Here is a 115,343-nt window from a genome sequence, read left to right as displayed (position 1 = left end):
GAAAGTGCCGGTACGTAATAGACGCCCTGATTGCTGTCTGTAGATTGCGCAAGCTCGGTGAGTTTTGCCGGGTCGTTGATACCTAACATTTTCCCCAGCCAGGCAGCGCCTGAGCCAGTGTGAGTAATATTGCCTTCCAGCGCGTAGTTCAGCTCGCCGTCGTGCCAGGCCAGCGTAGTGCTCAGACGATTGCTACGGTTAACCGGTTCCGGGAGCGAAAGCATCAAAGAAGATCCGGTGCCATAAGTGGCTTTCACCACCTGACCACAGACGCTGCGCTGCGCGTAGAGTGCTGCGTGTGAATCTCCGATAAGCGCCAGCACCGGTGTGCCAATGGGCAAACCTGCAATTGTGTCAATTTGCACTTCGCCGTGATGCCCGGCAGAAGGTCGCACTTCAGCAAGTACTGCACGCGGAATGCCGAATAATTTGAGTAATTCGTCGTCCCATTCGCCCCGGTAAATATTAAACAGCTGCGTGCGGGCGGCATTGGAGTAGTCGGTAGTGAACGAATGCCCGGCGGTCAGTTGCCAGTTCAACCAGGAATCGATGGTCCCGATACACAGCTCGCCCGCTTCGGCACGTTTCATGCCTTCGGGAATGGCATCGAGCAGGGCGCGAATTTTCGCCGCCGGGAATAGTGGGTCGACTGGCAGGCCAGTCAGACGAGTGATCAGCTCGCCATGGCCCTGCGTTAACAGTTGCTCGCAAGTTTGTTCTGAACGGCGATCTTGCCAGCTCACAACTGGTGTTAGCGGTTTACCATCATGGCGCTGCCACACCAACACCGACTCACGCTGGTTGCTTATCGCAACGCCTGCGACGGTGACCGAGCCGAGTTGTTGCAGGCAGCCGCTCAATGCTTCACACACGGCATGCCACAGCGCAATGGGGTCTTGTTCTGCAAGCCCTGGTGCCGGGTGCGTCATTGCCACGCCGACACTGTAACGGGCGCAGATTTCCCCGTTACTATTCACCGCCACCACTTTGGCGTTAGTGGTGCCCTCATCAATAGCCAGAATTACCGGGCTGGACATGGCTATGCTCCTTTGCAAAGCGCCGTGGCGGAACGTGTTACTCCTGCGGCATCAATTCCATGATGGGCACGCATCTCCTTGCGATCCGCCGCAATAGCATAGCTACCGTCTGCAATTCCGAGCCGCAACAAAGGGATGCCACATCCGGCTTCCGCTAACACTTCAGCGACCAGACTGCCGACACCGCCATTCACGTTGTGCTCTTCAACGGTTATCACGTGGCGTGAATTTTTAAGCATGGTGAGAAGTTGCGTGGTATCGCAAGGGCGGATAGACGGAACGTTGATCACCGCCGCATTAATACCCAAATCTGCAAGTTGTGCCGCAGCCGTTACGATTTCATGCACCGTTGAGCCCATGGCGACTAATGCCACATCGTCGCCTTCTCGCAGTTGGTCAACAGCCCCTGGTTTGAATTGATAATCCGCGTCGTGCAGTTCCGGCAACGCTTTACCATCAAGGCGAATGTAGACCGGGCCAACGTGTTCCAGCGCGTAGTCAATAATCTGGTGGCATTCAATCGGGCACGATGGCGCATAGATTTCGATATTGCCAAAACCGCGCAGCACGGCGATGTCGTCAATACTGTGGTGGGTGCTGGCGAGCGGTCCATAACTGGCCCCGGCATTGAGGCCAAACAGTTTTACGTTGCTGTTGTTGTAGCAGACGTCGACTTTGATCTGTTCATTGGCGCGGGAAATTAAAAACGGTGCCGCGTTGCAGGTCACGGCAATTTTTCCGCCCATCGACAGGCCGACCGCGGTGCCCACCAGCGTCTGCTCTGCAATCCCGACGTTCACCAGTCGGTCGGGAAACTGTTTCATAAACGGGGATATTTTTGCCGTGGAAGTTGAGTCTGCAACCACCGGTACCAGGTCTACGCCGCGCTCCACGGCGTCAATAAAGGCATTCACCATTACGGTTGCCAGATGTTCGCTATTACTCATCTTTCAGTTCCTCCAGCGCCAGTTCGATTTCGTCACCTTTCGGTATCCGGTGGTGCCATTCCGCGCGCCCCTGAATAAAGGAGATGCCCGCGCCTTTGGTGGTGTTGGCAATCACGACGTGCGGTTTGCCGTGCGGCTGTAACCCTTCGAGTGTGGCGACCACATCAGCCATATCGTTGCCACGGCACTCGGTGACTTCCATGCCGAACGCACGCCATTTCTCATCCAGCGGGTCGGTATTGAGAATGTCTTTGGTCGAGCCTGCGAGTTGCAGATTGTTTTTGTCGTTAATAATGATCAGGTTATCGAGCTGGTAATGCGCCGCGACTAACGCCGCTTCCCAGTTGCTGCCTTCTGCCAGCTCGCCATCGCCGGTCACCACAAAGACGCGACGTTTGCTGTTGTTGCGTTTGGCGGCAAGCGCAATGCCAACGGCGACCGGCAGACCGTGCCCGAGCGCGCCAGTGTTCAGCTCCACACCTGGCGTTTTGTGTTTCACCGGGTGGCCGGGCAGGTGAGAGTCGGCATGCTGATAAGTCGGCAGCCACTCCACGGGAATAAACCCGGCTTCAGCCAGCACGCAGTAATAACCGCCAACCGCATGGCCTTTGGACTGAATGTAGATGTCACGTTCGTCGCTGTTGATAAGCTGTGGCGAACAATTCAGTATCCGGAAGTACAGGGCGGTTAAGATTTCCACCTGCGATAAATCGGCCCCGGTATGGCCGCCGGCCGGGCTATTGGCATTGAGCAGGACGATGCGGCGACGGACGGCGCGTGCTCTCTTTTCAAGATCCGTAACTGACAGTGCGAACGGATTCATAGTGTTACCTCTTGCATTAAAAATCATAGATGAATAATTATTCCGTGCGGGTAAAAAAATACCCGCCATTCAGGATCTGTGACGCGCTACACCTTCCCGCTACTTTCCATGATCGCTTTCTGGGCCACGACCGCCGCTTTTTGCTGCATGCGGTTTTGCATCTGGTCGATGATGACCGCCACAATAATCACGATGCCCTTGATGACCATTTGCCAGAATTCACTCACGCCCATCATCACCAGGCCGTCAGCGAGGAAGCCAATCACGAATGCGCCGACGAGGGTGCCAAGAATGGTGCCGCGCCCGCCTGCCAGCGACGTTCCGCCGAGCACAACCGCAGCGATGGCGTTCATCTCAAATGCCGTGCCGTTTGCCGGGTGGCTGGCAACCAGCTGCGCGGAAACTACAATTCCGGCAATGGCGGCGCAAAAACCGGACAGTGTGTAGACCCAAATTTTCACCTGGCGAACTTTGACGCCGGATAGCTCAGCAGCGCGTTCGTTATCACCAATCGCATAAACATGGCGGCCAAAGGGCAGGCGGCGAGCCACATAAGCAATGGCGACAGCGAGCACAATCATCATCCAGATCGCCCACGGGATACCGAACAAATTGCCGGAGCCAATCAGGTCGAAACCGGTGTTGCCAAGCTGTGGGTTGCCGGAAAGTCCGGGGAAGGTTTCACCGCCCGAGGTCAACATGGCGGCCCCGCGCAGCACGTACATGGTGCCGAGGGTGCAGATAAACGGTGCGACGTTATAGCGGGTGATAATCCAGCCATTTCCCGCGCCAATCAGCCCGCCAATCAGTAATACCAGCGGCACAATCACCCACACGCTTGGGAAAATGGCGATGCCGAACATCGGTAGCACAATGCCTTTGGTGATAAGCCAACCGGCAATCATGCCGCACAGGCCCAGCGTGGCGCCAATCGACAAATCAATGCCAGCCGTGATGATCACAAAGGTGATGCCGAGCGCCAGGAAGGCGTTGATAGCAATGTGTTTAATCATAATCACCATGCTGCCCATGGCGAGAAAATCCGGCACCATGATGGCGAAGAAGCCGACTATCAAAAACAGCGCAATAAAAGTGCGGAGTTTAAGCAGTAACAGCAGCAGATTTTCCCGCGAGCTAAACGGCGAGCCTGGTCTGGCGTTGAGCGCGACAGTATCATTCGTTTTCATATCAGAACCCTTGTGCACTAGCGGAAACCAATGCCGACTCTTCGGCGTGTTCGCGGGGAATATCAGCGGTAATTTTCCCGCCTGACATCACCAGAATGCGGTCGGAAACCGCCATGATCTCTTTGAGATCGGAGGTGGAAAACACCACCGCAATCCCTTGCTCCGATAGCTGAACCATCATGCGGAACACGTCGGCTTTCGCGCCTACGTCGATCCCACGTGTTGGTTCATCGAGCAGCAGCAGTTTCGGGTTGGTCAGCAGCGAGCGGCCAATCACCACTTTTTGCTGGTTCCCACCACTCAGCGCCTGAATTTCCACTTCCGGCGATGAAACTTTAATCGAGAGGTTGCCAATGGTGCTGGCCACCACCGCCGTTTCATCAACCTGCGAAATCGCAAAACCACGCTGTAAACGCCGCCATAAACTGGCAATCGTCAGGTTGCTGGCGACCGACGATATCGGGAAAATTCCGGTACGTTTGCGGTCTTCAGGCACCAGACTCATTCCCATGCGAATGCGTTCGGCGGTGGCAAGGCGCGGCGGCACCGGTTTGCTGTCGAGCCATAATTTGCCCAGATAGTTACGTTGCGTACCCAACAGGCATTCAAACAACTCCGTGCGTCCGGCGCCCATCAGCCCATAAATACCGACGATTTCACCTGCGCGTACCTGAAAACTGACGTCGTTCACCACCGTGTTTCCTGCGGAATTGACGCAGGTGATGTGTTCGGCTTCCAGAATCGCGGCACCAAAATCACGCCCGGGTTTCAGGAAACTGGACACCGGCTCGCTGCCTAACATTTCTCGCACAATCCACGGCACGTCGATATCACACACCTGTGCTTCGGCCTGGAATTTGCCGTCGCGCAAAATGGTTATCACGTCGCCAATCGCCATTAACTCTTCGAGGCGGTGGGAAATATAAATAATGGTGACGCCCTGGCGGGTGAGTTCGCGAATCACCCGGAACAGAATATCCACTTCGGTTTTGCTTAACGCCGAGGTCGGTTCATCAAGAATTAAGATGTCGGCGTCTTCGGCCAGCGCTTTGGCGATTTCGACCAGTTGCTGTTGGCCGACTTTCAGGTTTGCGACTATCTCTTTCGGGGAAATCGGCTGATCCAGGCGCTGGAGCAATTCCGCGCTGCGTGCCTGCTGCGTGGCTTCATCAATTGGCGACAAACCGTGTTGCAGTTCACGCCCGAGAAAAATGTTCTCGGCAACCGTCAGGTTTTCGAACAGGTTTAACTCCTGGTGAACCATGCCGATGCCATGGGCGGCGGCCTGGCGGGTGCTGTTAAACTGCACAACTTCACCATTCAGGCGCATTTCACCGAGGCTCGGTTGTTGAACGCCCGCCAGAATCTTCATCAGCGTTGATTTACCCGCGCCATTCTCACCGATGATGACATTCACTTTGCCGCGCCAGACGTTGTAATCAATGTTGTCCAGCGCCACGGTGCCGGGGAACAGCATCGAAATACCACGGGTGCGCAGAATGATAGGATCTTGCGACATTATGGTTGCCCCCGTTCCAGTGAAATTGCCGCAGCGTCACTCAGTGCGCCATTGCGCATTGTTACCGCCATCACGACGGTGACGGGTTGCTGCTGCCAGCTTTCATCGACTTTCGGCAGGTGTTTTGCTGCTTCGCGGTTATAGGCTTTTGACAGCTGCGCGAACTGCACCTGGTTAGTGAAATCTTCGAACTTGTAGCCGGTCGCATCGCGGATTGCATTGCCGCGAATCATCGGCCCAACTTGCACCTGCAGTGGTTGGTCATTGACGGTCACGGTCAACGTGCGTTCGCGTTCGTTATCCAGGGAAACGCTGTCGACTTTGCCTTGAACTTTGACGAATACACTTTCGTTGTTGGCGTTGGCAGCGCGTGTTTTCAGGGCAGTACTATCCAGTGCATGGCTCTGCGCGGGAGTCAGTACTTTGCTGTTCCAGGTTTGTTGCGCTATCTGCGCGGGTGTCTGGTTTGCGAAACTCGCTTTCGCATTCGGATCGGGAGGAATAATCGGTTGCCCGTTTTCATCCAGATCCACCACCCGGCAGGCAGTGAGCAACAGGGCACTGCAACATAACCAGCCAATACCCCATTGTTTGAGCGACATACAGCCTCCTGGACTACTTAGCCAGCTTGAAGGTTTTCAGCTGATTGGCATTGCTATCGTCAATTAACACGCAGTCCATCAACTGTTTTTCCTGTAGCTGTGGTTTGCCGTTTTTCAGGAAATAATCTGCTTGCACCACCGCCATTTGTGCTTGCTCCCAACCCGGTTGCAGCACGGTGGCTTTGATATTGCTCTTGGCGATAATCGAGTCGCGCACATAGTCGCTACCGTCAAAACCCACCACGATGACATTGGTCTTGCCAGCTGCTTTTAAGGCGGCTTCTGCACCCAGGGCCATAGTGTCGTTACCCGAAATCACACCGACGATGTCAGGTTGAGTTTGTAAGATGGATTCCATGCGGGTGAAGGCTTCGGTCTGACTCCAGTTTGCGGTTTGCTGCGCCACCATTTTCATATCCGGGTAGTCGTCGAGAATGTCGTGATAGCCCTGCGAACGCACGTGGGCGTTGGTGTCTGACTGGCGGCCCAGCAATTCAACGTATTTGCCTTTGCCGTTGAGCAATTTGGCAAACTTCTCGGCACCCAACTGCGCGCCCTGGTAGTTATTGGAAACAATCTGCGCCACGGCGACGCCAGTTTTGTTGATTTCACGATCGATAAGGAAAGTAGGGACTCCAGCGGCTTTGGCTTTTTCTAATGGGCCGACGGTGGCATCCGCTCCCGCGTTATCCAGAATGATGGCTTTTGCTTTGCGGGCAATAGCGGTTTCAATCAGTTGGTTTTGTTTATTCACATCATCATCGTGCGACGCGACCAACGTTGTGTAGCCCAGCTCTTTTGCCTTTGCCATCGCGCCATCGGCTTCAGCTTTAAAGAATGGGTTGTCATGCGATGGGGTAATAATGGCAATCAGCCCATTATCAGCGGCATAGAGACTGGCAGATGAAGCAAGCAGAGCGGCAACGAGTGAGGTCTTCAGTAGGGTACGTTTCATTTTTATCTCCACATTGAATATATATTCAAGCATGATTTATTATTCAATGTAACGATATGCCCCACTCATGGTTCTGTCCATGTGGAATTGATCAAAATGATAAAAAGGCGAATGTGATCACAAATTGTACGAATTAACGGCAAAAGGAATGCTGTCTTGTTATTTATGCAGGCTTGAATAAAAATATCAGGTAGAGAATCAGGAGGCGCATATGTCAAAGCAGGATGAACAACGTTTGTTGGTCAAGATTGCGACGCTCTACTTTGTAGAAGGGATGAAGCAGTCAGAAATCGCCGGGTTATTGCACCTGTCGCAGTCATTTGTCTCACGCGCCATCACACGCTGCCAGAAAGAGGGCGTGGTAAAAATCAGTGTTATCCAGCCCGCCAATATTTTTCTCTCGCTCGAACAGGCGCTGGAGAAAAAGTACGGTATTCGCCAGGCGATTGTGGTGGATGTCGACGAATCAGCTCCAGCCTCGCAAATCAAACACGCGATTGGCAGTGCGGCGGCGCATTATGTGGAAACACGTTTGCGGCCAAACGATCTGGTGGGGATTTCATCCTGGAGTTCCACCATTCGCGCGATGGTTGATGAGCTGCATCCGCAAAGTATTAAAGCGCGTGGCGTGATTCAACTTCTCGGGGGCGTGGGGCCGAACGGCAACGTGCAGGCGACGATTCTGACGCAAAATCTCGCCGCGCAACTCGACTGCCCGGCCTGGCTGCTGCCGTCGCAAAGCATCGAGCATTCTGTTGAAGAGCGCGCAAAACTGGTCGCCAGCGACGATGTCGCCGAAGTAGTGAATAAATTCGCCGAAGTGGACGTGGCTATTCTGGGTATCGGTGAGCTTGAACCGTCGCAATTGCTGAAAAATTCGGGCAACTATTATGGCGAAGCAATGTTGAAAACCCTCGCCGAACGCGGTGCGGTGGGGGATATCTGCCTGCATTATTTCAATGCGCAGGGCGAGCCGGTTTTGAGCAAAGAAGAAGATCCGGTTATCGGCATGGAACTGAGCCAGGTTCACGACTGCCCGCATGTGGTGGCACTTGCAGGCGGGAATGACAAAGCCAATGCCATTCGTGGTGCGCTGCACGGCGGTTATATCGACGTGCTGATAACTGACTATCCGACAGCCCGCCAACTGCTCTAATTCTCACATCATGACCGTTTTCTGCTGAAGATTCTTAAAACGGTCATTTTTCTCCTCTCCAGCTATAACCAAACGGCTTCTTTTCCGTTGTTTTTATTGAGATCCATCACAGTTCATCACCATTTATGCTGACTGGCTGTTTGTGACACCTAGAGTATTTACATTAATTTCACATAAGCGAAACATAAAAACAGCAAACACAGAGGAACCGGTCATGACAGCACCTGTACAACACCCAATGTATATTGATGGTCAATTTGTAGAGTGGCAGGGCGATCAGTGGATTGATGTGATTAACCCTGCAACAGAAGAACTGATTTCTCGCATTCCTGACGGTGACGCAAAGCACGCCCGTGATGCGATTGACGCGGCGCATAAAGCACAGGCCGGTTGGGAAGCTTTGCCCGCCATTGAGCGCGCAGGCTGGCTGCGTAAAATTTCTGCCGGGATTCGTGAGCGTGCAAAAACCATCAGCGCACTGATTGTTGCCGAAGGCGGGAAAACCCAGCAACTGGCTGAAGTGGAAGTGGCCTTCACCGCAGATTATCTCGATTACATGGCGGAATGGGCGCGCCGTTACGAAGGTGAAATTCTGCAAAGTGACCGCCCTGGGGAAAACATTCTGGTGTTCAAACGTGCTTTAGGCGTGACTACCGGGATTTTGCCGTGGAACTTCCCGTTCTTCCTGATTGCCCGCAAACTCGCGCCAGCGCTGATTACCGGCAACACCATTGTTATCAAACCCAGCGAATTTACGCCAAACAACGCCATCGCTTTTGCGGAGATTGTCCATGATATCGGGCTGCCAAAAGGCGTATTTAACCTGGTACTGGGGCGCGGTGAAACGGTAGGGCAAGAACTGGCGGGTAACCCGAAAGTCGCGATGGTCAGCATGACCGGGAGCGTAGGCGCGGGTGAAAAAATCATGGCGGTGGCGTCTAAAAACATCACCAAAGTGTGCCTTGAGCTGGGTGGCAAAGCGCCAGCCATTGTGATGGACGATGCTGACCTTAATATCGCGGTGAAATCGATTGTTGATTCACGCATGATCAACACCGGACAGGTGTGCAACTGTGCGGAACGTGTGTACGTGCAAAAAGGCATTTACGACGAATTTATTACCCGTCTAAGCGAAGCGTTTAAACAGGTGAGTTTTGGGAATACTAGAGAGCGCAATGATGTGTCGATGGGGCCACTAATTAACGCCGCAGCGCTGGAACGCGTCGAGCAGAAAGTGGCGCGAGCTGTTAGCGAAGGCGCACGAGTGGTGCTGGGTGGTAAAGCGCCGGAAGGCAAAGGGTATTTCTACCCGCCAACGCTGCTGGTGGATGTGCGCCAGGATATGGCCATCATGCATGATGAAACATTCGGCCCGGTGCTGCCCGTCACCACCTTTGAAACGCTGGAGCAGGCGCTTGAAATGGCGAACGACAGTGACTACGGCCTGACGTCTTCGATTTACACGCGTGATTTAAATGTCGCGATGAAGGCCATTAAGGGCCTTAAGTTCGGCGAAACCTACATCAACCGTGAAAACTTTGAAGCAATGCAGGGCTTCCATGCCGGGTGGCGTAAATCAGGTATTGGGGGTGCCGATGGTCGCCACGGTTTGAATGAGTATCTGCAAACACAGGTGGTCTATTTGCAGGTGTAATGATTTACTTTCTCATTTATAAATGATAATAATTATCAATGGTATTTTTCACCCTTTGCTAACGTGCTGTTAGCAAAGGGTTTGTCCGTGCTATTGATAAGGATATTTATGTCTGCTTTACCACAAACCCGCCTGCGTGCATTGCCTGCTTTAATGCTCACCAGCCTGCTGTTTTCCAGTTCACTATTTGCCGATACCTCATTCACGGTCGAAAGAAAACCCGTTGGCAAAGGTGTGTACGAAATGGCCTATAGCGCAGACCAATCCGCACTGTATGTTGCCACTTCCCAAAGCCGTAAACTGGATAAAGGCGGGGTGGTCTATCGCCTGGACCCGGCAACGCTCGAAGTGACTCAGGCTATTCATAACAACCTGAAGCCGTTCGGCGTGGCGTTCAACAAAACCACCGGTACGTTGTTCCTTGGCAACACCACCAGCAGCGCGGTGACGGCAATCAACAGCAAAACAGGTGATGTGATTAAATCACTGGTGGTGGATGAGACTAAACGAACTGAAACTGTGCGCCCGCTAATGCCGCGCCAGTTAGTGGTTAACGAAGCCACCAACACGCTGTATATGGGTGGGTTGGGTGAGTCCAGCGTACTGTGGGTGATTGATGGCGATAAGCTCACGCTGCGCGATACCATTAAAGATCTGGGCAAAATGGCGACAGGGCTGGCTATTGATGAGAAATCATCGCGTATTTATATGACCAATGCCGACAACGAATTTATTGTTATCGACAGCAAAACCAACAAGGTTATCTCGCGCACAAAACTGGATACCGAAGGCGAGCATTTTTATCTGAATATTGCGCTGGATACCGCCAACAACCGTGCGTTTGTCAGCGATTCCAAGACACCGCAGCTACTGGTTGTGGATACCCAAACCAGCAAAGTGCTGAATAAAGTGGATGTGCCGCTGGGTCTGGATGTGCTGTTTAACCCGGTGCGCAACGAGATTTACGTGACGCATCGCAAAGCAGGCAAAGTCAGCGTGATTGATGCGAAAAGCTACAAAGTGCTGGAAACCATCGACACGCCTGCATTGCCAAATAGCCTGGCGTTGTCACCAGATGGGCAGCAGCTGTTTGTCAGCGTGAAGCAACCGGGTAGCCGTGAGAAAGAACCGACCAGCCCGGATGATGTTGTGCGTATTAGCTTTAAGTAATACCTTTCTTAACACGAGTTGCAGCGGTGTTGGCTATGTTCCCTTGTCGCCTGGCTGCAACTCGAATTATTCAGAAGCGGGCAACGCCTTAATCCAGTTCATCAATAATTCCGGCCAGCTGGCGGCAGGCAAACCGGCTGCACCGCGAATCCCAAACCCATGTTTACCTTCCTGGAAAAGATGCATTTCCACCGGAACGTGCTGGGCGCGTAAGGCCGAGAACATCACCAGGCTGTTATCAACTGGCACAGAAGGGTCATCCACCGCATGAACGATAAACGTTGGCGGCGTCTGGGCCGTCACATTTTGCTCCGGTGAATATTTCTTTATCTGCTCAGGCGTGGGTTTCTCACCAATCAAGGCTTTACGCGACCCGGGATGGGCGATGCTTTCCTGCATGGTGATCACCGGATACATCAGTGCCATAAAGTCAGGGCGCGCACTGAGTTTGTCTGTTTCATCCGTTACTGGGTAAACGGACTCGTTGTAACGCGTTCCCAGGCTTGCTGCGACATGGCCGCCCGCCGAAAACCCCAGTACCCCAATGCGGTGTGGATCGATTTTCCACTTTTCAGCATCGGCACGCAGGGTACGAATAGCTCGTTGAGCATCGACCAGTGGCGTGTCTGAACCTTCCGCATGTCCATCAGCCGGCATACGGTAAGTCATCACAAATAGGGTGTAGCCGTGGGCATTGAAAATGGGGGCCAGATCGCTGCCTTCTTTGTCCAGAACCACGCGTTGGTAGGAGCCGCCAGGCGTGACTAACAACGCCACACCGTTGGGTTTTTTAGGCAAATAAGCAGTGATGGTTGGGGTACGAATACCTGTTACCGCGCGGTCAGCCAGCCCGCCATCCTTGCGTCTGTCGACCGTTTCTTGTTTAACCAGACTGTTTTTTGCACCCGGTGCTTCACCCTGGGGCCAGACAGGAAATTCAGGTAGTGCCAGTGCGGCACCACTCATAGACAGCAATATTGACGTTGCGAGTAGAGAGCGACCTAACATAACCTTTCCTTTTTCGAATGATTAACTGAGATATAACATGCCGTTAATAAGAAAAAGGCGAGGTGGTGCTCATTTATGAATCAAGAGGCCGATTAAGTTGAAATGTTGTTTTGAAATGATGCTCGCGCTTATCTTCACTCCATTATTGAGAGGAAGATAAGCGCGAAACAGAGCGGTTACTCGCTGTCAGCCTTTTCCGCTTTTCCTGCCATCTGAGCCAGGAAGTCGTAGCGTTTTTGCAGATCTACAGCGGCATCTTTCCATAACTGTTCGGCAACTTCTGGCTGCTGTGCATTCAGGCGGCGGAAACGTTGCTCTTTCATCAACGTATCAGCCAATGCATCCGACGGTGGGCGAGAGTCGAGTGCCAGCGGCAGTTTGCCTTCATCGGCACGACGCGGGTCGAAGCGATATAGCGGCCAGAAGCCGGTCGCCGTCAACTGGCGCATCTGATCGTGACTGAGCGCCAGGTCATAACCGTGCTCTTCACATGGGCTGTAGGCGATAATTAGCGATGGGCCCGGATAGGCTTCCGCTTCCTGAATCGCTTTCACCGTCTGGTTAAGCTGCGCGCCGAGCGAAATCTGCGCCACATAAACATGCCCGTACATCATCATGCTGACGCCGAGATCCTTACGTGCTTTACGCTTGCCGTGTTCGCCAAACTTAGTTACTGCACCCAGCGGTGTCGCTTTCGATGCCTGGCCGCCGGTGTTGGAGTAACACTGCGTATCGAGTACCAGAATGTTGACGTTTTCGGTCAGGCTTAATACGTGGTCCAGCCCGCCAAAACCAATGTCATACGCCCAGCCGTCGCCACCAATCAACCAGATAGATTTATCAACCATCGCATCGGCGTCGGTGATGAGCTGGCGCGCGTCCGGGTCGTCGATATCGGCCAGATGTTTGCGCAATTCGATAACCTGTTCGCGGCGCACTTCTGGAGTGGCTTCGCTATGCAGTTGTTCATTCAGTTCAGCGGGCAGTTTATCGGCAAACTTACCGACCAGACGCATCACGCGGGCGCGATGTTGATCGACGGTCAGACGGAAACCTAAACCAAATTCGGCGTTGTCTTCAAACAGCGAGTTCGCCCATGCCGGACCGCGCCCATTGGCATCGGTGGTGTACGGTGTTGAAGGCAAGTTACCGCCATAAATTGACGAGCAACCTGTGGCGTTGGCAATTAACATGCGATCGCCGTAAAGCTGGGTCAGCAGTTTGATATACGGTGTTTCGCCACAACCAGAACAGGCGCCGGAGTATTCGAACAGCGGCGTCAGCAGCTGAGAAGTACGAATATCAATGCGTTCGAGGCTGGTGCGATCCATTTCAGGCAGCTTGAGGAAGAAATCGTAATTCTCTTTTTCTTCTTCAACGTGCTCAAGGCGCGACATCATATTGATGGCCTTGATTTCCGGGTTCTGTCGATCTTTCGCCGGGCAAACTTCGACACATAAATTACAGCCGGTGCAATCTTCCGGTGCCACTTGCAACACGTATTTTTGCCCACGCATGTCGCGTGATTTCACATCCAGAGATTGCAAGGCGGAAGGGGCGTTTTCCATCGCTTCTGGCTGCACCACTTTGGCGCGAATCGCCGAGTGCGGGCAGGCGGCAACGCAGTGGTTACACTGGGTACAAATGTCCGGCTTCCAGATAGGGATTTCTTCGGCGATGTTGCGTTTTTCCCACTGCGTGGTGCCCATCGGCCAGGTGCCGTCTGGTGGCAGTGCAGAAACTGGCAACGCGTCGCCAAGCCCAGCGAGCATCGCGGCGGTGACGGTTTTGACGAAATCCGGTGCCGCATCGGAAACAACTGGCGGGCGCATCGGGCTGCTTTCGTTCACTTCCTGCAAGGTCACTTCGGCGAGGGATTCACGCGCTAATGCCAGCGCCTGCCAGTTACGTTCGACCAGTTCCTGACCTTTGCTGCTGTAACTTTTAGCAATCGCACCTTGCAGTTCCGCCAGCGCGCTGTCGCCCGGCAGAATATTGGTGAGGTGGAAGAATGCCATCTGCATAACGGTGTTGATACGCGCACCCAACTGGCATTCACGGGCGATTTTCGCCGCGTTGACCACAAAGAAACGCGCTTTTTTCTGGTTCAGAACTGCCTGCACTTCTTGTGGCAGGCGGTGCCACACTTCGTCCGCGCTATAAGGCGTGTTGAGCAGGAAAATACCGCCCGGTTTCAGGCGCTCGGTCATCTGATACTTGTCGATAAACTGCAACTGGTGGCAGCCAACAAAGTCTGCTTTATCAATCAGGTAGGTCGAGTTAATCGGCTGCTCGCTGACGCGCAGGTGAGAGACAGTCAGGCCACCGGCTTTTTTCGAGTCATAGACGAAATAACCCTGGGTGAAGAACGGCGTCGAGTTACCGATGATTTTGATGTTGTTTTTGGTGGCTGACACGCTGCCGTCGCTGCCCAGGCCGTAAAACAGTGCTTCGAGTTTGGCGCGGTTCGGCAGAGTGTTTTCTGGCAATGGCAGGGATAAATTAGTGACGTCGTCGTAAATCCCGACCGTAAAGCGAGGGCGCGGTTTAGCTTCTTTCAGTTCGTTAAATACCGCCAGCACACAATCCGGACCAAACTCTTTTGAAGAGAGGCCGTAGCGCCCGCCAATCACGCGTGGCAACGTTTCACGTTCGCCACGGTTAAATGCTTCGGCAAGTGAAGTCATCACGTCGAGATACAACGGCTCTGCCAGCGCACCGGGTTCTTTGGTGCGGTCGAGCACGGCAATCTGGCGCGCGCTTTCTGGCAGCACTTCTAATAGATGGTCGGCGGAGAAAGGGCGGAACAGGCGAACTTTCAGCACGCCGACTTTCTCGCCGCGCGTCAGTAATTCGTCGACGACTTCTTCACATGTCCCGATGGCAGAGCCCATCAGGATAATCACGCGTTCGGCTTGCGGGTGGCCGTAGTATTCAAACGGGCGATACTGGCGGCCTGTGGTGGCGGCGAAGCTGTTCATCGCCTGCTCAACGTGCTCGTACACCGCATCGTACCAAAGGTTACTGGCTTCGCGGGACTGGAAATAAGTATCCGGATTAGCGGAGGTGCCCCGGATCACCGGGTGATCAGGGTTTAGTGCGCGAGCACGGTGCTCATCAATCTCTTTTTGCGGCAGCAGTTCCAGAATGGTGCTGTCGGCCATCGGGACAATTTTATTGATTTCATGTGATGTGCGGAAACCATCGAAGAAATGAATAAATGGCACGCGACTCTTTAGGGTGGCGATATGCGAAATCAGCGCGAAGTCTTGTGCTTCCTGAACGCTGCTGGCGCATAGCATAGCGCAGCCGGTCTGGCGAATCGCCATCACGTCCGAGTGATCACCAAAAATAGAGAGCGCGTGGGTGGCAACAGTACGCGCCGCGACATGTAGCACAAACGGCGTCAGTTGACCTGCCAGTTTGTAGAGTGTCGGAATCATCAGCAGTAAACCCTGCGATGAAGTAAATGATGTGGAAAGCGCGCCGGTTTGCAGCGCGCCGTGAACGGCGGCGATGGCGCCCGCTTCAGACTGCATTTCTACGACGCGTGGCGTATCGCCCCACACGTTTTTGCGATCGTCCCCCGACCATGCATCAGCAAGCTCTGCCATGGTTGAACTGGGAGTAATCGGGTAGATGGCAATTACTTCACTGGCGCGAAATGCCACTGACGCGACTGCACCATTGCCGTCGATTGTGATCATGGAGACACCCTTACATTGCGCAATAAATACTGAAAAAGACCCGCATGCCTGCGCGAGTCGAAGAATAATCTTTTAATTCTAGCAAAGCTCACAGGAGGTGATTTTCGCTTTTGTGTCTTGTGTTGAACCTTGATTGAAGTCGTGAAAAGGGGTGGGTGGTTATGTTTTGCGCAATAAAGTGATCTCTATTGCAAAATCACACACATTTTATGGCTTTACGGCCTCGACGCAACGCAACGCCTGCGCTTATGATTCTTAGGTTTTGCAACGTTCAGGGGGAGAAGAGTAATGCGAGCTGCGTTTTTAGCGGGATTTGCCGTACTGTTATTGTCGGCATGTAGTAGTGAACCACCTCAACAAGCCACTGCAGCTCACGTACCGCCTGGTATGCGCGCAGCAATGTCAAATCAGGGGCAGGCGAGTTGTGCAATGATTGGTGGGACGTTGAGTGTTGCCCGTCAGCTTGATGGTTCGGCAATCGGAATGTGCGCGATGCCGAACGGCAAACGCTGTAGTGAAAATGCGCTTGCCGCCGGGACTTGTGGGGCGTACTAACCTAATCAGTTGACCAGATCGGCCAGTTTATAAACTAAAGTATGCTGGCTGGTTTTGAGCGTCAGTTGTTGCGGAGCTAAGTCAACTTTTGCGCCCGTAGTCAGCATGTCGTTAATCATGCGATCCAGCCCGTTAAGCTGCGGTTCCGCGCACATCATCATGGTCATTCCCAGACCTTTCGCTTTCAGCGTATCGCCTTCAAGCGTCGCCTGGCCCATAAAGCGGTTACACATGCTGCCTGCAATGTGCATGTTCTCACCGAAACTCAGTTCCGGTGTGCGATCAATGCCGGTTAACGGCTTGCCGTCAACACTTTGCAGAACATAGCGGTGGTGTTGCAGGTCTTGTGCGGTGACAGAGGATTTGTCCTTCGATTGGGCGCAACCGGCCAGTACCATTGCAGCCAGAGCAATTGAAGCTAATTTTTTCATCTTCTTTTCCCTAAGTTATTCAGTTCATCAATGAGTTGCTGGGGATTGTAGCAAATTTATGGATTCATCCACTGGGTATAATCTTAAAAATGGCGGATGACGTTGCGCCATCCGCCATTGATTAGCTCACCTGATTAACACAAGGCTCGCCGTTCTCTAACTGACGCAAATTTTCCAGCGTCGTTTCGGAAATGCTGGTTAACGCTTCCGCAGTCAGGAATGCCTGGTGGCCGGTAAACAGCACGTTATGGCAGGCCGACAGGCGGCGGAACACGTCATCCTGAATCACATCGTTAGATTTATCTTCAAAGAACAGATCGCGTTCGTTCTCGTAAACGTCCATTCCCAGTGCACCAATTTTTTGGTTCTTCAGCGCATCAATAGCGGCTTGGGAATCAATCAAAGCGCCACGACTGGTGTTGATAATCATCACGCCATCTTTCATCTGTGCAAATGCAGCCTGGTCAAGTAAATGATAGTTCTCAGGCGTCAGAGGGCAGTGCAGTGAAATAACATCTGACTGTGCGAACAGCGTTGGCAAATCGACATATTCCACACCCAGTTCAAGTGCGGCTGCACTTGGGTACGGATCGAACGCCAGCAAGCGCATCCCGAAGCCTTTCAAAATTCTCAGCGCAGCAATACCAATCTTACCGGTGCCAATCACACCGGCGGTTTTGCCGTACATGGTGAAGCCAGTCAGCCCTTCAAGAGAGAAGTTCGCATCGCGGGTACGCTGATAAGCGCGGTGAATACGACGGTTCAGGCACATCATCATGCCGAGTGCATGTTCTGCTACGGCTTCTGGTGAATAAGCTGGTACTCGTACCACCGGCAGGCCTAACTCTTTAGCAGCGTCGAGATCGACGTTGTTAAAGCCCGCGCAGCGCAATGCGATGAACTTCACACCATGCCTTTTGAGTTCTTCGAGAACAGGGCGGCTACCGTCGTCATTCACAAAGATACAAACACCATCGCAACCATGAGCAGTTTTGGCTGTTTTTTCGGTTAGCAGGAAGTCGAAAAATTCAAGATCAAAGCCATATTCATTGTTAACCTGCTCCAGATACTTTTTGTCGTACTGTTTTGTGCTATACACTGCCAGTTTCATGAGACTTATCTCCAGAATAATATTGATGTAAAATTATCACGCTTAAAATATTCTTACAAATATTAAAATTTATTTTCAAGCATGAAATTCTACTGCTAACTCAAGGTTGGCTACGCTTATACCAGGCACGACCTTCACGTCCGGTCCAAATAATGCAAGAATGATCGCATATGTTGTTTAAATGGGCACATAATTGTCGCAGAATCAGGATATTAACCACCCATGAAGGGTAAATATAAAGCCATTATTGCGTTGGTAATGATATTCATTCTACTACCGTTAACGCTTCTGATGACTATAGCCCATTGGCTGCCAACGCTTGCCGGTATCTGGCTGCCGCAAGGGACACGCATTGCTATGGAAGCCAGCCCACGATTTACGCGTGGTGCGATAATCGTTCCTGATTTACGTTATCTTGCCGGAGATTGCGAGCTGGCGACGATAAAAGACGCCTCTCTTAGCCACCCCAAACGCTGGCGCATTCATCTTGATACGCTCAATCTTAACGTTGATTGCCTGAGTAAAATTCCTCTCGACGAATCTGGCCCAGCCGCACCGCGTACTTTGGCCGAGTGGCAATCACTGCTGCCTGAAAGCCTGCTTACTATAGATAGGGTCAATGTAACCCCCTTTCAACAGTTCTCCGGCGGTTTACGTTTAACGTTAACACCGCAGCAGCAAACGGTTCACTACCAAGGCCCATCGCTCAGCGTTGATGCGCAGCTAAACGGTCAAATGCTCAATCTGCAAAAGTTAAAGATTCAGGCTTTTGCTGGTATGGACCCGCTGGAACTTGTCGGCACCATTACCTTACCTCCGCTTACCGATAAACTGCCTGAACAGGGTCATCTCGCAACTAAATTACGCATTCCACAAGAGCCTGAGTTGGTCGATGTCATTGTGAACTGGAATGATGATCAGGGTTCATTTTCACTGAAGAAGCCTGCTGCGGCTGAGGCATTATTGACGCTGCCATGGACCATCAGTGAGAACATTTTTGAAGTCAATGGTGGGCAGTGGTTCTGGCCCTATGCCGGGTTCCCGCTGCGAGGTGGCATTGCTTTACGGATTGATGACTGGAAGCAAGGGCTAGAAAAGGCCTTAATCAGCGGGCGTATGAACGTCGTCACGCAGGGTAGTGCCGGGAAAGCCAACGCGGTGTTAAATATTGGCCCCGGGAAGCTCAGCATGATCAACAGCTCCTTACCGGTGCAATTAACCGGTGAAGCAAAACAAGATGGCATGGTGTTTTACGCAGTGCTGCCGGGTGAAATTAGCGGGGCGATTGCCGATCCAAAATTGTTGTTCCGTCCAGGCGCTCTACTGCGATCGCGTGGGCGTGTCATCGACTCCATCGACGTCGATGAAATCCGTTGGCCACTGGCTGGAGTCAGTGTCACGCAACGCGGTGTCGATGGTCGGTTGCAGGCAATTGTTCGCGCACACGAAAACCAGATGGGTAATTTCGAGCTGCATCTGGATGGTAAAGCGGATGACTTTTTGCCAGATGCTGGGTTATGGCGATGGAAGTATTGGGGGAAGGGTGAGTTTACCCCGATGCAGGCTAAGTGGGATGTGCGTGGGCAAGGAGTGTGGCGCGATAGCGTGATTGAACTTAGCTCGCTTTCTACCGGCTTTGACAAGCTTGAGTATGGCTCAATGCTGGTCACTGAACCACGCTTGAAACTGGAGAGGCCTCTTCACTGGCAGCGTGCGCAAACAGCTCCAACTTTTGATGGCGCGTTTATCCTCAATGCGGGAGAAACGACTTTCAGCGGTGGCAGTACGTTACCGCCGTCAACATTAACCTTTAGCGTCACGGGCGAAGACCCTTCTTCATTCCAGTATAAAGGTGACCTCCACGCAGGGAGTATTGGCCCGGTACGTGTGAATGGCCGCTGGGATGGTGTGCGCCTGCGCGGTAATGCGTGGTGGCCACAGCAAGGTTTAACTGTGTTCCAGTCGCTTATCCCCGCTGACTGGAAAATGACTTTAAAAGATGGCTCGCTCTATTCACAGGTGGCTTTTTCCGCAGCCGCAGGGCAAGGGTTTGAGGCCGGCGGCCATGGTGTGGTGAAAAATGGCAGCGTCTGGTTGCCGGATAACCAAATTAATGGTGTTGATTTTGTGCTGCCATTCCGCTTTAGCCACAGCACCTGGCGATTAGGGACTGATGGTCCGGTCACATTGCGGATAGCCGAAGTTAAAAATCAGATTGCCGCGACAAATGTCACGGCCGATCTTGAAGGTTGGTATCCATGGAGTGAAAAGCAGCCGTTGATGCTCAGTAACGTTAATGTGGATCTTCTGGGTGGAAAATTACGAATGCAGCAGTTGCGCATGCCACAACGCGATGCGGCCTTGCTACGCTTAGAAAATATCTCGTCGAGCGAATTGATTACTGCGGTCAATCCCAAACAGTTCACCATGTCCGGGCGTGTGAATGGTGCCTTACCGCTGTGGCTTAACCATCCACAATGGATCATTAAAGGTGGCTGGCTGACAAACCCTGGGCCACTGACATTGCGGCTGGATAAAGATATGGCTGATGCCATTGTTGAGAACAATATTGCTGCAGGTGTTGCGGTTAACTGGCTGCGTTATATGGAGATTTCTCATTCCTGGACAGATATCAATTTAGATAATCTTGGCGTGCTAACTTTGCGGGCGAATGTGCGGGGCACAAGCCAGGTTGAAGGGAAAAGGAATGAAGTGCGGCTGAACTACAGCCATCAGGAAAACCTCTTTACGCTTTGGCGCAGCCTGCGTTTTGGGGACAATTTGCAAACCTGGCTTGAGCAACATACCGAACTGCCGGATGTGCGCTGCCAGGCTCGCGATAAAGCTTGTGAGGAAACACAATGAAAATCGTCATCGCTATGCTCCTGCTGACAGGGATTGCCGGGTTAACGGGATGCACGCCGCGTATTGAAGTCGCGGCGCCAAAAGAACCTATCACCATTAATATGAACGTGAAAATCGAGCATGAGATTCATATTAAAGTCGATAAAGACGTTGAAACGTTGCTTAAAAACCGCAGCGATTTGTTTGGTCAGGAGTGAAGCTCATGAACAAAATCGTTAAGAGTGTTTTACTGGCAAGCATATTACTGAGCCAACAGGCATTGGCATTAACCCTGTCGGAAGCACGCCAGCAAGGGCGAGTGGGGGAGACACTAAGCGGTTATGTTGCGCCAATTAAACAAGATAAAGAGACGCTGGCGTTGGTGAAAAGCATTAACGAAGCGCGTGCGGAAAATTATCAGAAACTGGCAGACAGCAACAATATCTCAGCAAACCAGGTCGCAGAATTGGCCGGGCAGAAGCTGGTGGCTCGCGCACAACCGGGCGAATTCGTACGCGGCATTAACGGCCAATGGATGAAAAAATAACTCGTGACACAAGGCGCTGGGCTACACTGAAGTTGCTTTGATGACACGGATTGTACACGCATGTATTAGCGATACCGTTGTTCTGAAGTCCGCTCATTTACCTGTATGCGTGAAATAGTATAGGGACAAAAAGCCACTCTTTTCTTCCGTACTATGGATACAGATATGAGTACTGGATGAGGAACAACTAATGAAAAAGATTATTTTGACCGTGGTGCTATCTCTGGTTACCACAGCGGCGTTCGCGCAATTAACGATGAACTCTGGAGCAAGTAATATGGGCTCAGGCAGTTCATCGAGCAGCAGTCAACAAACGGGAACCGTCGACTTAATAGGCAGTGATACAGTTGCCGGCCTTGGGACTAGCGATACCGTAGCTGGTCTTAGTGGGAGCGATTCGCAGACTATCAACCCTACATCCTCATCCTCGCCAATGCCGGCTTTTGGGCACACGGGCAACCTCAGACAACCCGGTTCAATCCGTCATTAAGGAATAAGTGGATCAGTTGTTGTATAGCATCAAACGGTTACCAACCAGAGGTCTTAATGCTGGTCTCGTTTAGGTGCTATTAACATATATTTATATAGCATCCGAAATAAAAAGCTTATTTTCTCAGCAGCTTAATTTAAAACCAGTGATTGGTTTTTATTCTATTTAAAATATTCACCTTATATTTTTTAAGTACATTCTCGATTAAGAAAACAGCCTCCTCATGAACGGTCGTATCCGTTAGGTAGGATTTACGTGACAGTACCTCGTTGCATCTCATACTGAGATTGGGCGTATCGAATTATTTAGCTGTAAAAATGCAAATAAGTGAAGTTAATGACTACACAAAGGCAAACGCACAGCACAAGAAGCTGATGCGTAGATAATGCACTGATTTTCATAAAATAAGTACAAGATAAAAACATTAGGACAACATACAGACATTCACAAAATAAAATATTGAGTAGGGAGTAAAAAGAACCTATATTGACGGCGTTTTTTACATGGTGCTCAGTTTTTCTACATTCATTAATTCAACTGCCAAATTAACGAACCGGCAGCTGTGGGAGAGATATGATGACGGATAAAGTCCGTATTGATAGTTTAGGTGCTAATTCATTCAATGGTAACAATGAAACCTATTTGGCGCGTCAAGCTGAATTTGAATCGAATGTCAGAAGTTATCCACGTAAATTGCCTTTAGCAATTGCGCAGGCCAACGGTGTTTGGATCACTGATGTTGAGAATAATCAATATCTTGATTGCCTGGCCGGTGCGGGTACGCTTGCTCTTGGGCATAACCATCCTGACGTGCTGCAAAGCATCCAAAATGTCATTACCAGCGGCTTGCCGTTACATACACTGGATCTTACAACACCGTTGAAAGATCAGTTCTCGGAATATCTTCTCTCTTTATTGCCAGGTCAGGGTAAAGAATATTGCCTGCAATTCACCGGTCCATCCGGTGCGGATGCAGTTGAAGCTGCGCTGAAACTGGCTAAGAAAGTTACCGGTCGTTCAGGCATCATCAGCTTCTCTGGTGGCTATCACGGCATGACTCATGGCGCACTTTCCGTAACAGGTAACCTGTCACCGAAAGAAGCGGTTGATGGCATGATGCCTGAAGTTCAGTTTATGCCTTATCCGCACCTGTACCGCTGCCCGCTGGGTATTGGCGGTGAAGCTGGCGTGAAAGCATTAACTTACTACTTCGAAAACCTGATCAACGACGTTGAGAGTGGCGTGCGCAAACCTGCGGCCGTCATTCTGGAAGCGGTTCAGGGTGAAGGTGGCGTGAACCCAGCTCCTGTTGAGTGGCTGCAGCGCATTCGCAAAGTCACCAAAGAACACGGCATTCTGCTGATCATCGATGAAGTTCAGGCTGGCTTCTGCCGTACCGGTAAATTGTTCGCCTTCGAACATGCGGGTATCGAGCCGGACATCATTGTTATGTCTAAAGCGGTTGGTGGTGGTTTGCCACTGGCTGTTCTGGGCATTAAGAAAGAGTTTGACGCATGGTCACCTGGCCACCACACCGGTACTTTCCGTGGTAACCAACTGGCGATGGCAACCGGTCTGACAACTCTGAAGCATCTGACTGAAAACAAGATTGCTGACAAAGTTGCAGCACAGGGCGAGTGGCTGAAAGGCAAACTGGCTGAGCTGCAAAAACGTTACCCGGTCATTGGCCAGGTTCGTGGTCTGGGCTTAATGATCGGTATCGAAATCGTTAAACCAAACGAAGCCAAAGATCATATGGGTTGCTACCCAGCTGATGCTGAGTTGTCCGCATTGTTGCAGAAGAACTGCTTCAAAGCAGGGCTGATTCTGGAGCGTGGTGGCCGTAATGGCGTCGTACTGCGTCTGCTACCATCTTTGCTTATCACTAATGATGAGCTGGCTATTTTCCTCGATAAGTTTGAGCAGGCGCTGTTAGCGGCTGGCATCAAGCCTGTTTGAGTGGAGTTAATGACCTCGATGTCTGAATTAAATCCTATCCTGGCAGGCTCAGCGCAAAGCACTGAAGCCTACCAGCAGGCCATTGCACAGACCAGCGCGGCTGTTGTGCAGTGGTTGCAGCAACCTGAGATGTATCAGGGTAAATCTGTTGCTGAACTGCGTGAACGCATTCAACTGGATTTTAATCCTCAGGGCCTGGGCAACCAGGTCGCTATTGAGCGTGCGATCGAATACTTCTTAAAAGACAGCCTGTCGGTGCATCACCCGCAGTGTGTCGCGCACTTGCATTGCCCAAGTCTGGTTATCAGCCAGGCTGCAGAAGTATTGATCAACGCCACAAACCAGAGCATGGACTCATGGGATCAAAGCCCGTCTGCGACCATCATTGAGATGAAGCTGATTGAATGGCTGCGTGCTCAAGTGGGTTATCAGGCAGGCGATGCTGGCGTGTTCACCAGTGGTGGCACCCAGAGCAACCTGATGGGCCTGATGTTGGCTCGTGACGCGTTCTTTGCGCGCCAGGGCCACTCCATCCAGCAAGATGGCCTGGTAGGCAACCTGAAAAAGATTAAAGTCCTGTGTTCTGAAAACGCACACTTCTCAGTGCAGAAGAACATGGCTTTAATGGGCCTCGGTTACCAGTCAGTGACGTTGGTGAAAACCGATGAATTCGCGCGTATGGATATTAACGATCTGCGCGAGAAACTGGCACAGGCTAAGGCAAACGACGAACAGATCCTGGCGATTGTTGCAACAGCGGGTACTACCGATGCTGGCGCAATTGATCCGCTGCGTGAAATCGCCACCCTGGCAGCAGAGCACCAGATTTGGGTGCATGTTGATGCAGCGTGGGGCGGTGCGTTGTTGATGTCCGAGAAATATCGCGACTATCTGGACGGTATTGAGTTAGTGGACTCCATCACCCTGGACTTCCACAAACAATACTTCCAGACCATCAGCTGTGGTGCTTTCTTGCTGAAAGAAGCGCGCCACTACGAGTTGATGCGCTATCAGGCGGCTTATCTGAACTCTGAGTTCGATGAAGCCGCTGGCGTGCCAAACCTGGTGTCTAAATCTTTGCAGACGACTCGCCGTTTCGACGCACTGAAACTGTGGATGGGTCTGGAAGCATTAGGTCAGAAGCAATACGCCGCGATCATCGATCATGGTGTGACACTTGCACAAGAAGTTGCGCAGTACGTTACTGAAGAGCCGTCTCTTGAATTGGTGATGAAACCACAACTGGCGAGCGTTCTGTTCCGTTTCCGTCCTGAGCAAATGGCCTCTACTAGCGACGCAGAAATTGCACTGCTGAACCAGAAAATTGGTGATGCATTGCTGGACTCTGGCCGCGCAAACGTAGGTGTGACTGAGCATAACGGCGTCACTTGCCTGAAGCTGACTCTGCTCAATCCGACCGTTACGCTTGAGGATATTAAAGTCCTGCTGGCGTTGGTTGAGAAAACAGCCCAGCAATTAATTGGCTAATTAAGTTCCCCAGGAGAGGCGGTTATAAACCGCCTCTCTTATTTCCCATTTCTTATTTATTCCCCATTAATATTTATCTCAATATAATCCGTTCCGTGAATGCATTTCTTGTAATGCATAGGTATAAAGTATTTATTGATGTGTTAATTAAATGCAATTCATTGATTTAATGTGCTTATTTTTGTTTATCAATATCAAATAACACTAATTGCAAAACAATTTTCACACAGTTAACATTGCTTAAATTACCTCCCTCGCATAATGAACGTATACAGCGCCCATTCACTAGCTGTGCCTGCGTTTCACGGATGATAACATTTTGATTATCCTGACAACTTTAACTATTTATATTCTAAATGTCTGTTATCCAGAATATGACTGGCATGGACTGCGAAAACGCATATTCCTTTGGTGGGTAATGAATACTTTGTTCGCTTTTGCATTACTTTATACTGAATGGTTTGGGCTTTCTTTTTTAGTCTCGTCGTTCTTATTGATCTTTATTTTGTTGTAGAAATAAAAAAACGGCAAACATAAAGTTTGCCGTTTTCAAAAATTACCATCTAAAAATTACGCAGTAACGATGCTGTCAATTGCCGCTTTCGCGTCAGTTTGCGCTTTAGTCGCTACTTCAGGGCCGTATGCAATACCTTCAGCGAACACATAGTTCACATCGGTAATACCGATAAAGCCTAAGAAAATGTTCAGATACGGAACCAGCAGATCGGTAGGGGTATCTTTATGAATACCGCCACGGCTGGTCAGAACCACAGCACGTTTGCCGGTTACCAAACCTTCTGGGCCTTTTTCGGTGTAACGGAAAGTCACGCCAGCACGGGCTACCAGGTCGAAATAGTTCTTCAACTGTGTTGGAATGTTGAAGTTGTACATTGGTGCGTTGATAACAATTACGTCGTGAGCTTTCAGCTCGGCGATCAGTTCATCAGACAGCGCCAGAGCTTCTTGCTGACGTGGTGACAGTGGCGCATCGCTTGGACGCAGTGCGCCAACCAGCTCGCCATCCAATACTGGGATTGGGTTTGCAGCTAAATCACGCACGGTGATTTCATCTGCGCTATGCTCTTCACGCCATTGTTCAACAAAATAGTCGGACAGCTGATTTGACTGAGAGTAACCTGCCAGGATGCTGGACTTCAGGACTAATACTTTGCTCATGGGTGATTCCTTTGTTGTGTTCATTCGGGACTGATTGCCCGTTGCTGTGGTGTAGATTATTCACAATCCGCTTGCAGTGATAGCGCAATATATCGAACTCAATGTTCGATTTTATTGAACAAGGCGTCAAAAGGTGTGATGTGCTAATCTAGCGCTAATTGACGATACAGACTTACCAGGCAGTGCGCTGCCCAGATGATTACGTAATGGAAAACATAAAACCCTCACTGTCCTCATTATTCTCTCGCCTTGATGGCTTAATGCTACGCGACAGACAACGCTTCTCGCGCCGTTTACATGGCGCGAAGAAGGTGAAAAATCCTGAATCGCAGCAGGCTGTGCTTGATTCACTTGCGCAAGAGATTGACTCCGCCGCCGGTAAGGTCCTGCTGCGTGAAGCCTCGCGCCCAAAAATCACCTACCCAGAAAACCTGCCTGTAAGTCAGAAAAAGCAGGACATTTTCGATGCCATTCGTGACCATCAGGTGGTTATCGTGGCGGGGGAAACTGGCTCAGGTAAAACCACGCAGTTGCCAAAAATCTGTATGGAACTGGGGCGCGGCTTAAAAGGGCTGATTGGCCACACGCAGCCACGCCGTCTGGCGGCGCGAACCGTTGCCAACCGTATTGCGGAAGAGCTGCAAACAGAGCCGGGCGGCTGTGTTGGTTATAAGGTGCGTTTTACTGACCACGTCAGTGAGAACACCATGGTCAAACTGATGACCGACGGCATCCTGCTGGCGGAAATTCAGCAAGATCGCCTGCTGATGCAGTACGACACCATCATCATCGATGAAGCGCACGAACGTAGTCTGAACATCGATTTCCTGCTGGGTTATTTGCGTGAGTTATTACCGCGTCGCCCGGATCTGAAAATCATCATCACTTCTGCGACCATCGATCCGCAGCGCTTCTCGCGCCATTTCAATAATGCGCCAATCATCGAAGTGTCTGGCCGTACTTACCCGGTAGAAGTGCGTTATCGCCCGATAGTTGAAGATGCTGACGATACCGATCGCGACCAGCTACAGGCTATTTTCGATGCGGTAGATGAACTCGGCCACGAAAGTGCCGGAGATATTCTGATTTTCATGAGCGGCGAGCGCGAAATCCGTGACACCGCTGATGCGCTCAACAAGCTGAATCTGCCGCACACCGAAGTGCTGCCGCTGTATGCACGTTTATCGAATAGCGAGCAAAACCGCGTCTTCCAGTCGCATGTTGGGCGTCGAATTGTGCTGGCAACAAACGTTGCTGAAACATCGCTCACCGTGCCGGGCATTAAATACGTCATTGACCCAGGTACGGCGCGTATTAGCCGCTATAGCTACCGTACCAAAGTCCAGCGTTTGCCTATTGAGCCGGTTTCGCAAGCTTCGGCAAACCAGCGTAAAGGTCGTTGTGGCCGTGTCTCTGACGGGATCTGTATTCGTCTTTATTCCGAGGACGATTTCCTGTCGCGCCCGGAATTTACCGATCCGGAAATTCTGCGTACCAACCTGGCGTCCGTTATCTTGCAGATGACTTCGCTTGGCCTTGGCGATATTGCCGCGTTCCCGTTTGTGGAAGCGCCAGATAAACGCAATATTCAGGACGGTGTGCGCCTGCTTGAAGAGCTTGGTGCTATCACCAGCGAAGAAGATCTTAGCGTTTATAAACTCACCGCATCAGGCCGCCAGCTTGCGCAGTTACCTGTCGATCCGCGCCTTGCGCGAATGGTTCTGGAAGCGCAGAAATTTGGCTGCGTGCGCGAAGTGATGATTATCACGGCCGGTTTGTCGATTCAGGACCCGCGCGAGCGCCCGATGGACAAACAGCAGGCGTCGGATGAAAAACATCGTCGCTTCCAGGACAAAGAATCTGATTTCCTTAGCTTTGTGAACCTGTGGAACTACCTCGGCGAACAGCAAAAAGAGTTGTCATCGAACCAGTTCCGCCGCCAGTGCAAGCTCGATTACCTGAACTACCTGCGTGTGCGCGAATGGCAGGATATCTACACCCAATTGCGCCAGGTAGTGAAAGAACTTGGCTTGCCAATTAACAGCGAACCTGCGGATTTCCGCTCCGTTCACTGTGCGTTATTGACCGGTTTGCTTTCCCATATCGGCCAGAAAGATGCCGATAAACAGGAATACACCGGCGCGCGTAATGCTCGCTTCTCTATCTTCCCTGGCTCCGGTTTATTTAAGAAACCGCCAAAATGGACGATGGTTGCTGAACTGGTGGAAACCAGCCGCCTGTGGGGGCGCATTGCCGCTCGTATCGACCCGGAATGGGTTGAGCCGCTGGCGCAACACTTATTAAAACGCTCATACAGCGAACCGCACTGGGAGAAATCGCAGGGTGCGGTGATGGCGACAGAAAAAGTCACGCTGTACGGCTTGCCGATTGTTGCTGCCCGCAACGTGAATTACAGCCAGATTGACCCGGCACTTTGCCGTGAGCTGTTTATTCGCCATGCGTTAGTTGAAGGTGACTGGCAGACCCGCCATACGTTCTTCCGCGATAACCTCAAGCTGCGTAATGAAATTGAAGAACTTGAACACAAATCCCGTCGCCGCGACATTCTGGTGGACGACGACACGATGTTTGAGTTTTACGACCAGCGCATTGCCCACGATGTGATTTCTGCACGCCACTTTGATAACTGGTGGAAACAGGCCAGCAAAGAAACGCCGGATCTGCTCAATTTCGAAAAGAGCATGTTGATCAAAGAGGGCGCGGAACAGGTCAGCAAGCTCGACTACCCGAACTTTTGGCATCAGGGCAATCTCAAGCTGCGCCTGACTTACCAGTTTGAACCGGGTGCTGATGCCGATGGTGTGACGGTGCATATTCCGCTGCCGCTATTAAACCAGGTCGAAGAGGCCGGGTTTGAGTGGCAAATTCCGGGCGTGCGCCGTGAACTGGTTATTGCGTTGATTAAGTCATTGCCTAAGCCAGTACGCCGTAACTTTGTGCCTGCGCCAAACTACGCCGAAGCGTTTTTAGGCCGTGCCACGCCGCTGGGGCTGCCGCTGCTGGAAAGTTTAGAGCGTGAATTCCGTCGTATGTCGGGCATTACTATCGACCGCGAAGACTGGCATTGGGATCAGGTGCCCGATCACCTGAAAATGACTTTCCGCGTGGTGGATGAGCACAACAAAAAACTCAAAGAGGGCAAAGACCTCACCGAGTTGAAAGGTGGCCTGAAAGAGAAAGTCCAGCAAACGCTCTCGGCTGTGGCAGACGACGGTATCGAACAAAGCGGCCTGCATATCTGGAGCTTTGGTTCACTGCCGGAAAGCTACGAGCAGAAACGCGGCAATTACCGCATGAAGGCCTTCCCGGCGCTGGTGGATGAAAAAGAGAGCGTGGCAATCAAGTTGTTTGATAATCCGCTCGAACAGCAACAGGCGATGTGGCGGGGTTTGCGCCGCTTGCTGCTGCTGAACATTCCATCGCCGATTAAATACCTGCATGAAAAGCTGCCGAACAAAGCCAAACTCGGTTTGTACTTTAACCCGTACGGCAAAGTCATGGATTTGATTGACGACTGCATTTCTTGTGGGGTTGATAAGCTCATTGCGCAGGCCGGTGGGCCAGTCTGGAGTGAAGAGGGCTTTGCCGCGCTGCATGAGAAGGTACGCGCCGAGCTCAATGACACGGTGGTAGAGATTGCGAAGCAGGTCGAACAAATCCTCACCGCCGTTTTCAACATCAACAAACGCCTGAAAGGGCGCGTGGATATGACCATGGCGCTGGGTCTGTCGGATGTAAAAGCCCAAATGAGCGGGCTGGTTTATCGCGGTTTTGTCACCGGAAACGGCTACAAACGTTTGGGCGATACGCTGCGTTACCTGAATGCCATTGAGAAACGCCTCGAGAAAATGGCCGTCGATCCGCATCGTGACCGCGTGCAAATGCTGAAAGTGGAACACGTGCAGCAAACCTGGCAGCAGTGGCTGAACAAACTGCCACCAGCACGCCGGGTTGACGAAGACGTGCAGGAGATCCGCTGGATGATCGAAGAGCTGCGTGTGAGCTTCTTTGCGCAGCAATTGGGTACGCCTTATCCGATTTCTGATAAGCGTATTTTACAGGCGATGGAACAGATTACGGCGTAAGCCCGACTCCACTTCTATACTCCATGAGCGGTCAAATTCTGACCGCTCCACTGGGGTCCTCTCATGAAACGATTAGCCGATAAAGTTGCCATTGTTACCGGAGCCAGTTCTGGCATCGGATATGTCACCGCCAAACTGTTCGCCGCTGAAGGCGCAAAAGTGGTCGTTGGTGCCAGACGTGAAGCCGAACTTGCTCAACTGGTTGATGAAATCATAGCTGCGGGAGGCGAGGCCGTCGCCGTAACGGGCGATGTGCGCGAAGAAGCCTACGCTAAAGCGCTGGTGGAAAAAGCGGTGCAAACATGGGGGCGTCTTGATATCGCCTTCAACAATGCGGGGACGTTAGGTGAAAACGGCCCGAGTACTGAAGTCTCAGCGGAAGGGTTTGCCAATGCGGTTGCCATCAACCTAACTGGATCTTTCCTCGGAGCTAAACACCAGATTGCCGAAATGCTCAAACACGGTGGTGGCTCAGTGATCTTTACGTCTACGTTCGTCGGCTATTCCTTCGCATTCCCACAAGTCGCCTCATATGCCGCCAGCAAAGCCGGGTTAATTGGGCTGACGCAGGCGTTAGCAACGGAATTTGGCCCGCAGAATATTCGCGTGAATTCAGTTTTACCGGGCGCGGTAGATACCGATATGTATCGCGATATGAATAATACGGCGGAATCGCAGGCATTCATCACGGGGTTGCATGCGCTCAAACGCGTGGGGAAACCGGAAGAAATCGCGCGAGCGGTACTTTGGCTCGCGTCTGATGAATCTTCGTTTGTGACGGGTACCGCTTCACTGGTGGATGGCGGCGCGTCAATTAACGGGGTTTAGATGTTTGTCGGGCGGGAAAAACTACCCGCTCGAGTCAGATTAATTAGCTAACAGTAGATATGGCTTTAATGTTTAGTTGTGATTGCAAAATTCTTTAAAACGTTGCGAAAAAGCTCGTTGTTGAAAAATTACTTCATCGATTGTTAATAATTATATTTTTATTTCCAGTCCAAGATATGAATGTGATACTATTTTAACCTGCTCAGAAGTATATATTATTTACATTCGAAACCATTTCAAATGGGTGAGTTTATGGCAGCCTAATATTATTGGGTTTATTAACAATCGCTCAACATCAATTGTTATGTTAAGGTTTAACTGTGGAACGGTATTCATATTTTTTTCCCGCTATATCTATAATTATTTTTGTTATTGTCTTTTTTATTTTTCTTTTACTAAAGAAAACAAAATCTCTAAAAGCAACGAAGGATATTCTTTCCGGATATGAATCACGATTTAGAAATATCCTGGATGCTGAGAAAGAAGCAGCTACAATTGTGTCTACTGCAGATACAGAAGCTAAGAGGATCATCAGTTCTGCTGAGGCTGAGGCTGAAATAATACTTAGCAATGTTAAAGAAATATTAATTAACGCGGATAAAAAAGTTGCTGATGATTTAGGTGAATGTAATAAAAAAATCGATGCCCTGAATTTACAGGCAGCAAATATTGTCAGTGATGCCAGAATTGCCGCAGCTAAACTTAATGATGAATCGCGACAAAGTGTAAATAGAATCACGGATAAAGTCATAGCGGCTGAAAATGATCTCGAAGGATTGAAAAAATCCTATAGAGAGAAGAAAATAATTTATGATGATTTAAAGAGTGCTATTACAATTTATCAAGATAGTTATGATTTACAAGAAATGGGATTTTATGATCCTCATTTTGACTTTGACTGCTCGGAAAAATTCATTGCAGAAATTAAAGCAAACAGAGAAAAACAAAAATCCTTACTTAAGGATAAAACAAGTTCAGGAGCTATATATTGCCCAACCGAATGGACAGTTGGTGGTTCTAAGCGTGAAGGTCAGAAAATGACGACCAGAGGTATAGACTTGACCGCCAGAGCTTTTAACGGTGCTTGCGATGCTGCGATTTCCAGTTGTACCTTTAAGAATATAGCGCTAATTGAAGACCGTATAAAAAAGACGTTTGAAAAAATCAATAAGCTCAATGAAGTAAACCAAATTTACATTACGCCAAAATTCCTTAGTATAAAACTTGAGGAATTGAATCTAACCTATGAGTTTAAAGAGAAAAAACAACTTGAAAAAGAAGAGCAAAGGGAGTTGCGAGCCCAGATTGCTGAAGAAAAACGTGCGCAAATAGAAATAGAAAAAGCAATAAGAGAAGCAGAAGAAGAAGAACGTCGGACTACAGCTGCACTGAATAAAGCCAGAAAAGAAATGGAAGCTAAATTGGCAACGGCTACAGCTGCTCAGGCTGAAAAGTATAATAGTAAAATTACTGACCTTGAAGAAGCATTAGCTGAAGCAAAACTTAAAGGTGAAAGAGCACTAAGCATGGCACAGCAGACTAAACGCGGCCATGTCTACATCATTTCTAATATCGGCTCATTTGGTGAAGAAATTTATAAGATTGGTATGACCCGCCGGCTGGACCCTCAAGACCGTGTAGATGAGCTAGGATCGGCATCAGTACCATTCCTCTTTGATGTTCATGCGATGATTAAAAGTGATGATGCTCCAGCACTTGAGTCGGCTTTACATCAAATGTTTGATAAAAAGCGCGTGAATGCTATTAATCGCCGTAAAGAGTTTTTCAATGTTTCGCTTAAGGATGTAAAAGAGGCTGTTTATAAATTAGCAGGAGATAGTGCTGATTTTATTGAAACAGCAACCGCTCAGCATTACTACGAAACTATAGCTCTTCGTAAGCAAGAAAGTTCGGAAAAAATAGCAGTAGCTAAACAATCCGGCCTTAAAGCTCTAGAATTTACGGAGACACTGTAATGTATTTTTTATTAGCTGTCATAGTTTTTGTATACGTGATTTATTATTGTTTTGGAGGCTTTCAAGAAGCTTCCAAAAAGAATGCAAGATACAAGGTTAAGAGTGCCAAGCAAAATTCACCTCGGAAAATTAAAGTCTCCAAACCAAAACCTAATGATATGACGTTCAAGTAAACTATATCAATATTTGGGGTTAAAGCTTTCGAGAACTAATTACTAATATTCTCACTTATAAATAAAGGGTTTCTATGCCAGACTTAAGTAAAGTACCAGCAAAAAAATTAAAATTAGAAGATTTAATTCATTCGCTTAACGCTGCTTTGTTCGCAGCGCAGGATCTTGATGGTGAAGTGTTTTTTATTGAGGATTACGGTAGTACAAGTATTAATCTATATTACGGCGATTATGATGAAGAGGAAACCTTCCAGGAAGGAGCACAAGTTAGAGAGTTCGGTTTTGATAATAAGAATGATGTTAAGGACTGGTTAGCATCAGAATATGCCTTACTCGAAATCAATTTAGTGACCACCTGGTATCTTGAGCGTATCAGCCGAAAAGCAGAAGCAAGTAAACGTAAATCAATGGATATCTTAAAATAAGAAATCAATAGTCATCTAGTGGGCATATTTTCTATAAAGATGATGTAAGGTGGGTGAGGGGTAACAAGCGGATGCATTGCACCCGCTTATCCAATCCACAAAACCCGTTTCTTGCTGGTTTATTTCGCGTCTGGCAACGCATAAGCAATGATGTAATCACCACGGTCAGGAGACTGACGTGCGCCGCCTGCGTTAATCACAATATACTGTTTACCAGTCTTCGGTGACACATAGGTCATCGGCCCGGACTGGCTACCCACTGGCAGACGGGATTTCCAGATTTCCTTGCCGTTTGCAGTATCAAACGCGCGTAGATAGAAATCCTGCGTACCTGCGAAGAACAACAGCCCCGACTGAGTCGACAGCGATGCACCAAGCGTAGGCATGCCAATTGGAATCGGTAAATGCATACGAATCCCGAGTGGCCCGGTGTCTTGTACCGTACCCACCGGAACCTGCCAGACAACTTTCCCTGACTTCAGATCAACGGCCGACATCGTGCCAAACGGTGGTTTCTGGCATGGAATACCCAGTGGTGAGAGGAAACGCTCACGCATTGCGCCGAACGGTGTGCCGTCCATTGGAACGATACCCATCTCGATACCGCTGGCGTTTTTCGCCACATTGGCACGAGGCACCATGTAGTTTGCAAGACCCAGACGCATATCATTGACGAACATCAGGCTGTTATTCGGGTCAACAGAAACGCTGCCCCAATTCATCCCACCCAGCGAGCCTGGATATTGCAAAGAGCGGTCAAGACCCGGCGGCGTGTAGACACCTTCGTGGCGCATGCCTTTGAACTCGATACGACAAATCAGCAGATCGATTGGTGTCGCACCCCACATATCCGATTCAGTCAGGGTTTCGTTGCCAATCATGGGCATCCCGACCGAATACGGCTGGGTTTTCGAATAACGCTCACCTTCGATATTACCCTGTGGCACAGGGCGTTCTTCTACCTTCGCTACCGGCTCGCCAGTCTCGCGGTTGAGCATGAAAATCATGCCCTGTTTGGAGGTCTGAACAATCACTGGCGTAGTGCTGCCTTTACCATCGGGTAAATCATAAAGCAGTGGCTGTGATGGTAAATCGAAGTCCCACAAATCGTGGTGCGTAGTCTGGAAATGCCAGCGCACTTTGCCCGTTGTTGCTTCAACTGCAACAATAGATGAGCTGTATTTATCGTCCTGTGCAGTACGCGTTCCACCAAAGAAATCAGGTGTGGCGTTACCAGTAGGCAGGTAAATCAGACCGAGTTTTGCATCATAAGACATGGCAGACCAGACGTTTGGTGTGCCGCGTGTATAAGTCTGGCCTTCAGGTGGCAACCCTGTGATAGCCGGATTACCCGGATCCCATGCCCATGCCAGTTTACCGGTGTGAACGTCATAAGCGCGTACCACACCCGGAGGCTCACCGGTGGAGAAGTTATCTGCCACACGGCCACCAACTACCACCACGTTACCGGCAACAAGAGGTGTAGAGGTTTGCTGGTAATAGCCCGTTTTAACTTCACCCATGCCAGCTTTCAGGTCGACCGTACCGTGGTCGCCAAAGTCTTCGCACAACTTACCGTTATCAGCGTTGATCGCAATTAAGCGCGCATCGGTAGTAGGCAGGAAAAGACGGCGAGGGCATGCAGCGGGCTGCGCTGGTTCGGCAAGAGTAGCGGCAGCTTGTTGAGTCGTTTCTTCGAAATAACCTAAACCACGGCAGCGCTGCCAGTTCGGTGCTGTAGCTTTACTGTCATAGCGCCATTTTTCTTTACCGGAGTCGACATCCAACGCCAGCACCTTGCTGTACGGTGTGCAGACAAAAAGTGTGTCTCCAACCTGTAATGGGGTGTTCTGGTCTTCTGCGCCCGAACCGTTGCTTTGGGGAATATCACCCGTATGCGCGGTCCAGGCTACTTGCAACTCCGAGACATTACCCTTGTTGATTTGATCAAGGGCGGCAAAACGGTCGCCGTGGGTGGTATTGCCCCAGTGCTTCCAGTCTTTTTGTACTTCATCAGGTGCGACGGGTTTTACCGGGACGTCTTCATTGGCGGCAACTTGCACCTGCGGCACAAACATCCAGCCTGCGCTTACCAACATACAAACTGCGAGCAAAGCCGCAATACCATATGCCGGCCCTTTTTTTACCGGAACCGTGCTTTGGGCAGTGCGTAAAATGGGCCATGCAATGGCAGCAAGGAAGGCGAGCACCGCAAAGGTAAACAGGCGCGAGAACAGCGGCCAGAAGTCCCAACCGGCATCGCTAATTGCCCAAAATATTGAGCAGACGAATGCCAGGCCATAGAGCACCAGCCCGGCGATTTTCTTCTTGATAATCAAAATGGCAGAAATGAGCATCACAATGCCCATCAGCAAGAAATACCAACTGCCGCCCAGGGCAACTAAATAAGCCCCACCAATACCGATCGCGAGGCCAATAAGTGCCATTAGCCCGCCAAGAACCCACAGCAGCCCAAGTGCCAGGCCGCGCGGGGGAGTAAGATTTGCCATAACATTCTCCTGTTGAAGCGTGTTCCTTCAGCTTCATATGCAACAACGTCTCCTTGTTGCAGGAGATCGCCTGATTTGTACCTTTTGGTGTAAACAAAAACGCATGTGGTGACTGTATTTAGCGTTATCTCGAAAGTGAATTACGCATAACGAACCAAATGGTTAATGTTGGGGTATCATAATCTTCCGTTATGATATTGCAAAGTTGTTAATGAGAAATCTCGCATTTATTGCGAATTGGTAGCGGGATGGGTTGGGAGGTCGGGTAACGTGGGCTACCCGACAAATACAGAGAGGAACTGCTTGTTTAAGCTATACGCAGGGTTTCAACGGGAGCAGTACGGCAAATTTTAACCGGTACTGATTTCGATGTTGGCGTCCCGGTGCCGTCGCCGACGCTGCTCAGAGGAACCAATGGGTTCGTTTCAGGGTAATAGGCTGCCAGATTGCCGCGCGGGATGTTGTAAGGCACGATTTTAAAACCGCTGACTTTGCGTGTGATGCCATCGTTCCATATCGTTTCGATATCTACCAGATCACCCTCGTGCAACTCAAGTGCCGCAAGATCTTCCGGGTTAATAAATAACACTTCACGCTGTCCGTAAACACCACGGTAACGGTCGTCCAACCCATAAATTGTGGTGTTGTATTGATCGTGCGATCGTAAGGTTTGCAGCGCAAACGGGGCTTTTAAATCACCAAATAATGATTTCGGAAGAGGGGCTGCACTGAATTCCGCTTTCCCCGTTGGGGTATTAAAACGTAATTCGGCCGCCGCGTTACCAAGGTAGAAACCACCTGGTTTTTCACACTGCTGGTTAAAATCTTTAAAGCCTGGAAGGGTGGCCGCAATATGGTCGCGAATCAGATTGTAATCCCCTGACAATGCCAGCCAGTCGAGCTTTTCTTGCCCCAGAACGGTGTTAGCAATCCCACAAACAATGGCGGTTTCTGAACGCTGCGTTACAGCAATCGGTTTCCCGATACCTTCAGATGCGTGCACCATGCTGAATGAGTCTTCAACGGTGATGAACTGCCGCCCACTGGCCTGCATATCTTCTTCAGTACGCCCAAGCGTTGGCAAAATCAGTGACTCTTTGCCGGGTACGACATGGCTGCGGTTAAGTTTGGTGCTGATATGAACCGTCAGGCCGCAACGTTGCAGAGCTTCCTCGGTGCGAGGGCTATCTGGTGCGGCTGCCGCAAGATTGCCACCAAGAGTAATCAGGACTTTGACCTCATCACGTAGCATTGCCGCAATAGCTTCAACGGTGTTATGGCCTTGCGCGCGCGGAGGCTCAAAACCGAAATGAGTTGCAAGGCTATCGAGTAATGCAGCCGATGGTTTTTCATCAATGCCCATCGTGCGGTTGCCTTGTACATTACTGTGACCGCGCACTGGGCACAGGCCCGCACCAGGTTTTCCGAGATGGCCACCCAGAAGTTGCAGGTTAACGATTTCACGTACGGTGTTCAGGGAGTGTTTGTGCTGGGTAATGCCCATTGCCCATGTGCAAATCACACGTTCGGCCTGCTGCCAGATAGTCGCGGCATCGCGCAGTTGCTGCTCGCTCAATCCAGATTGCTGGGTAATGTGCTCCCAGGATGTGTTGTCGATTTCAGCAAACCATGCTTCCACGTCATGAGTGTGCTCAGCAATAAAGGTTTCATCGAAAATACCAGTGCCACCGTTCTCAAGTTTCTGACGATGGGTTTCCAGTAGCGCTTTTGCCATGCCGCGAATCGCGGCCATATCACCGCCCAGATTCGGCTGGTAATAGTAGCTACTGATTTTACCGGCCAGTGGTGTCACCACTTCTAACGGCTTTTGCGGATCGGCAAAACGCTCAAGACCGCGTTCACGCAGGGTATTGAAGGTCACAATTTGTGCGCCGTTCTCAGCTGCGTGACGCAAGCTATGCAACATACGCGGGTGGTTAGTACCGGGGTTTTGGCCAAACACAAAAATGGCGTTGGCCTTATCAAAATCATCTAAATGAATGGTGCCTTTACCGACGCCGATACTGCGTTTAAGCCCGCTGCCGCTGGCTTCATGGCACATATTCGAGCAGTCCGGGAAATTATTGGTTCCCATCATGCGACCGAATAATTGGTACAGATAAGACGCTTCGTTACTGGCGCGTCCTGAGGTGTACAGTTCCATCTGGTCGGGATTATCCAATGCCTTAATATGCTGACCGATAAGCGCCAGTGCGTCATCCCAGCTAATGGCTTCGTAATGGTCAGTCTGCGGGTTGTAACGCAACGGCTCAGTAAGGCGTCCTTGATATTCAAGGAAATAATCGCTCTGCTGATACAGATTACTGACACTGTGTTTAGCAAAAAACTCGTTATCGATAAAACGGCGAGTTGCTTCCCATGTCACTGCTTTCGCGCCATTTTCGCAGAAGCTAAAAGTACTTTTGTTGTCATCGCCCCATGCACAACCTGGGCAGTCAAACCCTTTGGCTTTGTTCATGCGCATCAAGTTGCGCAGGTTTTTTATGGCATGTTTACTGTCGATAACAAAGCGGGTAGTTGCTTCAAGAGAGCCCCAGCCACCGGCTGCAGCGCGATAGGGTTTGATTGCAGATTTAAATTTCATAACGCTTAATTGTTGTCCTTTGAGCGACCGCACGCGGTTACGCCATTTACTGTTACAGTCAGTTTACTCCGGTTTAACCTGAATGTAAGCCTTACTAATTTCAGGGCTAAACTGTGATCTGTATAACTATTCATCGATGATTTGTTAACCCCTCCACAAAACGACAACTTTTTGTTCAATCTTTTGTTTCTCATGGCCGATGACTCTTTTACAGAAACACCTTTTTACAAAAAGAGAAACCAAGGACATGGCAACTACAAAAATCTCCCCACAAGGGGCTGTTCGTTTCTGGCACAACATCCGATTAGTGCCGCTGTTTACATCAATTCTGGTTGGGATTTTAGTGCTGTTCGCTTTATGTGTAGGGCTTGCGAGCTATTTTTTGATCCAGAGCGACAAAGCGCTGCAAGACGTGACCAACGAAATCCAGGTACGGATTGGGCTTTCGGAAAGCTCGACTAATTTGCGTAGTGCGCGACTGAATATCATCCATGCAGGGGCCGCAGGGCGTGTGGCCGACATGGATGATATGAAATTTAATATCGCTGAGGCAGAAAAGCTGATTAAACAAGCGCAGGCCAGCTTCGATATTTATATGGCTCGTGCCGATAAAGTTGAGGCGGGTGAAGCGCTGGATAGCCAGTTGCGCACACGCTTTGATGAATATTTGAATAAAGGTATGGCGCCGATGATGAAATATGCCAAAAACGGCATGTTTGAGGCCATCATCAATCATGAAAATGAAGAAGCCCGCAAGCTGGATGCCGACTACAACAAGGTGTTAGAGCAAGCGGCGCAGATCCGTACCGAGCGCGCAGTTGCACTTCATGAGCAAGCCCAGGCCCGCTCACATTTAAGTGTGATGGTCATGGCATGCGCATTCGCAATCGCGCTGCTCCTGACGATATTTACCTTTGTCGTGTTACGCCGCGTGGTTATTCAACCTCTGCAACAGGCTGCAACGCGTATTGAACTAATCTCCAAAGGCGATTTAACCCAGCCATTGCAATCGTTCGGTAACAGTGAAATCGGCAAACTGAATCAGAACTTGCAGGATATGCAGGTTTCATTGGTGAATACGGTTGGCGAAGTGCGCATGGGGGCCGAGGCGATTTATCAGGGCACCAGCGAGATCTCTGCCGGGAACACCGATTTGTCGGCGCGTACTGAACAGCAAGTGGCGGCACTTGAAGAAACGGCGGCCAGTATGGAGCAGTTAACGGCCACGGTGAAACAGAACGCAGATAACGCCCATCACGCGACCAGGCTTGCCGAAGAAGCCTCCCACAAAGCCGGTGACGGTGGGCGCATTGTCTCAAGTGTTGTGAAAACCATGACCAATATCTCTACCAGTTCGAAGAAAATTTCCGAGATAACTGCGGTCATCAATAGCATTGCTTTCCAGACCAATATTCTGGCACTGAATGCGGCGGTTGAAGCGGCGCGAGCCGGTGAACAAGGGCGCGGGTTTGCTGTGGTAGCGACTGAAGTACGCACTCTGGCACAGCGCAGTGCACAAGCTGCCAAAGAAATTGAGGGGCTTATCAGTGAATCAGTATCGCTCATTGATAGTGGCTCAAGCCAGGTCGCTCATGCAGGCGAAACGATGACGGATATTGTCGGCGCGGTGCGACGTGTCACCAATATCATGCAAGAAATTGCGGCGGCATCGGATGAGCAAAGCCGTGGTATTGAGCAGGTCGGGATCGCGATAAACGAGATGGATAACGTGACACAACAGAATGCAGCACTGGTTGAAGAAGCCACCGCTGCGGCGAATTCTCTTGAGGAGCAGGCGGCGCGACTGACCACCGCCGTAGGAACATTTCGTTTAAGCCATCAGCCCAACGTTGTAAAAACTCAGCCTGAAAAGCCGAAAACCACCGCTAAGGCCGCTAAAACAGTTATAGACGAAGACGATAACTGGGCAACATTTTAGATGATGTGAATCGGTGGATGTCGCTTGCGCTAATCCACCCTATAAACTCCCAGAAAATGCCCCTCGTAGGTTACACCGTTAGTTTAAGAATGAGATATCCGGGGCGACCACCGGGTTTGGCGTCCCTCCGGGAACCAAATCCCGGCGTTTCCCCTAATTCATTAGCTTAAATGAATGGTGTTACCTCGTAGGCCGGATTAGCTCCGCGACATCCGACGCTAACGTTTACTCGAGTTCCAGCCGCAGATTAAGCGCGGCAATCTCCATCCGCCATTGCTGCTGAAGCGCTGGTTTCTGGTGGCTTTGCTTGCGTGCTAAATCCTGCGCAAGCTTCTCCTCCAGCTCAACCAGGCGCTCCAACCAGCTTTCAGTTTCCGAATGAACCTGAACTGCCGGTGATGACTCGTCTTTCTGTGACGTTGTCACGATATCGACATTGTCATTTGTCAGCTGCGCATATAGCCCCTCAAGTGAGTGCCACTCGCTCAATTCGCCATTATCAATCAACCAGAAGCGGTTACAGCTTTTGGCGATTAATGTCCTGTCGTGTGTGACCAGCAACACGCCACCTTCAAAACTTTGCAGCGTTTCTGCCAGCGCCTCTTTGCCTTCCATATCCAGGTGGTTGGTTGGCTCATCAAGCAGTAACAGCGAATAACGCGCTAGAGTCAGCCCAACAAACAGCAATCGGGATCGTTCGCCACCGCTCAAAGTGCTGACCGTTTGCCCATGGCGTAACCAGGCAAAACCGGCGCTGATCAACGCCATTTTGCGATCGCGCTCAGATAACGGCGCAAAAGGTTCGAGTGCTTCGAGCAAGGTGTCACCGTCACGTAACTGATGAAGTGTCTGGTCGTAATAACCCATCTCTACGCGTGGATGCAGGCGGATTGAGGACTCATCTTGCGACTGCTGATAATGCTGCCACAGCAGGCGTAATAAAGATGATTTTCCGCAACCGTTCTTGCCGATTATTGCCACCCGATCACCACTTTTCAGGCGCTGCATAGTCAGGTTAAACAGTGGAGGACAATCCGGTGCCGGACTTACCGACAGGTTTTCCATTTCCAGCAGGCGGTTAGCGGGTAATGCCTCGCCTTTGAGTATCAGTTGCCACAGGTTCGCAGCACTTAGCTCGGTTTGGCTGTCCTTAAGTTTGTCGATGCGTTTTTCCATTTGCTTAGCTTTACGGGCGAGGTCTTCGTTGTCATAGACTTTGCCCCAAATTGCCAGACGTTTCGCACTGGCCGCTATGCGGTCAATTTCCTTTTGCTCGGCCTGATGGCGGTGTGCATCGGTACGGTCACGCTCTTCAAGCGCTGCGCGGGCCGCAGAGCAGGGTAGCTGGAAGAAACTGAGTCCGTGGTCACGCAGGATCCATGTTCCGTTGGTGACGTTATCCAACAGATGTTGATCGTGAGAAACCAGCACAAAGCTGCCGTTCCAGCTACGTAAGAACTGCTCCAGCCACAGTAGTGTGGGCAAATCGAGGTGGTTGCTTGGTTCATCAAGCAGCAAGAGATCCGGCTTGGCGATCAACGCACGTGCCAATAATAAACGTGTGTGTTGCCCGCCGCTTAGTGTTCCGGCGGTGAGTTGCCATGCACTTTCATCAAAACCCATGCCGGCTAAGAGCGCCTGAGCTCGCCAGCCATCGGTATGTTGTTGTGCTTCACTCAGTCTCGCTATCACGGCTTCAAGTAAGGTGAGTGAATGTAAATCTTCAGGTAAATGCTGTTCGACACGCGCCAATAAGCAGTGATGTGCGCGCGTCACGCTGCCACTATTGGGTTCGATTGTGCCATCAAGCAATTTAAGAAGGGTGCTTTTACCACAGCCGTTGTGGCCGATTAAGCCCAGGCGATCGCCTTTTTTAAGCGTAAAGGTGATATCAGCCAGCAGCGGGCCGAAAGCGGTATCAAGACTAAGGGATTGTGCGGTTAATAATGTGCTCATTGTTGCTTACTCAAGAGTTACAGGCGCGAAAACGCCTCGTCAAATATGGCTGACGATAACCCGGTAAGCCCGAGGGAAGGGATTGCAGTTGGTTGCTTCGCTCAAGCCGGATTATCGCAGTGCGATATCGATAACGCTTGAGCTATGACGATCACCAAAGGTATGTGAAATAAACAAAATTTCACGAAACAGCAGCATGGGTTCCTCCTTATATATTCAGTTGGTTGATGAATAAACAAATCCTGGCAGAAAACAGAAATAAATACCAGCTACCGATATTTCCCTGGGAGCAATTGCGAAAATGCCGCGCTCCTCATGTTTTTAAAATGATGTTTTATTTAAATTGGCCTTTGGTTTTTCAAATAAAACATTAATAAAAGACAGGGGCTTAACGTATGTCATTACCTCGCTACTCTGCTTTAGCTGTGCTTTGTATCCCTCTGGTACTGCAAGGATGCAGTTCACCAAACCTCACCTCTCACAAGGCACCAGGGAGCAGCACTCGCCCGGTTCTTAGCCAGAGCGAGGCGGCTCATTTTACGGAGCAAAACGTCTTCGCCCGTGGCGGAATAATTGCGATGGCGAAAAATGAGCCGTGGCAACCGGAGGAATTGAATTTAAAAGATATTGATACGCCATGGGTTGTCGGCAAAGACGCGCCGTACCAAAAAGTGCAGCAGGCGGTGAATGCCGCATTAAAGGCTGCGAAATCGAACCAGCGCGTTGTGATAAAAATCCTGCCAGGCGTCTATGAAGGCACGGTTTACATTCCGATGAATGCACCGCCAGTCACGCTGTTTGGCGCAGGTGAAAACCCGCAGCAGGTGACGATTCAACTGGCGCTCGACTCAATGATTTCACCGGCAGTCTGGCGCAAAACCGTCAACCCGAGCGGGCAATATCAACCGGGTGATCCGGCCTGGGAGATGTACCAAACCTGTGCTAACAAAACCACGCCGGTGGTCGCCACCACGTGTGCAGCCGTTCTCTGGTCGCAAAATCATGGTTTCCAGCTTGCCAATCTGACGGTGGTTAATTCCCTGCTCGACACCGTGGATGGTAACGCGCATCAGGGCGTGGCCCTGCGAACCGATGGCGACAAAGTGCAGATTGAAAATGTGCGTTTGATTGGCCGCCAGGATACTTTTTTTGTTAATACCAGCGATGAGAAAAACCGCTACGTAACAGACAGAGTCAGCCGCGTATTCATCAAAGACAGCTACATTGAAGGCGATGTGGATTACGTGTTTGGTCGCGCGAATGCAGTGTTTGATAACGTGCATTTCCATACTGTCTCATCGCGACAGTCGCAGGAAGCCTTTGTGTTGGCACCTAACACGCTGCCGGATAACCCTTACGGGTTCCTGGTGAAAAACAGCCGCTTTACCAGCGATGGCGGTTTCAAAAACGGCTACTTTGCAAAACTTGGACGGGCCTGGGATCAAGGCGCAAAAACGACCGGTTATTTGCCGGGTAAAACCTCGAATAGCCAGGTGGTGGTGATGAACTCAACGATTGATAGTGGTTATGATTCTCTGTCGCCGTGGGGAAGTGCTGCCACGACCGCACGGCCATTTAACGGTAATAATGCCGCCGACAGAAATTTGAATGATGTAAATTTCAACCGCTTGTGGGAATTTAATAATCACTGAGCGTTTCGGCACAAAATGAAATCATAAGGGCACAAAGAGGTGCGCATGTCGTATGCGCTGTCTCAGTTGCAAACCACCGCGCTGCCGATTGGCGAAATTGCCTCACGCAGCGGGTATCTTTCAAGTTCACGATTTACAGCCCGATTTCAGCAGCATTACGGCTGTTTGCCGAAAAACGTACGCCAGAATAGGTTAACGTACGTTTCTTACCGCATCAGAATGGTAACGGTCGCGGCTGTGTTTGCATCGTTATCCAGCGCAGTTCGGTAAACTCACGTACGCCTGCCTGCCCACCAAAACGTCCGTAACCTGAGTCTTTCACACCGCCAAATGGCATCTGCGCTTCATCGTGTACCGTTGGGCTATTGATGTGGCAGATTCCACTTTGAATGCGGCTGGCAATATTCCATGCGCGAGCGGTATCGCGACTGAAAACCGCAGCAGACAGGCCAAGATCGTTGTCATTGGCGATAGCCAGCGCTTCGTCATCACTTTTCGCACGAATAATCCCTTTTACCGGCCCGAAGGACTCTTCGTGGTAAATGCGCATTTCATTAGTGACAAAATCCAGCACTGTAGCAGGCATGAGGGTTGAGTCCGCTTTGCCACCGGCTACCAGTTTTGCACCTTTTGCCAGCGCATCATCAATCAAATCATTGCAGCGGGAAACCGTCTGCACATCGACAACCGAGCCCAGAACAGTTGGGCCGAGGCGCGGGTCACCGCAGGGTAAACTGGCGGCTTTAGCTGCAAATTTTGCTACAAACTCATCGGCTACCCGTTCGTCAACGATAATGCGCTCGGTTGACATGCAGATTTGCCCTGAATTGGCGAAGGCTCCGAACGCCGCGCAGTTCACCGCCAAATCAATATCAGCATCATGCAGAACCAACAACGGTGCTTTGCCGCCCAGCTCTAAAACCACGGGCTTGAGATAGCGAGCACAAGTTTGCGCAATAATTCTCCCGACGTGCGTTGAACCGGTGAAGTTCACCCGGCGCACTGCGGGATGAGCAATCATCGCCTCCACAACGGTTCCCGCATCTTGTGGCGCATTGGTGACAAAATTGACCACACCCGCCGGGAATCCGGCTTCATTGAGTGCATCAATAATCAAACCATGTGTTGCGGGGGAGATTTCGGAACCCTTCAGTACTACGCAGTTACCGCAGGCCAGAGGTGTGGCGATAGCCCGCACGCCGAGAATCACTGGGGCATTCCACGGTGCCATTCCCAGCACGACACCCGCAGGTTGGCGGATTGCCATTGCCAGATTTCCTGGCACATCTGATGGAATAACCTCACCATTAATTTGTGTGGTGAGGGCTGCGGCTTCACGCAGAATCCCGGCACCTAAATGCACATTGAATTCAGCCCACTGAGCGGTAGCACCTGTTTCGGCCGCCATCGCGGCGACAAATGCGGCTTGTTTGGCTTCCAGCGCATCAGCGGCTTTTAAAAGCAAAGCCCGGCGCTGGTTTGGCGGAGTTTGTGACCAGGCGACAAATGCCAGGCTTGCAGCTTCAACGGCTGCACGAGCGTCATTGACGGTGGCAGCAGGTGCGATTGTCGCGACGTGCTCATCTAGCGGATTGCGGCGTTCAAAAGTTGCCTGGTTTTGTGCATCAACGGGCAGTCCATTAATAAGCATCGAAATAGAGACAGGGGATGTTCCTGGCATGTGACACCTCTTTTGTTATTTAAATGTTAAGGTGTCATCGAGTGTAGTGAGGATTAAATGCTTTTCCCAGCAATTTAATGTGCTTACGGGGAAAGGAATCAGCTCAACTCTCAATCCCTTCGGAATGGGGCACTCCTTCGATTTCTGAGCAGCTTGTCAGTGCGCCATTCGACATAACTCCCTATACTGGGCGATGATGGATTTTTCTCAGGAAGGGGCAAACATGCCATTAACTATCAAGGTATTACTGGAAAATAGGCGGGCTGCCGGGGCAGAGAAATCGTTGCTTGCTAAAGCCGGGCTTAGCCTGTTGATTAAGGATGAAACAACCTCGGTTTTGTTCGATACCGGCCCTGATAATAGTTTTCTGCATAATGCGGCCTTGATGGGCGTTGATCTCACAGCTCTTACTGCAACGGTACTTTCACACGGCCATTATGACCATTGTGGTGGTGTACCCTGGTTGCCCAATAACAGCCGTATTATCTGCCATCCTCAGATAGCCAATGAACGCTTTGCAGCACTAAAACTGGCGGGTTTTAGCAGAAAAATAAAAAAGCTCTCGTTAGACATTGATTATTCTCGCCATCAAATGGAGTACAGCCGCACACCTGTGCCTATCAGCCAGCGTTTTTTGTGGTCGGGGGAAATCAACGTGGATGAACCCAGGGCATACGGAATTATAAGTGGTAACAGCGCTGCTATGGATTACGTTATAGATGAAGGTGTGCTTATTTATAAATCCGACCATGGGCTAGTGATTATTACTGGCTGTGGGCATCGGGGAATTATAAATATTGTGCGCCATTGCCAAAATATCACGGGGATTAAGCAGATCTATGCATTGATTGGCGGTTTCCATCTGCGCAGCGCGTTGCCGCCAGAATTACTGCGAATCAGACGTTTTTTACACCAGCAAAAAATTCAGAAAGTAATGGGTTGCCATTGTACCGGGGCATGGGGACGGTTGTGGTTGCCGGATGTGATCGCTCCTGCAACAGGCGATACTTTTGTTTTGTGATCGCGTGGTAACAAACTCTTTTGCAGGGGGATAAGTGCAGCGCCACCCGACTTAATGTGAATGAGTGCCGGGTGGCGCTATTGCTTATTCTTTTTACGGAATCTGTTTATCTACCTTTTTCAGCAATCCTTTCAATGCTTCTTTCTGAGCATCGCTCACATCCAGCGGATGGCGATAGCCGATGTTTTCCACCGCGCGGGTATATAGCGCCACCAGCCAGTCATAGACGTAAAGCGTATTGCCGCGCGCAGGTTGTTCACCTAAGCGCACCAGGCGGGTGCTGGCTGTAGCCTGTTTTTGTGGTGCAAATACAGGTGAGCCTTTATTTACCCGACTTGCCGGGCGCAAAGCTGGATCAACATGGGCATAACCCAACCAGCTAACAAAATCGCCTAATACGGCTGTCACACAGGTGATTTCCTGCGCCATGCTGCCATCACCGTGGCGCAATGCCGACTCTAGCTGTTCAGGTAATTTCAGACGATAACTGGCGACAATCAACAATTGGCAAAGTGCCTGAAGTTGAGTGTTATCAAGCCCGGAAAGATGAGCAACCTCGTGGCGAGTTGTCAACTGACGCAAATGATTAATCCACAACAGATGTACTACGGTGGCAAAACTGTCGGGGCTGCGCGTTTGCGTTTCGCTGCTGTCTACGTCTGTAAACAGATCGATATCCAGATGGAAACCCGCTGGCTGCTGGCTACGTAATTGCTGGTGGCTTACCCAACGTTGCTGTAAGACATGGCGCTCCGGCAATAAGCTTGCCAGCAGTTCGCCATGTAGGGCCGCGTGGGATTGCAGCGCGCGCACCAGACCTTCAGCCTGAGAACGTGCGCTTTCCGGCGTGAGGTTTTCGTCTTCAATCATATGGGTGAATAGGGCGCTGACTTCCGCATTCAGCGCGGCCTGCAACATCTCAATACGCAGTGTCCGCTGTGCCGGAACCAGCGCATCGGCAAGCCACTCCAGTAAGCGGTGCATATTACGGCTATCCAGCGCTTGCAAAGTCCCCCAACGTTTACCCGGCAGACCTATAACACGTTGCACGCCTTCATCAAGGTTAGCGCCGCTAAAACGGGCATCGCGCGGAGTAATCGCCCAAATCAGACCTGGCGTTGTGGCATTACTGGCCTGGGTTTTATCGACCCAACGCGCCAGCATTTTACCAACTGCATTCACTTCCCGACGCTCGGCTGCCGCATTGCATACCACTAATTTATCGGGCTGTAGATATTGTGCATAATCATCAAGTTGCGCGAGGGGAATATCGACCACTTCAACCTGTGCCAGGCGTGGCTGGTAGTTGAGCGAAAGCGTGATTTCAGCGCTCAACTGCTGTAAATCCTGCTGAGCCAGGCTGGTCTGTGTCCCGGCTTGTTGATTGACCAGAGGGCAAACCAGCACGTCCGCATTCATTTCTGGTTCATCTGGCGTGGTGGGGATCAAGAAGCCTTCTACCGGAAGCAGGAAGGTATCCACCAGCAGGCTGGCGGGAGCTAAAACCTGATGGGCATAACCTAAATGATTCAACGTCTGTGCAAGATGCTGCCAGTGAGCGGTAATAGTGGCGTTATCTCCCCAGAGTGGTGCCAGCAATGTGGCTTGATCGGCGCAGCTCAGCCACGGCAGGAGCTCGGCCATTTGCTGCCACAGCGTGTTATCCAGATGATGTTGGCGGCGAACTACTTGCTGGTAAGTTTGTGCAATATCGGAGAAGTGCAGCTGTGTCAGCCCTGGCATCGGTTGTGCCTGGCGGCGAGACTGTAACTCTTTGAGCTTTAATGTGATCACCTCAGGCTGCGCAAAACGGGTAGCACTGTTGGTGTGATACTGGCGAATCATACGTTGGGCAAGCGTACTGGTACTGCACAGCGTAATGAGCAACGGATAATGTTCCGCAACCGGTAGTTCGCGGCGAGTAAAACGCACGGCAATACCTGGCGCATGCCCGGGGTTAATGTGCGTCAGATAATCCAGCACTTTTCCGCCGAGCATAATCTCGATACGTTCATGATTATCGCCCAGTAGCGTGGTCAATAGGTGATGCTTGCCCGCGATCGAGTGGCCGTATAAGCCAATTGTTAGCGGTTGCTCCGCCTGTAAGTCAAGCTGGTGCTGGCGCTGTTGGAGTGTGGCCAGTTTATGCAACAGCCCATCGGCTTCATTTTCCACCAGGGGAACAGTCTGGCGCGTCTGTTGTACCCAGTCCACTAAAGGGTGCAGCGTTGAGGTTATTGGATTCATTTTTGATACACGCTCCCGCTGTCAATCCAGTAATGGCTGGCTCCGCTGTAGCTTCCTGCCAGGGTATTCAATTTAAAACTGAGCTGGTTAAGTGGCACTTTGCTGCCATCCTGCAACCAGGCTTCCGCCAGCACAAAAGCATCGGCTTCGCGAGTTTGTTGCAGGCGTACATTTAGCACACCTTCACCGGCTATCTCTTTTGCCAACTGTGGTGAGTTTATCGCCAGTGTATACAGCGGCGTGGCAGGCCAGCGGGCATCATCAAGCTGGCGAAAACCGAGGCAAGCATTGCCGCGTAGCGGGAAATGCAGACGGGTATCGAGCGTTGACTTCGGATCGTCGAGATCGATATCGCGATACCAGACGTTTTTCTCAACCAATGTATTGTTGCCATCGAGCATGCCCAGATAGCGCACAGTGGAGTACGCCTGGATGTCAGAGGCTTTGAAATTAAAGCCTGGCAGGCGCAAGTCCATCGCCAGGCTGCACAGCATGGCACCAACAGCGGCAGTAGATTTCGGATTGCCAATACGGCCTTGTTGGCTAAATGGATACCATTCATGAGTCTGATAATTATCCAACCAGACTATGCGGTTCACTGGAACCGGTTGTTGGTAGCGCAATAATGCCTGCACGCCTGGCAAGCAGGCCGGACGCCCGGTGACCAACAGCACATCGCAGCAATAGTGACTTATCACTTCACACAGCGCCTGAAGCGGGGCGGTCAGAGTGAATTGCCCTGCAAGTAACGCCTCTTGTAGTGATGCCAGTTCAACCTGTAATGGCACGCTGAACAGATCAAACGCCGGAGCATCAGCAGGCAGCGCGTGCTGCACAGCCTGTTGAACATAATTAATCACGTTATCTGTTGGGCGTTGGGCCAACAGTTCGCCAAATGTTGCTTCAAGTGTTGCGTGGCGATCGTCGGGATCGCTATTTTCCCAGTAAGACAGCACTGCGTGCCCAAGAGGGATAAACAGTTGCAGCGCGGTTTGTTGGCGCAGCGTACCTCGCGTGTCCATGCGCCCGGACTCACCAAATAACGTGGTCATCAGTCCGGTGGTATCAACCACACCTGCCTGGTGAATTTGTGCCTGTAATGCAGGGAGCACACAGCGCTGGATAACATCCAGCAAAATGTCATCACCTGCGACTTTAAAGCCTTCGCGGAACAGTAAACGCGGAGCAATTTTCACATTGCTGCCGACACCATCATCAAGATGATACTGGGTGATAGCCATATCGGTCGTGCCACCACCGATATCAATGGATGCGACGCGCAGCGTTTTGCCCGGCAGTTCATCAGCGGCTAACTCGCGGTCAGGGCGAGCGAGGCTTTTAAAGAAGTTGCCCGTTTGCCCGGCATAGTTGACCAACGCTTCGTTATACAGCCACACCAGTTGCCCGCAAGTGGCTTCGTCCCACTCCATCTGGACATCGGGGACCGGGATGACACTTTTCTGGAAATCACGCTCGCTGGTGAAACCATCATCTGTCGGGTGCCATTCCATCGCTTTCCACACCAGCCCTACGGCTTCCTGCATTCGCTGGCGGAATATCTCACGCTCCTGTTTTGGCATCGCCGAAGGCAGTGTCAGGATCAGATGGCGTAGCTGACGTGGTGCATTGAGATGCCCCATACTCTGGCGCGAGCCGACGCTGTTAATCTGCATCAGCGCCTGTGCCAACAACTCACACAGCATCAGCGTCATTAACGAACTACGGCTGTACTGTGGCGAAAACACTGGCAGGCGGTCTTCCAGCGGTAAGGAGTAGAGCGGCTGCCCGTCGTCATTCATCAGATTCATCAGGGGATAAGCGGTCGCCAGTGGTTCACGCTGGGTTTTCACACCCATCTGGCTAAAACGCCAATCCTGGTTGGCCGGAGTTTCATCCCATAGATAACGGCGCGGGCTGGAGATGCCACTTGCGCCATCGGTCCCTAAACGGGCAGAAGCCATGCTGCGAGCTTCATCGCCAACGCGGGCAATCGATGGCCAGACAAACGCATCGTCACGGCCACTTTCCACCGAGAAATGCTGTTTGCCGAATTTAGCTTCAGAGAATTCGAGGCGGCTGGTAAACATCGCTTCGTTGATGGTTTGTGGTTCGCTGAGCGAGCGAATTTGCAGCTCGGCAGTCTGGCGCAGGCCATCATTGGCTTCGCCGTGGTCTTCAATCAATACGCCACAGGTGTGGGTATTGCCGACATCCAGCACCAGATCAACAGGGATCGCCGGGGCTTGCAGCGTGGCGGTGACAATTTTCACTTCTGGCACCGAAAGCTGTGCGCCGAGCATTTCGATAATATTGAGATAGTGCGCCTGGTACTCGAAGGTTTTCAGCGCGTTGCTGATTTCACGCTCTGTTCTGGATTCGTGGCGGGTGGCGAATTGCGTGAACACTTCACGCAGCCAGCCATCAACCCAGGTTTGATCGATAAAGTCGTTAATCTCTTCGTTGTGCCACGCGAGGGCAAAACGGGCTCCGTTACGGACATCATTTTGCGTGGGGGCCAAATGGGCCGCAGGGTTATCATCGGCCAGGATTTTTGTATCCAGTGCGATGGTAATGCGTACGGTGTTTCCAGCCGAGTCCGGTGTTTCAAGGCAACGAATCTGCACTCGTGCCCAGTTATCCGGGCCGCCCACAAAAGTACGTGGTGGGTTAAAACGCAGGAATGGCAGCGGCAGCCAGGTTTTATCCAGCAGTTTCAGGGAGTGGCCAAGCGTAATCGTGCTTTCCGGTTTCACTACCTCTGGAGCCGAGCCCTGCGAGCCTGGCAGAGTAAATTTGCCAGGTATCACATCGTAATCAAGGCGTAAAAGCGGGCCGTTCGCCGTTTTACGCACAAAGCGCCCGGTATGCGGAGCATTAGGCTGCGGAGCAAGGCCGAAATCCAGAAACTGAATGCCGCTGTCTTTAATGAGCGTCACGCTCGACTTATAGGGATACAGAGTGGCAAACATTGATTAATCACCCACTTTTTTAAATGTCACAGGAACCACGGTGTCCTCCTCGTAGCGCCCACTGCACTCGGCGACATCGTTCTCGCCAGGTTTGCAGGATATTTCCGGCAACGGATAACGTGAGCCATCGCTACAACGCGCATTGCCACGGGTTTTGATCATCAACGTACCGGACTGCATCAGCCCAGAGAATACTTCTGCTTTGCAGACAATATTGTCGCCATGAACCAGCCGCACATTGCCTTTGTTGTTGGCAATTTGATAACGCAGCGTAGGCGGTTTGCCAGTAATGGAATCTTTAACGTTGATGGCCACACGCCAGTTGCCGTTGAGGAATTTAGTCGAGCCAATTTTTAGCGAATCAGCCGGTAAAACTAGTGCGCCTTTAGGTATTTCAGCTGCCGGTGTTGTCGTTGTAACAGCAGCAGGTTCTGGTTCCGGCGCTGGTGGTTCAACGACCGCGGCTTGAGTGACAGGCAAAGTTGAAACATGGGCCACCGGTGCTGCCTGAATGGCTGCTGGAGCGATGGTCTGAGGTTTAACTTCCGCTTGTTTCTGAGCTAAAGGTTCGGCATGGGGTGCCGATACCAGATAATAAGAAAGTGGAGCAGCGATGCAGGCGATAATGGCGGCTGCGACAGGAAGCAACCAACGCTTCGGCTTTTTCGCGACGGGAGTTTCACGCACGACTTCAGGCTCTGGCGCTGATACCAATGGCTCATCATTTTGAACTGCCACAGGAGTGGGTGCCGCCACGGAATAGAGTGGCTCATCGGGCTCACTTAACACCACGACAGGTGGTGCAGCAGGCGGCGGTTCGGGCAGGAACTCAATAACCGGTTCGTGTTCTTCAGCAATGCGTAAGCAATCCAGTGGATCAGGACGGGCACTACTATTAAGCGTCACAAAACCCCAAAAAGTGATGACCGGTTTCCCGTCTACCAGATAAACATGCTGGCTACCCGGAAACTGCAATGTATTGGCGAGTAACGAGCCAAAAAGCTGGATGGACGTTTTTTCTGCTTGTTGGCAACGCTGAATCAGCGAGGCGATGTTGGCCTGGCAGTTATCGAGATAGCGCAGGGCTTTTTTACGTTGCTCATCACTGGCGGCAGCCCAACTGACAACGCTGCCTTCAAAGGGGGCGTACCAGTCAACACGATCGCCTTCATCGTTTGGTTGAGGTATCGCAAGGCTGTCGACCACCGCTTGCTGTTTGCGTAAGCGTAATGTTTCGCGAATTTGTAGCGCTGAGTCGAAAACCGTTTGCCCGTTTTCGCCTAGCGAAAGGAAGTCATCTAAGCATCCGCTGCGCAATAATGTTTTTGCCACGTCATCAATCCTGCTGTTTTCAGCTCCGCTTGAGCCATTTTCACACTTTCCATTTTACGGATTTCCGGCACAGGCAAACGGCGGAAGAGATGGCACTTTTTTCTAATTATCGGGCGATTGCACTTAAGTCTTTGGGGCGTTCGCAGGTTTTGTGCTACTGATTAAAGTCATCCCAAAATCAAAAGGGCGTTCAATCAATGTCAGAAACACTACCTTTATTGCTGGTTCAAATGGGCCATCCTCCCACTGATATTCGCGCAGCTGTTGGCGAACAGCCTGACTGGTTTAAAGCCGCATTAGGTGATGTTGGCCCAATTAAAGTTGTTTGCCCGTTCGAAGGTGAGCCACTGCCAGCAGCGGGTTCGTTTAGCGGTGCGGTGATTTCGGGTTCATGGGCGATGGTCACCGACCATGAAGAGTGGAGTGAGCGCACGGCCAACTGGTTGCGTGAGATTATCGGCGCGGGGGTTCCGGTATTAGGTGTCTGTTACGGGCACCAATTGATGGCATACGCGCTAGGCGGTGCGGTGGATTACCATCCGCAAGGCAGCGAAGTGGGGCAAATTGCCGTCAGCTTGAATGATGCAGCACTTCATGACCCGTTACTTGAAGGTTTGCCAACATCTTTTGATACGTTTTTAAGCCACGAGCAAAGCGTGCTCACGTTACCGTCATGTGCCGTGGTACTTGCAGCATCCAGTCACGATCCGCACCAAATTATCCGCTATTCATCGACTGCACTTTCGGTGCAATTCCACCCAGAATTTAGTGCGCCAGTGATGAATAAAATCATTACCAGCCGTAGTGAAAGAGTGGCGATGAAAGGCAAAGACCGTGATGCGTTATTAGCCGCAGTGAGCGATACGCCTTTTTCGCGTGCGATCTTACAGAGGTTTGTTGCGTCATTGTAAATGAATATAGTGGTGTATTGTGCTGCTGGTGGCGTAAAAATGCACGAATATCACTATTAATGAATAACCTGAGAGCCTTTTGTTATTTGTCAGAATTTAAGAGCTATGGTGTTATTGACGCTCAAAATTATAAGTTCACTTTTCATTTGGCAAGCATATAAAAGGCACAACTATGTCGACAGGGAAAACACTTCTCGCACTGTTGCTCAGCAGTTTCTTACCCGCAACGGCTGCATTGGCTGCAGCGAATAACACGCTAGTTTATTGTTCAGAGGCCTCACCAGAATCCTTCAACCCACAAATTGCCAGCTCCGGCCCTACGTTTGTTGCCAGTTCGCAAACGCTCTATAACCGCCTGGTTGAATTTCGCCCAAGCGACAACTTACCGGTTCCGTCACTGGCGACCGAATGGAAAATCAGCCCGGATGGTAAAACGTATACTTTTACCCTGCGTAAAGGCGTGAAGTTCAATAGCAATAAAGAGTTTAAGCCGACCCGCGATTTCAATGCTGACGATGTGGTTTTCTCAGTCATGCGCCAGAAGGACCCGAAAAACCCGTACCACAATGTGTCGCAGGCGACTTACGAATACTTCAATGATGTCGGACTCGATAAGCTGATAACCGAAGTTAAAAAGCTTGATGATAATCACGTTCAGTTCACCCTGAGTGAACCTAACGCGGCATTCCTCGCAGACTGGGGGATGGATTTCGCTTCAATTCTTTCAGCAGAATATGCTGATGCGATGCTAAAAGCGGGCACGCCTGAAAAAGTGGATACTGCGCCAATCGGCACAGGGCCGTTTGCGTTGCAGGAATATAAAGTAGATTCGTTGATTCGCTATGTCGCGAACCCGAACTACTGGAATGGTGAAGTGCCGACTAAACATCTGATCTTCTCCATTACACCAAACGTCCAGACGCGTATGGCAAAATTGCAGAAGAACGAATGCCAGATTATTCCAGCCCCGGCTCCGGTGCAGTTTGACGCTATTAAAGCCGACAAAGATCTGACTTTACACACGGTAGATGGCCTGAACGTCGGTTATCTGGCGTTTAACACCACCAAAAAGCCATTTGATAACGTGCTGGTACGCCAGGCGTTGAACTACGCCGTGGATAAACAAGCTATTATCAATGCGGTATTTATGGGGTCAGGTACGATTGCGAAATCCCCAATCCCGCCAACAATGTTGGGTTTCAATAAAGATCTCTACGATCGCACCTACAATCCTGAAAAGGCCAAAGCACTGTTAAAACAAGCAGGGCTTGAGAAAGGCTTCGATACGGATTTGTGGTCAATGCCGGTGCAGCGTCCATATAACCCGAACTCACGTCGTATCGCCGAGATGATTCAGCATGACTGGGCAAAAGTGGGTGTGAACGCGAAAATCGTCACCTTTGAGTGGGGCGAATACCTTTCAGGCATGCGTAAGGGCGAACACTCCTCCGCACTGTTTGGCTGGATGAGCGATAACGGCGACCCGGATAACTTCGCAGATACGCTGCTTGGTTGCGGCAGTATCAAGAGCGGCTCTAACGCAGCACGTTGGTGCGACAAAGATTACGATGCGTTAACCCAAAAAGCGAAACTGACCAGCGACCCGGCTGCGCGCGCTAAACTCTATGAGCAGGCGCAAGAAGTGTTCTACCAACAAGCCCCGTGGATACCACTGGCTAACGGTAAAACTTTCTACGCAACACGCAGTAATGTGACAGGTTATAGCGTTAGCCTGAATGGCAGTGATTTCTCGAAAGCGAAATTGAATTAATCTCAACTGACGCTTCCTGCTTTGGGAGGCGTCATATTTTGGACTCGGCAAAAACACAAACAAGGATGAAAAATGGTTACGTTCAAACCTATGTTAAGCCATGATTTTCTGGCATTTGTTGATTACTTCGTTGTGGATTATGCAAGTGAGATAGCCAGTAGTTATCGACTGTCGGAAGCGGATGCTTTGTTACAGGCACGACGTGAGACAGAGGCAAGTTTCCCGGACGGTGAAAAGAGTGCCGGACAGGTTGTGTTATGTATTACACAAACACACTTGGGTGAAGAACAGCATATTGGCTATCTATGGTATAAGCCGGACTCAGAACTAAAATCTATTTACATCAACGACTTTTATCTCTTTCCTCAGTTTCGTGGCCTGGGGCTGGGTAGTGAGGCGATGAAATGTCTGGAAGAGCAGCTAATTCAGCAAGGTTATAACCAGATCAAACTTCGGGTGGCTGCTGATAACCGCAGAGCCAGACAGGTCTATGAAACTAACGGTTTTGCTGTCACCGGTATCAATATGAACAAAATATTGGGTGTTTCTTCCCATCCTGCTTCTGAAGATTAATGGTATGGAATCATTTTTCTCCTCTATCGCAAACTGCCGCGTTCGCTGGCTGGATCTGCCCGGAACAGGAACGCCATTGGTGTTTGTTCACGGTCTTGGATGTGCTGCCTCTTATGAATACCCTCGAGTGGTTGCCGATAAAAACTTTTCCGGCAGAAGAGCGATTCTTATCGACCTTCCGGGTTACGGCTACAGCGAGAAACCTAAAGATTTCAGTTATTCCATTGCCGAGCAGGCTGCAGTCGTTGCCGAACTGATTTCCCATCTCAATCTGAAAAAGTTCTTTCTCTATGGCCACAGTATGGGAGGCAGTATCTGTATTGAGGCTTCTCAACGATTAGCCGAGGGTCTGTGCGCGTTGATTGTTTCTGAACCCAACTTCCATCCGGGAGGCGGATTTTTCAGCAAACAAATATGCAGCTATACAGAAGATAATTATGTCGCTCGCATCCATGCGTCTTTGGTTGCCGAAGAAACGGGCCCCTGGGCAGGAAGTTTATCGGTTGCCGCACCTTGGGCTATTTGGCGAGGGGCCGATAGCCTGATAACCGGAAATAACTGGTTTGAAATGTTCGCTCATCTGAAGATACCCAAAAACCTAATATTCGGTGAAAGCTCCTTGCCCGATAGCGATTTCACTAAAGTTCAAATCCTGAAAATCACGACTACAGTATTACCAGTCTGCGGGCATTCAATGTCGTGTGAAAATCCGTCTGCGTTGTCCCATGCTCTGGATGCGTTCTGCAAAATGCATGAGTGAGCGAGTAAGACGGTGATGCTTACCCTTGAAAAAATTGCTGCTGAGTCATAGCGATAGAGATAAATTTATTGATTCCTCACCTGAAAAGGTTAGGGTGTCGGTACAAAAATTAAGGAGATTGTTATGGCGCACCTTGAAGACGTAATTACCCGCGTAGACGCAGCGGTAACTGAAAATGTGATTGAGCATATGAATGAGTTGCTGATTGAACTGAGCGACGATGCTGAGTTAACCCGCGAAGACCGTTATGTGCAGCAGCAGCGTTTACGTAACGCCATTGCGCAGAAGGGCCATCATCACAAAGCGGAAGTGGAACAGCGCCGTGATGATTTAACTAAAGGCGGCACCATTATTTAAGTTTCAGAAAGTGTTATCACAAACCGCCTTCGTTGAAGGCGGCGTGATAAGAAACAAAGACGAAGAAGTTAAGCGGTTTTCACTTCCGGTTGCATATTCATCATACGGTTTAGCCACGGCACCATTGCGGCCATAATCAGCGCGATAACAAAGGTCGTGATGCCAATTTTGCTGAACACACCAGTATAAATCGGCAGCGTTTGCAGCGGATCGTTAAGGGATTCTGGCACTGCCGTGAAGGTGGCAACGTAGCCGCCAAGCAGGAAGGCCGCGGCCTGGGTCAGGAACCACATCCCGAGAATAAAGCCCATCATAGTTTGCGGCACCAGCGCTGCGACCATTGCTAAACCTAACGCGCTTATCATCAGTTCACCCAAACTCTGGAACAAATACACCAGCACGATAAACCAGGGTGAGGTCAGCCCTTGCGCGTCAGCAAACCACATACCAGCGGCGGCGGCAGTTAAAAAGCCTAACGAACACAGGAACATGCCGAGAGTGAATTTGGCAGGCATCGTCAGATCTTTGCCTTTGGCACCAAAACGGGTATACAGCGAAGCCAGAATAGGGCTGGCGACCACCACCCAGAATGGGTTCAGAGCCTGAAAACTAACGGGGTTGATAGTAAAACCGAGAATATCATGGCGCACGTTATTGATAGCAAAGAAGTTCAGCGATGTCGGCATCTGGGCATACAGAATGTAAAACAGTACCGCTTCAATCATCAGCACAAAAGCGACGTACATGCGGTTGCGATCGCTTTTGTTTTGCTTCGCGGCCTCACGGAAGAAGAGGAAAATCACGATAATGGACAGCACAATTAACACAATATTGGCCACTTTTACGTTATGCATCAGCCAGGCACAAACGTAAATCATCAGCACAGTTCCCGCTAAAACCAGCAGTAAGTTTTTGTAGCTCATCGGCTTGCTATCGGGTTCCGAGCCGATGTCGCGCACCATGCCACGGCAGCAGAAATAAACCAGCAATGCGAAGACTAAGCCAATGCCGCACAGGTTGTAGGTAACGGCGTAGCCATATTTGTTGGCAATGACGGGAGCAAGAGACAAAGACAACAAAGAACCGATGTTGATAGACATGTAAAAGAGGGTGAATGCGCCGTCCAGGCGGGGATCTTTTGGCGGATAACATTTCGAAAGCAGACTGGCCGGGTTGGCTTTAAATAGCCCGTTGCCCACCGCAATGGTGCCCAGGGCAATAAAGATCATATCAGGATTATGCAGCGACAAACCGGTCATAAAGTAGCCCAGCGCTAGTACCACGGCACCAAGAACCATCGTGCGTTTTGTTCCTAATAAATGATCGCCAACGTAACCACCGATTGAGATCAGCCCGTAAACCAGAGCGGCAAAGGCACCAAAGGTAACAAAGGCCTGTTCCTGTGAAAAACCGAGCTCTTTAACGAAGAAAACGGCCAGAATACCTTGCACGCCGTAGTATCCAAAACGCTCCCATAACTCAACAAAAAAAATCATAAAAAACGGTTTAGGTTGCTGCAATAAACCGGTAGAGGCGGGCTTATTCATGTTCGTTGGCCTTTAGACATTTTAAGGAAGTATAAGCAGCTATTGGCGCTATACCTAAGTTCTATCTGTGATGGAATCGTATTCTATTTTGCGCATCCGCATTCGGTGTTAATGCCGCATTTAAGACGATACTTAGGGTATTGTATGGTTAATTTGCTTTCCTGGTGGTTGATCACACTATCAAATCATGAGTATGGCATTTTTTATGTGAGCCGCGGTTATCCGCTCTACAAAACGACCGATTTATTAATAAACATAAGAAAATAATATGACATTGTTTATTTGCACCTTTCTGGATAAATAACTTAATCCTTCGCTCTATAAGAGTGCGAAAAATGAATGATGCGTTGTTAGGTATATTTAAATCTCTTAATTATCAGCGCCGTAAATACCTGGCACGCTAAATGCTTTATTGATCTCATCTTGTATACCAGATGGGATTCCAGTTTATGTCAGTAGCGACTTTGTCTGAATGGGTAGCCAGTTACCGCCAGCATCCGCAACAGCTTGTAGCGGCATATCAGCAATTAGATGCAGATTTATCCCGTGATGATAATGCCTGGATATATATTGCGACGCATGACGAAATCTATGCGCAATTAACCACGCTTTTTCAGGCGATTAATTCTGGTGAAAAACAAGCGACCGATTTTCCTTTATTAGGCGTGCCATTCGCGGCGAAAGATAATATTGATGTCGCCGGAATGCCCACCAGCGCTGCATGTCCTGCTTTTACCTACACACCAGCAAAAGATGCGACGGTAATCGCACGCCTGAAAGCGGCTGGTGCCATTGTGGTAGGTAAAACTAACCTCGACCAGTTCGCGACCGGGTTAGTCGGCACGCGTTCACCGTTTGGTGCGGTGAAAAATACCTTTAACCCGGAATATGTCAGCGGTGGCTCAAGCTCTGGCTCCGCATCCGTGGTGGCTCGCGGCCTGGTGTGCTTTGCGCTTGGAACTGATACCGCAGGCTCCGGGCGCGTCCCGGCTGGTTTTAACAATATCGTCGGCCTGAAACCGACCAAAGGTTGGATTTCTACCTCAGGCGTTGTCCCCGCGTGCCGCCTGAATGACTGTGTTTCGGTGTTCGCGTTAACCGTTGAAGATGCACAAACCATTGCCGCCGTTGCTGGTGGCTACGATCCACAAGATCCGTACTCCCGTTCAAACCCGCAAACTGCTCCGGCACGCTTTAGTGAAAAACTCCGTTTTGCCATTCCCGACCGTCTTGAATTTTTCGGCGACACCTTAAGCGAAAACGCATTCGCCAAAACCCTGGCGCGTCTGCAACAGCAAGGTGCGGAACTGGTGCCGATTGATTTCACGGCTTTTAACCAGTTGGCCCAGCAGCTTTATTACGGCGCGTGGGTGGCAGAGCGCACCGTGGCGGTTGGCGAGATTTTTAAAAACATGCCTGAAGTCATGGACCCAACCGTGCGCGGCATTGTGGCAAATGGCCTCAACTACACGGCCTGCGATGCCTGGCAGGCGGAATACACCCGCGCTGAGCTAGCGCAGAAAATCAACGCGCAGTTGAGCGAATTTGACGCGCTGGTGGTGCCAACGTCTCCGACCATTCACACCCTTGCTGAAATGGTGCAAGAACCGGTGCGCTACAACTCGCAGTTTGGCACTTACACCAACTTTACGAACCTGGCTGACCTTTGTGCTTTGGCACTGCCGGGTGATTTCCGCGCCGACGGAATCCCTGCCGGGATAACGCTTATCGCACCCGCATGGCATGACCAGGCGCTTAGCCACTTCGGGAAAAGCTGGCAGCAGGCGCTGAATTTGCCATTGGGCGCGACCGATAAAACGCTGCCTGCGAGTAATGCCGAAAAACCATCAGCCAATCACGTTCGCGTTGCTGTGGTGGGCGCACATCTGCGCGGAATGCCGCTTAACCACCAGCTCACCACTCGTAATGCGGTGTTTATCGAAGAATCGCACACCGCTGCCAATTACCGCCTCTACGCGCTTGCCAACACTCAGCCGCCGAAACCGGGCCTTGCACGTAGTTCCGAAGGGCAGCCGATTGCCGTGGAGCTTTGGGATATCCCGCTGGCGCGCTTTGGTGAGTTTGTGGCGGAAATCCCGGCCCCGCTGGGGATTGGCACATTGGCGCTTGAAGATGGTCGCAACGTGAAAGGGTTTATCTGCGAACCTGCAGCACTTTCAGATGCCACGGATATCACCGCGTGGGGCGGCTGGAAAGCCTGGCTTGCCCGCCACCATAGCGCTTAAGGAGACGACAATGTTTAGCTCTGTGTTGATAGCTAACCGCGGTGAAATTGCCGTTCGGGCAATTAAAACGCTTAAAAAAATGGGTATCGGCAGCGTTGCTGTTTACTCCGACCCTGATGCTAACGCGCAGCATGTAATTGATGCCGATGTGGCGATTGCGCTGGGTGGCGAAAAAGCAGCGGACAGTTACCTCGATATTGAGAAGATCGTTGCCGCTGCTAAAGCGAGCGGTGCGCAGGCGATATTCCCTGGCTACGGATTTTTGTCGGAACGCGCGGAGTTTGCCCAAGCCTGTGCTGATAACGGGCTGGTGTTCATCGGCCCAACCGCCGAACAAATTCGTGACTTTGGCCTGAAACACCGTGCGCGTGAGCTGGCCTTTAAAGCTGACGTACCGATGACGCCCGGAACGGGCTTGTTGCTGACCCTGAAAGAGGCACAACTTGCGGCGGCTGAAATTGGCTACCCGGTGATGCTGAAAACCACCGCAGGCGGCGGGGGAATTGGGCTGACGCGCTGTGAAGATGACGCGAGCCTGGTTGAAGCCTGGTCGAGCGTAAAACGCATGGGTCAGCAGTTTTTCAGCGACGATGGCGTATTTATTGAGCGTTTTGTTGACCGCGCACGTCACCTGGAAGTACAGATTTTTGGCGATGGTAAAGGCAAAGTCGTGGCACTCGGTGAGCGTGATTGCTCATTGCAACGCCGTAACCAGAAAGTGGTGGAAGAAACCCCAGCCCCAAATTTGCCACAAGCCACCCGAGAAGCTATTCATGCAGCAGCAGTGGCTCTGGGGGAATCGGTGAATTACCGCAGCGCAGGCACCGTGGAATTTATCTATGACGCCGCCCGCGATGCGTTCTATTTCCTCGAAGTGAATACCCGTTTGCAGGTCGAGCATCCGGTCACCGAAATGGTCACCGGGCTGGATCTTATCGAATGCATGATTAACGTCGCCGCAGGCGTCACGCTTGACTGGCAACGCATGGCGCAGCCGCCAAAAGGGGCCGCCATTGAAGTACGTATTTACGCCGAAGATGCGCTGAAAAACTTCCAGCCAAGTCCGGGCGTGCTGACTGATGTTTTCTTCCCGGATGATCTGCGCGTTGATGGTTGGGTAAGTACCGGCAGCGAAGTCAGCGCGTTCTACGATCCAATGATCGCTAAAGTGATCGTTTATGGCGACGATCGTCAGCAGGCGTTAAGTAAACTGAACACGGCTTTAGCCGCTACGCGTTTACACGGTATTGCGACCAATCTCGATTACCTGCGTCAAATTGTCCAACTGGCAGAATTTAAAGCCGGGGTGATGTGGACGCGTCTGCTGGATGATGTGGTTTATCAGGCTCATGCCATTGAAGTGCTGGAGCCCGGCACCTGGAGCAGCGTGCAGGACAGCCCTGGCCGTCTTGGTTATTGGGATATTGGCGTGCCGCCATCCGGCCCAATGGACGATTTTGCGTTCCGTCTCGCAAACCGCATTGTGGGGAATCATCCTTCTGCGGCAGGGCTCGAATTTACGCTACAGGGGCCGACGCTGCGCTTTCATAGCGCGGCGACCATCGCATTAACCGGTGCTGATTGCCCGGCAACGCTGGATGACGAAGCTGTTCCGTACTGGCAACCGGTGATCGTCAAAGCGGGGCAGACGCTGAAACTCGGGCGGGCGACTTCCGGTTGCCGAACTTATCTGGCGGTACGCAATGGTTTCGACGTGCCTGTTTATCTCGGTAGCCGTTCGACCTTTGCCCTTGGGCAATTCGGCGGCCACGCCGGGCGTACTCTACGTGTGGCGGATGTGCTGGCGATTTCCCAACCGTGTTTACCCGCATGCACCACACCGGCACCAATTTCACTGCCACAAACCCCGGAACCGGCAGTTATCCCGCAATACAGCGATGTGTGGGAAATCGGCGTGTTATACGGGCCGCATGGTGCACCTGATTTCTTCACCCCTGAATCCATGCAAACTTTCTTTGAAAGCGAGTGGCAGGTTCACTACAACTCGAACCGCCTTGGCGTGCGTTTAGTCGGCCCTAAACCTCAATGGACGCGGGCTGACGGCGGCGAAGCAGGACTGCATCCTTCCAACGTTCACGATTGTGAATACGCGATTGGCGCGGTGAACTTTACCGGTGACTTCCCGGTGATCCTGACGCGTGACGGCCCAAGCCTGGGCGGGTTTGTCTGCCCGGTTACCATCGCGAAAGCGGAACTATGGAAAGTCGGGCAGGTGAAGCCTGGTGACCGAATTCGCTTCCACGCGATTACCTTTGAACATGCGCAGTCGTTGGAAATAGCCCAGGACGTGGCGGTCACCAATTTGCTGCATGTGCTAACGCTGCCGGATTTGCACCCGTCGATTACACCGACTACTACCTCAAGTGCGGCGATTCTCGCAGAACTGGATACGCAGAGTGATTTACCCGCCGTGGTTTATCGCCAGGCGGGTGACAACTACGTGCTTATCGAATACGGCGACAACGTGCTGGATCTGGCGCTGCGCCTGCGTATTTATCTGCTGATGAAAGCCATCAAGCAGGCCAGTGTTTCCGGTATTGAAGAGCTTTCGCCGGGCGTGCGTTCGCTGCAAGTGCGTTACGACAGCCAGCATATTTCCCAGTCGCAATTACTGACGCTGTTATTAAGCATGGAAAAACAGCTGGGAGATGTCACGAAACTTAAGATCCCGTCGCGCATTGTGCACCTGCCGATGGCCTTTGAAGACAGCGCCACGCTCGCCGCTGTTGAGCGTTACAAAGAAACCGTGCGTGCCGATGCACCGTGGCTGCCCAATAACGTCGATTTCATTCAGCGCACCAATGGGCTGGCGCACCGCGACGAAGTGAAGCAGGTCCTTTTTGATGCCAGCTACCTGATTCTCGGCCTTGGTGATGTGTACCTGGGTGCACCGTGCGCGGTGCCGCTCGACCCACGCCACCGCCTGCTTAGCTCGAAATACAATCCGGCCAGAACCTGGACGGCGGAAGGCACCGTCGGCATTGGCGGCATGTATATGTGCATCTACGGCATGGATTCGCCGGGTGGCTACCAGCTTGTTGGGCGCACAGTGCCTATCTGGAACAAATTCCTCAAGAACGAACAGTTTGGCGACGAACCGTGGCTGCTGAAGTTCTTCGACCAGGTGCGTTTCTATCCGGTCAGCGAAGACGAACTGACTGAGTTTCGCACCGCCTTCCGTGAAGGACGTGCCCAGGTGCGTGTTGAAGAGGTCGAGTTTGATTTTGCCGCTTACACCACCTTCCTTGCCGACAACGCCGACGACATTGCTGATTTCCGCTCACGCCAACAGCGAGCGTTTGTCAGTGAAGTCGCGCACTGGAAGGAGCAGGAAAGTGCCGCCGTCGAGAGCGCAATGTCAGCGGCACAAGAGGTGGTTGAAGACCAGCCAGGTCAGCTGGTGAGCGCGGATCTCAACGGCAATATCTGGAAGATCCTTGTGGAACCAGGACAAGTTGTTAAGCAGGGCGAGCCGCTGATTGTTGTAGAAGCCATGAAGATGGAGTTGATGGTGAGCGCACCTTGCGATGGCACCGTTATTCGTATCAGTTGCCAGCAGGGTCGCCAGGTAGGGCCCGGTGATGCGTTGCTGTGGCTGGATGCGGTGTGAATAAGAAACCCGAAGGCATCGCCGAGCGTATCTACCGCTTATTGAAACAGGAAATCTTCGATTTCCAGCTTCTGCCAGGGGATCGCTTTAGCGAAAACGACATTGCGGTGCGTATGGCGGCGAGCCGTACGCCGGTGCGACAGGCGCTGTATGCGCTGGAACAAGAAGGATATGTCGAAGTGCAGCCGCGTAGTGGTTGGCAAATTAAAACGGTGGATTTCGACCATCTGGAGTCGCTCTACGATCTGCGCATTGTGCTGGAGCTCGAAGCCGTAAAACGGCTGTGTATGTTGCCCACCGAAGTGCGCCCGCTACCGTTACAGGCGTTAAAGCAGTTCTGGATTGATGCACCGCAACTGGCCGATGGCGCTGAAGTTGCCAGCCATGACGAGGTGTTCCATATGACGCTGGTTGAGGCCACAGGAAACTCGGAAATGGCGCGGGTACATCGCGAAATCACCGAAAAAATTCGTATTGTGCGGCGGCTGGATTTCACCAAGCGCCCGCGCGTAAGTGCCACATATCTCGAGCATGGACAGATTTTGCTCGCCATTTTGAACCGTCAACTTCAGGAGGCGCAGACCCGCTTACACGACCATATAGCCGCAAGTCAGAAAGAGGTCCGTCAAATTACTCTCCATATGCTTCATCAGGCGAAGCATGGGGTTATTCGTTAATACACTTTGGGAGTGAAGACTATGCACCGTCGTACATTTGTTAAAGCTTTTGCGCTTTCTGCGTCCGTTATCAGCATGGGTCTGGCGTTTAGCGCTCAAGCCGCCGACACCATCAAAGTGGGCATCATGCACTCGCTGTCCGGCACGATGGCGATTTCAGAAACGCCGCTCAAAGACGTGGCGCTAATGACCATTGCTGACATTAACGCCAAAGGCGGCGTGCTCGGTAAACAGCTCGAACCAGTGGTGGTTGATCCGGCCTCCAACTGGCCGCTGTTCGCTGAAAAAGCCCGCCAGTTACTGAGCCAGGACAAAGCGGCGGTGGTATTTGGCTGCTGGACATCGGTATCGCGTAAATCGGTACTGCCGGTATTTGAAGAGCTGAACGGCCTGCTGTTCTACCCGGTGCAATATGAAGGCGAAGAGATGTCGCCAAACGTGTTCTACACGGGCGCTGCACCTAACCAGCAGGCAATTCCAGCGGTGGAATACCTGATGAGCGAGGATGGTGGGGCGGCGAAACGCTACTTCCTGTTGGGCACTGATTACGTTTATCCGCGCACCACCAACAAGATTCTGCGCGCGTTCCTGCATTCCAAAGGCGTGCAGGATAAAGACATCGAAGAAGTTTATACCCCGTTTGGCTATAGCGATTACCAGACCATTGTTGCCAACATTAAGAAATTCTCCGCAGGCGGCAAAACCGCGGTTATCTCCACCATTAATGGCGACTCCAACGTACCGTTCTACAAAGAACTCGCCAACCAGGGCCTGAAAGCCACCGATGTGCCGGTGGTGGCGTTCTCGGTCGGTGAAGAAGAGTTGCGCGGTATCGATACCAAACCGTTGGTCGGCAACCTGGCGGCGTGGAACTACTTTGAGTCGGTCGATAACCCGACCAATAAAGCATTTGTTGCGCAGTGGAAAGCCTATGCCAAAGCCCACAAGTTGCCGAATGCCGACACGGTTGTGACCAATGATCCAATGGAAGCGACTTACGTTGGCATCCATATGTGGGCACAAGCGGTGGAGAAAGCCGGAACCACAGATGTCGACAAAGTACGCGCGGCGATGGCGGGGCAAACCTACAAAGCGCCATCTGGTTTTACGCTCACTATGGACGCCACCAACCACCATCTGCATAAGCCGGTGATGATTGGTGAAATCGAAGGCAACGGGCAGTTCAACGTAGTGTGGCAGACCGATGCACCGGTACGCGCACAGCCGTGGAGTCCGTTCATTGCTGGCAACGACAAGAAGTCTGACGAGCCGGTGAAAATGGCGAGCAACTAAAGTAAAACCCGCGTCGGATGACGCTACGGCTTACCCGAGTTTGTAGGGGATAAGCGCAGCGTCATCCACCAAAAATTCCAGGAGACGCCCATGAAATATGTACGCTGGCTGTTAATCATGGCCTGGCTGCTGCCGTGTTTCGCCCAGGCCGGAGATGCCGAAGATTTTGCCGCGGCGAACCGCACGCAACAGGCGAAACTGCTGCAAACCTGGGCGGCGGCACCGGATGCAAAACGCTTACCGTTACTCAACGCTCTGGCGCAAGAAAATCTGGTGATTAATGATAAAAAAGTGCGCCTGACTAATCGGTTACGCGTTCTTGTAGGTAGTGCGCTTGCCAGCCATCAATTATTGAGTGACAACGTCACTCAACGTTTGCAGGCGGCGATAGTTTTACAACGCGAGGCGCAACCAGACCAGCTTCCCTTGCTGGAGCAGCGGCTCAAAATCGAGACTGACGACAATGTTCGCACCGCTCTTGAAGGCGCGATTGCCCAACTTCAGCTGGCCAGCACTGATGCCAAAGTACGCTTAAATGCGGTCGAACTACTGAGCCATTCTGCTGACCCCGATACGCAAGCATTGCTCAAACCGCTGACTGACGCGCAGACCGAACCCGATGTGCAGGTGCGCAAAGCCGCCAGTGAAGGACTGCAAAAAATTCAGCATCGTTTAATGCTGGGCGACATTCTCGGTCAGGCGTTTATGGGGATTTCGTTAGGTTCTATTTTGCTGTTGGCCGCACTCGGGCTTGCGATTACCTACGGTTTGCTGGGCGTGATTAATATGGCGCACGGCGAAATGCTGATGTTAGGAGCTTACTCCGCATGGCTGGTGCAAAGTGCCTTTCAGCACTACGCCCCGGCATGGCTGACGTTTTACCCGATTGTCGCGTTGCCCGTCGCGTTTGCGATCACTGCCGGAATCGGTATGGCGCTGGAACGCACGGTGATTCGCCATTTGTACGGTCGCCCACTGGAAACACTGCTGGCGACATGGGGCATCAGCCTGATGCTGATTCAGATTGTGCGCATGGTGTTTGGTGCGCAAAACATGGAAGTCGCCAACCCTGCGTGGCTGTCTGGTGGCGTACAAGTGCTGCCGAACCTGATTTTGCCGTGGAATCGCCTGGTGGTGATCGGTTTTGTGATGCTGGTTTTGCTGTTTACCTGGCTGCTGCTGAACAAAACTCGTCTTGGTATGAATGTGCGAGCCGTGACCCAAAACCGTGCTATGGCCGCCTGCTGCGGCGTGCCAACCGGACGTGTAGATATGCTGGCGTTTGGCCTCGGCTCAGGCATTGCAGGTCTTGGCGGCGTAGCGCTGTCGCAGCTTGGCAATGTCGGCCCGGAACTGGGACAAGGCTACATTATCGACTCCTTCCTGGTGGTGGTGCTCGGCGGTGTGGGCCAACTGGCGGGAACCGTGGCTGCGGCATTCGGGCTGGGTATCTTCAATAAAATACTGGAACCGCAAATTGGCGCGGTGCTGGGCAAAATCCTCATCCTTGTGCTGATTATTCTGTTTATTCAAAAACGCCCGCAAGGCCTGTTCGCCCTGAAAGGGAGGGTTATTGACTGATGAGCCAACCGCTGACGTTAACACTCACCCGCAAAGCGCCGCGCATCTCAATGGTGTTGGGGGCGCTGATTGTGGTGCTGATGCTGACATTGCCGTTTCTGACGCTGTTGCCAGCCAGTCATCCACTGAGTCTTTCAACTTACACGCTGACCCTGGTCGGTAAAATCCTCTGTTATGCCACCGTTGCGGTTGCACTGGATTTGGTATGGGGCTATGCCGGACTGTTGTCTCTTGGGCACGGCATTTTCTTTGCCCTTGGCGGCTACGCGATGGGAATGTATCTGATGCGCCAGGCCGCAGGCGACGGGCTGCCCGCGTTTATGTCGTTCCTTTCCTGGGATCAACTGCCGTGGTTCTGGTGGGGCACTCAGCATTTTGCCTGGGCGTTGGCACTGATTGTGCTGGTGCCGGGGCTGCTCGCGTTGGTGTTTGGTTTTTTTGCCTTCCGCTCAAAAATCAAAGGCGTCTATTTCTCGATTATGACCCAGGCGCTGACCTACGCCGGAATGCTGTTGTTCTTTCGTAATGAAACCGGCTTTGGCGGCAATAACGGCTTCACCGGTTTTACCACTATTTTAGGTATACCGATTACCGCCACGGGCACGCGCATCGGGTTGTTTATCGCCACGGCACTGTTGTTGCTGGCAAGTCTGGGAATAGGTTTTGCGCTTGCGCGCAGCAAGTTTGGGCGGGTATTAACGGCAGTGCGCGATGCGGAAAACCGCCTGGTGTTCTGCGGCTACGATCCGAAAGGTTTCAAACTGCTGGTATGGACGTTATCTGCGGTACTTTGCGGGCTGGCGGGGGCGTTGTATGTGCCACAGGTTGGCATCATCAACCCTGGTGAAATGTCGCCAACCAACTCTATCGAAGCGGCTATCTGGGTGGCACTCGGCGGGCGCGGGACGTTGATCGGCCCGATCCTCGGTGCGGGTCTAGTCAATGGTGCAAAAAGCTATTTCACCATGGCGGTGCCGGAATACTGGCAACTGTTCCTGGGGCTGATTTTTATCGTCGTTACCCTGTTTTTACCGCGCGGCGTAATTGGCTTGCTGCGTAAGGGAGAAAAATAATGCAACCAGGTGAACCGCTGTTTACTCGGCAGTACGAGGCTGACCGATTCCGCGATCAAACCGATCCGGTGCTGATGCTGGAAAACATTAATGTCAGTTTTGACGGCTTCAAAGCGCTGACGGATTTGTCGCTCAATATTGGCGTTGGCGAATTACGTTGTGTGATAGGCCCGAATGGTGCCGGTAAAACGACATTGATGGATGTGATTACCGGGAAAACCAAACCGCAAAGCGGGCGGGCTTTTTACGACCAATCGACCGATTTGCTGCATTTAGAACCGGCGGATATCGCTCAACGCGGCATCGGACGTAAATTCCAGAAGCCGACGGTGTTTGAAGCGCTGACGGTGTTTGAAAACCTGGAGATTGCGCAGAAAACCGATAAGTCGGTGTGGGCGAGCCTGCGGGCGAAACTCAATTCTGAACAGCGGGATCGCATTGACGAAATGCTGGTGACTTTGCGCCTTGGGGCGGAACGCCATCGCAAAGCCGGGCTGCTTTCCCACGGGCAAAAACAGTTTCTCGAAATCGGCATGCTACTGGTGCAGGAACCGCATTTGCTGCTGCTTGATGAACCCGCAGCAGGCATGACGGATGCCGAAACCGAGTATACCGCTGAGCTGTTTCGCGGGCTGGCGGGTAAGCATTCGTTGATGGTGGTGGAACATGACATGGGCTTTGTGGAAACCATTGCCGATCACGTTACGGTATTGCATCAGGGCCAGGTGCTGGCGGAAGGTTCGCTACGTGAAGTGCAGGCCAACGAGCAGGTGATTGAAGTGTATTTGGGGAGATGAAATGTTACAGGTCAACGATCTAAACCAATACTATGGCGGCAGCCATATTCTGCGTGGTGTCTCCTTTGAGGCCAAAATCGGCGAAGTCACCTGCCTGCTGGGGCGCAATGGCGTGGGAAAAAGTACGCTATTGAAATGCCTGATGGGGCTGATCCCGGCAAAATCCGGCAGCGTAAACTGGCAGCAGAACAACATCACCAGCCGCAAGCCGCACCAGCGTGTGCAGGCGGGAATTGCCTATGTGCCGCAAGGGCGCGAAATATTCCCGCGTCTGACGGTGGAGGAAAACCTGCTGATGGGGCTTTCACGCTTTGCAGGGCGCGATGCAAAGCAGGTGCCGGAAGAGATTTACCAGCTTTTCCCGGTGCTTAAAGAGATGAAGCAAAGACGCGGTGGCGATCTCTCTGGTGGTCAACAGCAGCAGCTGGCGATAGGTCGTGCGCTGGCATGTAAACCACAGTTATTGATTCTGGACGAACCAACAGAGGGGATTCAGCCATCGGTAATTAAGGAGATCGGTCAGGTTATTGGCAGCCTTGCCGCTAAAGGTGATATGGCTATTTTGCTGGTGGAACAGTTTTATGATTTTGCCGCACAGCTTGCCGATAACTATTTGGTGATGTCGCGTGGCTCGATTATCCAGCGTGGCAAGGGTACCGATATGGAAACCGATGGGGTCAGGGGGCTGGTGGCAATTTAGATAGTATGGTCTGGTTTACCACAAAAATTATGGCTCTGTTTGTTATGCCATAACTTGTTTATATTCAGGTAACTTATCGTTATTGCGCCCGTGGAGGCCTGAATTGACTATAAATGAACATCAACAACCGGTTGGCCATGCACTTCCGGATTGGCAGCCTTGCCCGCGACCACAGCGTGTAGTGCTGGAAGGGCGTTATAGCCGCCTTGAACCGCTGGCACCTTCTCATACCGCTTCACTTTGGGCTGCGTGGAATACGGCAAAAGACAACAGCGGCTGGACATATTTGAGTGTTGGTCCCTTTGTGGGCCTTCAGCAATTTGCCGATTTCATAGAGAGCGCGACGCAAAGCCACGATCCCATGCATTACGCAGTGGTTGATACCCAAAGCGGCGATGCGCTGGGCACTCTGTCTCTAATGCGCATCGACCCGGCAAATGGTGTGATAGAAGTCGGTTTCGTTATGTACTCCCCATTATTACAGCGCACCGTTCAGGCAACCGAAGCTCATTACCTGTTAATGAAGTACGCCTTTGAGCTGGGTTATCGTCGTTATGAGTGGAAGTGTGACAGCCTGAATGGCCCATCGCGCCATGCGGCTATTCGCCTTGGTTTCCGTTATGAAGGGCTGTTCCGCCAGGCGATCGTTTATAAACATCGAACTCGAGATACTGCGTGGTTTTCAATTCTCGATAGCGAATGGCCGCAAATTCAGCAGGCTTTTGAAGGGTGGCTGAGTTTTGAAAATATGGCTGGCGGCGTGCAGAAGCAGGGGCTGGCCCAGATCCGTGCAAGTCTGATGAGCAATCGTCCAATCCAGGCCAGACATGCGGTTCAGGTGCGCGCTCTGGTTCAAAGCGATTACACACAGTGGGCTGCGTTATGGCAGGGGTATCTAACTTTTTACAACTCGCAAATTAGTGACGCTGTCACTCAATTGACATGGCAGCGAATGCTTGATGTCGCCGAGCCGATGTATGCGCTCGGCGCATTTGATGAGCAGGGTAAAATGGTTGGTATTGTGCATATGGTTTATCACCGTGGCACCTGGTCGGCCGAGGATCATTGCTATCTTGAAGATCTGTTTACCGCACCTGATTCGCGTGGCAAAGGGGTTGGCCGGGCACTGATTGAAGGTGTTTATCAGCATGCGCAATCAAAAGGTTGCGGGCGAGTGTATTGGCATACCCATGAAACCAATGCGGCAGGCCAGGCGTTATACGACAAGTTGGCGGATAAGCCTGGGTTTATTCAGTATCGCAAAAATTTATAGCCAGCTATTTCGGGTGGATTCGCGAAGCGACATCCACCATTTAATTGAGAACCAACTGCGGTTTCACCGCCATTCCTTTCACAATCATCAGATAGGCCAGTGCAATCGCCACCATCAATGCTACGAATAACATCGATGGTGGGAACCAGGTCAGCATCAAGCCGGTGAACAGCGGGGTACATGCACCGCCTAACCAACCCAACTGCTGCGCCGAGAAATAACTCGCTTTAAGTCCTTCAGGTGCAATGTTATCAACCAGCATGTATTCACCTGGCGCAAATATTAGCTCACCCAATGTAAACACTGCCGCAGAGACTCCCCATAACAGCAGGTTATCGCCTGAGATCATAAAACCTGCCAGACCCACCATGAAAAACAGCGTACCGTAGCCCATCAACTTTTTGATGTTGTCCGGGCGAATGCGTTTGCCGACCATATACTGGAAAACTACCACCACAAAAGCATTCACCGGCAGTACCACACCCACCACTTTTTGTGCCAAATCTGAATCAGAGATCGCAATCGCATATTGCGATAAACAGGCAGCAAAAGAGCCAAACACCAGCGAGCCAAGAAATGCGGACAAGGTGAAATACATCAATGCTTTGTCTTTAAGCATCTGTCGCGGGGAAAGTACGGCCCCATCGGTAGAACGCGAAGGGGCAACCGGCACGCTATGCACATAGCGGCTAATCACGATAAACGGGATTATTGCGGTTAGACCTGAGAGCCAGAATGGCAGGTTGGTGCTGTAGAGCACCGCCAGCGTGCCGATTGGTGGGCCGACCGTCCAGCCGATATTGGCGCAGGTGTAATTAAGCGAGAAGATTTTCGGCTTTTGGTGAATTTCTAACGTGTCAGAAAAGTACCCTTTCAGCACCGTAGCAAATACTGAATACGCGCAGTTTATGAGTGAATAGAACACCACCACCAGAACGGCGCTATTCACCAGCGGAATAGCGATAAAGCCGCCGAGGAAAATCACTATCGACAACAGCATGTATATTTTCTTGTCGAATTTATCCGCGAGAATGCCAAACCATAGGCTAAACACCACACCCGCCGTAAGCGCGATGGTCAACGCCATACCAATTTCGCTTAACGGCATACCGTACTGCCGGGAAAGATAGATGGTCATAAATGGCAGTGTCAGACCACGCCCTACGGTGAGTAGTAGCGAAGAGAGCAGTAAAACGCTGATGGAGAGTTGCTTACCAGAAAAACGAGCTGCTAAAGAAACCATTTTGTTGTGTGTTTTTAGTATGTTCACGAAGATGTATTTCAGATTTAGCATGAAGAATCGGCAAAGTATAGATGGCGTTTATCATGGAATGCTTTCTGTGCTTATGCTTAAAAGTGCGATCTGTATCTGTTTTCAGATTGGATATAGCCTTAGATTTTAACAAAATTGCAATAAACCGAGGGCAGGGTATGACGCGTAAAGATGGGCTACTGGCGATGCTGGTAGTTGTAGTGTGGGGACTTAATTTTGTAGTCATTAAAATGGGACTACATAATATGCCGCCGCTGTTACTGGCTGGTCTGCGCTTTCTGCTGGTTGCCTTTCCCGCATTGCTGTTTGTCGCGCGCCCTAAAATTCCCTTTCGCCTGCTTGCCGCTTACGGGCTGACTATCAGTTTTGGGCAATTTGCATTTCTGTTTAGCGCAATCAAGTTTGGTATGCCCGCCGGACTGGCTTCACTGGTACTTCAGGCGCAGGCATTTTTCACCATTATCCTTGGTGCGTTTGTGTTTCAGGAACGCCTGCAAGGTAAACAGCTGGCGGGAATAACGCTTGCGGTGATCGGGGTGCTGGTGTTGATTGAGGGCAGTCTCGGTGGGCAGCATGTTGCCTTGCTCGGTTTTATGTTGACGTTGGCAGCGGCGCTTAGTTGGGCATGTGGGAATATCTTTAATAAAAAAATCATGCAGCTTGAACCTCGTCCACCGATTATGTCTTTGGTGGTGTGGAGCGCATTAATCCCGGTGCTGCCGTTCTTTGCCGCCAGTTACCTGCTTGATGGCCCAAACGTGATGTGGCAAAGCCTTATTGCCATTGATATGACGACGATTTTGTCGCTGGTATATCTGGCCTTCGTGGCGACGATTGTTGGTTACGGCATTTGGGGAAGTTTGTTAGGACGCTATGAAACCTGGCGAGTTGCGCCATTGTCGTTGCTGGTGCCAGTGGTGGGGATGGCGAGTGCCGCGTGGTTACTGGATGAAACACTGTCGTTCACGCAGTTGGCAGGGGCGCTACTGATTATGGGGGGCTTGTATATTAACGTCTTTGGCTTGCGGATTAGACGGGCGATAGTCAGTTAATTTCATCTGGCGGGCTAACATAAGTGCGCCCGCCAGATGCGGAAATTAGCGCGTACTTTCGTGGTAGTAAGGCGTACCCAACAACTCTGATTTATCACCAATCGTATCGCGGGAACTGCAATTGGTATTGTTGTCAGAAGGAGGGAGAATCATCCCGCCGTGATTGCTTTGGGTGGCGTTAAAACTGCCGGGCTGCTCCGCCAGAGCGTTAGCGGAAGCCAGAATCAGTACCAGGCTTACAGCGCCGATAAAACGTTTCATAAATCCTCGGTGTCTGTTTTAACCAGACGGTTGCATAGCGTTTGTTAATTTTCTAATGATTTAGCGGGTGAATAAACTTTCCTTCGCCACCTGAACACGCAACGCGGTATCTGTGAGGTGGCACAGAGAAGTAATTCTTGAACGTGCGGGTGAGTGTCTGTTGTGACTCAAACCCATAACGTTCTGCTAAATAGAGAATCGGCTCGTTGCTTTCTTTAAGCATGAGTGCGATCTCGGTCAATTTGCGATTGCGGATGTATTGGCCTAATGAATGACCAGTCTCTTTTTTAAACATCCTTTGCAGGTGCCACTTCGAGTAGCCAGAACGCTGTGAAACCTTCTCAAGTGACAGAGGGTTTTCCAGATTCTCTTCTATCCAGTCCAAAATGCTTTGAATTGTTATGGCATCATTGTTCCGTCTGGACATCGTTTCACCTCTTTTCAGGTTTTACGGTAATACTTTTGTCAGCAGTTGATAAAGTGTGTTCACTTCGTCATCTGTCAGGTTTTTAGTTAGCTCTTGATGCAGGTTTTGCCCTACAAGCTGATGGCATTTTTCGCACAACGTTTTCCCTTCTGGAGTCAGTCGTACCAGCACACCGCGTTTGTCGTTTGGGTTGGGCAAGCGTTCAATCCATCCTTTGGATAGTAGGCGATCTAACATGCGCGTGAGCGCACCGAGGTCTACCGACAACGCTTTCTTCAATTCCACCGGTTGCAAACACCCTTCGCAATAAATGCTGCAAAGCACCTTAAATTGCGTAGCGGTGATATCGAGAGGGGAAAGGTGATCGTTTAGCAGGCGGTCCTTATGCTGGTTAACCATATGGATAAGGCGTCCCAAAGGAATGACTTCATTAAATAGATCGTTGGTGCTTTTCACTATGATTGCCCAGGCAAGTATATTTAATCACGGCAGATATTATTGCTCAGGCAACCATAAGTCAACGTGATGATTCTGCGATGACACGAATAGCTAAAACGGTACAGTTTTTAACATTGATATAAATCCGATAACGTAAACGCAGAAGGTTGGCTGCTATACTCAGCGGCGCAGTAAATCACCTTAATTAAGGACTAAAGATGATGGAATTGGTTAAGGCCATAGGGTTTGGGTTAGTGGTGCTACTGCCGCTGGCTAACCCATTGACCACTGTGGCATTGTTCCTCGGCCTTGCCGGAGATATGAACAAAAAAGCGCGTGATAAAACCGCGTTGATGGCGTCAGTCAACGTCTTCATCATCATGATGGTTGCGTATTACGCTGGGCAAGTTGTGATGAATACGTTCGGTATTTCGATACCGGGTCTGCGTATTGCGGGTGGTTTGATTGTTGCGTTTATTGGCTTCAGGATGCTATTCCCGCAACAAAAGGCACATGAGTCCCCCGAGGCGCACACCAAGGCTGAGGAACTGGAACAAGAGCCGGATACCAATATCGCGTTTGTGCCGCTTGCGATGCCAAGCACTGCGGGTCCTGGTACCATTGCGATGATTATCAGTTCATCGTCAACGATTGAACACGGCGTCAATTTCTCTAATTGGGTTGTGTTGGTGGCGCCACCGATAATCTTTGCGCTGGTGGGCGTGATCTTATGGGGCAGTTTGCGCAGCTCTGGCGCGATTATGCGTCTGGTCGGCAAAAGCGGTATTGAGGCAATTTCCCGTCTGATGGGCTTCTTGCTAGTTTGTATGGGTGTGCAATTTATTATTAACGGTGTGCTGGAAATTATTACCCACTTCCCAGCGAAGTAAGTTTGATAAGGGCCGCGGTATTAGACCGTAGCCCTTAACTCACTTAGTGGCTTTGTTGCTCTTCAAGCGATACGGGCCAGCGACGGAATATTAACACCGACCAGATAAGCGCTGCCAGGGCTGGAACCGCACCGACCAACCCGATACTCGACATATCAAAATGCAGGCTGACCTGGTTTCCAACCAACGCGCCCGCACCAATCCCAAGATTAAAAATCCCTGAGAAAAGCGCCATTGAGACGTCGGTTGCATCCGGGGCCAGCGCCAGTACTTTTACCTGCATACCCAGCGTAATAATCATAATAGCGATGCCCCAGAACAGGCTTAATATAGTCAGGTTCACTGTGCTTTGTGCCGCGGGCAAGAGCAATGCAAGGCAAAGAACTAACAAGCCGATTGAGCCGCTAACCAGCATTGATGAATGGCGGTTGCCCAACTTTCCAAACATCACGCTACCAATAATCCCGGCACCACCAAGAACCAGCAACAGGAAGGTGGCTACGTTGGCGCTAAGGCCTGCCACGGTTTGTACAAATGGCTCGATGTAGCTGTAGGCGGTGTAATGCGCGGTTACGACTACTGCTACCAGCACATACAGACTCATTAACGCCGGACGTTTGAACAGCAGTGGCAAACTTTTCAGTGAGCCAGAATGTTCGCTTGGTAATTTAGGCAGCAGCTTGATAACACAAAATAGGGTCAGGGCGGCTATCACGCCGATGGCTAAGAAGGTGGTGCGCCAGCCGAAATACTGGCCGACTACGCGCCCAAGCGGCAAACCTAAAACCATCGCCAGCGCAGTGCCGGTTGCAATCAAGCTCAGCGCCTGAGCTTTTTTACCCGCAGGTGCCATACGAATGGCCAGAGATGCGGTTATCGACCAGAAAATAGCGTGAGCAAATGCGATACCAATGCGGCTTATTACCAGCACGGTGAAGTTCCAGGCCACGAAAGAGAGCACATGGCTTGCGATAAACAAGGTAAAGATGCCAATCAGCAGCCGTTTACGCTCAACCTGGCTGGTCAATAACATAAATGGCAGGGACATCAGCGCAACGACCCATGCGTAGATAGTCAGCATGATCCCGACTTCTGCAGTTTGCATACCAAAACTACTGGCGATATCGGAAAGCAAACCGACGGGAACAAATTCGGTGGTATTAAAAATGAAGGCCGCAACCGCCAGTGTTACGACGCGTAACCATGCCGTTTTGCGTGAGACATTACTTATTGTCATAGATTGGTTTCGCGCTGATAAATGAACTGTTAGGAGAGGCGGTGATCATAAAACCATCGATCCAGCCATACAACCCATTTTGTGATTTAAGTCTCATTTAATTGTGCTGTTAATCCTGCCTCTCATGGCATGGTATGTAACTGGGATAGGTGGTGGAGAAAACGCGATGCAGCAAATTGATTTTTATATGGTAGATGCCTTTACCGATACCACTTTTGGTGGCAACGCAGCGGCGGTGTGTCCACTTACGGATTGGCTGCCTGATGAAACCCTGCTGGCAATGGCTCGTCAGCATAACCAGTCAGAAACAGCTTTTTTTATTACTACAGATGATGGCTTTGAATTGCGCTGGTTCACCACGCAGGGGGAAATTAATCTCTGTGGCCACGCAACGCTTGCAACGGCGCATGTGATTTTTGAATATCTCAATTACCCTGAGGCCACAATCCACTTTACTACCCGTTTCGTTGGCCCACTGACGGTTACCCGTAATGGTGACTGGTTAACGTTGGATTTCCCGGCAACCAGCAGCGAGCCTGTTGAGCCGCCACAATTACTGCTCGATTGTCTGGGGATTAGTGATTACCAGGAAGTCAGGCTTGGGCGCACTTATACCGTTCTGCTCGAGAATCAACGGCAGGTTGAAGCGGTAAATCCTGATATTCAATTGATGCTCAAGCTCAACCAAAAGGTGTGCATCACGGCCCCTGCTGAACTTGAAGGTTACGATTTTGTCAGCCGTTTCTTCTCACCTGCTGCGGCAATTACCGAAGATCCGGTTACCGGGTCAACTCACACCATGTTGATTCCTTACTGGGCGCAACGGTTAGGCAAAACACAGATGTTGGCTCGTCAGGTTTCCAGCCGTGGTGGTGATTTGCGCTGTCAACTCGTTGGCGACAGAGTACTTATAGCGGGTAAAGCAGCAACTTATTTGATTGGGAAAGTATTTCTGCGCAGTTGAGTTGTTTTCACTTGAAACAACGGGATGAATTACATCGGCTGGAAAGCGCTGCTGCGCGTTTTCATCTGCCTGCCGTGGCGGTGGTCTGATATAATGGCGGGCGTAAAATACCCGCCAATCAGGAGTTTGCAGTGCCAGGTTTGTTAGATAATCAATTGCTGGAAGATATTCTCACGCAGGTTCGGCCATTAATTGGTCGCGGTAAAGTGGCGGATTACATTCCTGCACTGGCGGAAATTCCAGGAGATAAGCTAGGTATTGCTGTTTGCACCGTAGAAGGTGAGGTATTTAGCGCAGGGGATGCAACTGAGCGCTTCTCCATTCAGTCGATCTCTAAAGTACTGAGTCTGGCGTTGGCAATGGCGCGCTATGACGAGCACGAAATCTGGCAACGCGTGGGTAAAGAGCCATCAGGGCAACCATTCAATTCCTTACTCCAGTTGGAGCTTGAACAAGGTAAACCCCGTAATCCGTTTATTAATGCCGGCGCGTTAGTGGTATGCGATATGTTGCAAACTCGTTTGAGTGCGCCGAGGCAACGTATGCTGGAAGTGGTGCGTGTGCTTGCGGAGCAACCTGACCTGGCTTATGACTCACGCGTAGCGAAATCTGAGTTTGAACATTCGGCCCGTAATGCGGCGATTGCCTGGCTTATGAAATCATTCGGCAATTTCGATAACGACGTGATTACAGTTCTGCAAAATTACTTCCACTACTGCGCGTTGAAAATGAGCTGTACTGAATTGGCAAAAACCTTCCTGTTTTTGGCAAACCAGGGGCGCGCATTGCATCTTGATGATCCCGTTATTACGGCTCAACAAGCGCGGCAGATTAATGCATTGATGGTCACCAGCGGAATGTATGATGGTGCCGGTGAGTTCGCCTATCGTGTCGGGATGCCTGGTAAGTCGGGTGTCGGCGGGGGAATCATTGCCGTTGTGCCCCACGAGATGTCGATTGCTGTCTGGTGCCCGGAATTGGATGCTTCGGGGAACTCGCTTGCGGGAACGGCAGCGCTTGAGATTCTGGCGCAGCGAATTGGTCGCTCAATCTTCTAAGACTTTTGTAAACTATGCATATTAGAGCCTGATGGATCAGGCTTATAAGATTTATCTCGTTGGTAACAGGTTGTACCAGATAAAATATGCTAAGCTAAAATTTATTTTTTGCACTCATCTCGTTGTATTATTTTATTAAGCAGTGCATGCATAATTATGAGTTAATACAGCATGTCTAATCACAATAAATTTATGATCTTTTCGCCTGAAAAACGGCTGGCTAACGCCATCAATATATTTGTTATTACTACATTGTTTTACTTCTTTGGGGCTTCACTTCGCCTGATTGATGAGCTTTCTCTGTTCTGGCCGCTGAATGCAGTGCTGGCTGCCGTGTTTGTGCGCAACCCGTTCCTGAATCGCCCTGTATATTATTTCCTCTGTTATAGCGCGATGGTGGTCTACGACGCCTTTACCACGCATTGGGGTTGGCAATCAGCGATAATAAATCTCTCCAATATGGTGTTTATTATCATTGTAGCCCTGCTATTACTCCGTTATTCCCGGGATGAAGATGAAAATAATTGGGCAATTAATGCCTTTAAACTTTTCTATTTTTGCCTTATTGGTTCGGTGCTCAGCTCTTTATTAGGATCTTTGGGCTCCCTTGGTCCTTCATCAGACTATCGTCAGTTTGTCCCACTGTATGCTGATTGGTTTAGTGAGCAATTCTCTACCGGCGTCCTGATGATGCCATTTTTGCTTATGGCTAAATGGCCACAGTGGGGCAAGATGCCCGCTTTTCATTTTTCGAAACTGTACCCATTGCTGGGCGTTATCATTTCGGTGATTGCCTCAGTGGTAATTGGTGGTGCAGGGAGTCTGGCGTTCCCGTTGCCAGCCCTTATCTGGTGTGCAATCCGCTACCCATTGCCGATGACCGCGTTGGTTACGTTTTTAACCGGCGCTATCGAGATTGTTCTGGTCGCCAACTCAATAGTGGTGATTCACGATAGCCATCCGCTGGTGGTGAATGAAATGTTCTCTGCACGTCTGGGGATTGCCACTATGGCGATTTGCCCGCTGATCGTGTCGGTCAGCGTAGATGCCATTAACCGCCTGATTAAACAGACCTCGCTGCGTGCCGATTATGACTATCTTACAGGTGTGCATTCTCGTTCAGGCCTTTATGAAGCACTGAAAATTACCGCGCCGTTAATGCATAAACCTGGGCAAAACTTGTCTGTGATGCTGCTGGATATCGATTATTTCAAACGTATCAATGACAACTATGGTCATGAATGTGGTGATGTCGTGTTAAGCGCTTTTGCCGGGCAATTAAGAAAGGCGGTGGGTGATAAAGGGCTGGTGGCACGTCTGGGCGGTGAGGAGTTTGTGGTGGCTTGTAGCACCAATTCCGAAGATGAGGGGTATAAGATTGCGGAGAAAATTCGCCAGAGCATAGAACTCACAGCGTTTCGTTATCAGCAACAAACATTGTTTATTACCGTCAGTATTGGCCTTGCTGTTGCAACACCTAAAAATGAGCCGCTGCTTGATGTGTTTAACTCGCTGTTGGCGGAGGCTGATAAATACCTCTATTTATCCAAGCGTAATGGCCGCAATCAAACAAGCACCGCCACCTACAAAGAACTGGCTATCAATAGTTAGTCGCAGATAGAGAGTTGTTCTACCAAAAATGGGTGTAAAAATAATTGGTATAACAACTCTAACTTGATCAAAACGGGGTTTCACTTCGTTGAGTTCTGGTAATTTGGACAGGATTTTTATGGTCGCTCATCCTGTACACACCAAGGAACAACATAGTGAAAACACTTAATCGTCAAGACTTCCCTGGCGCCCAATACCCTGAACGTATTATCCAGTTTGGTGAAGGCAACTTCCTGCGTGCTTTCATCGACTGGCAAGTCGATCTTCTTAATGAACACACGGACTTAGACGCGGGCGTTGTTATCGTACGTCCTATCGACAGCGCATTTCCGCCGTCGTTATCTACCCAGGATGGGCTATATACTACGGTTATCCGTGGTCTGAACGAGCAGGGCGAAGCGGTAAGTGACTCGCGTCTGATTCGCTCCGTTACCCGTGAAATCAACGTCTATCAAGAATATGAAACGTACCTGAAACTGGCACATAACCCAGACATGCGTTTCGTGTTCTCTAACACCACCGAAGCGGGTATTAGCTACCATGCAGGCGATAAGTTTGAAGATGCGCCAGCGGTAAGCTACCCGGCTAAACTGACCCGTTTGCTGTTCGAACGCTTTACTCACTTCAACGGTGCTGCGGATAAAGGTTGGGTTATCATTCCTTGCGAATTGATCGACTACAACGGTGACGCACTGCAAGAACTGGTTCTGCGTTATGCACAAGAGTGGGAGCTGCCTGCAGCATTCACCCAATGGTTGAACGACGCTAACACATTCTGTTCTACGCTGGTGGATCGTATCGTTACGGGTTATCCGCGTGACGAAGCTGCCGATATTGAAAAATCTTTGGGCTACAAAGATAGCTTCCTGGCTGCTGCTGAGCACTTCTACCTGTTTGTTATTCAGGGGCCTGCGTCACTGGCGCAAGAGCTGCGTTTGGATAAATATCCGCTGAACGTGCTGATCGTTGATGACATCAAACCTTATAAAGAACGTAAGGTTGCGATCCTGAACGGTGCTCACACTGCGTTAGTTCCGGTTGCTTATCTGGCTGGTTTGAACACCGTTGGTGAGTCTATGAACGATGCCGAAGTTTGTGGCTTCGTAGAAAAGACTATCGCTGAAGAAATCATCCCGGTATTGGATCTGCCACGTGGCGAATTACAGTCATTCGCACAAGCTGTGACCAGCCGTTTCCAGAACCCGTATATTCAGCACCAACTGCTGTCTATCGCGCTGAACGGCATGACCAAGTTCCGTACCCGTATTCTGCCGCAATTGCTGGCAGGCCAGCAGGCTAACGGTACTCTACCTGCGCGTCTGACTTTCGCACTGGCAGCACTGATTGCCTTCTACAAAGGCGAGCGTAACAACGAAAGCTATCCGTTACAGGATGACGAGCATTGGTTGGTGCGTTATCAGCAACTGTGGACTTCACTTGGCGACAAACAGATCACCGAGCAGCAGTTGGTTGAAGCGGTACTGTGCGATAGCGATCATTGGGGCCAGGATTTGACTCAGGTTCCAGGTCTGGTTGCTAAAGTTAGCGAAGATTTGCAGGTTATTCTGACTCAGGGTATGCGTGCCGCAGTAGCTCGTTACTGCTAAGTGCCAAACCGGTAGAAAACCTTGATATAGTGCCTCCAGGCTTAGCTTAGAGGCACTTTTTTTATGCACAATTCTGCACTCTGGTTCCGGCAATTTGGCCAACCAGAACACGTCATTACTCTTGAGCAGGCAGAACTTACTCCGCGTCCTTGCGCAATGCTGCGCGTACAAATGCGTTATGCCCCCGTCAATCCTTCAGACCTTATCCCGATAACTGGTGCTTATCGTCATCGAGTGATGCCGCCGCGAATAGTGGGCTACGAAGGTGTTGGTGTAGTTATCGATGCGGATAACCACGAATGGATTGGTAAACGCGTTTTACCGTTACGCGGTGACGGTACCTGGCAGCAATGGGTTGATTGCCCACAGCAATGGGCTGTACCTGTCCCTGATAACATTCCCGATCTATTGGCTGCCCGAGGATATATCAACCCGCTTGCGGCATTCGTGATGCTTAAACAATGGCCGGTGCGAGGGAGGCGCGTGTTACTAACCGCGGCAAACTCCTCCTGCGCGGTATTGCTTGCTCAGTGGGCCACTATTCAGGGCGCGACAGAAGTTGTTGGTGTGTGCCGTAAAGAAGATCAAAAAGCTATGTTGCTTCAGGACGGCATTAGGCCGCTTATCATGGATGATCATGAAGCGCTGCGGATTACTGCACAGCAGGCCGATGTGGTTTTCGATGCGGTGGGCGGGAGCCTTGCGACTTTGCTGCTATCTCATCTTCAGGCCGAAGCAGATTTTGTTTCCTACGGCCTGTTGAGTGGTGAACCCTATCAAGCCAAAAGTTACGTAACAAGACCTCAGAGATTTCATCTGCGCGATACCCTGGCTGTGACTGACTCAAGAGAATGGCAGCAGTGGTTCGTCGAGCTTTGGCCGCTACTTGCGAACAGCCAGTTACCCGATGTTAAGCTATTTGCATTGGCGAAGTGGCGCGATGCATTACGGGAATTTGCTGTTTCAGGGCGACGTTGCAAGCCAGTTTTGGCGATGTAACGTGACAACGTCACCCGTGAATGGTTACTTATCGCCGCCCATGATCGTTTTCATGGTTTCTTCATCAGGCAGGCCCTGATGTTGTTGCAGACGCCCATCTTTATTGAGGTAATAAATAGAAGGAGTGGCCGTTCCGCCGAGTTCATCCATTAACGCCAGGTTATCTTCCAGCGCTTTCGTGATTTCAGGTTTGATGGTTGTCGGGATTTTTAATGCCAATTTCCCTTTGCTACTTTCATATTCCGCCAGTGTTTTAGCCGGATCGTCAGCCATCATGATGGCTGCGGCTTTTTGCCCACTGTCCGGTCGTAACATCCCAACCATTAAGACACGCAACTGTACCTTTCCTGAATTCAGCCAGGGTTGCGCATTTTGCCAAAATTGAGTGCAGTACGGGCAGTAAGGATCGGCAAACGCATAGACAATTTGCGGGGCATCTGCTTTTCCTGCTGCTATCCAGTGGTTTTTCTCAAGTTTCTGCCACATCTCTTTGGCCATGGGCGCATAAACCCATTTCTCGACTTGCGCATCGCTGAGGTTTTTCCCGCTGGCATCAACCAGATTGCCCATAATTGCATGCTGTTTATCCGGGGTCAGGAACACGGTTGTGCCTTGCCCCTGGAATTGCATCACGTAGCCTGGCAGGTCGCCAGGGCCTTTAAATTCACCTTTGAGTTCAAATCCTTGCTGCTGTAAGGCGGTAATTGGGGCAGGGAGTTTAGCCTCAGTTGCCAGCGCAGAAGTGCTGGTTAGCAGGGCAAGCGACAGGGTCCATACTGCATGTTTCATTACGTATTCCTTATCATTCTCTTGATGAATGTATGCCCGGGTAGGCTACATGTCGTACGCTTGTAAGGAAAGTTCTCGTTTAGAAAGATGAGGCCGCGTTATTTTGTTATCTTATGCGCAATTATTTAGATCTACTGGACGCATTATGACCCACTCATCAAAAGACCCTCTGCACGGCGTGACGCTTGAAGCTATTGTGAATGCGTTAGTTGCACATTTCGGCTGGGAAAAACTGGCAAAACTTATCAATATCAATTGTTTCAAGAGCGACCCAAGCGTGAAGTCCAGCCTCAAATTTTTGCGTCGCACGCCATGGGCGCGCAAAGAAGTCGAAGATCTGTATATCGATATGGTGGAGACAACAAACGAGGCGCCACAAGACCTTCCAGCTGATAGCCCGTGGGCTAACTGGCAAAGTAAGAAAGACCAGGAGTAGCGACCAATAGCGGGGTGAAGTGATGAGTGATTGTCTGGCAAAAATGGGGGCTGCCCGTGTTCGTCGAACGTCATTCCATGGTATCGAATGCATTGAAAAAAGCCCGAGCAGTACAGTCGATTTTCAATTCTATAACCCCGTTCAGGTTTAACAGCTCACTGCGGTTACAGTGCTACAGCGTTATCCGTCACTCCAGCCATCAGCCCTGCAATTGCAGCCAGTACCAAATACGCCATTCTGCTCAGCGAGAGCATGAGTGTTGACGGTCTGGCAAATGACATCGCAGAAACATTTGGCATGTACCAGAAGTACATGGGTGGGTTCGCAGATGTGATGAATGGTGCAGGGAATGTCACTATTATTATCAACGGCGTGCAGGTTACCGTGCCGGGGCAGAAATCACTTGCGAAGAAGGGTGCAAACAGTGACATCACAAGTCTGAGTGGACCGACGACGGCACTCAGTGTTGCGCAAGGCGGAACCGAAGGAGAGCCGATAGATATTCCAGCGGATCAATTTGTTTCGGTGCGTGTTGAGATGCCACAAAACTGTATTTACAACCAGAACCTGATTACATCACATGCTGTTATTGAAGAGGCGCGGGTGAAGTACGAAATGAATCATCAGGCTGAATCAGAAGAGCCACAATCCTGAAAATTTACACAACGCGTAATCCCTTCATCAGTAAAGCCCTTTAACTTGTTTACCCGCGATATTATTGCGGTGGCAATTCGCTGTCTGGAAAAAATCTGGAAGAATGGGTGCCGCTATCAGAAAGCGGGGATTTGTTGGGCGACTTCTTCAGCTAAGGCGTGGCGCTGCTAAATTTGTTTGACGACAATGCACCACGACAGAACAGAGCGTGTTGATGGAAGAGCTCGACTATATCAACCATAAGAAAGGAAAGTGCGCACTGTACTTTGCGAGGCAGGGTATCTAGCCACAGTTGCAGATGAAGCGGGACATGCTTTAACCACGCTATACGACACGTCTTACTGACACCCCAGTTGTGTATGCCAACTAAATCAGGTAGTAACAATCTAGTGAAACGGGAATAGTTATCGCCTAAGATTAGTTTCACTATGTCACATTACAATATTTGAGGACAGGATGGCTGTATCAAGAGAATTTCTACTGAACATTTATGAAAGATGCAATGAACATCTTAGGGAGCAGTCCACAAAGAGAGACCAGGTAATAGCCTTCTACCTTGTGGTCATATCATTTTATTTTGGCTCATATAATAATATCGCCAAGATTTTAACTGGAGCGTATTCTCCCATTTTATTTAACATGGTTATGGTTTTAATTAGCGGGATGACTATAAGAACACTATCTGGATTAAGATCCTGGCATATTCAGTATGGTAATTCAATAGTGCTTTTGAATATGATAATAGCTAGGGATATACTAAACCTGAAAGATGTGGACCGTGTGGCGAATGCATTTTTTGCAGAGAAAGACAGGTGTAACTGTAAAAGGAAAATTAAAGAATTACTCAAAGGAATTGAAAATAGGGTGATTTTTGGAATGATTTTTATTTCTGGGTTGCCTGCTGCAATGCTAATGAAAGAACTGGCGGGAATCATGAAAATCCAAAGTAAGGAAATTATCTTTTTGATGGAGGCTGCTTTCTATCTGGTATTTGTTATTTTTTATATAACGAACACTATAATGATCATTCGTGACTCAGCAAAACATAAAACATGGATAATAAATTTTGGAAAATAAAATATTTGAAAATCAATACATTTCCGTAATGGTGAGTGCTGACGGTTATCTACGTATAGCTCAAAAAAATGGAGGGGTGGTAATTGCACCTAGCTATAACGGTAGCTACTTTTTAATTAAACATTCCCGCGGAGATGAAGTGTTATTGGAGTTTCCTAGAGGGTTTCTTGAGAGTGGCGAGTCACATTTAGAAGGCGGTGAAAGAGAACTTAAGGAGGAGCTTAATTTTGTAGCACAAGATATGGAGGTGCTCGGTGATTTGCGCACAGACTCTGGTCTTATTAGTGATAATGTGAGAGCAATTAGATGCACAATAAAGAATCTCGACACTCTTATGGTTCAGACCGAGGAGGGTGTTCTGTCGTGTGATATATATTCTCGAGACGAAATCATAAACGCTGTAAGGGAAAACAGAATTAAAGATAATTTTACGCTTTCAGTATTGATGCTTCTAATTGCAAAGAATTATATTTAATATATTATTCTCAATAAGCTCAGATCTTTGATCTTTATAATTCCCTATCATCAGCGAAACTGGGTGGTAGGAAAAGTTGCCAGCTGATACTGAGCCATTTTTCGAAATATCCTCTGCTTCTTTACGGCCTACATCTTGCTGCATCCATTCGTGTGCAGTTTCTGGCGGCAGAGCCAATGGTCGTCGGTCATGAATATCGACCGGGCCCTTATCACCTTCCTTCTTCCACTCATACCAACCATCAGCAAATACGATCGCTCGGCCATGATTCCATAACGGTTTAAACATCCGGCTGGTTGCCGCAGTTTCTACCCGCGCGTTTATTAGCGGCTGTTTATCCCACCAACCTGGTGCGTATGACCAAATAACGAGATCAAGATGAAAGGCATCGTCGCGATTATTAAGCAGGAGAACTTTAGTGCCTGGCGCGACATTGTATCAATAAGCATTGGGCCTTTAAACACCACCATTGGCTGCAGAACAAAACAGCAAGCGCGCTTGAGCTGCTGAAGCTACCGAATGAGTCTGTTGCGATTGTTCTCGATATTGAAAAATATGGCGCATGCCTGTTTAGCCCGCAAACGCTTATCTCTGGCGATACCAATGCAGGGAATTAGGGAATAAGAGATCAGGGAGAAGTGGTGTTATATGACTGGGAGCGATTCAGTACCGGCAGCCCAGCAATTGACCTCGCCCCCTTAATTAAAGGGATGGGAAACATCTCTGATTACATTCATATCGCAAAACGATATCAAGACGTTTCACCATCTACTGATGCCGCAGCACTGGCTCAGGAGATTGCTATCTGCAAACTATGGATAGTCACCGAAGTCCTCGATATTCTTTCTCGCAACCATAAGGCTGACCTCAGCAAATATATCGATTGGTATCGTAGACATTTGCCAACGTGGCTAACTCAGCTACGGCAATTTTTACGTTAAACAAATGGCGCTAACGGGTCGGCTGCCGCAAAGGCGATTTCTTTCTCCGGTTTAGGCGGATAAATCAATTCGCTAGTGATAGCTATTTTAATTTTCTTACCCTCCGCGCGGGTAGATTTCACCACCTGATCCCATCCCTCTGTGTAAACCGCACCCCATGCACCTAAATCCAGGCAGGTGACGTAGTTGAGCTGGCTATAAGGATGGGGAGCCACGCCGATGATGTCTGCCGCGACGTTGTTGCCCACAAATCGTCCGAGCATGATCGCGTGCTGGCAGGTCATTAGGGCAGTGTTACCTTTATCATCGGTACGGGCATAAGCCACATCACCGGTCGCATAAATGTCTTCATGGCCAACGACTTTCAGATTTTGATCAACATGCAGGCGACCCTGCGCATCGCGTGTGGCTGGAATTTGCGCGGTAAGTGGGCTGGCTTGTACGCCCATGGTCATAATCACCGTGTTAGAAGCAATAAAATCGCCGTTCTTAAACTTAACGCCATGTTCATTGATAGCCGTAATTTCTGCTTCAAGCCTCCATTCAATACCAAGTTCGTCGCTTGCTTGTTTGATAACTTCACACAGATCTTCGCTGTAACGACCGCCAACCACCGGGCTTCGGTCTGCAATAATCACTCGCACCGGAGTTTCATTTCCCAAAATCGTACGTAAACGAGCAGGGAGCTCGGTTGCCAGTTCAATACCTGTGAAACCACCGCCACAAACCACTACGGTATTACGCGCATGGCTATCGGGTTGCTCCGCTAACCTCTGAAGGTGTTTTTCAAGATGAGCCGCGCTTTCAAGCTTATCGACATCAAAAGCATGCTCATTTGCGCCAGGGAAAATTGGATTGATTTGACTGCCGGTGGCTAATACCAGGCGGTCATAGTGAAGCGCCGCCAACTGGTCTTGCTCGGTGTGATACCACACTTGTTTGCTTGCGACGTCAATCTCACGGGCGGACCCGGCAATAAACTTCACGCCTGTTGCAGCAAACAGCGGTAATAGTGGTGCTGCAAAATTTTCAACTCCCGCCTCATAAAAGCGTGGGCGGATACGCAGCTCTGGCTGCGGTGCGAGGACTGTTATCTCAATATCGTTACGACCGTGAAGATCGGTTAAGCGTGCAGCGCTCAATGCTGCCCACATTCCTGCAAACCCTGCGCCTAAAATAAGAATTTGTTGTTTCATGATTTATCCCTGGTTTTTCTGAGGTCATTGAAAATCTTAACTGCGATCATATTTGTCGTAGTTAAGATTATCAAGGGCTTTAGGGTGATTAGAAATGATTTGCATCTTAATCTTTTGAAATTGATTGATATTTAAAAACAAACTAATAATGGTAACTGACAGGAATTGCTTCAAAACAAGGAAGGATTTATTATTTAACTCAGAATAAACGGAGCGGAGCATTTATGGCATTTTACAGTTCTGGCGTGGAGTACGGTATCCATAGCCTGATGTGTCTGGTTGATAGCAAAGGTGATGGCCGCGAGATGAGCGTGCGGGAAATTGCTGAGCTACAAAACGTTCCGTATGACTATCTGGCAAAGATTTTTACCAAGCTCTCCAAAGCTCAGTTGGTTGAAAGTACCGAAGGAAAAGGTGGAGGATTTCGCCTGGCGAAACCTGCCGATCAGATAACAGTGCTGGATATAGTCGCGGCTATCGATGGTGAAAAATCGATTTTTGACTGTAAAGAGATTCGCCAGCGCATGGCTATCTTTGATGAGCCTGCTCCCGCATGGGCATGCGAAGGCGTGTGTGGTGTGCGCCATGTGATGCAGGTTGCACAGCAACGCATGGAAGAAGCGCTTGCTCAGCACACCGTGTTGGATTTGGCGCGCAGAATGTTTAGAAAAGCGCCGGAAGCATTGCCTATCCAAATTGAAGAGTGGATTGGCCGTCGCCGTAGTGACGCTTAGTATTTAGCTGATGCGGCGTAGCAGAATCACCAGGACAAACACTCCGCCAACACCGGCGGTGATAATCCCAATTGGCAGTTCCTGAGGAGCTGCGAGTGTTCTACTAAGAATGTCACCGGCAGAGAGCAGGATTGCGCCCATTATACCCACCAGTGGTAATAATCTTCGGTGACGCACTCCGGCAAAGGGACGCGCCAGATGCGGTACCATCAACCCAACAAAACCAATCACACCGGTTAGCGAAACCAGGATTGCAGTGGCCATAGAACAGCAGAGGAAAACCTCGGTTCGTAAGCGATTGACGTTAATACCCAGTGACCAGGCGGTTTGCTCTCCAGCCAACAGGGCATCGAGGGCTCGCCAGCGTTGGGATATCAGCACAATAAGAATGGCCAGTGCAGTAGCGGCAAATCCGAGATTCTCCCAGCGCGCAAAACCTAAACCGCCAAGCGCCCAAAACAGTGCATTGCTGGCAGCCCGCTGATCGCCGGAAAAAATCAAGAAGTTGGTCAATGCCCCAAATAAAAATGACACCGCCAGCCCGCATATAATCAGCTTTTCAGTTCCTTTATGTGATTGCGACATAAAGATAATCATCACGGCCGCGGCAGACAGCATCCCACCGACAAATGCGGCTATGGGTAATGTCCACGAACCCAGACTGTCGCCAAGACGGGTTATCACCAGCACCACGCCTGCAGAAGCACCAGAAGAGAGGCCGAATAAAAAGGGATCGGCTAAATCGTTGCGCGTGGTGGTTTGTAGCAAGGAACCGACCAGGGCCAACCCGGAACCGGCAATCATGCCCAGTATCGTGCGTGGTAGCCGTAATTCGAGCACGATGCTTTTTATCATCGGATCGACCTCACCATGCACCAGGCCGAGGGAGGTCAACACTTGTGAAAATGAGAGTGGCACGCTGCCATTCGCAACACTTGCCAGAACGAGCCCCGCAAGCAAAAGCGGGGCGACTATCCATACCAGCAAAAAACGCTTGTTTACGAACATTAGTTAAATGCTGCCGGATAAAATGCGCGGGCAAGTTTAGTAATCGCGGTGATATTGGCAGGGCCTGGTGTCAGTTCCTGATACTTCAGTTTCAGATAGCGATGATGAAGCACCGCTGGCGTATTCTTCATCAGCGGATGTTGTTCCAGGAAACGCCGTAATCCATCAGCGCCACCGTTATAGTCAGACTGATAGTCCATAAGAATAATAAACTCAGGCTCCGCGGCAGCAACACTTTCCCAGTTGGTCGCGGCCCAGCTTTTATCCATCGTGTCCATGACGTTTTTACCGCCAGCAGCTTCGATAATTGCCGTTGGCATGGCATACGCACCGCTGGTGAAAGGCTTATCTTCGCCTGAGTCGTAGAGGAAAACGCGCACTGGTTTATGCCCGGCAGTCTTTTGGGTTAAGTTCGCAACCTCCCTTTTCCAACTATCGACCAATTTCACGGCATCTTCTTCTTTGCCAAAGACTTTCCCCAGGCGCAGCATATCGCCATATAGCAGCTCCATACTGGCGCGTGGGCGATGGCTATTAACGTGGATACAACTTTCACTCAGGATCAGCGTCTTGATGTTAAATTTTGCCAGTGCCTGAGGCGTGACATCACCACGTAAACCGTAATTCCAGCCTGCGAAGAACAGGTCGGGCTTTGCCGCCAGTAACGTTTCCATCGAAGGGTATTTGGGTGCAATCTCCGGGATAGAACCCTGCAAACGAGTAAATGCCGGGATATTTTTGTACCAACCAGAAATGCCACTGACGCCTACGATTTTTGGTTGTAGATGTAGAGCGAAGGCCATTTCAGACATATTGATGTCATGAACGACCATGCGCTTAGGTGCCTCGGTAAACGTCATTGGTTTACCACAGTTATCGACGGTGACCGGGAAGCCAGAGGCACCCGCGCCGCTGGAAATCACGGTCAGAAACGCCGCCAGAATTGATTTTTTCACACATACTCCTGTTTCACTATTGCCGCAAGTGGCTGACCTTGCAGACATGAATAGCGGGGACAGGGTGTCCAGAATGGAACCTCACCTGAGCACACTTCCCGGATAGCGACGTGCGCTAAAATGGCAGAACCGAAAGCGAAACTCTCGCTTCCTGATAAACCGCCGCACCATACAGGAATTGATGGGGTGAATAGGTCTGGTCAGATCAAACAATGCTTAGTTATTTGTATTTCAATCAAATTGTGATGGCAGGGCTTCGAAGATGCGCAGTGTTTTGCCATTGTTGGGATGTGTAACATGCAGGCTCTGCATACCGAATATCTTTGCAAGCCAGGGGGAGTCCAGAACCTGCGCCGGCGTACCTCGGCAAATCAGTTGCCCCTGGTTCATCATCAGAACCTGGTCTGAGAAAGGTTGAATTAATTCAAGATCATGCAACACCGCAATGGTGGTGATGTTTTTGTGTCTGACGAGGCTGAGCAACTGATGACGGGCAAGTGGATCGAGATGATTGGTCGGTTCGTCCAACAACAGCAAAGCCGGTTGTTGTGCCAGAACACGGGCTAAACCTGCTCGTTGGCGCTCACCGCCGGATAATTTCCCCAAAGAAACCTGTTGTAAATGCGTGATACCGACATCATCAATCGCTTCAGTAATGGCCTTTTCATGTTCGACATTTGGATATTCGGCCTGCCAGGGAATGCGCCCCAATGCCACATATTCCCGGACTGTTAGACGTAAATCTGCATTATCATGTTGGGTCAGTAGCGCGACGGAGCGCGCGCGTTCAATGGGTTTCATGCTGCTTAACGCTTTACCCCGAATCACAATCTCGCCGCGGGCGGGTAGCAGTTCGCTGATGATAAGCCGTAACACAGTCGATTTCCCGCTACCATTTGGCCCTATTATCGAAACAAACTCACCGGGATAAATATCAAATGACACCGCATTCACCTGGGGTGTTTTACCGGCAAAGAAGTGGGTTAGGTCACGAACAGATAGCAGGCTTTCAGGCGCGTTCATTGGCAATATCATTAGCTGAAAATGGCGCTTAGGATAGCAGCCATGTTTAGCCTGGCAAGCAGTAAGGATCGATAATCAGTTGCCAATGTCTTCGCTATATAATTTAATATATATCGAATTTACTCCTTTCCCAGATGGCAATTATGTTAATCCTTCGTAATATCGTCCTGGTTTTTGCCAGTATGTTTTTCGCATTGAACGCTCAGGCAGACAGAATCATCACTGACCAACTTGGTCGCCAGGTTACTATTCCTGATCATGTTGAAAAAGTGGTGGTGTTACAGCATCAGACCCTGAATCTATTGGTTCAGCTCAATGCACAAAATGAAATAGCAGGTGTGATGACCAGCTGGAAAAAACAGCTTGGCCCTGAGTTTTCACGCTTTATGCCTGAGATTACCTCGCTGCCGACGCCGGGTGATCTCACCTCGGTAAATATCGAAAGCTTGCTGGCTATTCATCCGCAAGTGGTATTCGTCGCCAACTATGCGCCCGCTGAGATGATTCAGCAGATTCAAAGTGCTGGAATACCTGTCGTGGCAGTCTCTTTGAGAAAAGATGCTGACGGGCAGCAGGATAAAATGAATCCGACGATGGCGGATGAAGAGCAGGCCTACAACGAAGGGCTAAAACAAGGTATCCGCCTGATTGCAGATGTGGTGGGGCGCAAACCTGAGGGTGAAGCACTCATCAAGTATACCTTTGCGGCGCGCGAGAAATTTAACGCACCGGTTGCAAATATCCCGGATACGCAGAAAGTGCGTGTCTACATGGCGAACCCTGATTTGATGACTTATGGCTCAGGAAAATACACTGGGCTTATGATGAAACACGCAGGTGCGCTGAACGTCGCCGCAGCCAGCGTAAAAGGGGCGCGCCAGGTTTCTCTGGAACAGGTATTACAGTGGAATCCACAAGTTATCTTCGTGCAAGATCGCTATCCGCAGGTGGTAACTGAAATCCTGAATGACCCGAACTGGCAGGGTATTGATGCCGTGAAAAACCATCGTGTCTGGTTAATGCCGGAATACGCGAAAGCCTGGGGTTACCCAATGCCGGAAGCCCTGGCGATTGGTGAATTGTGGATGGCGAAAAAACTCTATCCGGATGCCTACAAAAACGTCGATGTTGATGCCCAGGCGCAAGATTATTACCATAACTTTTATCGTGTGAACTGGCAGACCGATGCTAAGCAGTGAGTCATTTATTCCCCAGCAACTGGTACTGATTATCTCAGTGCTTTTGTTGGGAGTTGCTTCACTTTGCGTAGGTCAATATTCACTTACGCTCAGTGAAGTTCTCCATCAGCTAACGCATTACTCCGATACGCAAGGTATTGCCAACCAGGTCATCTGGACGGTAAGAATGCCGCGTATTCTGATGGCGTTGCTTGCCGGTGGTGCGCTGGGGTTATGTGGAGCAACCCTGCAAGGGGTTTTCCATAATCCGCTGGTTGATCCACATATCATCGGCGTGACGTCAGGCGCAGCCTTTGGCGGCACACTGGCGATTCTGCTAGGTCTTGAACCATTATTGATGATGGGGTCGACATTTTTCTTCGGACTGAGTGCATTGATTCTGGTCTATGCGATTGCCGCTTTGCAGGGGCGAGAAAACGCGTTGGTGCTTATTCTCTCCGGCATCATTCTGAGTGGTTTTTTTGCAGCCCTGGTAAGCCTTATTCAATATCAGGCCGATACAGAAGAAGTTTTACCTAACATCGTCTTCTGGTTGTTGGGGAGTTTCGCGACCGCCAACTGGCATAAAGTTATAATGCTGGCTGTTCCGGTCATGATTTCTACCGCGATTTTATTCCAGTTACGTTGGCGCATTAATTTATTGTCACTTAACGATAAAGACGCGCAGGCATTGGGTGTTTCCGTGGTACCACTTCGACGCAGCGTACTGGTTTGCTGTGCATTTTTGGTCGCAGCACAGGTGGCTGTCAGCGGCAGTATCGCGTGGGTGGGATTAGTCATTCCTCATCTGGCGCGTCTTCTGGTGGGAGTTGACCATCGCCGTTTGCTCCCTACAGCATTCTGGATGGGGGGCGGTTTTATGATTGTCGTCGATGATATTGCCCGCACGTTAATGCAAGCCGAAATCCCACTGGGAATCATCACCGCTTTATTGGGGGCACCGCTGTTTACCTTTTTGCTAATACACTCAAGCCGCAGAGGCCGTCGATGAAAACGGGTGAACTACGTGTTCAGCGACTGTTATATGGACACAAAGAGCCGTTGTTTGAACCGCTCAGCTTTCACTGCCAGCAAGGGGAGGTTTGGGCAGTTCTCGGACGTAACGGTTTGGGGAAAAGTACTTTACTTGACACACTGACAGGTACATTAAAACCCCTTGCTGGGAATATAGAGAATGAGGGCGGAATTGGTATTGTTGCGCAACATTCGCACTTGCCCTTTCCGTACACAGTAAGCGATGTGGTGCTGATGGGAAGGGCGCAGCATGTGAAGCTATTTTCACAGCCGGGTAGTGAGGACAAGCATAAAGTTATCGAGGCGCTAGAACAGTTAAATATTGCACAGTTGGTTTCAACGCCTTTTACTTCCCTCTCTGGCGGGCAGCAGCAATTAGTGATGATTGCCCGCGCACTTGTGACTGCCAGCCAAATCTTATTGTTGGATGAACCTTGCTCAGCACTAGATTTAGCTAACCAACAGGTAGTGTTACAACTGATTAGCGATCTGGCTCACCGCCAGCAACGCGGCATCGTTTTTACCACCCATGACCCAGTTCATGCATTACAGGTCGCAACTCATACGCTGCTACTTTTGCCTGGAGGGAAATGGTTGGCCGGCACGACCGATACCATCGTTAATGAAGCGAATCTGTATCAAGCGTATGGTTTAACGTTGCGTAAAATAAGGATGGACAACTACGCCACCCCATTTGTTGCGCCACTCTTTACGATTGAGAAGTGAGTGGTAAAAAACCCGCGCTAGTCAGAAACGCTTGTCCTTTATGGCTAAGAATAAATTCAACCAGCGCTATTACCTCTGCGGAGTTTTCGAGCACAGCCAGCTGATATTCGCATCGAATATTGTGCTCAGGCGCAATCGCGACGCAACGGATATCCGGTTGCTCGGCCAACGCTTTGCCATAATGCGCATAGCCGATAAACACATCAGCGAAGCCCTGGCGCAAAACCCACGCGCAAGCCAGTTCACCCGACGGGACGCTGAGTGTGTCACGGCCACCGACCAGTGGAATTGCCCGCAGGCGCAGTTGCTGCCCGAGACCTTGGTGAAACTGTTCGAGTTTATCAAACAGTGCCCATGTGTAATCACCAGACGGGTCACACCCAGGCGTGGATGTACCAACCCTTAATGCTGGGTCAGTGAGCAAGTCCAGCCAGTCGCCGTTTTTTTGCGTAGTTAATACCAGTTGATTCCAGGTGAAGGTTTCGGTTTTGATCGCTTTACCTGTCGCAAGTAAGTGTTGAGGATGCTCCCGGTTGGCAGAAGCGAAAAGGGCGCAGGGTTCTCCCGCTTCAATGCGCTCTCTCAATAACCCTGCCGGGCCGTATTGCGCTGCAACCTCAATCCCGGTGAGATGGGTGAAATGGTTAAGTAGCGGGGTTAAAGCCAGTCGTAAACTGCCTGCGGCAAGCAAAGGTAAAACGCACGTCATTATTTTTAGTTCTCTCGCTGAAGGTTTGGTTCAGCAGATATAAACCATCATGCTTAACTTTTACTAATGGTTTTTGTCAATTTCAAAATCGCACTGCGTTATTATTCAGGCAGTACGCAAGGGGGTTAATCTGCAAATGCCCAAATGATAAATTTATATAACTTGTAGGTTAGAAAACCAAAACTTAGTGCGAAGAAAATCGACGCTATAGATAGCCTGGGATATAGATATTTTGGCATGTAATAGTAAAGATCAGAAAAAATCCACTTTGTCACCAGGTAGCTTAAGAACGAAAAGAAATATGCTTCAGCTATATTTTTACTTTTACGTTTCATGAGTAAAGACTCCGTCAATAATCAAGTGAAGAAATAACCTTATATAACATTCATCGTAATATCCACTTAATTAGCTGGTTGGCTGCTTTTTGCGCACGCCACGTTGATCTTTAACATCAAATTATTTCCAGTTAAATTTTGTATAAAATTAAACAAAGAAAATAAAATTCAGCACAAATTAAATAACACGCAACACTGTTGAAACATAAAATCCGCATTCTTATTTTTGGTATTTGGCAACAGAATTTGTTCGTTTTGCCGCCTATTTTTTTGAATCAGGATATAGATGAAGTACAAAAAGCTCATTCTAATTGCCGCTTTGGCTATTGCGGGTTGTAGCGCAAAGGGCGATACGGCTAGCCAGCAACGAAGTGCCATTCAGCAGATGCGAATTGATACGCTGATAAAACTGTATAAAGTCCACCCTGAAGCCCGCAGTGAGATTCTGAAGTCAAAAGGGTATGCGGTGTTCTCCAATAATAGCAGTAAGATTTTATTATTTGGATTTGGCAGTGGATATGGTGTTGTGAAAGACCTCAGGTCAGGGAAAGACACCTATATGAAGATGGCACAGGCCGGGGCAGGACTGGGGATGGGAGTGAAGCAACAGCGAACCGTACTGGTGTTTAAGGACAGCAAAGCGCTGAGCAATTTCATTAAGAATGGCTATATTGTCGGCGCTGATGCGAATGCCGCGGCTAAATATGACGATAAAGGGTTGCCTGCGCTGGGGGCTTCGGCAAGTGCTGTCGCTCCGGACAATGTAGCAGTGCCTAACCCCGTGGGTGTATACGAACTCACCGAAAAAGGCCTTGCCGCACAAGCCATGGTTAATGGTTACAAATACTGGCCAGATGAAGCTCTGAACAGTAAGTGATGTAGAGAAGCTAACGGCACGATGGTGCCGTTTTTTTATAGACTCATTTTCCTGCTTCAAAAGTAGAAGGGTAAAGAAGTGTAAAAAACTATTTCATTTGCTTATGGCAATACATAGCTTCAATTTCTATTGCGCACTGGCTTTTTCATCAATACCGACAATAAATAAAGAACCAGCAAAACATGTTATAGGGTTAGGTATGCTTAACAACTACAGCGTAAGAACCGTTATCCTTGTTTTTATATCTGCCTCTTTTGTCTTCATTGATCTAATGGCATTCCTTCTGGTAGCAAATGTGAGTGTCATCCTCATGTTGAACATCGTCGGAGTTATCTTGATCTCAAGTTTATGGTTTTACATGACTAAATATCTTGTGAGGCCGATTAACGAGGTTAAAAGAAATATTGATGAAATAAACTCAGGGAATTTATCAATTTCTATCCGCGAGTTTGGCAATAACTGTGCGGGGAAATTGATTCCAGGGATAAATAGCCTCGCAAAAGAAATATCCAGTCTGGTCATGGATATAAGAAAATCATCCAATTCGGCCAGCATTTTATCCGGCACGCTGGCTAACCAAAGTGCCGAACTCTCAGTCAAAACTGAACAGCAATCGGCCATGCTGATGCAAACAGCATCAAGCATGGAAGAGATTTCAGCGGGGACAAAGAGCAATGCAGAAAACACGCGTCAGTTAAACGATATAACCAATGAAGCCCATAAATCTGCAGGTCATGGGAGTCAGTTGATGCATAAACTCACGGAGAATATGGTATCCATTACTGATTGTTCGAAGAAAATGACCGAAATTATTAGCATTATTGATGGGATAGCATTTCAGACGAATATCCTGGCGCTTAATGCAGCAGTTGAAGCGGCGAGAGCGGGTGAACACGGCAAAGGATTTGCAGTGGTAGCGGGTGAAGTTCGGGTGTTAGCTCAAAAAAGCTCTGAGTCAGCCAAAAACATAAAAGCACTGATTGAAAAAACAAATACCAATGTAATGCAGGGTGCAAAACTTGTATCTGAAGCAGAAAAAAACATGCACGACATCGTTTCAGGATCAGATGATCTTAACATGCTGATGGAGCATATTTTCATATCGACGAATGAGCAGGAAAAAGGTATTCAACAAATAACCATTGCTTTGTCCGAACTGGAAAAAGTCACTCTGAGTAATGCTGCAGTCGTTGTGGAGCTCGCGGAATCCTCAGACGTTTTAAAAAACCAGGTCGTAGAACTTCAAAAAAGAACCAATAATTTACGCTTGAATGGTGAAGATAAAAACACGATGCCTGTGGCTCCGCTCTTAGTCCCAACGAAGCAGGAAAAACATACATCAGAAGGTCACTGGCAGACATTTTAAATTACCATAATTGAATGACCTGAACTGCACCCCAACTGTTGGATATTCAACGCATTAAGGTGCGGTTTTTTAATGGTGATTTTTAATTATATGGCTAAAGATATTTTTATTAATTTAAGATTCAATTATCTGCTGGATAATTTGTGCGCTATTTGATCAGGGCGTGATACGATGAACCTCATTCATTGAAAGGCTAATCATCATGTCTATATTCGATTATGCAATGAAGCGCTTTAGTAACGCCACAAATGGCACTGTGACATGTCCAATCTGTGGAAATAAAGCCTTTTTTCCCGCTAACAAAATTCGCCAGGGGCAAACATTGCTCTGCCCAAAATGCAAATCACTGTTTGTGGTACCGCGCTAATTCTGTTGCCCACAGCGCGTAGCGACTAACGCCAGCAATCCTCTTCTTTTATGAAGATTCTCTCTGGCGAATTGAGCCGCAGAACCTGCGCTGAGCATACAAATCAGCGCACGTAATGGCGATTGAAACCGCTTTAAATTCTCCTGAACATTCATACTTCGCTTACCAACGAAGCATCATCTTATTGAATCCCTATAGTAGGCCTCACAAGCGTACATTCAGGAGCAGTATTATGATTGCGGTAATTTTTGAAGCGAATGCCATACCTGCACAACAAGAGCGGTATCTCCAACTGGCTGCAGAATTAAAGCCAGAGCTGGAGCAAATTGCAGGATTTATTTCTATTGAGCGTTTTCAAAGTCTGAATACCGTAGGAAAAATCCTGTCGCTGTCATGGTGGGAAAGTGAAGAGTCTGTCATAGCGTGGAAACAAAACCTAAAACACCAGGCTGCTCAATTTGAAGGGCGGGAATCTATATTTTCTTTTTACAAAATCAGAGTTGCACATGTCCTACGCGATTATTCATCTGAAAATAGAGATTCTGGCCATGTATGATATTCACGTTATTCTTACCAATACTCCGGGTGCACTGTCATCGCTGGGATCTTTGCTCGGCCAAAGTGGGATAGGACTTGAAGGCGGCGGTGTTTTTACCATCGGTAATGAAAGCCATGCTCATTTTCTGGTTGAAGATGGTGAGCTTGCGCGGCAAGTTCTTAGCGAGGCAGGTTTGAATGTTAAAAATATCACATTGCCATTAATCAGAAAGTTAAAACAAGAAAAGCCCGGAGAGCTTGGTGAAATTGCCAATGTCATTGCTCTGAATGGAATTAATATCAATGTACAATATAGCGATCATAATAATCGTTTGATTCTTCTTACCGACAATAACGACCTCGCCGCTAAAGTAACCAAACAATGGGAAGTGCCTGCGGAATGAATTTAAAAGTTTCAAAAGCTGCTGTTGATGAAACTGACTATCTCGAAACATCCATGTCAGTTGTTGCATCGGCCATTGCTGACCCATCCCGGGTCAGCATTCTTTGTGCGCTAATGGATGGACGGGCATGGACGGCAACAGAATTAAGTACGGTTGCCAATATCGCCGCATCAACAACAAGCGCACATCTCGCAAAACTGCTTAATAGCCGCTTAGTTACATGCCTGTCTCAAGGGCGGCATCGTTATTACCGCCTGGCTGGAAGCGATATTGCAGCTCTTCTTGAAACTTTGATGGTGGTATCAGTGCACAGTGGAAAGACGCTTGAGACCAAAACACCCACACATTTACGTGTTGCCCGGACATGCTACGACCATATGGCCGGAGAAGTTGCTGTTGGAATCTATAACTTCATGTTCAAAGAAGGCTGGTTTTCTCCTGATGGTAATCTGCTTTCGCCGATGGGAACGCTCCAGTTTCAGAATATGGGCGTGCTCATCGATCCTAATAGCAGGCGCAAAAGTTCCTGTGCTTGCCTTGACTGGAGCGAGAGAAGATTTCACCTTGGAGGCAGTGCTGGTGCTGCACTGATGCTGTTCTTTGAACAAAAGGGGTGGATAACTAAAATCGCTGGTTACAGAGAAGTGGCAATTACAGAAAAGGGCAAAGTCGCTTTTTTACGATTATTCCAGCTCACTGTGAATTGAATAGAACGAGATCTTTAAAGCATTGATTCCGAGCAATCCTTTGCTCTTCAGTAGCCAGTTAGTCTTCAAAATATGCGATACGATACCCATCATTTTCAGGAATAACGTGAGCAAATCCCGGTCTGGCAAAGTGCATGCCTGCGATGAGCCATTTTTCTCGGGCTGCTTGTTCCAGTATTTTTTTCCTGGTCGCTTCCGCTTGTACCGGGTCGCAGTCAAACGCAATAGAAACAGCCGGTTGCGCTGATTGAATATGCGGGAAATGGACAATATCTCCCCATATCACCAGGTTTTTATTATCCGACTCAATGCGAAACCCGGTGTGACCTGGCGTGTGCCCCGGAAGCCAGACCGAATGAATACCCTTAACAATCTCATTCCCATCCAAAAATCTGACTCTCTTTTCATAGACATCCAGCGTTCGGCGCACCAGCGCAAAATTGCGTTGACCACGCTCACTTGCTTGTTTTTGCCAGGTATCATTGCGCCAGTATTTTGCTTCCAGAGCATTAAGATGGAGTGTCGCATTCTTAAAAACGGGGCGCCCCTCAATGTCGAGCAGGCCGCCAATGTGATCAGGATGACCGTGCGTTAAAAGAAGGGTATCGATTTCTTCTGGGCTACTGCCGGCAGCATAAAGGTTTTCCTTGAGCTTCCCTCCAGCATTATTCAGACCACCTGTACCCGCATCAACCAAAATGGTTCGCCCAGCGCCACGGATAAGATAACAGTTGATGTGAATATTGCCTGGTTCAGAAATCCCGGCATTACGCTGTATTTCACCAGCCTCAGCAATATCAATACCGCACAATAATTCAAGGCTTGCAGACATATTGCCGTCACTCAGGACGGTAACCCGGTAATCACCGATTTGATGAGATGCAAAGGACGGGTAGCTCATGAACAGTTCCTCTTGAGAGCATGACAAATTGTGGAGAAGGAATAATCCTTCAACTGACATTTCGTCATGCTACACGCTGTATTATCGCTTCTGAATCGATATTATTTCATGATTCAGTGACATTTTGTCACTGACGATAAAACCCACCCTCAACTAAAAAGGCAGCGGTTATGCGTAGAAATATCCCCAGTAGCGCTTCGTTGCTGGCTTTTGAAGCCGCAGCAAGACACGGTAATTTTGCCCGTGCGGCAGAAGAACTCTCGCTGACGGAAGGTGCCATCAGCCGTCAAATTGCACGCCTCGAATCGCTACTGAAATGTAAGCTATTTGACCGAACGGGAAGTCGCGTGAAGCTCAATCCTGTCGGGGCGCGCTATGCGCGTCACGTGGGTGAAACGCTTGAGCGCCTGGACCGAGATACTCAATACATAACGGGAATGCCGGAAGGAAACAGAAGTCTGGAGTTAGCTGCGCTGCCGACCTTTGCCAGCCGCTGGCTCATTCCTCGCTTGAGCGGTTTCAGAAAGCAGCATCCAGACATCACACTGAATATAGCGGCCAGAATCGATCCATTTATTCTTACCGGTAGTGGCTTTGATGCGGCAGTGCATTTCGATCACCCCGCGTGGGCGGGTATGCGCATGGATTTCCTGTTTAAGGAGAATCTGGTTCCGGTATGTCATCCAGAGCTGCTTACAGATACAGATCTTTCCAGCCTGTTAAACGAGCTACCGCGAATTCATCGCAGACAAAATCCAGAGGCTTGGTATAGCTACGCTTGTGAAAGTGGAATTGTCCTCGATAATCCGGCACAAGGGGTCAGATATGACCTTCACGAAATGGCAATCGCAGCGGCGCTGGCAGGAGATGGCGTGGCATTAGTACCGTGGATGTATGTTGAAAAAGATCTCAGCAGTGGGGCACTTGCAGCGCCCTGGCCCAAATCTGAAGTGCTGAGTAAAAACTTTTGCCTGGTGAAACCAGTAGAGACTGGAATAAATGACACTGCACTACAGGCTTTCGAGCAATGGTTTAGGGCTGAAATCACTGATAGCGGGCAATAACGTAATACGTTGGAGCAAATATGGCCGCACCAGCGACCATATTGCATCAGTATTGAAAACGTTATGGGTTACTTCGAAAACTCGCAAGTTTTCGCTTTTGCTCTCCGCGAGCACTGAAATTGCCCGGTGAAAGCCAGCCTGAAAGTGCGCTTTCTACTGTTGGCCATTCAATATCGATAATAGATAACCAGTCCGTGTCACGGTTGCGTTGTTTGCGTGTCATGGCCTGACGGAAGCGTCCTTCAAATGTGAATCCCAGTCTGTCTGCCGCATTTCTGGAAGCCAGGTTGAGCGAGTCACAACGCCATGCCACGCGCCGATAGCCCAGAGAAAATGCATTTTTCAGCAACAAAAATATGGCTTCTGTGCCCATGGCGGTTCGTTGCATCCTGGGTGACCAAGTGACATGTCCTATTTCGATCGCACCGTTAACAACATCAATATTGCTAAAGCAGACGACACCAACCGGAAGACTACTGTTTATTTCCGCCACGGCCCATGCAACCAGCCCGGAATCGTTAATTTTATTCTCAACCCAAAGCTGCATTTGCTGTAAGCAGGTAGGCTGCTCAGCACCAAGCCAGGTCCAGTCTCTATCATCAGGCGCCTGTGAGAACGCTTCAAGAAGATCACCGCAATGGCTGGTTTCAAGAGGTAAAAGATAACAGTAATGGCCACAGAGCTGGGCTCGGGCCGGAAAGGGTGCAGGTTGCCAGTCGGAAAGCGGGAAACCAACAGGCTGACCATATTTATTCGTATTCAACGATCATTCACCTTCTGCTTTGCAAAATTGCGCGATAGCCATTGTGGTAACGACAAAGAGCCTATTAAAAACATGATGATCAACTCAAGCATCACAAGCTGGATATCATGCTGATAACCGTTTACTTCCCCTAAAGCGTTAACACGCCTCAAGTTGCCAGCTACCCTCGGTGATAGATAAGCGTTCAGTTAAATTCAGGTTTTTCAAGAACGTCTCATCGTGCGAAACCACCACCAATGCCCCCTGATAAGTCCGCAGCATTGTCTCCAGTGCTTGAATAGAAGGCAAATCCAGATGGTTGCTGGGTTCATCCAGCAGCAATAGTTGTGGCACGGGATCAGCGTACAACACACACGCCAGCGCAGCTTTCAGGCGCTCACCACCACTCAGGCATCCGCTGGCAATTTGGATTTTGTGAGCATCCAGGCCCAACTGCGCAAGCCGCATGCGCAAATCAGCTTCACTGGCATTGCGGTTGGCTTCACGTATCTGCTCCAGAACTGAACGTTGCGGATCAAGGTTGTCGAGATGTTGATTAAGTAAGGTATGGCCATGTGGGATACGGAAAGCACCGCTTAATGGCTGAAGTTTGCCAGATAGTACGTTTAAAAGTGTCGATTTTCCGCAGCCGTTACATCCAACGATACCGATGCGTTGCTGAGCGTATATCGACAGGTTCAATGGTGAAGAAAAAGCTGTCACGAAAGGCAGTTGTATCTGATTTAGCTCTGCAACCAGACGCCGTGAAGGAGAGTTCAAAGCAAGCGAATGCACAACGATTTCAGCATTATCTTCAACGCGCGTTGCCGCTTCATGCACGCGTTGATCAAGTAATTCCTGAGCGGCGAGATGGAGTTGGTTTAATTTACCGGCCGACGATTCACTGCGTTGCTTTTGTCCGCCCAGCAAAATTTTAGCCTGATTAGCTTCTCGCCCCTGGCGATGACCACGCGATTGCCGTTTCTCTAAACGTTCTTTCTGATCCTGAAGGTTCTTCTGTTCGCGCTGGCGTTCACGTTTTCTCTGTTCCAGCAGCTGAAGTGCGCTTTGTGTTTCTTGCGTTTTTTGCTGGGCGTAAAACGAGTAATTGCCGCCATAATTGTTCAAGCCGATGGATGAAAGCTCAACAATCCGCTGCATCGATTCCAACAATTCTCGGTCATGGCTTACCACCAATAGCCCGGCAGGCCAGCGTTGTAACTGAGCAATCAATGCAAGACGGTTTGCTCTATCAAGGTGGTTACTGGGTTCATCGAGAATCAAAAAATCGGCCTGTGAAAGCAAGGCCCCTATGAGTGACACGCGCATGGCTTCGCCGCCACTCAACTGGCTGACAGGTGTTGATGGCGCAAGATGCCCCAGTTCACACCGCTCTAACTCAATGTCCAAACGCTGGCGTATATCCCACTGCTGGCCGACCAATTCAAAATCTGCCATTGAGACACTACCCATTTCGATGCGCTCAAGTGCGCCAATAATGGATTGAATCCCTGCGAGTTCTGCAACGGTCATTTCTGCCTGATAGTGGGTTTGCTGAGCCAGATAATACGCAACGCCGGAACAGTTACATCTGCCCGATGAAGGAGGGATTATCCCGGCCAGAATTTGCGAGAGAACGCTTTTACCCACACCGTTTCGCCCAACGAGGCCGGTATGACGTGAGTCGAAAGATTCATTGAGTTGTGAGAACAGCGTTGTGCCGTCAGGTAAGACAAAAGATACGCTTTCAAGCGTAATGAATGAATTCGTCATGTAACTACTCCATAGATGCCAGAAACTGGCCCGATAAGTCGGGACTAGTAAATTGGCCGTCAGACAGACGGCAGCATCAATGGCGCATTGGACGAATACCTATAAAGAAGAAATGATTATAGACATTTTAAATAGGGTATGAAAAAAGTAAAGGTTCGGGTGAATAACGTGATTCAGGTAAATTCGCGCAAATGGGGAGTGAAGTGATGAAAGTTAGATTGGCAACGCCTGCAGAGGCAGAAGAGTGCTGGAACATCAGAAATCAAGCTATACGCCATGGATGCCAGAATAGTTACAGCGCTGCGGTAATTGCAGCATGGACACCTGAAGCAATGCCTGAAAAATATAGAGTGGTTATCGCGGACAATCCATTTTTCGTCGTTGATGGGCAAGACAAACGACCTGTTGCCACAGGTTATCTCGATCTTTCTGAGGGGAGTGTTGAGGCTATTTTTACCTCGCCCGATTATATCGGCAAAGGGTTTGCCGGGCTTATTCTGCAAGCGATTAAAGATGAAGGGCGTAAACGTGGCTTTAAACAATTAACATTGTCCTCGACGCCTAACGCGCAATCTTTCTATGAAAAACATGGCTTTATTCTACTACGTGAAAACCTCCATTCTTCTGCTCTTGCCCAGGCAGACCTGCGCTGCATGGACATGTCCATTGAGCTGTAGCCCATCCAATTTTCTCCCTCTCGACTATCCTGACAGATGAGCGCAATGGCTCGTCTTTTCCTCAAAATCTGTCTTGTACTGTTCTGCTTTTTGCAACGTTAAGTCAGGAGAAAATTTTATGAATGCAGACATTAAGGGCGGTATTGATATCGCGATTAAAGTGCCATCACACCAATACCAACAGACGCTTGATTTTTATCGTAATGCCATCGGGCTCAAGGAAATCACAGATAAATCACCCGCTACCGGGTTTGTATTTGGCCCGAACCGTTTGTGGATTGATGAAGCCCCAGGTCTGAGCCAGGCTGAGGTCTGGCTTGAAATGTTCACACCCGATTTTAAGTCAGCTGAAACACATATCGAAAAGTGTGGAGTTGTCAGATGTGATGCTGTCGAGCCTTTGCCAGAGGGATTTAAAGGAGGATGGGTAATGAGCCCCTGTAATATTGTACATATGCTTCGCGAACCAGAAGCATGGTGAATCGAGGATTCTATTCCTGCATAAATACAGCAAATAGCCTCTGCAAGAATTAAAACCTGCAGCGGCTAATAGTTCGTTGATTGTCCTCTATTTGTCGATCTTCTTACCTTGTACATCAACAACCTGCTCACCATCTTCTTTGGTGAATGCGCCACGTTGCCCATCAGTCAATATATCCAGAACTATTTCTGAAGGCCGACATAGCCGGGTACCCAGAGGGGTGACAACAATTGGCCGGTTAATCAGGATTGGGTGCTGCAACATGAAATCAATCAACTGGTCGTCACTGAAGGAGTCGCTTGCCAACCCTAATTGTTCGTAAGGTTCGACATTCTTACGTAATAACGCGCGGGCCGTGATCCCCATATCGGCGATTAACTTTTTCAGTTCATCACGGGCTAGCGGCGTTTCCAGATACAGAATAACTGTGGGTTCAGTGCCACTGTTGCGAATTAATTCCAATGCGTTACGGGACGTTCCACAAGCGGGATTATGATAAATAGTTACATTGCTCATCGTGTTGATCTCTCGTTTAGGCCCATAAAATATCTCTTCCAGGCCTGTAATTTAAACAATAGTTATAGGGCTACTGACAACCGCAGGGCTAATGCCGCAAGCGTGACGATCAACACAGGAATAGTCATGACTATGCCTACTCGGAAGTAATATCCCCAGGTAATCGTTATATTTTTCTGCGACAAAACATGCAGCCATAACAATGTCGCCAGACTGCCAATAGGGGTGATTTTTGGCCCCAAATCGCTACCTATAACATTGGCGTAAATCATTGCTTCTTTGATAACACCCGAAGCAACGCTGCCATCAATTGATAGGGCTCCGATCAGAACAGTCGGCATATTGTTCATAACTGATGACAAGAAGGCTGCCAGGAACCCTGTTCCTAATGTCGACACCCACAATCCTTGCTCTGCAAGTTGATTGAGTAGGGCGGAAAGGTAGTGAGTCAGTCCCGCATTGCGCAAACCATAGACCACCAGGTACATACCCAGCGAGAAAATCACAATCTGCCAGGGCGCACCGCGCAGCACTTTTCCGGTATTAATGGTATGACCGATCTTTGCCACAGCAAGCAGAATCAGTGCCCCAACGGCGGCCACCAGACTGACTGGTACGCCGAGTGGTTCCAGGCCAAAGAACCCCACTAATAGCAAAAGAAGGACCAGCCAACCGGCTTTAAAAGTACTGGGATCCCGGATTGCTTCTTTTGGCTCTTTTAACAGAGCAACGTCGTAAACGGCGGGGATGTCCTTACGGAAAAACAGGTGCAACATAACCAGCGTTGTCGCAATGGCGACAAGGTTAACCGGCACCATCACGGCTGCGTATTGCGTGAAACCAAGGTTAAAGAAATCGGCCGAAACGATATTCACCAGGTTCGAGACAATCAGCGGCAGACTGGCCGTATCAGCGATAAACCCTGCAGCCATGACAAAAGCTAACGTAGCCCCCCGGCTGAAACCCAGCGCCAGCAGCATCGCAATGACAATCGGAGTCAGAATAAGTGCTGCACCATCATTGGCAAACAGTGCCGCCACCATTGCACCCAGCAAAACAATCCAGGTAAAAAGCAGTCGGCCGCGGCCATTGCCCCAGCGTGCAACATGCAATGCGGCCCATTCAAAGAAGCCAGACTCATCCAGCAGTAGGCTGATGATTATCACCGCGATAAAGGTGGCAGTCGCATTCCAGACTATTTGCCAGACTATCGGGATATCCCCAGGGTGAACGACACCTGTTAGTAATGCCAGACCAGCGCCTAGTATGGCGCTCCAGCCAATCCCAAGACCTCTGGGTTGCCAGATGACCAAAACAAGAGTGAGCAAAAAAATCGCACTAGCCACTAACATTACAAACTCCAAACATATTTGAATAAGTAAATGTGTTTCATCGTTATCAACATGAGGATAATGAAGCTGCACTGAGCTTTTTCTGGATGTTCTCTCGCTCACTATTCCAGGCGGATTCAATAATGGTCGCAGCCCAGGCCGGCATATGTGGTGACAGGCGATAATGCACCCATTTTCCTTCCCGGCGATCGGTGACCAGCTCTGCTTCTCGTAATAGCGCCATATGACGCGATATTTTTGGTTGGGATTCTGCTGTCACTGAACAGATGTCGCAGACACATAGCTCACCGGACTCCTGGAGTAGCATCACGATGGTTGAACGGGTTTCATCGGCAAGCAGTTTAAAAAGCTGAACAGGCTGTAGCATGTTGAACCTCGCTATGAATTTATGATACATATGATAAATCATATATGTTTTCTTTTAAAGCTTAGTGTTTAAGATGGAGAAATTTCATGACGCATTTATCAGCAATCGAACGGGAATGTTTTGATGATGAGATTGCCAGCAAACTGCAAAACGATACCCAATCGATGCCGCGTATTTTGATCCTCTACGGCTCAGTTCGGCAGCGATCGTACAGCCGGTTTGCAGCCGAAGAAGCAGGGCGTTTACTTAGCGAAATGGGGGCCGAGGTGAAAATCTTTAACCCTTCCGGCCTGCCTTTACCTGATGACGCACCGGAAACCCATCCGAAAGTGCTCGAATTGCGAGAACTGGTCAGGTGGTGTGATGGAATGGTTTGGAGTTCTCCGGAAAGACACGGAGCCATGAGTTCAGTGATGAAGGCTCAGATTGACTGGATACCACTGAGCGAAGGCGCTGTTCGTCCGTCACAAGGGAAAACACTGGCCGTAATGCAGGTTAGCGGTGGCTCGCAGTCATTCAATACGGTAAATCAGATGCGAATACTTGGACGTTGGATGCGAATGTTCACCATTCCAAATCAGTCATCAGTACCGAAGGCGTGGCAAGAATTTGATGATGAAGGACGTATGAAACCCTCAGCCTGGTATGACCGGATTGTGGATGTCGCGGAAGAACTGTTCAAAATAACGTTAATCCTGAAAGGGCATACTGAGTATCTGGCCGACCGCTATAGCGAAAGGAAAGAAAGCCATCAGGAGCTGTCCAATCGGGTTAATCAGGAAAAAATCTGAGCATCTTCAAACACCTAAACCTCTCAGTAGGCAATTAAATTCGGAAGGAAGTTTGATGAACACCGGAATGAATATAGTGAAAAGGATCTGTAGTCTTGTTGAGACTGCAGATCCTTAAATCTCATTATAACGGACTCTGTTTATCGGCCAGCGTCCAAAATATTAATAGTTGGATATTACTTAGCTGTGGACAAACAGACTCATAATCCCTATCAAGAGTGAGCTGTAAAAAATGATTCCATATAAATTACTCGGAATATCAATCCATTTGCGAATGATCCCGAGGGCCACAACGGTTAATGCTGCTGGATAAATGGCGCAAAGTACTGGCACAGCAAAAGCAGTCAGCGAATTTAGGCCAAGCACGGAAATACCAGCAGAAGCAATCAGCGAAATGACGACCAGCAATCCATAAGATACTCCAGTATTTTGGTTGAAATATTGGGCAGTACCGGTTATCAGGCCGATTGCCGTGACCAGACAGGCAAGGGTAATTATCGCCGCCAGAAGGATACGTCCATAAGCACCAAATAGGGTTTCCACAAATATACTGATGATCTGCAGCCCATTAGTGGCATGTAATACTGGGCTGTGAGCACCCATTGAAAGGTAGCAGACATAAATCAGAATCAGCCCCACTGCGGCAATAACGGCGGCAGTTGTGGAGTATTTAAAAATTCCGGCTTTATGGGCAATGCCGCGTTGTTGCAAGGTATGCGTAATAATCGCGCCAAAGCAGAGGGCACTAATAACGTCCAGGGTCTGATAGCCGTTTATAAAACCCATGTTGAATGGATGTACCTCATAGGCATTTTCTGCAACAGTAATGGCACCAATTGGATGAATCCATGCGCAAATTCCAATGAAAATTAATGCGCTGATCTTCAAAGGCGAAAGAACAAATCCTACTATCTCTAGTAGTTTCCCAGGCTTTGCCAGTGTTGCGCCGGCAAGGCCAAAGAATGCCACTGAAAATAGAAGTTTCTGACCCCAGGACTCCTTTGCTCCGTGAGCAATAAGTTCGTAGCTGATTGTTGCTGTTCTTGGAGTCCCAAACAGAACACCAAGAGTTAGAAAGCAGACACTCATAAAAATGAAACTTACTCGTTTACCTAATGGCCGAGTTAACTCATTAATATCACCACCATTGATGGCCAGCGATATGATGGCCAGCGCGGGGAATAATACTGCGGTGATGATAAAACCAAATCCAGCTGTAAACGTGTTACTCCCAGCTTGCATACCAACCAGTGGAGGGAAAATAATATTCCCGGCTCCAAGAAAGAGTGCGAGAGTCATCCCACCAAGCGCCAGAGTTTTAGAAAAAGATAATGTTATTTTTTGCGTCATGTTGTTAATACCAATATTAAATTGTGTTTAATACGTCATTTTGAGTATTAAATAAATTCTATTTCTCATTTGGTAAAATTAAATATTTAAATTAACCATTATTTTTTGTCTTATTCTGCTGATTGATTAAAAACCAACCCTTTCAGGAATCTTTTTGGAATTTTTAACTGATTATGTTTTTGGCGACTAGCATGGGGAAAATGGCGGGTTATCTTTTTAATTAATACAATTTGGTAACAACGGGATCTACGGGGAAGTTATTGAAGAAAGAGAGGGTTCATCTGGGGTGTTTCAGCTGCAGGGCTCATTCCAACTATTACTCACTTTAACAAAAACTAACTTACACCTTGTTAAAACCCACTCCGTAACAAGATTTTTCATATTAATTTACACATAACTACGTGTTTATATTACTAGCATAAGCGTAGATTTAATTTGAAATGAAACTTAATACTCTGCAATGCTCTGTTTCACTTCCCATCATCTTTCAATTATGTCTACGACTCCTTCAAAGCTACAATAGTGAAATTCAACAAATTGTATTTTTTCTACATTTTTAGAAGCTCATACTTATAAATATCCATTAATGGGCATTTTTGTATTCTGTTGGCACATTCAAATGAAAGAATTGTGTTGTAGGGTTTTTAATTAATTGTAGCTTTTATAAAAATAACAACAATATTCAAGAGGAGTAGCTCGTGAGCAATTTACTTGGTGTGATTAAAGCAGTAATTGGCCTGGTTTATGTAGTTGAAGCAGACGGCTCACAGCGCCTCTTGATAGAAGGTGACAGAATATTTAGTGGTGAGGAGATTGTTACTGGTGACAGTGGCGCGGTTAGTGTCTCCCTGCCGAATGGTAAGACGATGGATCTGGGGCGTAATAGCCACTGGACAGAACATGGCGTGAATGCAGTTAATACCGCCGAACATGACACTCAGGATGTCGCGTCTTTGCAAAAAGCCATTACCGATGGCGTTGACCCGACAAAAGCATTAGAAGCGACCGCTGCGGGTAATGAAACACCGGTACATATTGAAGGTGGTGGTGGCGGACATACCCTCGTTCAATTAGATTTAACGGGAAAAGTGGTTGATCCTTCTGCTGGTTTCAACACCTTGGGGTTAGGGGTTCCAACACCAGAAATTAACCTCCCTCAAAGTGGGCTGACGACTGGCAACGATTCAAGTTCCTCTCCTGTTCTTCCTCCCCTTGTTCACATCGACGATTTTGCTGGTAACGATGGTTATGTTAACAAAAATGAAATCGACCACGCTCACGTCAGTGGGACAAGCAATGAAGATCACGTCATTCTGACTTTTACAGATAGCCAAAATAATACAATTACGATTGATGTTCCGGTCATTGATGGCCACTGGACCACACAACCTGACTTAAGTGGCCTGGCAGATGGCAACATTTCTGTTTTAGCCACGGCAACTGATGTTGCAGGCCGCACCGCAACAAGCACGGCGGACGCTGTCATTGATACCGTTGGCCCGCAAGACCATATCACCATTGATAACGTAACATCTGACAACACCATCAATATCAATGAGTCTCATCAGAATTTGACTTCTGTTCACGGCACAGTCTCCGGCGATGCTGCGGTGGGTGACAAAGTGGTCTTAATGGTCGATGGCCAGGAATATGACGGCGTGGTTGTTGATCTTGGTAATGGTAAGTTGGGTTATCAGATTGATGTCTCAACACAAGGGTTGCTGGCAGACCCCAATATCCATGCCACAGTGACGTCGACAGATGCGGCGGGCAATACTACCCAGGCATCAAGCGATCATCATGTCGATATTGATCTCGATATTCATAACTCAGTAACCATTGGCATGGTGGCTGGCGACAACACCATTAACGCCAACGAATCTCATCTGCCGACCTTTATCAACGGTGATGTGGGGGGCGATGCGAAAGCGGGCGATCATGTGGTGGTTAGCGTCAACGGACATAACTACGACGGTGTGGTGGTGGTTGGGCCTGACGGCAAGCTGCATTACGAAGTCCCGGTGCCGACCAATGTCTTTAACGAAGGTGCCAATGATGTGAAGGTAACGGTCACCAGTTTTGATGCGGCCGGCAACGAAGCGATCGCCACCGAAGACAAAACCGTTACTCTCGATACTCTCGCACACAATACTATCACCATAGACACCGTAGCAGGTGATAACACGGTAAATACCAATGAATCCCATATGCCGACCTTTATCAGTGGTGATGTCACAGGTGATGCGCAGGCGGGGGACCATGTGGTGGTCAGCGTCAACGGTCATGACTACGACGGCGTGGTGGTGAAAGGGCCTGACGGCAAACTGCATTACGAAGTCCCACTACCGGACGGCGCGCTGCACGAAGGCAACAACGATGTGAAAGTGACGGTTACTGGTGTCGATGATGCCGGTAACATCGCGATTGCCACCGCTAATCAGAATGTCATCGTCGATACTCAGGCAAATAATAATGTGACCATTCATACCGTCGCGGGCGATAACACGGTGAACGCGCACGAGTCCCATATGCCGACCTTTATCAGTGGTGATGTCACAGGTGATGCGCAGGCGGGGGACCATGTGGTGGTCAGCGTCAACGGTCATGACTACGACGGTGTGGTGGTGAAAGGGCCTGACGGCAAACTGCATTACGAAGTCCCACTGCCGGACGGTGCGCTGCACGAAGGCAGCAATGATGTCAAAGTGATGGTTACTGGTGTCGATGATGCCGGTAACATCGCGATTTCCACCGCTAATCAGAATGTCATCGTCGATACCCAGGCAAATAATAATGTGACCATTCATACCGTCGCGGGCGATAACACGGTGAACGCCCATGAATCCCATATGCCGACCTTTATCAGCGGCGATGTGGGCGGCGATGCGAAAGCGGGCGACCATGTGGTGGTCAGCGTCAACGGGCAGAACTACGACGGTATTGTGGCGGTGGGATCAGACGGCAAACTGCATTACGAAGTGCCGCTGCCGGACGGCGCGCTGCACG

General features: G+C 49.8%; 96 protein-coding genes and 3 pseudogenes (1 of these 99 running past the window's edge). 60 read left to right on the top strand and 39 right to left on the bottom strand.

The features are described from left to right. The 7 genes from LVQ76_RS07690 to LVQ76_RS07660 all read right to left on the bottom strand — a co-directional run. On the bottom strand, positions 1-1,037 hold the 5' portion of the coding sequence (locus LVQ76_RS07690) for an FGGY family carbohydrate kinase (RefSeq protein WP_232921341.1). 454 nt of this gene lie to the left of the window's left edge; the window shows 1,037 of its 1,491 coding nt (coding positions 1-1,037); the start codon lies at positions 1,035-1,037; its stop codon lies off the left edge, out of view. A 2-nt stretch (positions 1,038-1,039) separates the two neighbouring features. Continuing rightward, complete coding sequence (locus tag LVQ76_RS07685) at positions 1,040-1,984, bottom strand: transketolase family protein (protein WP_232921340.1); 945 nt, start codon at positions 1,982-1,984, stop codon at positions 1,040-1,042. Further along, positions 1,977-2,807: a transketolase gene (locus LVQ76_RS07680; protein WP_064546992.1), complete on the bottom strand. Its 831-nt coding sequence runs from the start codon at positions 2,805-2,807 to the stop codon at positions 1,977-1,979. The genes LVQ76_RS07685 and LVQ76_RS07680 overlap by 8 nt, the downstream gene beginning before the upstream one ends. 86 nt (positions 2,808-2,893) lie before the next feature. Beyond that, positions 2,894-3,994, bottom strand: a complete 1,101-nt coding sequence (locus LVQ76_RS07675) for an ABC transporter permease (RefSeq protein WP_232865875.1) — start codon at positions 3,992-3,994, stop codon at positions 2,894-2,896. Position 3,995: 1 nt separating this feature from the next. Next, positions 3,996-5,513, bottom strand: coding sequence for a sugar ABC transporter ATP-binding protein (locus LVQ76_RS07670; RefSeq protein WP_232921339.1), 1,518 nt, complete (start codon positions 5,511-5,513; stop codon positions 3,996-3,998). Continuing rightward, positions 5,513-6,115, bottom strand: a complete 603-nt coding sequence (locus tag LVQ76_RS07665) for a DUF2291 family protein (RefSeq protein ID WP_232865873.1) — start codon at positions 6,113-6,115, stop codon at positions 5,513-5,515. Before LVQ76_RS07665 ends, LVQ76_RS07670 begins: the two co-directional genes overlap by 1 nt. Positions 6,116-6,128: 13 nt before the next feature. Next, the gene (locus tag LVQ76_RS07660; protein ID WP_232865872.1) at positions 6,129-7,070 is read right to left on the bottom strand and encodes a D-ribose ABC transporter substrate-binding protein; all 942 of its coding nucleotides are present in this window, start codon (positions 7,068-7,070) and stop codon (positions 6,129-6,131) included. Between the two features lie 211 nt (positions 7,071-7,281). On the opposite strand from LVQ76_RS07660, the gene LVQ76_RS07655 reads away from it, so the two are divergent. The 3 genes from LVQ76_RS07655 to yncE all read left to right on the top strand — a co-directional run bounded on the left by LVQ76_RS07655 (position 7,282) and on the right by yncE (position 11,050). Beyond that, complete coding sequence (locus LVQ76_RS07655) at positions 7,282-8,226, top strand: sugar-binding transcriptional regulator (protein WP_232865871.1); 945 nt, start codon at positions 7,282-7,284, stop codon at positions 8,224-8,226. Between the two features lie 214 nt (positions 8,227-8,440). Continuing rightward, complete coding sequence (aldA, locus tag LVQ76_RS07650; RefSeq protein WP_232921338.1) at positions 8,441-9,880, top strand: aldehyde dehydrogenase; 1,440 nt, start codon at positions 8,441-8,443, stop codon at positions 9,878-9,880. Positions 9,881-9,988: 108 nt separating this feature from the next. Beyond that, entirely contained in the window at positions 9,989-11,050 is a 1,062-nt protein-coding gene (gene yncE / locus LVQ76_RS07645) for a 7-bladed beta-propeller protein YncE (protein WP_232865866.1), read from the top strand. A 66-nt stretch (positions 11,051-11,116) separates the two neighbouring features. Here yncE and paeX read toward each other — a convergent pair whose 3' ends face one another. Together paeX and nifJ are read right to left on the bottom strand one after the other, a co-directional pair. Beyond that, positions 11,117-12,058, bottom strand: coding sequence for a pectin acetylesterase PaeX (paeX, locus tag LVQ76_RS07640; RefSeq protein WP_232903611.1), 942 nt, complete (start codon positions 12,056-12,058; stop codon positions 11,117-11,119). A 176-nt stretch (positions 12,059-12,234) separates the two neighbouring features. After that, on the bottom strand, positions 12,235-15,765 hold the full coding sequence (gene nifJ / locus LVQ76_RS07635; protein WP_232921337.1) for a pyruvate:ferredoxin (flavodoxin) oxidoreductase: 3,531 nt from the start codon (positions 15,763-15,765) through the stop codon (positions 12,235-12,237). A gap of 288 nt (positions 15,766-16,053) precedes the next feature. Between nifJ and LVQ76_RS07630 the strand changes: the two genes are divergently transcribed. Beyond that, positions 16,054-16,320 (top strand): putative hemolysin, encoded by a 267-nt coding sequence (locus LVQ76_RS07630; RefSeq protein WP_151993434.1) that lies wholly within the window; start codon positions 16,054-16,056, stop codon positions 16,318-16,320. A 5-nt stretch (positions 16,321-16,325) separates the two neighbouring features. On the opposite strand, the gene hslJ is transcribed toward LVQ76_RS07630, so the two are convergent. Together hslJ and LVQ76_RS07620 are read right to left on the bottom strand one after the other, a co-directional pair. After that, entirely contained in the window at positions 16,326-16,751 is a 426-nt protein-coding gene (gene hslJ / locus LVQ76_RS07625; RefSeq protein ID WP_232921336.1) for a heat shock protein HslJ, read from the bottom strand. Positions 16,752-16,872: 121 nt separating this feature from the next. Next, positions 16,873-17,862 (bottom strand): 2-hydroxyacid dehydrogenase, encoded by a 990-nt coding sequence (locus LVQ76_RS07620; protein WP_064518747.1) that lies wholly within the window; start codon positions 17,860-17,862, stop codon positions 16,873-16,875. Between the two features lie 222 nt (positions 17,863-18,084). Here LVQ76_RS07620 and LVQ76_RS07615 point away from each other — a divergent pair, with 222 nt between their 5' ends. From LVQ76_RS07615 to LVQ76_RS07590, 6 genes are all read left to right on the top strand, one after another. Further along, on the top strand, positions 18,085-20,727 hold the full coding sequence (locus LVQ76_RS07615; RefSeq protein WP_232921335.1) for a YdbH family protein: 2,643 nt from the start codon (positions 18,085-18,087) through the stop codon (positions 20,725-20,727). After that, a complete protein-coding gene (locus LVQ76_RS07610) occupies positions 20,724-20,924 on the top strand; it encodes a YnbE family lipoprotein (protein ID WP_154150374.1) in 201 nt (66 codons plus the stop codon). The genes LVQ76_RS07615 and LVQ76_RS07610 overlap by 4 nt, the downstream gene beginning before the upstream one ends. 5 nt (positions 20,925-20,929) lie before the next feature. Next, positions 20,930-21,253, top strand: a complete 324-nt coding sequence (locus tag LVQ76_RS07605) for a YdbL family probable chaperone protein (protein ID WP_151993438.1) — start codon at positions 20,930-20,932, stop codon at positions 21,251-21,253. A gap of 190 nt (positions 21,254-21,443) precedes the next feature. Further along, positions 21,444-21,743 (top strand): hypothetical protein, encoded by a 300-nt coding sequence (locus LVQ76_RS07600; RefSeq protein WP_232921334.1) that lies wholly within the window; start codon positions 21,444-21,446, stop codon positions 21,741-21,743. A gap of 573 nt (positions 21,744-22,316) precedes the next feature. Then, positions 22,317-23,702 (top strand): diaminobutyrate--2-oxoglutarate transaminase, encoded by a 1,386-nt coding sequence (locus LVQ76_RS07595; RefSeq protein WP_151993440.1) that lies wholly within the window; start codon positions 22,317-22,319, stop codon positions 23,700-23,702. 18 nt (positions 23,703-23,720) lie between these two features. Then, entirely contained in the window at positions 23,721-25,190 is a 1,470-nt protein-coding gene (locus LVQ76_RS07590) for a pyridoxal phosphate-dependent decarboxylase family protein (protein WP_232903608.1), read from the top strand. 570 nt (positions 25,191-25,760) lie between these two features. Here LVQ76_RS07590 and azoR read toward each other — a convergent pair. Further along, positions 25,761-26,366 carry an FMN-dependent NADH-azoreductase gene (gene azoR / locus LVQ76_RS07585; RefSeq protein WP_034455656.1) on the bottom strand — a complete coding sequence of 202 codons (606 nt, stop codon included), beginning with the start codon at positions 26,364-26,366 and terminating at the stop codon, positions 25,761-25,763. 206 nt (positions 26,367-26,572) lie between these two features. Here azoR and hrpA point away from each other — a divergent pair, with 206 nt between their 5' ends. The 4 genes from hrpA to LVQ76_RS07565 all read left to right on the top strand — a co-directional run bounded on the left by hrpA (position 26,573) and on the right by LVQ76_RS07565 (position 33,874). Beyond that, complete coding sequence (gene hrpA, locus LVQ76_RS07580) at positions 26,573-30,472, top strand: ATP-dependent RNA helicase HrpA (RefSeq protein ID WP_232921333.1); 3,900 nt, start codon at positions 26,573-26,575, stop codon at positions 30,470-30,472. A gap of 63 nt (positions 30,473-30,535) precedes the next feature. Beyond that, positions 30,536-31,300: an SDR family oxidoreductase gene (locus LVQ76_RS07575; RefSeq protein ID WP_232903606.1), complete on the top strand. Its 765-nt coding sequence runs from the start codon at positions 30,536-30,538 to the stop codon at positions 31,298-31,300. A gap of 320 nt (positions 31,301-31,620) precedes the next feature. After that, positions 31,621-33,276 carry an SNIPE associated domain-containing protein gene (locus LVQ76_RS07570; RefSeq protein WP_232921332.1) on the top strand — a complete coding sequence of 552 codons (1,656 nt, stop codon included), beginning with the start codon at positions 31,621-31,623 and terminating at the stop codon, positions 33,274-33,276. Positions 33,277-33,523: 247 nt separating this feature from the next. Continuing rightward, positions 33,524-33,874, top strand: a complete 351-nt coding sequence (locus tag LVQ76_RS07565; protein ID WP_232865857.1) for a hypothetical protein — start codon at positions 33,524-33,526, stop codon at positions 33,872-33,874. A 119-nt stretch (positions 33,875-33,993) separates the two neighbouring features. Here the strand turns inward: LVQ76_RS07565 and LVQ76_RS07560 are convergent, their stop codons facing one another. Both LVQ76_RS07560 and LVQ76_RS07555 read right to left on the bottom strand, forming a co-directional pair. Next, positions 33,994-36,384 carry a glucose/quinate/shikimate family membrane-bound PQQ-dependent dehydrogenase gene (locus LVQ76_RS07560; RefSeq protein ID WP_232921331.1) on the bottom strand — a complete coding sequence of 797 codons (2,391 nt, stop codon included), beginning with the start codon at positions 36,382-36,384 and terminating at the stop codon, positions 33,994-33,996. A 307-nt stretch (positions 36,385-36,691) separates the two neighbouring features. Beyond that, positions 36,692-38,989, bottom strand: coding sequence for an FdhF/YdeP family oxidoreductase (locus tag LVQ76_RS07555; protein WP_232921330.1), 2,298 nt, complete (start codon positions 38,987-38,989; stop codon positions 36,692-36,694). A 247-nt stretch (positions 38,990-39,236) separates the two neighbouring features. Between LVQ76_RS07555 and LVQ76_RS07550 the strand changes: the two genes are divergently transcribed. Continuing rightward, positions 39,237-40,928 (top strand): methyl-accepting chemotaxis protein, encoded by a 1,692-nt coding sequence (locus LVQ76_RS07550; RefSeq protein WP_232865854.1) that lies wholly within the window; start codon positions 39,237-39,239, stop codon positions 40,926-40,928. Between the two features lie 225 nt (positions 40,929-41,153). On the opposite strand, the gene LVQ76_RS07545 is transcribed toward LVQ76_RS07550, so the two are convergent. After that, a complete protein-coding gene (locus tag LVQ76_RS07545) occupies positions 41,154-42,884 on the bottom strand; it encodes an ABC-F family ATP-binding cassette domain-containing protein (RefSeq protein WP_232921329.1) in 1,731 nt (576 codons plus the stop codon). Between the two features lie 395 nt (positions 42,885-43,279). On the opposite strand from LVQ76_RS07545, the gene LVQ76_RS07540 reads away from it, so the two are divergent. Next, positions 43,280-44,536, top strand: coding sequence for a putative acyl-CoA thioester hydrolase (locus LVQ76_RS07540; protein WP_232921328.1), 1,257 nt, complete (start codon positions 43,280-43,282; stop codon positions 44,534-44,536). A 33-nt stretch (positions 44,537-44,569) separates the two neighbouring features. Further along, a pseudogene (locus tag LVQ76_RS07535) lies at positions 44,570-44,719 on the top strand (helix-turn-helix domain-containing protein); the annotation flags it as partial. Positions 44,720-44,750: 31 nt separating this feature from the next. Here the strand turns inward: LVQ76_RS07535 and LVQ76_RS07530 are convergent. After that, positions 44,751-46,217 (bottom strand): aldehyde dehydrogenase, encoded by a 1,467-nt coding sequence (locus tag LVQ76_RS07530; protein ID WP_232903598.1) that lies wholly within the window; start codon positions 46,215-46,217, stop codon positions 44,751-44,753. Between the two features lie 223 nt (positions 46,218-46,440). On the opposite strand from LVQ76_RS07530, the gene LVQ76_RS07525 reads away from it, so the two are divergent. After that, positions 46,441-47,238, top strand: coding sequence for an MBL fold metallo-hydrolase (locus LVQ76_RS07525; RefSeq protein ID WP_232921429.1), 798 nt, complete (start codon positions 46,441-46,443; stop codon positions 47,236-47,238). Between the two features lie 93 nt (positions 47,239-47,331). On the opposite strand, the gene LVQ76_RS07520 is transcribed toward LVQ76_RS07525, so the two are convergent. From LVQ76_RS07520 to LVQ76_RS07510, 3 genes are read right to left on the bottom strand one after another with little or no spacing between them, the layout of a single operon-like run. Further along, positions 47,332-49,485 carry a virulence factor SrfC family protein gene (locus LVQ76_RS07520; protein WP_232921327.1) on the bottom strand — a complete coding sequence of 718 codons (2,154 nt, stop codon included), beginning with the start codon at positions 49,483-49,485 and terminating at the stop codon, positions 47,332-47,334. Further along, entirely contained in the window at positions 49,482-52,454 is a 2,973-nt protein-coding gene (locus LVQ76_RS07515) for a virulence factor SrfB (RefSeq protein WP_232921326.1), read from the bottom strand. The genes LVQ76_RS07520 and LVQ76_RS07515 overlap by 4 nt, the downstream gene beginning before the upstream one ends. Positions 52,455-52,457: 3 nt before the next feature. After that, complete coding sequence (locus tag LVQ76_RS07510; RefSeq protein ID WP_232921325.1) at positions 52,458-53,786, bottom strand: SrfA family protein; 1,329 nt, start codon at positions 53,784-53,786, stop codon at positions 52,458-52,460. A 197-nt stretch (positions 53,787-53,983) separates the two neighbouring features. Here LVQ76_RS07510 and LVQ76_RS07505 point away from each other — a divergent pair, with 197 nt between their 5' ends. From LVQ76_RS07505 to LVQ76_RS07485, 5 genes are all read left to right on the top strand, one after another. Further along, entirely contained in the window at positions 53,984-54,697 is a 714-nt protein-coding gene (locus LVQ76_RS07505) for a glutamine amidotransferase (protein WP_232921324.1), read from the top strand. 172 nt (positions 54,698-54,869) lie between these two features. Then, positions 54,870-56,468, top strand: a complete 1,599-nt coding sequence (locus LVQ76_RS07500; protein ID WP_232865845.1) for an ABC transporter substrate-binding protein — start codon at positions 54,870-54,872, stop codon at positions 56,466-56,468. Between the two features lie 72 nt (positions 56,469-56,540). Next, on the top strand, positions 56,541-57,041 hold the full coding sequence (locus tag LVQ76_RS07495; protein WP_232865844.1) for a GNAT family N-acetyltransferase: 501 nt from the start codon (positions 56,541-56,543) through the stop codon (positions 57,039-57,041). A gap of 4 nt (positions 57,042-57,045) precedes the next feature. Next, positions 57,046-57,801 (top strand): alpha/beta fold hydrolase, encoded by a 756-nt coding sequence (locus LVQ76_RS07490; RefSeq protein ID WP_232921323.1) that lies wholly within the window; start codon positions 57,046-57,048, stop codon positions 57,799-57,801. A gap of 123 nt (positions 57,802-57,924) precedes the next feature. After that, on the top strand, positions 57,925-58,158 hold the full coding sequence (locus tag LVQ76_RS07485; RefSeq protein ID WP_232921322.1) for a DUF2526 family protein: 234 nt from the start codon (positions 57,925-57,927) through the stop codon (positions 58,156-58,158). Between the two features lie 68 nt (positions 58,159-58,226). Here the strand turns inward: LVQ76_RS07485 and dtpB are convergent, their stop codons facing one another. Next, the gene (gene dtpB, locus LVQ76_RS07480; RefSeq protein ID WP_232865841.1) at positions 58,227-59,705 is read right to left on the bottom strand and encodes a dipeptide/tripeptide permease DtpB; all 1,479 of its coding nucleotides are present in this window, start codon (positions 59,703-59,705) and stop codon (positions 58,227-58,229) included. 449 nt (positions 59,706-60,154) lie between these two features. On the opposite strand from dtpB, the gene atzF reads away from it, so the two are divergent. The 9 genes from atzF (at position 60,155) to LVQ76_RS07435 (ending at position 72,976) form a co-directional block, all read left to right on the top strand. Then, the gene (gene atzF / locus LVQ76_RS07475; RefSeq protein WP_232921321.1) at positions 60,155-61,951 is read left to right on the top strand and encodes an allophanate hydrolase; all 1,797 of its coding nucleotides are present in this window, start codon (positions 60,155-60,157) and stop codon (positions 61,949-61,951) included. Between the two features lie 10 nt (positions 61,952-61,961). After that, positions 61,962-65,582, top strand: a complete 3,621-nt coding sequence (uca, locus tag LVQ76_RS07470) for an urea carboxylase (RefSeq protein ID WP_232921320.1) — start codon at positions 61,962-61,964, stop codon at positions 65,580-65,582. Further along, positions 65,579-66,259: a GntR family transcriptional regulator gene (locus LVQ76_RS07465; RefSeq protein ID WP_232921319.1), complete on the top strand. Its 681-nt coding sequence runs from the start codon at positions 65,579-65,581 to the stop codon at positions 66,257-66,259. The genes uca and LVQ76_RS07465 overlap by 4 nt, the downstream gene beginning before the upstream one ends. 21 nt (positions 66,260-66,280) lie before the next feature. Beyond that, positions 66,281-67,552, top strand: a complete 1,272-nt coding sequence (gene urtA / locus LVQ76_RS07460) for an urea ABC transporter substrate-binding protein (protein ID WP_232921318.1) — start codon at positions 66,281-66,283, stop codon at positions 67,550-67,552. A 90-nt stretch (positions 67,553-67,642) separates the two neighbouring features. Then, positions 67,643-69,133 carry an urea ABC transporter permease subunit UrtB gene (gene urtB, locus LVQ76_RS07455; RefSeq protein ID WP_232921317.1) on the top strand — a complete coding sequence of 497 codons (1,491 nt, stop codon included), beginning with the start codon at positions 67,643-67,645 and terminating at the stop codon, positions 69,131-69,133. Further along, a complete protein-coding gene (gene urtC, locus LVQ76_RS07450; protein WP_232921316.1) occupies positions 69,133-70,206 on the top strand; it encodes an urea ABC transporter permease subunit UrtC in 1,074 nt (357 codons plus the stop codon). The genes urtB and urtC overlap by 1 nt, the downstream gene beginning before the upstream one ends. After that, a complete protein-coding gene (gene urtD / locus LVQ76_RS07445) occupies positions 70,206-71,003 on the top strand; it encodes an urea ABC transporter ATP-binding protein UrtD (RefSeq protein ID WP_232921315.1) in 798 nt (265 codons plus the stop codon). Before urtC ends, urtD begins: the two co-directional genes overlap by 1 nt. A 1-nt stretch (position 71,004) precedes the next feature. Continuing rightward, a complete protein-coding gene (gene urtE / locus LVQ76_RS07440; RefSeq protein ID WP_064518788.1) occupies positions 71,005-71,703 on the top strand; it encodes an urea ABC transporter ATP-binding subunit UrtE in 699 nt (232 codons plus the stop codon). A gap of 103 nt (positions 71,704-71,806) precedes the next feature. Next, the gene (locus LVQ76_RS07435; RefSeq protein ID WP_232921314.1) at positions 71,807-72,976 is read left to right on the top strand and encodes a GNAT family N-acetyltransferase; all 1,170 of its coding nucleotides are present in this window, start codon (positions 71,807-71,809) and stop codon (positions 72,974-72,976) included. Positions 72,977-73,016: 40 nt separating this feature from the next. Here the strand turns inward: LVQ76_RS07435 and ydeE are convergent, their stop codons facing one another. Continuing rightward, on the bottom strand, positions 73,017-74,219 hold the full coding sequence (ydeE, locus tag LVQ76_RS07430; protein ID WP_232865900.1) for an efflux MFS transporter YdeE: 1,203 nt from the start codon (positions 74,217-74,219) through the stop codon (positions 73,017-73,019). Between the two features lie 188 nt (positions 74,220-74,407). On the opposite strand from ydeE, the gene eamA reads away from it, so the two are divergent. After that, a complete protein-coding gene (eamA, locus tag LVQ76_RS07425; protein ID WP_064518790.1) occupies positions 74,408-75,301 on the top strand; it encodes an O-acetylserine/cysteine exporter in 894 nt (297 codons plus the stop codon). A gap of 45 nt (positions 75,302-75,346) precedes the next feature. Here eamA and marB read toward each other — a convergent pair whose 3' ends face one another. The 3 genes from marB to marR are packed head-to-tail and all read right to left on the bottom strand — an operon-like array spanning position 75,347 to position 76,445. Then, positions 75,347-75,562, bottom strand: coding sequence for a multiple antibiotic resistance regulatory protein MarB (marB, locus tag LVQ76_RS07420; protein ID WP_034455622.1), 216 nt, complete (start codon positions 75,560-75,562; stop codon positions 75,347-75,349). 52 nt (positions 75,563-75,614) lie between these two features. Beyond that, positions 75,615-75,989, bottom strand: a complete 375-nt coding sequence (gene marA / locus LVQ76_RS07415; protein ID WP_064518792.1) for an MDR efflux pump AcrAB transcriptional activator MarA — start codon at positions 75,987-75,989, stop codon at positions 75,615-75,617. 21 nt (positions 75,990-76,010) lie between these two features. Further along, a complete protein-coding gene (gene marR / locus LVQ76_RS07410; protein WP_064518793.1) occupies positions 76,011-76,445 on the bottom strand; it encodes a multiple antibiotic resistance transcriptional regulator MarR in 435 nt (144 codons plus the stop codon). 200 nt (positions 76,446-76,645) lie between these two features. On the opposite strand from marR, the gene LVQ76_RS07405 reads away from it, so the two are divergent. Continuing rightward, positions 76,646-77,317: a MarC family NAAT transporter gene (locus LVQ76_RS07405; protein WP_232865831.1), complete on the top strand. Its 672-nt coding sequence runs from the start codon at positions 76,646-76,648 to the stop codon at positions 77,315-77,317. Between the two features lie 43 nt (positions 77,318-77,360). Here the strand turns inward: LVQ76_RS07405 and LVQ76_RS07400 are convergent, their stop codons facing one another. After that, positions 77,361-78,554 carry a sugar transporter gene (locus tag LVQ76_RS07400; protein ID WP_232921313.1) on the bottom strand — a complete coding sequence of 398 codons (1,194 nt, stop codon included), beginning with the start codon at positions 78,552-78,554 and terminating at the stop codon, positions 77,361-77,363. A 166-nt stretch (positions 78,555-78,720) separates the two neighbouring features. Between LVQ76_RS07400 and LVQ76_RS07395 the strand changes: the two genes are divergently transcribed. From LVQ76_RS07395 to LVQ76_RS07375, 5 genes are all read left to right on the top strand, one after another. Beyond that, positions 78,721-79,518 carry a PhzF family phenazine biosynthesis protein gene (locus LVQ76_RS07395; RefSeq protein ID WP_232921312.1) on the top strand — a complete coding sequence of 266 codons (798 nt, stop codon included), beginning with the start codon at positions 78,721-78,723 and terminating at the stop codon, positions 79,516-79,518. A gap of 131 nt (positions 79,519-79,649) precedes the next feature. Then, positions 79,650-80,576, top strand: a complete 927-nt coding sequence (gene glsB, locus LVQ76_RS07390) for a glutaminase B (RefSeq protein WP_232865829.1) — start codon at positions 79,650-79,652, stop codon at positions 80,574-80,576. A gap of 171 nt (positions 80,577-80,747) precedes the next feature. Continuing rightward, positions 80,748-82,187: a GGDEF domain-containing protein gene (locus LVQ76_RS07385; RefSeq protein WP_232921311.1), complete on the top strand. Its 1,440-nt coding sequence runs from the start codon at positions 80,748-80,750 to the stop codon at positions 82,185-82,187. A gap of 155 nt (positions 82,188-82,342) precedes the next feature. Further along, on the top strand, positions 82,343-83,794 hold the full coding sequence (locus LVQ76_RS07380) for a tagaturonate reductase (protein WP_232921310.1): 1,452 nt from the start codon (positions 82,343-82,345) through the stop codon (positions 83,792-83,794). Positions 83,795-83,857: 63 nt separating this feature from the next. Next, positions 83,858-84,793 carry a zinc-dependent alcohol dehydrogenase family protein gene (locus tag LVQ76_RS07375; protein ID WP_232921309.1) on the top strand — a complete coding sequence of 312 codons (936 nt, stop codon included), beginning with the start codon at positions 83,858-83,860 and terminating at the stop codon, positions 84,791-84,793. A 24-nt stretch (positions 84,794-84,817) separates the two neighbouring features. Here LVQ76_RS07375 and dsbG read toward each other — a convergent pair whose 3' ends face one another. Then, a complete protein-coding gene (gene dsbG, locus LVQ76_RS07370) occupies positions 84,818-85,582 on the bottom strand; it encodes a thiol:disulfide interchange protein DsbG (protein ID WP_232921308.1) in 765 nt (254 codons plus the stop codon). Between the two features lie 145 nt (positions 85,583-85,727). On the opposite strand from dsbG, the gene LVQ76_RS07365 reads away from it, so the two are divergent. The 5 genes and pseudogenes from LVQ76_RS07365 (at position 85,728) to LVQ76_RS07345 (ending at position 88,224) form a co-directional block, all read left to right on the top strand. Further along, positions 85,728-86,018, top strand: a complete 291-nt coding sequence (locus LVQ76_RS07365) for a VF530 family protein (RefSeq protein WP_154150454.1) — start codon at positions 85,728-85,730, stop codon at positions 86,016-86,018. A gap of 252 nt (positions 86,019-86,270) precedes the next feature. Next, positions 86,271-86,672, top strand: a complete 402-nt coding sequence (locus LVQ76_RS07360; protein WP_232921307.1) for a phage tail fiber protein — start codon at positions 86,271-86,273, stop codon at positions 86,670-86,672. Positions 86,673-86,723: 51 nt separating this feature from the next. After that, positions 86,724-86,991, top strand: a pseudogene (locus LVQ76_RS07355) (DUF4113 domain-containing protein); the annotation flags it as partial. A 137-nt stretch (positions 86,992-87,128) separates the two neighbouring features. After that, positions 87,129-87,749, top strand: a complete 621-nt coding sequence (locus LVQ76_RS07350) for a hypothetical protein (protein ID WP_232921306.1) — start codon at positions 87,129-87,131, stop codon at positions 87,747-87,749. Further along, complete coding sequence (locus tag LVQ76_RS07345; RefSeq protein WP_232921305.1) at positions 87,739-88,224, top strand: NUDIX hydrolase; 486 nt, start codon at positions 87,739-87,741, stop codon at positions 88,222-88,224. The genes LVQ76_RS07350 and LVQ76_RS07345 overlap by 11 nt, the downstream gene beginning before the upstream one ends. Here LVQ76_RS07345 and LVQ76_RS07340 read toward each other — a convergent pair. Beyond that, positions 88,201-88,662 (bottom strand): annotated as a pseudogene (locus LVQ76_RS07340) (SOS response-associated peptidase family protein); the annotation flags it as partial. The gene LVQ76_RS07345 and the pseudogene LVQ76_RS07340 overlap by 24 nt on opposite strands. A 203-nt stretch (positions 88,663-88,865) precedes the next feature. Between LVQ76_RS07340 and LVQ76_RS07335 the strand changes: the two are divergent. After that, positions 88,866-89,165, top strand: a complete 300-nt coding sequence (locus LVQ76_RS07335; RefSeq protein ID WP_232921304.1) for a hypothetical protein — start codon at positions 88,866-88,868, stop codon at positions 89,163-89,165. Here the strand turns inward: LVQ76_RS07335 and LVQ76_RS07330 are convergent. Further along, a complete protein-coding gene (locus LVQ76_RS07330) occupies positions 89,162-90,361 on the bottom strand; it encodes an NAD(P)/FAD-dependent oxidoreductase (protein WP_232921303.1) in 1,200 nt (399 codons plus the stop codon). The genes LVQ76_RS07335 and LVQ76_RS07330 overlap by 4 nt on opposite strands. Before the next feature lie 224 nt (positions 90,362-90,585). On the opposite strand from LVQ76_RS07330, the gene LVQ76_RS07325 reads away from it, so the two are divergent. Next, a complete protein-coding gene (locus LVQ76_RS07325; protein ID WP_034455602.1) occupies positions 90,586-91,095 on the top strand; it encodes an RrF2 family transcriptional regulator in 510 nt (169 codons plus the stop codon). A gap of 3 nt (positions 91,096-91,098) precedes the next feature. On the opposite strand, the gene LVQ76_RS07320 is transcribed toward LVQ76_RS07325, so the two are convergent. The 3 genes from LVQ76_RS07320 to LVQ76_RS07310 form a co-directional block, all read right to left on the bottom strand. Beyond that, on the bottom strand, positions 91,099-92,103 hold the full coding sequence (locus LVQ76_RS07320) for a FecCD family ABC transporter permease (protein ID WP_232921302.1): 1,005 nt from the start codon (positions 92,101-92,103) through the stop codon (positions 91,099-91,101). Next, positions 92,103-93,059 (bottom strand): ABC transporter substrate-binding protein, encoded by a 957-nt coding sequence (locus tag LVQ76_RS07315; RefSeq protein ID WP_232921301.1) that lies wholly within the window; start codon positions 93,057-93,059, stop codon positions 92,103-92,105. Before LVQ76_RS07315 ends, LVQ76_RS07320 begins: the two co-directional genes overlap by 1 nt. Positions 93,060-93,290: 231 nt before the next feature. Further along, entirely contained in the window at positions 93,291-94,082 is a 792-nt protein-coding gene (locus LVQ76_RS07310; protein ID WP_232865820.1) for an ABC transporter ATP-binding protein, read from the bottom strand. Positions 94,083-94,225: 143 nt separating this feature from the next. On the opposite strand from LVQ76_RS07310, the gene LVQ76_RS07305 reads away from it, so the two are divergent. From LVQ76_RS07305 to LVQ76_RS07295, 3 genes are read left to right on the top strand one after another with little or no spacing between them, the layout of a single operon-like run. Next, entirely contained in the window at positions 94,226-95,281 is a 1,056-nt protein-coding gene (locus LVQ76_RS07305) for an ABC transporter substrate-binding protein (protein WP_232921300.1), read from the top strand. Continuing rightward, the gene (locus LVQ76_RS07300; protein ID WP_232921299.1) at positions 95,268-96,272 is read left to right on the top strand and encodes a FecCD family ABC transporter permease; all 1,005 of its coding nucleotides are present in this window, start codon (positions 95,268-95,270) and stop codon (positions 96,270-96,272) included. The genes LVQ76_RS07305 and LVQ76_RS07300 overlap by 14 nt, the downstream gene beginning before the upstream one ends. Further along, complete coding sequence (locus LVQ76_RS07295) at positions 96,269-97,021, top strand: ABC transporter ATP-binding protein (protein ID WP_232921298.1); 753 nt, start codon at positions 96,269-96,271, stop codon at positions 97,019-97,021. Before LVQ76_RS07300 ends, LVQ76_RS07295 begins: the two co-directional genes overlap by 4 nt. Here the strand turns inward: LVQ76_RS07295 and LVQ76_RS07290 are convergent. Further along, on the bottom strand, positions 97,005-97,730 hold the full coding sequence (locus LVQ76_RS07290; protein WP_232921297.1) for a substrate-binding domain-containing protein: 726 nt from the start codon (positions 97,728-97,730) through the stop codon (positions 97,005-97,007). The genes LVQ76_RS07295 and LVQ76_RS07290 overlap by 17 nt on opposite strands. Positions 97,731-98,351: 621 nt before the next feature. Here LVQ76_RS07290 and LVQ76_RS07285 point away from each other — a divergent pair. From LVQ76_RS07285 to LVQ76_RS07260, 6 genes are all read left to right on the top strand, one after another. After that, a complete protein-coding gene (locus LVQ76_RS07285) occupies positions 98,352-98,942 on the top strand; it encodes a lipid-binding SYLF domain-containing protein (RefSeq protein WP_232921296.1) in 591 nt (196 codons plus the stop codon). Between the two features lie 199 nt (positions 98,943-99,141). Beyond that, positions 99,142-100,308, top strand: coding sequence for a methyl-accepting chemotaxis protein (locus LVQ76_RS07280; RefSeq protein ID WP_232865814.1), 1,167 nt, complete (start codon positions 99,142-99,144; stop codon positions 100,306-100,308). Positions 100,309-100,510: 202 nt separating this feature from the next. Next, entirely contained in the window at positions 100,511-100,675 is a 165-nt protein-coding gene (locus LVQ76_RS07275) for a YnfU family zinc-binding protein (protein WP_255681013.1), read from the top strand. Positions 100,676-100,907: 232 nt separating this feature from the next. Continuing rightward, the gene (locus tag LVQ76_RS07270) at positions 100,908-101,231 is read left to right on the top strand and encodes an antibiotic biosynthesis monooxygenase family protein (RefSeq protein ID WP_232921295.1); all 324 of its coding nucleotides are present in this window, start codon (positions 100,908-100,910) and stop codon (positions 101,229-101,231) included. After that, on the top strand, positions 101,224-101,616 hold the full coding sequence (locus LVQ76_RS07265) for an amino acid-binding protein (protein WP_232921427.1): 393 nt from the start codon (positions 101,224-101,226) through the stop codon (positions 101,614-101,616). The genes LVQ76_RS07270 and LVQ76_RS07265 overlap by 8 nt, the downstream gene beginning before the upstream one ends. Then, positions 101,613-102,323 carry an ArsR/SmtB family transcription factor gene (locus LVQ76_RS07260; RefSeq protein ID WP_232921294.1) on the top strand — a complete coding sequence of 237 codons (711 nt, stop codon included), beginning with the start codon at positions 101,613-101,615 and terminating at the stop codon, positions 102,321-102,323. The genes LVQ76_RS07265 and LVQ76_RS07260 overlap by 4 nt, the downstream gene beginning before the upstream one ends. A 58-nt stretch (positions 102,324-102,381) precedes the next feature. On the opposite strand, the gene LVQ76_RS07255 is transcribed toward LVQ76_RS07260, so the two are convergent. After that, positions 102,382-103,224, bottom strand: coding sequence for an MBL fold metallo-hydrolase (locus LVQ76_RS07255; RefSeq protein ID WP_232921426.1), 843 nt, complete (start codon positions 103,222-103,224; stop codon positions 102,382-102,384). 170 nt (positions 103,225-103,394) lie between these two features. Here LVQ76_RS07255 and LVQ76_RS07250 point away from each other — a divergent pair, with 170 nt between their 5' ends. Continuing rightward, the gene (locus LVQ76_RS07250; protein WP_232865811.1) at positions 103,395-104,288 is read left to right on the top strand and encodes a LysR substrate-binding domain-containing protein; all 894 of its coding nucleotides are present in this window, start codon (positions 103,395-103,397) and stop codon (positions 104,286-104,288) included. A gap of 61 nt (positions 104,289-104,349) precedes the next feature. Here LVQ76_RS07250 and LVQ76_RS07245 read toward each other — a convergent pair whose 3' ends face one another. Continuing rightward, the gene (locus LVQ76_RS07245) at positions 104,350-105,051 is read right to left on the bottom strand and encodes a GNAT family N-acetyltransferase (protein ID WP_232865810.1); all 702 of its coding nucleotides are present in this window, start codon (positions 105,049-105,051) and stop codon (positions 104,350-104,352) included. Between the two features lie 138 nt (positions 105,052-105,189). Beyond that, positions 105,190-106,803, bottom strand: a complete 1,614-nt coding sequence (locus tag LVQ76_RS07240) for an ABC-F family ATP-binding cassette domain-containing protein (RefSeq protein ID WP_232921293.1) — start codon at positions 106,801-106,803, stop codon at positions 105,190-105,192. Positions 106,804-107,009: 206 nt separating this feature from the next. Here LVQ76_RS07240 and LVQ76_RS07235 point away from each other — a divergent pair, with 206 nt between their 5' ends. Beyond that, on the top strand, positions 107,010-107,480 hold the full coding sequence (locus tag LVQ76_RS07235; RefSeq protein WP_232921292.1) for a GNAT family N-acetyltransferase: 471 nt from the start codon (positions 107,010-107,012) through the stop codon (positions 107,478-107,480). Between the two features lie 118 nt (positions 107,481-107,598). After that, positions 107,599-107,961 carry a VOC family protein gene (locus tag LVQ76_RS07230; protein ID WP_232865807.1) on the top strand — a complete coding sequence of 121 codons (363 nt, stop codon included), beginning with the start codon at positions 107,599-107,601 and terminating at the stop codon, positions 107,959-107,961. Between the two features lie 87 nt (positions 107,962-108,048). Here LVQ76_RS07230 and arsC read toward each other — a convergent pair whose 3' ends face one another. The 3 genes from arsC to LVQ76_RS07215 form a co-directional block, all read right to left on the bottom strand. After that, positions 108,049-108,477: a glutaredoxin-dependent arsenate reductase gene (gene arsC / locus LVQ76_RS07225; protein WP_232921291.1), complete on the bottom strand. Its 429-nt coding sequence runs from the start codon at positions 108,475-108,477 to the stop codon at positions 108,049-108,051. Positions 108,478-108,539: 62 nt separating this feature from the next. Beyond that, positions 108,540-109,829 carry an arsenic transporter gene (locus LVQ76_RS07220; protein WP_232903561.1) on the bottom strand — a complete coding sequence of 430 codons (1,290 nt, stop codon included), beginning with the start codon at positions 109,827-109,829 and terminating at the stop codon, positions 108,540-108,542. A gap of 46 nt (positions 109,830-109,875) precedes the next feature. Next, the gene (locus LVQ76_RS07215; RefSeq protein ID WP_232903560.1) at positions 109,876-110,196 is read right to left on the bottom strand and encodes a metalloregulator ArsR/SmtB family transcription factor; all 321 of its coding nucleotides are present in this window, start codon (positions 110,194-110,196) and stop codon (positions 109,876-109,878) included. Positions 110,197-110,282: 86 nt separating this feature from the next. On the opposite strand from LVQ76_RS07215, the gene arsH reads away from it, so the two are divergent. Continuing rightward, the gene (gene arsH, locus LVQ76_RS07210; protein WP_232903559.1) at positions 110,283-110,987 is read left to right on the top strand and encodes an arsenical resistance protein ArsH; all 705 of its coding nucleotides are present in this window, start codon (positions 110,283-110,285) and stop codon (positions 110,985-110,987) included. Between the two features lie 180 nt (positions 110,988-111,167). Here the strand turns inward: arsH and brnQ are convergent, their stop codons facing one another. Then, the gene (gene brnQ, locus LVQ76_RS07205) at positions 111,168-112,337 is read right to left on the bottom strand and encodes a branched-chain amino acid transport system II carrier protein (protein WP_232865802.1); all 1,170 of its coding nucleotides are present in this window, start codon (positions 112,335-112,337) and stop codon (positions 111,168-111,170) included. Between the two features lie 698 nt (positions 112,338-113,035). On the opposite strand from brnQ, the gene LVQ76_RS07200 reads away from it, so the two are divergent. Further along, positions 113,036-115,343: retention module-containing protein (locus LVQ76_RS07200; RefSeq protein WP_232921290.1), on the top strand; the 2,308-nt coding region annotated here is incomplete at its 3' end.

Source organism: Buttiauxella cochleicola (assembly GCF_021283185.1).
In the GTDB taxonomy this organism is placed as follows: domain Bacteria; phylum Pseudomonadota; class Gammaproteobacteria; order Enterobacterales; family Enterobacteriaceae; genus Buttiauxella; species Buttiauxella massiliensis.
Note: the sequence above shows the minus strand (reverse complement) of the source record. Positions and strands in the feature narration are given on the sequence as shown.

Coding starts and splice junctions, on each gene's coding strand:
- LVQ76_RS07400 (WP_232921313.1), bottom strand. CDS start 78,554: ATGACAATAAGTAATGTCTCACGCAAAACGGCATGGTTACGCGTCGTA.
- LVQ76_RS07300 (WP_232921299.1), top strand. CDS start 95,268: ATGCTAAGCAGTGAGTCATTTATTCCCCAGCAACTGGTACTGATTATC.
- uca (WP_232921320.1), top strand. CDS start 61,962: ATGTTTAGCTCTGTGTTGATAGCTAACCGCGGTGAAATTGCCGTTCGG.
- LVQ76_RS07680 (WP_064546992.1), bottom strand. CDS start 2,807: ATGAATCCGTTCGCACTGTCAGTTACGGATCTTGAAAAGAGAGCACGC.
- LVQ76_RS07405 (WP_232865831.1), top strand. CDS start 76,646: ATGATGGAATTGGTTAAGGCCATAGGGTTTGGGTTAGTGGTGCTACTG.
- paeX (WP_232903611.1), bottom strand. CDS start 12,058: ATGTTAGGTCGCTCTCTACTCGCAACGTCAATATTGCTGTCTATGAGT.
- LVQ76_RS07520 (WP_232921327.1), bottom strand. CDS start 49,485: ATGAATCCAATAACCTCAACGCTGCACCCTTTAGTGGACTGGGTACAA.
- LVQ76_RS07290 (WP_232921297.1), bottom strand. CDS start 97,730: ATGACGTGCGTTTTACCTTTGCTTGCCGCAGGCAGTTTACGACTGGCT.
- urtC (WP_232921316.1), top strand. CDS start 69,133: ATGAGCCAACCGCTGACGTTAACACTCACCCGCAAAGCGCCGCGCATC.
- dsbG (WP_232921308.1), bottom strand. CDS start 85,582: ATGAAACATGCAGTATGGACCCTGTCGCTTGCCCTGCTAACCAGCACT.
- LVQ76_RS07605 (WP_151993438.1), top strand. CDS start 20,930: ATGAACAAAATCGTTAAGAGTGTTTTACTGGCAAGCATATTACTGAGC.
- LVQ76_RS07305 (WP_232921300.1), top strand. CDS start 94,226: ATGTTAATCCTTCGTAATATCGTCCTGGTTTTTGCCAGTATGTTTTTC.
- LVQ76_RS07505 (WP_232921324.1), top strand. CDS start 53,984: ATGTCAGAAACACTACCTTTATTGCTGGTTCAAATGGGCCATCCTCCC.
- LVQ76_RS07550 (WP_232865854.1), top strand. CDS start 39,237: ATGGCAACTACAAAAATCTCCCCACAAGGGGCTGTTCGTTTCTGGCAC.
- LVQ76_RS07610 (WP_154150374.1), top strand. CDS start 20,724: ATGAAAATCGTCATCGCTATGCTCCTGCTGACAGGGATTGCCGGGTTA.
- LVQ76_RS07500 (WP_232865845.1), top strand. CDS start 54,870: ATGTCGACAGGGAAAACACTTCTCGCACTGTTGCTCAGCAGTTTCTTA.
- urtB (WP_232921317.1), top strand. CDS start 67,643: ATGAAATATGTACGCTGGCTGTTAATCATGGCCTGGCTGCTGCCGTGT.
- LVQ76_RS07675 (WP_232865875.1), bottom strand. CDS start 3,994: ATGAAAACGAATGATACTGTCGCGCTCAACGCCAGACCAGGCTCGCCG.
- LVQ76_RS07685 (WP_232921340.1), bottom strand. CDS start 1,984: ATGAGTAATAGCGAACATCTGGCAACCGTAATGGTGAATGCCTTTATT.
- LVQ76_RS07330 (WP_232921303.1), bottom strand. CDS start 90,361: ATGAAACAACAAATTCTTATTTTAGGCGCAGGGTTTGCAGGAATGTGG.
- LVQ76_RS07530 (WP_232903598.1), bottom strand. CDS start 46,217: ATGCCAGGAACATCCCCTGTCTCTATTTCGATGCTTATTAATGGACTG.
- LVQ76_RS07235 (WP_232921292.1), top strand. CDS start 107,010: ATGAAAGTTAGATTGGCAACGCCTGCAGAGGCAGAAGAGTGCTGGAAC.
- arsC (WP_232921291.1), bottom strand. CDS start 108,477: ATGAGCAATGTAACTATTTATCATAATCCCGCTTGTGGAACGTCCCGT.
- yncE (WP_232865866.1), top strand. CDS start 9,989: ATGTCTGCTTTACCACAAACCCGCCTGCGTGCATTGCCTGCTTTAATG.
- LVQ76_RS07540 (WP_232921328.1), top strand. CDS start 43,280: ATGTCATTACCTCGCTACTCTGCTTTAGCTGTGCTTTGTATCCCTCTG.
- LVQ76_RS07660 (WP_232865872.1), bottom strand. CDS start 7,070: ATGAAACGTACCCTACTGAAGACCTCACTCGTTGCCGCTCTGCTTGCT.
- LVQ76_RS07265 (WP_232921427.1), top strand. CDS start 101,224: ATGTATGATATTCACGTTATTCTTACCAATACTCCGGGTGCACTGTCA.
- LVQ76_RS07485 (WP_232921322.1), top strand. CDS start 57,925: ATGGCGCACCTTGAAGACGTAATTACCCGCGTAGACGCAGCGGTAACT.
- marB (WP_034455622.1), bottom strand. CDS start 75,562: ATGAAACGTTTTATCGGCGCTGTAAGCCTGGTACTGATTCTGGCTTCC.
- LVQ76_RS07250 (WP_232865811.1), top strand. CDS start 103,395: ATGCGTAGAAATATCCCCAGTAGCGCTTCGTTGCTGGCTTTTGAAGCC.
- atzF (WP_232921321.1), top strand. CDS start 60,155: ATGTCAGTAGCGACTTTGTCTGAATGGGTAGCCAGTTACCGCCAGCAT.
- hslJ (WP_232921336.1), bottom strand. CDS start 16,751: ATGAAAAAATTAGCTTCAATTGCTCTGGCTGCAATGGTACTGGCCGGT.
- aldA (WP_232921338.1), top strand. CDS start 8,441: ATGACAGCACCTGTACAACACCCAATGTATATTGATGGTCAATTTGTA.
- urtD (WP_232921315.1), top strand. CDS start 70,206: ATGCAACCAGGTGAACCGCTGTTTACTCGGCAGTACGAGGCTGACCGA.
- LVQ76_RS07220 (WP_232903561.1), bottom strand. CDS start 109,829: ATGTTAGTGGCTAGTGCGATTTTTTTGCTCACTCTTGTTTTGGTCATC.
- ydeE (WP_232865900.1), bottom strand. CDS start 74,219: ATGGTTTCTTTAGCAGCTCGTTTTTCTGGTAAGCAACTCTCCATCAGC.
- LVQ76_RS07525 (WP_232921429.1), top strand. CDS start 46,441: ATGCCATTAACTATCAAGGTATTACTGGAAAATAGGCGGGCTGCCGGG.
- LVQ76_RS07600 (WP_232921334.1), top strand. CDS start 21,444: ATGAAAAAGATTATTTTGACCGTGGTGCTATCTCTGGTTACCACAGCG.
- LVQ76_RS07395 (WP_232921312.1), top strand. CDS start 78,721: ATGCAGCAAATTGATTTTTATATGGTAGATGCCTTTACCGATACCACT.
- LVQ76_RS07275 (WP_255681013.1), top strand. CDS start 100,511: ATGTCTATATTCGATTATGCAATGAAGCGCTTTAGTAACGCCACAAAT.
- nifJ (WP_232921337.1), bottom strand. CDS start 15,765: ATGATCACAATCGACGGCAATGGTGCAGTCGCGTCAGTGGCATTTCGC.
- LVQ76_RS07325 (WP_034455602.1), top strand. CDS start 90,586: ATGGCATTTTACAGTTCTGGCGTGGAGTACGGTATCCATAGCCTGATG.
- LVQ76_RS07655 (WP_232865871.1), top strand. CDS start 7,282: ATGTCAAAGCAGGATGAACAACGTTTGTTGGTCAAGATTGCGACGCTC.
- urtE (WP_064518788.1), top strand. CDS start 71,005: ATGTTACAGGTCAACGATCTAAACCAATACTATGGCGGCAGCCATATT.
- azoR (WP_034455656.1), bottom strand. CDS start 26,366: ATGAGCAAAGTATTAGTCCTGAAGTCCAGCATCCTGGCAGGTTACTCT.
- dtpB (WP_232865841.1), bottom strand. CDS start 59,705: ATGAATAAGCCCGCCTCTACCGGTTTATTGCAGCAACCTAAACCGTTT.
- LVQ76_RS07620 (WP_064518747.1), bottom strand. CDS start 17,862: ATGAAACTGGCAGTGTATAGCACAAAACAGTACGACAAAAAGTATCTG.
- LVQ76_RS07310 (WP_232865820.1), bottom strand. CDS start 94,082: ATGAACGCGCCTGAAAGCCTGCTATCTGTTCGTGACCTAACCCACTTC.
- LVQ76_RS07560 (WP_232921331.1), bottom strand. CDS start 36,384: ATGGCAAATCTTACTCCCCCGCGCGGCCTGGCACTTGGGCTGCTGTGG.
- LVQ76_RS07350 (WP_232921306.1), top strand. CDS start 87,129: ATGGCTGTATCAAGAGAATTTCTACTGAACATTTATGAAAGATGCAAT.
- LVQ76_RS07295 (WP_232921298.1), top strand. CDS start 96,269: ATGAAAACGGGTGAACTACGTGTTCAGCGACTGTTATATGGACACAAA.
- LVQ76_RS07575 (WP_232903606.1), top strand. CDS start 30,536: ATGAAACGATTAGCCGATAAAGTTGCCATTGTTACCGGAGCCAGTTCT.
- LVQ76_RS07285 (WP_232921296.1), top strand. CDS start 98,352: ATGAAGTACAAAAAGCTCATTCTAATTGCCGCTTTGGCTATTGCGGGT.
- LVQ76_RS07375 (WP_232921309.1), top strand. CDS start 83,858: ATGCACAATTCTGCACTCTGGTTCCGGCAATTTGGCCAACCAGAACAC.
- LVQ76_RS07385 (WP_232921311.1), top strand. CDS start 80,748: ATGTCTAATCACAATAAATTTATGATCTTTTCGCCTGAAAAACGGCTG.
- LVQ76_RS07365 (WP_154150454.1), top strand. CDS start 85,728: ATGACCCACTCATCAAAAGACCCTCTGCACGGCGTGACGCTTGAAGCT.
- LVQ76_RS07515 (WP_232921326.1), bottom strand. CDS start 52,454: ATGTTTGCCACTCTGTATCCCTATAAGTCGAGCGTGACGCTCATTAAA.
- marA (WP_064518792.1), bottom strand. CDS start 75,989: ATGTCCAGACGGAACAATGATGCCATAACAATTCAAAGCATTTTGGAC.
- LVQ76_RS07360 (WP_232921307.1), top strand. CDS start 86,271: ATGAGTGTTGACGGTCTGGCAAATGACATCGCAGAAACATTTGGCATG.
- LVQ76_RS07665 (WP_232865873.1), bottom strand. CDS start 6,115: ATGTCGCTCAAACAATGGGGTATTGGCTGGTTATGTTGCAGTGCCCTG.
- LVQ76_RS07565 (WP_232865857.1), top strand. CDS start 33,524: ATGCCAGACTTAAGTAAAGTACCAGCAAAAAAATTAAAATTAGAAGAT.
- LVQ76_RS07230 (WP_232865807.1), top strand. CDS start 107,599: ATGAATGCAGACATTAAGGGCGGTATTGATATCGCGATTAAAGTGCCA.
- arsH (WP_232903559.1), top strand. CDS start 110,283: ATGACGCATTTATCAGCAATCGAACGGGAATGTTTTGATGATGAGATT.
- LVQ76_RS07595 (WP_151993440.1), top strand. CDS start 22,317: ATGATGACGGATAAAGTCCGTATTGATAGTTTAGGTGCTAATTCATTC.
- LVQ76_RS07240 (WP_232921293.1), bottom strand. CDS start 106,803: ATGACGAATTCATTCATTACGCTTGAAAGCGTATCTTTTGTCTTACCT.
- LVQ76_RS07270 (WP_232921295.1), top strand. CDS start 100,908: ATGATTGCGGTAATTTTTGAAGCGAATGCCATACCTGCACAACAAGAG.
- LVQ76_RS07545 (WP_232921329.1), bottom strand. CDS start 42,884: ATGAGCACATTATTAACCGCACAATCCCTTAGTCTTGATACCGCTTTC.
- LVQ76_RS07590 (WP_232903608.1), top strand. CDS start 23,721: ATGTCTGAATTAAATCCTATCCTGGCAGGCTCAGCGCAAAGCACTGAA.
- brnQ (WP_232865802.1), bottom strand. CDS start 112,337: ATGACGCAAAAAATAACATTATCTTTTTCTAAAACTCTGGCGCTTGGT.
- LVQ76_RS07260 (WP_232921294.1), top strand. CDS start 101,613: ATGAATTTAAAAGTTTCAAAAGCTGCTGTTGATGAAACTGACTATCTC.
- urtA (WP_232921318.1), top strand. CDS start 66,281: ATGCACCGTCGTACATTTGTTAAAGCTTTTGCGCTTTCTGCGTCCGTT.
- LVQ76_RS07320 (WP_232921302.1), bottom strand. CDS start 92,103: ATGTTCGTAAACAAGCGTTTTTTGCTGGTATGGATAGTCGCCCCGCTT.
- LVQ76_RS07215 (WP_232903560.1), bottom strand. CDS start 110,196: ATGCTACAGCCTGTTCAGCTTTTTAAACTGCTTGCCGATGAAACCCGT.
- LVQ76_RS07555 (WP_232921330.1), bottom strand. CDS start 38,989: ATGAAATTTAAATCTGCAATCAAACCCTATCGCGCTGCAGCCGGTGGC.
- LVQ76_RS07255 (WP_232921426.1), bottom strand. CDS start 103,224: ATGAGCTACCCGTCCTTTGCATCTCATCAAATCGGTGATTACCGGGTT.
- LVQ76_RS07670 (WP_232921339.1), bottom strand. CDS start 5,513: ATGTCGCAAGATCCTATCATTCTGCGCACCCGTGGTATTTCGATGCTG.
- LVQ76_RS07280 (WP_232865814.1), top strand. CDS start 99,142: ATGCTTAACAACTACAGCGTAAGAACCGTTATCCTTGTTTTTATATCT.
- eamA (WP_064518790.1), top strand. CDS start 74,408: ATGACGCGTAAAGATGGGCTACTGGCGATGCTGGTAGTTGTAGTGTGG.
- LVQ76_RS07630 (WP_151993434.1), top strand. CDS start 16,054: ATGCGAGCTGCGTTTTTAGCGGGATTTGCCGTACTGTTATTGTCGGCA.
- hrpA (WP_232921333.1), top strand. CDS start 26,573: ATGGAAAACATAAAACCCTCACTGTCCTCATTATTCTCTCGCCTTGAT.
- LVQ76_RS07615 (WP_232921335.1), top strand. CDS start 18,085: ATGAAGGGTAAATATAAAGCCATTATTGCGTTGGTAATGATATTCATT.
- LVQ76_RS07495 (WP_232865844.1), top strand. CDS start 56,541: ATGGTTACGTTCAAACCTATGTTAAGCCATGATTTTCTGGCATTTGTT.
- LVQ76_RS07490 (WP_232921323.1), top strand. CDS start 57,046: ATGGAATCATTTTTCTCCTCTATCGCAAACTGCCGCGTTCGCTGGCTG.